The following is a 115,343-nucleotide window of genomic DNA, read 5'->3' on the forward strand; positions in this document are numbered from 1 at the left end:
GTAATGCTAACTTAACTGCATCACCATGTAAGGAAGCTTCCGGGGCATCGGGTAAGGCTACTTTACCTACTTCAATGGAGCCGGTTACTTCTTTCGGCCGGTTTTGATACCATCTTACGGCGAAGATGCCTGCTGTTACTAATGCAGCGATGATCAATACTTTTCCGGCGGGTTTTAATTTGAGTGCCATTTTCTATTTTAATTTTTATAGTTGTTTAAATTGTTTGTTTTGTTTTCATAAGGTATCAGATGCCGTGAAACGGTTAATCTAACAACCCACGATATCTGTCTGGTGTAGAAATGCCTTTCAACTTTCCGTTATCACTATTCTTATCCAACGCATTTTGCGTATAGTTGAAATCGCTTTGCATATCAAACTGGTTGATCAGTTCTATGGCCTGGGCCGATTTGGCTTTATCTTCCAACACCTTATCATCCATGAAGCGAGAGGTGACGTCTATGGCCGATTTAATATGGCCGATCTTTTCACCGATCTGTACTTTCAGGATGGCCAGGGCTTTCTCGGCATCCTGGTTCAGTTCATCATCGCCCTTGAACGCTTTCATGGCGCTTGTTACGGCCGATAAACCGGTTGTTACCGAATAGTACAGGTCTTTTTTAGCTTCCAGGTCCAGCTTAGCATCTTCCAGCATAATACCGCTCTCTTCATAGGCTGCATCGGCAAATTTTATCAGCTTGTTCAGGTCGCCCACTATGGGGGTTACATTGTCGATGTATTCCCGGCAACGCAAAACATTGTTGGCATACAGATCAACCTGTCGACTGTTCTTGCCTTGTTCAGTTTGCAGGATCTTTACTTTTTGTATGTTCAACTGCAACTCTTTTTCTTTATCGGTCAGTTTGTCTACCAGTTCGCTTTGCTTGCCTTTTAATTTGGCGGCCTGTTGGTACAATGTATTTCTATCCTTATAACCTTGCTCAATTTTGGCTTGCAGTATATTGAACGGGTTCAATTCAATGGCAATACCAATGGTGTAGTTGGCAATAAATTCTGAGAGGTATTTTAAGGCCCGCCAGAATTTTTTATTGGTTACGATCATCAGCAAAAAGCCAAGGATCACACCGCCAATTACCAGGTTCACCAGGTTCCAGGTTACGGTTACCAGCCACGGCAATACGTACGTTAAAAAGCCATACGCCAGGCCGGCAAATAAGGAGATGCCTATTATGGTAGTGGCCAGGTTCTTTGGCTCCGAGAACCAGCCGGGTGTTTTTGTTTTTTGGATCGGGTTAATCATTTTTGTGATGTTTTTATATGTATCGTTTAATTTTTTCCATATCCCAGGCAATACGGTTCTTCATGGCCTCACTCTCATTTTTATATCCGCCCGTATTGGCCTCTATCTTTGCTTCATTCTCTTTTATTTCGCTTTGCAGGTTCAGTAATTCGTTTTGCAACGCACTTATTTCCTGCGTTAACTGTTGAATGCGGTTGTCTTTTTCTTCCATCAGCTTTTTCTTCTCATGCACTTTTTCCTGTAAGGCGGCATCTACTGAACTGTGAAAGTTCTTCGCATCCGTTTCCAGTAACTGCAGGTATTGCGTAGCGCTCGACAATAATTTTTGTTTGTCGAGGCCTTGCACGCTCAACCCTGCAAAAGCGGTAGTGTAGCGTACCTGTTCATCGGGAACAGCCTGCATTACTTCGATCATTTTACTGAACTCGAAGTAATCGGGTCCCGGCATGTTGGCTTCTTTGAACAGCTTTTCAAAGTAATCTTTGAACTTGCTGTTTACCGGTGATGCATAACTGTTATGAGCAGTTGTGTTGGTGAAGGTGGGTGATGGATTCGCCTGCTGAAAGCTTTGCGTTGCCGTTGAGGCCGGCGCACGGTCTTTTTCTTCAGCCTGCTTATCTTCTTCCTGCTTTTTGTCGTCGCTTACCTCCACGAAAGCCGACAAAATTTTCTTTCCTAAGTTGGCCATAGTTGTTTTTTTAAGTGTTAAAACATTCCCCTTCCCCTCTTCGCCTGCAGCTATAAGCCACATGAGGAGGGGCAATAGTATGTATAGCTCATCCGGTGAGGGAATCACCTGATAAGACAATTAAATGTCATTGTTCACGAATGCCCGCATAGTACGGTCACTCATAACAGTTGTATCTGTTATGCCATTTGCAATTCTGCCTTGTTAGCTTAACTGAAAGTAATTCAGAAGGGCAGTGTGTCCCTGATTATAAGGGTTCCGGCCATAGGAGGACCTATCTCTGACTTCCTGATCTCTACTGCGGGTATAACTGACTGTTGTTGCTCATATCGTAGTTCATACATCTTATGTCGCAGCGTAAATAAAATTATTACAGCTATCAGTGGACCGATCCAACATTTAATTTTCATCGTTGTAAACATTGAGCATGGGAATAACTGTACGCGGCGAACTGCCGCATATGTGTAAATGCCTGAGTATAGATTACTCAGTGAATCTTTTTACGAGGAATTAAAATCTGATTGCTGGTGGTTTAACCCGTTGGCGGAAGCGGGCGAAGAGAAACTCTAAGTAGTGGTTCATGTTAGTTGGAGAAGTATCTCCTGTTTAATTACAAGTCAAAGGTATAGGGGTGTTAACATTTCGTTTAGAACATCCGACATGAACGGCAACTTTTGTTTGCCAACCGGTAAAGTATGTGTGATGATCGGTAAAAAAGGCGGCTAAAAGCGAGAATAACCGGGTAAGTGGTTGATAATCTATGGGTAAGTGGGTAGTTTATTACCTGGGAGGGCCGGAAAGAGGTTGCCGTAGATCAACCTTAAAAGCACCTCGTTGATACCTCTTATCTTAAGGTTATCTTAAGCTGATCTCAGGGTCATCCTAGGGTTTTAACCCTAGGATGACCCCAGGATAACCTTAGGATGACCCTGGGATATAAAGTTGCATCGTGGTTCCATCGACCTGGTTAAGTCAGTTTTGCACCTAAGCAAGTAAGCGGTCAAAAATAATTTCAGGGCGCTATTGGAAAATAAAGCGTGCTGTAAAAAAAGCCGCTTTTTCATGTTGAGATAACTAGATGGCAAAAAAATGGGACTAACCTTTTGGGTCAGTCCCGGTGCAGATTGTTTCAGGTTCTTACTTAATCGGGGCTTCCCCCTTCTTCACACAAATTGAGCAGAACTATCTTATTTGCTTTGCAGCATTGTGAGCAATTTTTTATCGAGCTTGTAGCCGTACCAATCCTGGTATTGCACATCGGCGCGGTTTGAGTTCAAAATGCCGAAGTCACCTTTCAGTTCCCACAAGGCGAAACCAATTCCGTTTGTGGTGAGAATATCCAGCACATCGCCAAACCAGGCCAGGAATACATTGTGTGGAGTATCTTTCACGCAACCGCATTCGCCGCAATGCACGCCTACACCTTGTTTTACCAGGTTCAACCAGGGTTTGTAATATTCTTCAAGCATGGCGCGACTGAAATAGCGGCCTCCTACAGTACCGGGCCACAATGGTGTTGGCTGGTATGCCGGGTCGGGATAAACCCAGGGCGCTTTGTAATGCGAGATCTCAAAGGGATAATAACCGCGGCAGCTTTGTCCAATGTTCAAATCAACCAGTTCGGGAACAATATCCGACCCGCCATTATTACCATCGGCAATTACATAAGAGGCCGGGTTCTCTTTACGAATAGCCGTAGTGGCTGCCAGCGCTAATGTGCGATAGAGTGTGCCTGGAACGGCAGTGGTCTTTGACGAGGTATCGTTAACATTATCGCGGTAAGCAGGTTCATTCAACAGGTCGAAGCTGATCTTCCGGTATGAAATGTTTTTGAACCGTTTTGCCCAAAAGCTCCAGTGATGCACAAATGCGTCCTGCGCTTTTTTCTCCGTCCACAAATTATAAGGCTCGTGGTAACCGGTGCTGATGCAATAGCCGGGCGCGCGGTGCAAATTCAGGCTCACATGCAGGTTATACTTCTGCGCCAGGTAAATGGTTTTCTCAATCTGGTTCACCTTGTTCTCATCGATTTTGTATACATCGTCGGCAGTAATGTACTTCTGTTGAGGGGTAATGTTCAGATAAGTGGGGTAAGCAACCGGTATTCGAATGAAATCAAATCCCCAGTCGGCCACCCATCTGAAGAATTCTTCCGGCGTGTTACCGCCTACATACCAGGGATCGGGTTGAAAGTAATCTGCGATGTTAAACCCTTTCCATTTGGGTAATTTGTTTTTTACAGGTGAGTTTTTCAAATTGATCGCTGCGATCTCTGGTAATACTTTAGTGCATCCTACTATTTCCGCCACAGCGGCCAGCCCAACATTTCTCAGGAATGTCCGGCGGTTCAGGCCTTTGTTCATTGTCATAAACTCCAAGGATTTTAAAGTGAGAAAAAAATTCCGCTACAATTAATGGAAGTCTTATCCAGCATTAAACGTACCAAACTGTTTCCTAAACGATTATTTTACAAATAAAATTGCCGTGTTTTTGGCGGTTGCCAAACAGTCAGAACCAGTGCGGTTATTGATCACTGATACTGTTGGTTCCCAAATTAATATTGCAGGTAACCGGTGCGGTATGATTGATAACAAATAAAAAAGCCACCGCGAAGGTGGCTTTTTCTGTACCTGTTAAACTAGAGAACGATAACCCTCTTAGAAGCAACTCTTTTATTATTTTTTTCAAATACTGTTAGATAATAAATTCCCGGTGTCATTGAGACAGTCCGCATAAGGTATTCTGTTTGTCTGTATCGGGTAATGTGTATAGATTTTTCTACAAACTTTTGCCCCGTTACGTTATGTAACTCTATTCGGTAAGTGTTTTCGGGTAATCCTTTTAATTGCACACAGATCTTGTCGATAATCGGGTTGGGTGCAATTGCTACATGAACGCCTGGCGTTTCAAGGAAGAACGTTAGTAGGTTCGAATACTTGTAAGTGGTATTATGATCGATCATTTTTAACCGGTAATAATTAATACCGGCGGTGGCGCTTTTGTCGGAAAAGGCGTAGTCAATGTGGTTGGCGTCTTCCCAGGGAAATACCATGCCGATGGTTTCGAAGTGAACACCGTCACGGCTTCTTTCTATTTCAAACCGGTTCAGGTTTTCTTCGTGGCTGGTTTTCCAGTGCAGGTTGATAGTAGTGTTCTTTTCCTGGCCTTTAAATTCTACCAGCGTTACCGGTAGCGGCGCGCTGCCGATGCACAGTTGAGGATTGAATAAAAACGCTTTTCCCGGTCCATTGTCTCCCGCCACGAAATCGAACAACAAGCCCAGCGTGCTGCCAAGGTTCAGCAGGCTGTTGTTGAAATCAAGCGCCGCCGAAGGCGAGCCGGCTAAAATGCGGGGTGATGAACCTAAACCACGCGTTTCTGCAACGCCGGCCACACTAAACCCAAACAGCGAAACCGCATTTACCGAGAGGAATTCATTGCCATGATCGGCCGAAGCAGTATAAACCGGTGTGTTGGCATATGTACCGCCTGCATTGCCCAGGTAAACATATACTGCACCACCTACTGCGTTTGCCTGCAGTTGGGCCAATGTGGCGCCAGATGATAACGGTTCTCCAATAACCAGGTCGGTGTTGCCATCGCAATTCACATCGTAAGCATTATCTATGGCGGCGCCAAACAGCACATTCAGGTTGAGGGTATTCAACACCGACAGTAAAGGGGTGGAGCGCGGCGATTCCAGCACCTGATCGCTGGTTACTGCGCCGGCAGGCGAACTGGTTTTCTTCTTAAAAATATGTGCGTTGCCGCTTTGTATGGTTAAGCTGAGGGCATTGGGCAATAAGCCACCGGTTGGTGCGCCAACAGCGATATTGCCGTTGCGGGCGCCACTCAATCCCTTTATGCCTTTCACCTTATAGCCAAACAAATTGGCGGCGTTTGATAACAAGCTGCCACCGGTTGGTTTCAGCGTTGTGCCAATGGTGTTGGTAATACCTGAACCGGTTCCGTAATAAACGTATGCGGTTCCGCTTAAAACCTCACCGGTTAATAAACCACCCAGCGACGACAGGTCAACACCGGCGGGAGCGCCGGCTACCACGTCGGCAAACCCATCTCCATTATAGTCGCCCACGCCATCAACGCTAAATCCAAATAATAAACCGCTATGCCCAAGTGAAGGGAACGATGGCAAGCCCAATAAACCGGCAGTTGGGGTTTGTAGCTGCTCAGGAGAAGCGGTAGTTAGGTTATTGGAATAATAAACAAAGGCGGCGCCATTCTGCACGGCTGATAAGCTGGTGCCAAGGTAAGCGGGCGAGCCAACAATGATGTCGGATCTGCCATCTCCATTCAGGTCATCGGTAGCGGCCACAGAAAAACCAAAAAGGGCATTCACCGTTATATTGCTTGCCAACACGCCGGCAATGCCCGCACTGAAAAAACCCGTGCCCTGTAATTTTATTTCAATGAAATCAGTTGGGTTGGCATTGGCCGAACTGCCACCGGGATATACGTATACTTTTCCTGCTTTTAACGTAACGGAAGTAGCGCCCAACACACCCGATGCGGTGGTGGTATATGAATCGAGCGGGGCGCCTACAATAATATCATTGATGCCATCGCCGGTAACATCACCTGCATCTACACTATGGCCGAACAGTGCACCTGCTACCGCAGTATTGGGTTGCAGGGTTTTGGCCGGCATTGTTGACAATCCGGCGGGTGAACCATAAAATACAAACACGGCTCCAACACTGGCCAGCGAACCGCTGCCACTGAAAATATTTGTTAAGGCCGGCGCGCTGATAGCGGCATCACCATAACCATCTCCGTTCACATCCCCTAAACCGGTTACAGCATATCCATATAAGGAGGAATGCAATTGTTCGGTAGTTAAACCGCTAACCAGGCCATCGGCAGAGGTGCTCCACTCCGGTGTTTTACTTAACGAGTAATTGGTTGCCGGGCTACCGGGCATGTTGGTAGCGTTATCATACGAGCGCGTACTATTTATTTGTTCTTGCAATTGTTGTATGTTCTTAACTGCCAGGTTATACCAGGCGGATGAGATTTGAGCAGTTACCTGCGTATTTTGTGCTTGGATGGTAGAAGAGAAGGGTAGGGAAAAGGCAATAATCAATAGGGTGAAAATGTTTGGTTTCACTTGTAATAGTTTTTGTGGTTAACAGTAATAACTCCCATGGCCTATGCACCAGCCATTGCCGGTAAATACATATGCATTGTTAGGTTAGCATTGATGAGTTGATTAATGGAGCTAAGCAATATTGGAATTGTAAAAGCGAAAGTGGCCGGTTGGCTTTTCTGTAAATATTGGAGTAGTGTTCCGGATCGATCGATGTTGCTGATGTAAAGGTATACTGGCCCTTGTGTTTCTTTTACCCCTTTTCATTCAAAGAATACCGGTATCGGGTCAGGAAACACTTAGTCTTATGGGTTATATAATATATTAATTGATAAATGTCAAAATCGATCTATCATAGCCCTGCTGGTAAGGGGAAATGCTTACCGATAATCAATGTTTCTGCTCAAATGGACAAATGCCGTTATTTATAAGGGTTCATCCCGATGGTTCAGGTGTATACTATATATGATCATTGGTAATAATACCTGATTTGCAGTTAGTAGCATTATGTCAAAAACCTTTGTAACCATAATCAAACCCAATTGTGTAATGAAAAGCTATTCAATTCGTGTAGGTAAGATCGATCAGGAGGATGATTTTAAAGAACTGGCGCTTGAAACCGGTGGTGAATTGGAAGAGAGCAATACCCTGATCAGGTTTTCGGGAGAAATGGGACATGGACAAATCAAGAAATGGCATCTGGATGCCGGGCTGTACATGCGGGTATGGGATCTATACCTACAGAAGCCGGTTGAATTGCTTAAAGAAGCTTTGCCCGTTTATATTGCCAATAACGGTTTTAGTTTGCTGTGTGTTAATTCACCTGAATCGATCGATTTAAAAAGTATTAACCAGCATCAGCAATTTAATAAAGTACGTGAGCGTCGATTTGCGCTGGTGCCCGACGCTGTGAATGCCGGGTTGCAATTACACCCGCACCAGCCGGTGCAGTTGATCGAGTTCAGCATATCGGCCTACTGGCTTAAACAGCAGCCAGGATTTGTGCACATTGCCCAGTATTTTAATGATGGTGTTATGGACGATAATGGTTTGCAGGTATTGATAGAGCCCTGTTCTACAAAAGCAAATCAGTTGGCTGCAAAGCTGATGGAGAGTTTGGCAGACAAGAAAGCAACCGCTGGCGACCTGTTTTCCTTCGCCACCGATTTGATAACGGATTTCATGACCGCAGTTTCGCGGGTGGAAACTGATAAAACTTCGGGCAACATTGACCTCTATTATGAAAAGGTAAAGGAAGCCGAAGCTATTTTAATGTCGTATTTGCAAAAAATGCCGCCTCGTATGGGCATTATTGCCAAAACAGTGGCCCTGAGCGAATCTACACTAAAGCGGTATTTCAAGCTTATTTATGGCAAAAGCATTTATGAGTACTACCTGAATAAGAAAATGGAATTAGCCAGAACGTTACTGTTACAGAAACCCCTTTCTGTAAACGAAATAGCAGAACTAATGGGTTATGAAAAGGTGAGCCATTTTATTGAAATATTCAAGAAACACCATGGCTGTTCACCCGGCAGTATTAAAATTAAGAAGAAGCAGCTGGAGGTTACAAGTTAACCAGGATCAAGGCTGTATTTCTTTTCGCTTACAGCTTTAGCCTTGTAGCTTTAGGCTGTATTCCATTAGCACATTAACTAATTAACCTTTGTCCCCTAAGTCGGCGTGCAGTAAAAACCCTGCGAAGCTACGTGCTTTGTAGGGTTTCTTTTTTTAGAATCCTAAACGTGCCAGGGGTTGAAAAACATAAGGCTCTTGCCGGGCGGGCTCTTTGAACAACCAGGTATAGAACCGGTTCAGCAATCCCATGAAGTTATGTTTATAAGTAAACCGGGGTTGATTAATATAATATCTGGCGCTGCCGATCTTAACCTTTACCAACACCATTTCTTTAAAGGCCTTTTCTTTAATTTCATCAGATAAACCTATCAGGCCATTTAATTCTTCGGGATCGGTTATAATATAAGCCTTACCGGTTATTTGCAGGTAATAACCTTTACCCTTGCGGTAAAACTGCATGTGAACCGGAAACTGCCGGTCAAACTCCTGTAGTTGTTGTTCGGGCCGGTTGGTGAAGAACCAGATATTAGCCAGTTCATCAACTTTTATAATAGAAACGATAGTTGTTGGGAATTTTAACACGCCTCCTCCTAAGTTATAAAACAACGCACTGCCTATTCCCTGTATTTTGTCCTGTAAGAACGGTATACTGTCAGCAGGTCTCATATGTGTGTTTTAGGTTAAGTAAAATTCAAAACGAATACCAGTAGCATAATGTACCGTATGCGAAGTTTCCTTCTCCTTTCCCGTAGAGTTTTTTCTACACATGCTTAGCCTGACTGGCTATTACCGTGGCATTTGTTTTTTACTATATCTGTACAATCTTTTTTTCACCACAAAACATTGCGTTATGGAAAGATCAGGAAGAAGTGCAAAAAATCAAGGCGCTATGAAAAATAAAAGCAGTAGCAGTAGTAGTAAGAAAACATCAAATAGAAAAGAAGATAACCAGTCATTGCTGAAAAAATTCTTTGTTGAGCAGTTACAGGATATTTATTGGGCAGAAAAGGTTCTTGTGAAGGAGTTACCCAAAATGCAAAAAGCGGCTACTTCCGACGAACTGGCCGAAGCCCTGGGCGATCACCAGGCAGTTACGGAAGAACAGGTGACCAGGTTGGAAGAAGTATTCAAAATGCTGGGGGAAACTGCCAAAGCCAAGAAATGCGAAGCGATGGAGGGACTGGTTAAAGAAGCCCACACAGTTATAGAAGACACAGAAGAAGGAACATCCACCCGCGATGTGGCCCTTATTATGGCTGCACAAAAGGTGGAACACTATGAAATTGCTACTTACGGTAGTTTGGTACAATTGGCTAAAACCATCGGTGATACCGATGTTGCCGATGTGCTTGCCGAGATCTTACAGGAAGAAAAGGATACGGATGAATTACTGACCGAAATTGCCGAAGGCAACATAAATCAGCAGGGGGCCAGTGAAGAAGGGCATGAAGGCGAAGGTAATTAGATATTAATAACTCATTAAAAACAGTAAGAAGTTACCTCAAATACATAGGCTGGTACAACTTTTTTAGTTCTGGTTATAGATTTAGGGGTTTTTTAAGGTCTACTGGTGTCGGGCCATTCCTGGCCTGACTTTTTTTTGCCCATCCATTACCTTTTTAGTACGGGTGCACCCATTCCTGCTATTCCTGCTAAAAATTAAAGCTATGCGAGCGAAAAATAAAAAGAACAGGGGCTCCATCCTGTTCCAGAAAATGTCGAATAAGATAACGAAGGTAACCGGTTCGCCAAAAGCTTTTATCACTGCACTTGTCGTAGTTATAATTTGGGCTGTAACCGGGCCGGTATTCGGGTATTCAGATACCTGGCAACTCGTTATTAATACCGGAACAACGATCATTACTTTCCTGATGGTGTTTATTATTCAGCAGTCGCAAAATAAAGATACCACGGCCATTCAGCTAAAGCTGAATGAATTGATAGCCTCCGACGAGCGGGCAAGCAACCGGCTGGTTGATATAGAAGACCTGACTGAAGAAGACCTGGCGAAGATCAAAAAATTTTATATAAAGCTGGCCGATCTCGCAGAGAAGGAAAATGATGTAAGCAGTTCGCACTCATTAAATGAAGCCGAGAATGTGCATAATTATAAAAAGCTAAGTAAAACGGAAGGTAAACGTGCAACTGGCAAAAGTCACGCATAGGCAATTCCTGAAAATTTACAGGGATTACGCCAAAGCCGCTTCCCTGGCCGATCTGGTATACGTGACAGACACCCAGCCGGGCATCGTTCGCCATAAAAAAGGCCGGGGTTATACGTACATGTATGAAGGCAGGCCGCTGAACAAAAAAGAAATTATACAACGGATCCGTAGCCTGGCCATTCCGCCTTCCTGGACGAGGGTATGGATATGCGCTTTGCCGAACGGGCATATACAGGCAACTGGCTTAGATATGCGTAAACGTAAGCAATACCGCTATCACCCGCTGTGGTCCATGCTACGCAATGAAACAAAATTTCACCGGTTATTTGAATTTGGGAAAGCATTACCGGCACTGCGAAGCCGGTTAGAAGTTGATCTTAATCAAAAAGAATTATCGGCTTCCAAAGTGCTTGCTACGGTCGTTAGCTTAATGGAGCGTACATACATCAGGGTGGGCAGCGGTGAGTATGAAAGACAAAACGGTTCACATGGTTTAACAACCCTGAAAGATAAGCATGTAGACATCAGCGGGGATAAGATCAGGTTTTCTTTTAAAGGGAAAAAGGGAGTGAGCCACGATATAACGCTCAAAAGTAAACGGCTTGCCCGCATTGTGCAGAATTGCCGCGAAATACCAGGGAAAGAATTGTTTCAGTATTATGATGCAGAAGGAAACCCGCACCCCATTGATTCCGGTATGATAAACAGTTATATCAGGGACGTTACGGGGATGGACTTTACTTCAAAGGATTTCAGGACCTGGGCGGGTTCGCTTAACCTTTTACGATCGTTACGCGCTATGGGCGAAGCGGTTACGGCTGCAGAAAATAAAAAGAACCTAGTGGCAGCATTAGACGAAGTGAGCCTAAAGCTGGGCAATACACGCACTATTTGTAAAAAATATTACGTACACCCGGGGCTGATAGCTTTATACGAGGAGAATAGCCTGAAAAAATACCTGGAAGGACTGGACGAGTTGGAAAAGCCCGATGACAAAACCGGTTTGCATGCAGATGAACAGATTTTGATGAAAATTCTACAGTCATTCCACAAAAGCTAGCAAAGAATGGGAACTATTTTCTACACATGCAATTTGTTCCCGTTTAAAATTTTAGGCATAGTTTTTATAAAAATATATATGTAACCGGCCGCGGAAAAAGCATAGACGGGAAAGTGGTAAACCGGTAGCAAGAACTTGAATATTTAAACTCATTATAAACTTACGCTACAAATCAGGCCTTAACCAAGGACTCCCGATGTTTCTACATCGGGTTTTGTTTTTTTATAGCGTAAGCGTGAACGCTGGGGGAAATGGGTAGAATGGAAATAGTAGGAAGGGCCCGGTGTCGCGCACAAAGATTTGCGGTGGATAATTAAAGCCGGTATGGCTTATTGAAAGATGAAGTCCGGAAAATAATTGCACTCATATGGGTACAATTTCTTCCGGACTTTTTTTGTGGTGAATGGAGAGTGGTGAATTGTCAGTGTTGTCAATGGTCAATGGTTAGTGGTGAGTTGTGAATGGAGAGTGGTGAATGGTCAATGGTGAGTGGTCAGTGGAGAGCGGTGAGTGGTTAGTGGTCAGTGGTGAAAGGTCAATGGTCAATGGTGGGTGGTCAGTGGTTAGTGGTTAGTGGTTAGTGGTGATGGTGAATTGTCAGTGGTGAATGGTCAGTGGAGAGCGGTGAGTGGTTAGTGGTCAGTGGTGAAAGGTCAATGGTCAATGGTGGGTGGTCAGTGGTTAGTGGTTAGTGGTGATGGTGAATTGTCAGTGGTGAATGGTGAGTGATCAATGGTGAAAGGTGTATCGCACAGCTGTCTTTTGCTTGCAGCTTGCGGCTTGCGGCTTGCAGCTTGCAGCTTGCAGCTTGCGGCTTACCGCTTACCGCTTACAGCTTGCAGCTTACAGCTTGCAGCTTACAGCTTGCAGCTTACAGCTTGCAGCTTACAGCTTGCAGCTTACAGCTTGCAGCTTACAGCTTGCAGCTTACAGCTTGCAGCTTACAGCTTGCAGCTTACAGCTTGCGGCTTGCAGCTTACCGCTTACCGCTTACCGCTTACCACTTACCACTTACCGCTTGCAGCTTACCGCTTGCAGTTCTATTTCTTCGAAGTCGCTCTCCTTCTGGACGCTGTTTTCCTTGCGGCCTTTTTCCTTCCAACATTCTTCTTCGCGCTTTTCTTCTTTTTGGGAGCAGGCACTTTAGCGCCTTTTTTCCTGGCTTCTGATAATCCGATTGCAATTGCCTGATCGCGACTGGTAACTTTCCTGCCGCTTCTTCCGCTGCGCAACGTACCTTTTTTCTTACGACGCATAGCGCTTTCTACTGTCTTCTGTGCTTTTTTTGAATACCTGGCCATAACTATAATTTTAAAATTGCTGAATAATTATACCTTATAAAAAATGCAAATTCCCATGCCACAGGGCAATCGTTTTTGTAATGCGTTACATATTGTTGTTTGTATCAATTGATAACGGGTAAAGTGTAGAAGTGGTTTCCCATTCAAATTGCATTTTTGCCATAATTGCCTGTGAAACAGATGGGAATAATTTTTTAATAACTATAGTGTCGTTTTATGCTGACGTAATGTTTGGTGTAAAGAGGCGTATGTTTCCATCGAACCTATTTCGTTAACCTTTCTGTCTGCTGCTGCAGTGTGTGTGCGCCTTGCGAATGCAGCATGGAGCTTGCAGCCGGCAGTATCAAAAATGCGTTTAATGAACCACGTTGTATAAAAAACTTTAACGATTAGCGAACTAAAAATGTGAGAATATGAAACAGAATAATGAAGTGATCGAGGTATTGAACGATCTTATAAGAATCAATAACGATCGTACTGCAGGTTACACAAGGGCTGCAGAAGATACCAAAATTGTAGACGTTGATCTGCGTACCATCTTCGACCGCCTGGCAGATGACAGTCGCCAGAATGCGATTGAATTAACATCGCAGGTGGGCCGACTGGGGGGAGAACCGGCTTCCGGTACCACTGTGTCTGGTAAAATATACAGGGCATGGATGAGTGTAAAGGATATGTTTACCGGTAAAGACCGGCATTCATTACTGGCCTCCTGCGAATATGGTGAAGATGCCGCCCAACGAGCCTATGAAGATGCATTGACATCCGATGCTCCATTGCCTACAGATGTAAGGCAGTTAATAGTAAGCCAAAAGGCTTCGTTGAAGAATGCGCATGATATGATCAAAAAATACAGGGATATGCATGAAATAACAAAGTAAATTAATTTATAATAGTGGCTTTAGTACTGTAGAGCAAAAACAGGTCGGGTAATTTCGTTTACCTGGCCTGTTCGTTTTAGGTATAACTGTTGAATTGTTGATTATATAAATGAATAACAGCATGTAAGTGGGGAAATAAATACACTCTTTGCATAAAAGCAGGCCATAAAGTGCTGGCAAACAATTTTATTATACAAGAATAAAAAAGAGCTATGAGGACAGAGTATAATAGTTCTACTCCATATATCCAAAGCATGGTTTCCTGTTTAAGCAAGGTCGTAGACGATGGCTACAAAGAAGATTTTATCGCTACGGGTGAGGGGCTGGAATCATCAAGTACCCGGAAACTCTACGGTCCCGGTGAAGTAAAGGTAGTTACCTCATTCCGGTTTGAAGGTTTTTCCGATCCACTCGATAGCGCGGTATTGTACGTAATAGAAACAGCTGATGGGGTAAAAGGAACTTTAATAGATGGCTGTGGAAATTTAGCCGACCCGTTCGTTTATAAGTTTATACTGGATGTAGAATCCCGAAGCGAAAAACTCATGATCAACTAGGCAATATTTCCATTATATATCGGATATCAAATAAAAGCTGCGGGTCTCCTGCAGCTTTTTATTTTGCTTATATGCTACATAAAAAAGCAACAGAATATATATATTCTGTTGCCTGATTGAGACTTACTATATGAAGGATAAAACTAAGTGCTGCGCATCAAGCCAAGAATTAACGAAATTACGGCCAATACAATTAAGATATGTATTAACCCACCTGCACTATATACAAAGAAACCTAATAGCCAGCCTATCACTAAGATCACTGCAACAAGATAAAGTATACTTCTCATGGTGAACAATTTTTAGGTTGCGTAATATGTATTAACTAATAAAAATTACCTGCCACGAGCTAAAAGCGTCCCGTTGAGAAAGATTTGCTATTAATAAGCAAGGAAGTTGTAGAAGCTTTTACTCATTACAAAACCATTATTCTATAGTGGCAATAACGGGAACGTTCTTTTTAATGGCATGTGATATGATCATTTTTAAAATAATGGCAAATACCTGGAAAATCTTTAAACAATCAGTTTCTGAGTTCTTAGACGACAATTGTATAAAGCTCAGCGCTTCCTTGTCTTATTATACCATTTTTGCATTGGGCCCAACCCTGATCGTTATTATTTCATTTGCCGGCATCTTCCTGGGCCGTGAGGCCGTTGAGGGAAAATTGTACGACCAGATAAAATTGTTAGTCGGGAGCGCCGCCGCCATACAAATACAAAATATTATCGCTAACCTTCAGCAAAGCCAGCAATCGGTTACTGCGGCCATCATAGGCGTGGTGCTGTTGATCTTAGGCGCAACCGGGGTATTCACCGAAATTCAGGGTTCTATCAATTATATCTGGTCAATACGCGCAAAGCCCAAAAAAGGCTGGCTGAAATTTATCACTAATCGCCTCATATCTTTTTCCCTGGTTATTAGTTGTGGGTTTATTTTATTGGTGTCGCTTATTATTAATGCAGTTATGGAATTGTTAAATGAAAAACTGCAGTACTATTTTCAAAGTGTTACAATAGTTGTGTTTTATATTCTGAACTGGGTATTGATCTTTGCGGTGATCACGGCCCTGTTTGCCATCATCTTTAAAGTATTGCCCGATGCCACCATCAAATGGAAAGACGCGATCATTGGGGCCGGGTTCACTGCCCTGCTATTTATGCTGGGTAAATTCCTGATAAGCTTATATATCGGAAAATCTAATGTGGGCTTAACCTATGGCGCTGCCGGTTCAATAATAGTGATACTGGTGTGGGTATACTATTCTTCCCTGATCTTGTTCTTTGGCGCCGAGTTCACCAAGATATATTCTATACACCATGGAGCAGGCATAAAGCCTACCGAGACCGCTGTTTTTATCATTAAGCACGAAGCGAAGGAAATAGGCGAGTCAAAAATATGACTGGGAATTTTTTTCTACATCATTCTCCCATTGTTAAATTCCACTTCTTTGGATTGTATTTGAACCTTGTAATGGCATAGGTATTTATTGAATGTTCTGTATACATTAAAAAGGATCCCGGCATTATTGTATTAGTATTTGATTGGATATACAGTACGCTAAAGCTAATAACGTTGAAGAAAGCGGTTAAAATAACTTTTAAAGTGCTCTTGTGGATAGTTGCAGCACTGCTATTGATAGCAGTACTTGTACAAACGCCACCGGTACAAAACTTTGCCCGGAAAAAAGTACAGGCCTGGCTGCAGCACAAGCTGGGCACCCGCTTCGAGATCGGCCGTTTACGTATCGGTTTTCCCTCCTCCGTTGTATTGGATAACGTATATGTGGAAGACAAAACAAAAGATACCTTGTTATACGGCGGTCGGATCAAGGTCAACATTCAATTATTCAAATTATTGCAGAATGAAGTGCAGATCGGCGACCTGAGGCTGCAACACATGACTGCTAAAATAAAACGGCAGTTGCCGGATACTGTCTTTAATTTTCAATTCCTTATAGACGCTTTTGTCGTTGAAAATAAAAAGCCCGCCAATCCCGCCGATACCGCAGCCCTGAAAATGGGACTTGACAATTTATACCTCGACGATATCCGGTTTATATATAAGGATACGATCTCGGGAAATGACTGGGCCATTCAGCTTGACCATTTCGATAGCCATATAAATAAGTTTGATCCGCAAAAGCAGTTTTTCGATGTGCCCACGATTAACCTGAACGGCCTAACGGCCCGGTTATACCAGTACAAGCCATTGGTAACGGCAGAGGATGTGATCACCAACGATTCAACAGTGGCCCCTATGCCCGTTATTAACCTGAAGCGGGTACAACTTAAAAATATTGATATCGATTACCAGAATAACGTGTCGGCTTTGTATACAAAGGCAAAGGTGCAAAACCTGGATACACGTGTGAACACGGCCGACCTGAACGGGCGACGGATCATTTTAGACCATCTTCGTTTACTGGGAGCAGAAACCCAGGTGTTAATGGGTAAAACAGAATCGGCAAAGCTGGTTGCCGAAAAGGCAAAAACAGAAGCCAAAGATGTTGTGGCCCAAAGCTGGCTGGTAAATGTGCGTAACGTAAACATTCAAAGAACTCATTTCCAGTTTGACGATGAAAGCCAGCCCCGTAAAAAACAGGAGCTTGATTATGGGCACCTGAAAGCAACTGACATCACTTTACAGGCCCGTAATATTTTAATGGATGTAGATTCAATAACCGCTTCTGTACAACAAGCCGCATTTAAAGAGCAAAGCGGTTTTGCCCTGCAACAACTGCAGGGTGATTTTTTGTACACCGGCCAAAAAGTACACGCCGATCGGCTGTTTGTTAAAACACCGGGTACCCGGTTGCGACATACTATTCATCTCGATTATCCATCGCTTGAAAGCGTACAAAAAGACATTGGCAGTTTACAGGTAAAGGCCGTATTGCCTGATTGCTATGTTTCCAATAAAGACATTCTATTTTTTGTTCCTGCCCTAAAAAAGCAACCTGTATTTAGCGACCCTGCAACCGTATTTAAGATCAATGCCGATGTAGCGGGCCGGGTTGATCGGCTAACTGCCCGGGTATTACAGGTGCAGGGATGGAACAATACAAAGATCGATGTGGCCGGAACGATCATAGGGTTGCCCTCGGTTGATAAGCTGTATGGCGATGTACGCATCAATGAAATTCGTACAACCAAAAAAGATGCAGAAAAATTCCTCCCCGAAGCGATACGCGCCCAGGTGGAAATTCCTGCCACCCTGCAACTAACGGGAACAGTTAAAGGAAACGGCCGGCAAATGCGCACCAATGTGCAGGTAAAAAGCTCGTCGGGCAATATTACCCTGAACGGCACTATGGCCAACTACCAGGATATGAAGGCGGCCAGTTACGATATGCAGGTGCAGGCGCAACAGGTACAGGCCGGAACGATTCTAAAAAATCCCAACCTGCAGGCTGTAACAGCCAATGTGGAGGTGCAGGGCAAAGGATTGACACAGCAAACAGCCGACGCTACCCTAAAAGGTACTGTTGAATCATTCGGATTTCAACAATATAATTACAGCAACATCAACCTAGATGCTGCCATTAAAGACCAGCAGGCAAAAGGCAATGTGAATATTGCTGATGAAAATATTCGCCTCGGGGGCAGTATTTCGGTGAACCTGGCATTGGCAGATCCGGCGCTTACGGCGGATATTATGGTAGACAGCATCAAAACAAAACCTCTTAATTTAACCCCACAGGAGGTTATTTACCGTGGAAAAATAGTGGCCAACCTGCCCAATATAAACCCCGATAGTTTGGAGGGCAATGTAAACATCATTCACTCCTTACTGGTAACCGGTAATGACCGCTTGCAACTGGATACCGTTACCATAATAGCGGATCGCATGGCCGATAGCAGTCGCCTCACATTGCAAAGCGATGTGGCAAAAGCCACGTTGGCCGGCAGGTATAAATTAACCCAACTGGGAACCATTTTTTCGCAAATGGTACAACCCTATTTTTCAGTTATGCCAGCCAAACAACCGGCAGCAGCTACTACCCCTTTTAATTTCAGGCTGGAATTATATGTTACAGATAACCCCGCGTTAAAAGTGGCGTTCCCTACATTGCAACAATTCAGAACGCTTAACGTACATGCGCATTTTGCCAGCGATAGCGGCTGGCAGGCAAACGCCCAGATGCCTGTACTGGTTACCAACGTCATTTCTATTAACAATATGCAATTGCAGGCGGGGGTTCGCGACAGCGCATTATACGCTACTACAACTGCCGACCAAATACATTTCGGCGGAAACACTGTTTACAAAGCTTTCATTCGCGCCAATGCCGCTAATAATAAAGTCGACTTCCTGACCCGTTTTCACGACCAAACCGGAAGAGTACAATATTCAATACCAGGATTAATGAGGCAACCTCAATTTGGCGTATACGATATCAGCCTGAAACCAGATAGCCTTTTATTGAATTATGACCTGTGGAGCGTGGCGCCGGATAACGTAATACACCTTACGAATAATGATCTCAGGGTGAACAATTTTATGCTGAACCACAACTTCCAGCAGTTTAGCCTGAAGAGCAAAGGGAATATGCTCAATGCGCCGGCAGAGGCCAGCTTTACCAGTTTTCAAATTTCAACCCTGGCCGCTTTTGTTACATCCGATTCCATGGCAGTGGATGGAACGCTCGATGGAGAGATCCTGTTATATAACCTTACCACACAGCCGTTGTTTTCGGGAGATGTAACCATTGGTAACCTTAATTTTCAAGGTGATACTGTGGGTAATGTTATAGTTAAAGCGAAGAATACAACCCCCGACATCATCAATGCCGATATATTATTAACTGGTCGTGGTAACCACGCCACAGTAAACGGAGACTTTTATTTAAAACCGGTGAATGGAAATGATTTCCGGTTCAGGCTGGCATTGGATACATTGAATTTAGCCACCATAGAAGGTGCAACCAATGGCGCCATTCGTAATGCGTCGGGACGTGTGACCGGGCAGTTTGATGTATCCGGATCATTCAGGAAACTAAATATAGATGGCGGGCTGAATTTTAAACAGACGAACTTTAATCTGAGCATGCTCAACAGTTATTTCCACATTGAAGATGAAAGAATAGCAGTTAACAACGAGGGTATCCGGTTCGACAGTTTTATAATAGAGGATTCCGCTAAGAACAAAGCTACCATCAATGGCATGATCTATACTACGGATTTTGCAAAATACCGGTTCGATCTGAGTGTGCGGGCCAACAACTTCCAGGCAATGAACAGCACCAAGCAGCAGAACAGGCTGTATTATGGCCAGTTGATCTTTAGTAGCAATATGAAACTAAAAGGAACGGCTGAGCGACCGGTAGTAGATGGAAGTATTACCATTGCCGATAAAACAAACGTAACAGTGGTACTGCCACAACAAAACCCATCTGTTGTAAAGCGCGAAGGCATTGTACAGTTTGTTGATATGGATGCGCCGGAGAACGATTCATTATTTATGAACGCCCGTGCCGGTTTTGATTCGCTGAACAGGTCATTCTTAACCGGTCTTGATATTTCGGCCAACGTTGAAATTAAGAAAGAAGCCGTATTCAGTATGATCGTGGATGAAGGCAATGGTGATTTCATTCGCATGCAGGGCGAGGGATTGCTTACAGGTGGCATTGACCCGAGCGGTAAAACCACTTTGTCTGGTTCATACGAAATCAAGAGCGGCGCCTATGAACTGAGTTATAATTTTTTGCGCCGGAAGTTCGAGATCCAGGAAGGAAGTAAAATTGTATGGAATGGAGAGCCAACCAAAGCCGATCTGGATGTTACGGCCATTTATAAAACGAAGGCCGCACCTATGGACCTGGTAGAGAACCAGATTGCCGATGCAGAAGCCAGTGATCGTAATGCGTATTTACAGCGCCTGCCCTTTGAAGTATTACTTATATTAAAAGGAGAGTTATTACAACCGCAGGTAAGTTTTGACATTCAATTACCAGAAGAAAGTAATGAGATCTCAAGGGGAACAGCCACTACCATCAATTACCGGCTTACCCAATTACGGCAGGAACCCTCGGAGTTGAATAAGCAGGTATTTTCCTTGTTGTTGCTTAACCGGTTTGTTGGTGAAAACCCATTTGAAAGCAGCGCAGGCGGGGTAACCGCTGAATCTTTGGCCCGCCAAAGCGCCAGCAAGTTATTGACCGAGCAATTGAACAGACTGGCGGGTGACCTGGTGCAGGGAGTTGATATCAATTTCGATGTAACTTCTTTCGACGATTATTCAACCGGTAGCGCACAAACCCGTACCGACTTAAATGTGGCATTATCGAAGCGTCTCCTGAACGACCGGTTGACCGTAACAGTAGGTAATAATTTTGAATTGGAAGGGTCGCAGAATACTGGTCGTAACTCCAGCAACATTGCAGGTAATGTAGCTGTAGATTATAGCATAAGTAAAGACCGCCGGTATATGTTACGGGCCTATCGCAAGAACGAATATGAAGGCGTAATTGAAGGCTATGTAATAGAAACAGGCGTTGGGTTTCTTATTACCCTTGATTATAATAAGTTCAGGAACCTGTTCCTCGGTAAAAAGGGCCGGGAAGAAAGACGGCAAAGAATTCAACGGGCCCGGGAAGCCGAACAAAAAGACCAGCCGCCGCCAACCCCGCCACAAACAACTATTCCATCACCTGAAAACAGGGAAGCCGAAAAGCGTGAAGAAAGCTAGCCGAACATATTATTTTTTGCTGGTACTGGGTGTATTGTTCTTTTATGCCTGTTCCAGTACAAAGAACCTGCCCCCGGGCGAAGCATTGTATACAGGGGCGCAGGTAAGTATTAAAGACGACCAGGTATCGAATAAAAAGAAAAAAGCTTTGCGCAAACAATTGACCTCGCTTACCCGGCCGGTGCCTAATGCAAAATTTTTGGGCCTGCCGTTTAAGTTATATATATATAACGCATTCGCTAAAGCTAAAAAAGGACCGGGTAAATGGTTGAGAGAACGATTTGGGCAACCACCGGTTTTATTAAGTGATCTCAACCTCAACCATAATGTTCAGGTATTACAAAGCCACCTGGTGAACAAGGGTTTTTTCAATGCACACGTGGAAGGTGATACTACTTTAAAGGGTAAAAAAGCTGCAGCCGGGTACCCGGTTACAACAAGCAGTCAGTACCATGTACAAAAAGTGGAATTTAAAGGCGACAGTTCCATACTACATAAAAGTGTTCGGGAAACGATGCCAAAAACGCTGCTTAAAGCAAATAAACCGTTCGATCTGGATGTAATTACAACTGAAAGAACACGGATAGACAATCACCTGAAGGAAAATGGCTTTTATTTCTTTAGTCCTGAATACCTGCTTATAAAAGCAGATACAACCGTAGGTAATAATAAAGTAGATCTGTTTGTAACCGTTAAACCTACCATCCCTACGGAAGCGGAAAAAGTGTTTCGCATAAATGATGTATTTATTTTTACCGGCTTTAACCTGGAGCCGGGGCAAATGGATACCAGTAAAACGGGCGCAACTTATTACAAAGGATACTATGTAGTAGACAAGCGTAAGTTTTATAAGCCCAAGCTGTTTCAGCAGTCAATGGCTTTTGATCCCGGTGATGTATATAACCGCACCGATCACAATGCCAGTATCAGCCGGTTGATCAGCATGAACATTTTCAAATTTGTAAAGAACCGGTTTGAAGTAGTGCCAAATACAGATTCGGCAAAGCTAAATGCCTTTTATTATCTTACCCGCTTACCAAAGAAGTCGCTACGCGTTGAGTTGAACGCCAACACAAAATCGAACAACCTTACCGGTTCAAATATAACCATAGGGTGGCGAAACCGCAACGCCCTGCGGGGTGGTGAACAATTCATGGTGAAAGCATCGGCCGGTTTTGAAATACAATATAGCGGTCAGTTCAGGGGGTACAATACTTTCCGGTATGGACTGGAACCTTCTTTCTCGTTCCCGCGGTTCCTGGTGCCATTCTTTAATTTCAATACAAAAGGAGGCTTTCTGCCCCAAACAACCATAAAGCTGGGCTACGATGTGTTGCAAAGGCAAAAGCTGTACACCATGAATTCTTTCAGGACCAGTTACGGTTATACGTGGAAAGAAAACATTGAAAAAGAACATGAGCTGAACCCGATCAGTATAAATTATATTCAACCTGCAAATGTTACCCCGGCCTATGATGACAGCGCCCTGAAAAATCCAACTTTGCTGAAGGCCATTGAAAAGCAATTTATATTAGGGTCCGACTACTCTTATACGTATACGAATGTGCTGAACTATAAACCGGTGAATGGATTTTACTTAAATGCTGGCATTGATCTGTCGGGTAATATAGCCGGTTTGGTTACCGGCGCCAATATCAGCAAAGGCGATACGGTAAAAATATTCGGCGCTCAATTTTCACAATACACCCGGTTGCAATCTGATTTCAGGTTTTACCGAAAGGTGCAGGAGAATAGCGTTTGGGCCAACCGCATTATGGTAGGAATAGGTATACCCTACGGCAATTCGCATCAACTGCCTTATATAAAGCAATTTTTCTCGGGCGGTAATAATAGTATCAGGGCCTTCAGAAGCCGTTCAGTAGGACCGGGTAAGTATGAGCCGCCGCCAAATATTGGTTTGCTTTCTGAACAACCGGGCGATATAAAACTGGAACTGAACACAGAATTGCGTTTTCCGATAGCGGGCATTGTACAGGGCGCTGTATTTGTGGATGCAGGGAATGTGTGGTTATATAATGAAGATACCACCAAGCCGGGTTCCTTGTTTACGCCTAAGTTCTTAAGTGAGCTGGCAGCGGGAACAGGTGTTGGTATCCGGTTCGATCTGAGCTTCCTGGTACTGCGTTTCGACCTGGCTTTCCCCATACGCAAACCCTGGTTGCCTGCCGGCCAACGGTGGGTCTTGAACCAGTTTGATTTTGCCAACCCTACATGGAGAAGAGAAAACCTGGTGTTTAACCTGGCGATAGGTTATCCGTTCTAGGGAAATGAAGAATGATAAATTAGAAAAGAGGAATGAGGAATGAGAAAGGGGCTGTTACCAGTTACAGCATTAAAATTCCAAATTACAAAAATCAAGTTCCAAATAATACAGTTTAGGATTTGATTTTATTGGGTTTGTTCTTCTTTTGGGTTTTTATGATTTGGTTCTTTTGATTTGTTTTTTTGGTTTTTCATTAAAGGTAACTTACCATCTATCCCAATCGTTATTTGTGCACCTTCAAATATAGATTTCCAGATAAGATTAAACATAGACTTGTAAGTGTCTCTTGCGTAGTTAACGGTAACAGTTCGAACCGGTTTGTTTTTATCGGGGTTGGCATTTATAATTGCGATATTGGCCAGTAAGGAGATTACTTTCTTAGGTTTATATGCTACATTTCCTTCTTCATCTTTTTTTAGCAGCTTAATTTTCAGGTTGTCGTACAACAGGCGCATTATTCCCATGGCCCTGTAATTGTCGCAATTAAAATTAAAGTCAAGACTATGAATGGTGCCGGCATTGATCTCCACCATGGCCATAGGCTTGCTGAGCCGGTTAAAGATCGTTGCGTCAGTTGTTTTCATGCTTCCATTGACGGCAAATTTCCCGTTTTTACTATTCAAATAAAATTGCAGGGTAGCTGATAATGGGACCTTATTTAGAAAGCGACTGTTGAAGTGCACAACCATTACACCATTCTTTTGTAAGTTATTGCTGCGGTTGGTAACATTATGTAAGGAGGCGCGTACATCGTCGAATGTTATAATACCACTGCTGCCGGTTTGCGGATTTTTTTCTTTGTATTCAATGTATCCTTGCTGTACAATGATTTTCTTCAGTGAAATATCAATGGGTAAGTTCATTAATTGCTGGTGCGGGTAATGCCCGATCTTACTTTCTTTTTTCATGGGGTACGCTTTATCTCTGAAAACTTTGAACCGGGCATTTTTTATTGACAGTTCATCTGCAATCAAATTGCCATTCAACAGTTCCTGCACATTTACCCGTTTGAACAGGAGGTTGTACAGATCAAAGTCGAGCCGGTCGGTTTGCCATTTAGCTGCCCGCATATGAGCAGTTTCGCCCAACAGTGGTATAATATGTAAGTTTTTTACAGCGAAAGATCTTTCGCCCGATAGCACCTGGATATTATTAAACTGGTAATGATACAGGTTACGCTTATTTCGTAACAGTAATTTCTCTACATCTAAAGCCGCATGTTTGGCAAACAGCACCCGTGATGTGTCGATACTGGTACTATCGCTGATGGTAATGTGATGAAGCTGTGCATTTATTTTAGAGCCGCTGAAAATGGTGTCGCCGCCTGGCCAGGTGCAAATATGGTAATCTGCATTTGTGATCAGAATGGTATCTACATTGATCTTTTCAAGTCCACGCAGTAGTATTTTGTATATTTTATCGGAAGTAGGGGTGGAGTCTGCATCTTTTTCGGCCCGGCTATTATTGAACATAGTTACCACCGGGTTGGTAAGCCTGATGGTGGAAGCTATTATTTCCTTATTCAAAACCGCTTCATCTGTTTGAACGCCCGTAACTATAATTTCAGGAACAGTAACTTTAAGCAGATTCCTTGGCAATGTGCTGTCTGTTGGTTTTTTATAAGTAGAGTCGGGTATGAGTTGTAAATTCCTGATGACAATTTCTCCATCTACTTCATCAATATCAACATTTTCGTACGTAATGCGATATAAACTATCCGATTCAAGGAACACGAGCTGTGGCACTTTCTGACGTAAGAACTCGCTGCGCCATTTTTTGTAATAAACCAGGCCGGCTGCAGCCAACAGGATAAGGAGTAATAAAAAGATCAGTTTTTTCATTATATGTATCTTTTAGGGGCGATAGCTATGGGTTATATTTATTTTATATTTGTGTTCGTTTAAATAATACCGGTATACTTACTACAATCTGTTTAAAACAAATTGTTTTATTCTTCTGCCTGTATGAGATGTTTTATTGAATACAACTCTAAACCAGTCAAGTACATACCCTGAGTAAACACACGTTTACCACGGCAACTAAAATTGTTTTTATCCATCTGAAAAACTTACTCATGTGTAAAGTGATTACGTTTGAGGTATATTAAAAATTATTGTGCCTGCTATATGAGGTAAGAAAATAACTAACCATTTTGCGGCAATGGCGAGGATATATTTCCACGGTAAAATGCCTGAAATGCAGTATTTATAATAGTTTAAGGCGGAGGCATAGAATTTTAACAGGTAGTAAATAAAAATAGATCTGTAAATTATTTCTTATGAAAAAGATTATGTGTGTTGCGGTATTATCATCCGCTTTATTAGCAGTTTCCAGCTCTTTTGCGCAAGAGCAGCAAACCCCGGCAGAAAATACTTTATCGCCAAAATTCGGTATTAAAGGGGGCGTGAATCTCACCAATATGTATGTAAAGGATGTGTCGGATGAGAACATGAAAGTAGGTTTCAATGCTGGCTTTTTCGCCAAGTTGCCTCTTGGCCGGGGCGTTTCTATTCAGCCTGAGCTGTTGTATACAAGCAAAGGCGCTAAAGAAACATATGATAATTTTATCGAGGGCGAAGGTGAATACAGGTTCAATTTAAATTATATTGAAATGCCTGTGCTGGCTGTATTTAATGTGGCCAAAAATTTCAACCTGCATGTAGGCCCTTATATTGCTTATCTCGCCGAGGCGAATATCAAAGATCTGGAAGATAATGGCACTATTGATGAGATCGCCGACCTTGACACAGATGATTTCAATCGCATTGATTATGGTGTGGCAGGTGGTTTAGGTATAGATATTTCTAACTTTACTATAGGCGCCCGTTACAATTATGGTTTCAGGGAAATAGGTAAATCCGGTAGCCTGGCTGGAGCATTGACAAAAGATTCCAAGAACAGCGCTATCTCATTATACATAGGATTAGGATTTTGAGCGATACGGGTTTGAGGATTCAAAAGAAGAGTCCCGATTTTAAATCGGGACTCTTTCATGCTTGCTAACAGCGTAAGGATGCACTTTCTTACTTTTCATTCTTCGTTGCCACTTCTCCTTCTGCGTTCCTGGGGAATGTAATGATGAAGGATGTTCCCACATTCAAGGTTGATTTAACATCAATGGTACCTTTATTCGATTGAATGATATTCAATGTGCTGGCAAGGCCCAGGCCCATACCATTACGTTTGGAGGTGAAATAGGGTTCAAACAAACGTGAAATATTTTCTTCACTGATGCCACAGCCATTATCGCTGATAACTATACTGTGGTCGGGATCGGCATTAATGATCACTGATATGCGTCCCTGTTTATGATGTATGGCCTCGGTAGCGTTGATGAGAATATTGGAGAACGCAAGCTTTAATTTTTCTTTATCAACGGTGACTATCACCGGTATATCGGGATATTTTATTTCCAGTTTTATCCGTTGTAATGTTAACCGGTCAATGGCATCCAGTATGCTTTCATCCATGACGCTTTGCAGCACATGCGGCTCCATTTTCATTTCTGCAGGCCGGGAAGAGTTTAATAATTCCGTGATGAGCGCTCCAATGCGATTGCTGTTGCGTTGAATGATCTCGAGATACGTGGAGCCGTTTTCATTTGCGGCTGTTTCTTCGCGCAAATGTTCTACCGACAGATTGATATTGTTTAACGGATTACGCACTTCGTGGGCCAGGGTACGTACGAGCCGTCCGGTGGCAGCCAGCTTTTCTATTTGCAGGGTGGCTTTTTCCGCCTTCTTCAGGTTGGTAATATCATGCACGATCCCCTGCATGTAATCCTGGTTGTTGTTATCTTTTTCGAGGGAGGCAGAAATAATGCAAATGCGGTGATCGCCTTGTTTGGTGCGTATCTCTGCTTCCAGGTCGTTCACTTCCTCCCGTTCGGTAAACAAATACCTGAACCTTTCCTCTTCTCTCTTCTGAATAAAAAGGTCGTAAACGTTTATTTGTTTCAATTCTTCTTTGGTATAGCCCAGGAGGTCGGTGGTGGCGCTGTTTACGTCTTTAAACTGGCCTTGCCGGTCGGCCGTGAACACCATGTCTTTCGACCGCTCGAACATGTTGCGGTATTTGCGCTCATTGGCCCGCAGCGCTTTCACAGAGGCTGATCTCTCCAATGCGTAGCGAATAGAGCGTTCGAGCTTTTCTTCATTTAATTCGCCTTTTACGAGGTAATCCATGGCGCCCACCCGCATGGCTTCCATATCAACCGTATGGTTGCCTTTACCGGTTAACAGGATCACTGGTTCTTCGCAACCGTTGGCAACGGCTTCCTTCAACAGGTCGAGGCCGGTTTTGGCGCCCAGCAGGTAATCAATAAAATAAATATCAAACGCCCGGTTTTTCATTTGTTCCAGTGCATCTTTATACGTGAAGCACCAGTTGATTGAAAAACCGGAAGAAGGAATATTGCGTATGAGGTCGCTGGTAATTAAATAATCATCCTCATCATCATCCACAATGAGAATACGAGCCTGTAAGTTTGATACTATCATCTCAGCTAATGTTATTGATGTTCCGGCAATATTATAGTAAAGGTAGCGCCATTATCCGGTTCGCCGGTTGCATAAATAAGGCCCTTGTGTTGATCGGTTATTTTCTTGCAAATGGCCAGCCCGATGCCCGAACCGGGGTATTCGGTCTTTCCATGCAAACGCTGGAATATCTGAAATATCCGGTCGCTGTATTCCGGTTCGAATCCAATGCCATTATCGGAAAAGTCGATCTTAAACCAGGTATTGTTGGTGTCGAGGTGATGTTGTTCTTTTTGCCGGCGCGACAATCGTAAACAACGGATGCTTATGATAGGACTTAAATTGGTTTGGCGGAATTTGATGGAGTTGTTCAACAGGTTATCGAACAGTTGTTTCATTTGCGAGGGGATCGCTTCAATAACGGGCAATACATCTCCATGAATAGTGGTTGTTGTTTCTTCAATTTTTAATTCCAGGTCGGTTTGAACTTCTTTTAAGATCCCATTCAGGTTAACCTGTGAAAAAGGCTGGTTACTGCGGGCAGTACGGCTGAATTCAAGCAGCGTGTCAATCAGGTGACGCATATTCTCCACCGAAGCGGAAATGCGGGCTAAATACAACTTGCCATCTGCGCCCAGCTCCGATTTGTATTTGCTTTCGAGCCGCTCTATGAAAGTGGTGATCTTTCGCAGTGGTTCATTCATGTCGTGTGAGGCCACATAGGCAAATTCTTCCAGCTCTTTGTTGCTCCGGTCGAGGTCTTTTATCTTTTCTTCCAGGCTCGACTGGTATAAACGTAATCGTGTAATATCGCGTGAGGTGCCGATTGTTTTTAACCATTTGCCATCACTATCGTAAAGTAGTTTTCCGGAAGTTTCTATTCTTTTTATGCTTCCGTCATTGGCTTTGATCTGGTATTCTGAAACAAAATTCTCGGGTTTCTCTTTTTCGGCTATAATGGCGTCAGTAAAGGATTTACTTCTTTCAAAATGCTCTTCATCCATATGTTTTTGATAAAGGGCCTCATTTACAACGATCTTGTATTTGTCTGTTTCCGGATCGTACCCGTACAAACGGTACATGCCATCTGACCAGAAGTAATTTTCCGTGCGGGCATCAAATTCCCAGGTGCCGTAATCCAGGAATTCTTCATTTTCCTGCTTCATGGCCTTATAAGCGGCCAGGTCGCGATACAGTTGTGATTGTTCGGTAATGTCTATCGTGCTGCCTATTATGCGCAACAACTCATCTTTATCATTTCGGATTACTTTGGCTTTTTCCCGAACATCTTTTACGCGCCCATTGCGGTCGTGTATCTTGTAATGAAGATCGTATTCGTGATGCGCCAGGTAATCCTTCCGGTTATATAATACTTTATCCCTGTCAGCATCTATTACATGCTGCAGGTAAAACTCAGGTGTGATATGCAGTTTGTCTTTTTCTGATTTGGGGTCGTAACCCAATATTCTATAAATGCCGTTGCTCCAGGTGATCTTGTTTTCAGCTACGCTCCATTCCCATACCCCGAATTTGAGCAGGTCCTGGGTGTCGTTAAACAGTTCGTCTATACGTTTGAACTGGTTGCCGGTTTCAACTTCTTCAGTAATATCCTGGGCAATAAATAATATAGACGCAGCACGGCCATTTGAGTCGCGGTTAAGTACCGTGCCCATCGTGCGGAAGTGTTTCCAACTACCGGCCTTATGCGTTAAACGGGCATTATAACTGTAGCTTTCATTATCCTGTAATGCGAAAAATTTCTGGATCTCCTTATTTACATTCTCCAGATCGTCTTTATGAACGATGCACATGAGATCATTGTCCCAGGTTTGTACATCATTATAAGAATAACCGAGCAGGTCGGTCACCTTATGGTTGATGTATTTTAGCTTACGGGCATCGGCATCATAGATATAGACTATCGCCGGAAAAAAGTCGGTTATTTTATCCGGAAGCCCATCATTGTCGCTTATGGATTGAAACAAAAGCTTCAGCGGGTTAATCTCCTGGTTTAAAAGTTGTTCCATCAAAGCCTGGACTTATTTTACGCTTAATGCTTAACGCAAAATGCCTAACGCAGAATACAACGCCAACCAAAATGTATTGGGCGTTATGCGTAGCGCCTTTAGTGTTTAGCATTTTAATTTACTGGTTATTGAATTCCTGGTATTGCTTCATTTTATTGTACAATGTTTTGCGGTCGATGTTCAATAATTTTGCAGCCTTGCTTTTGTTAAAGTTTGATTTTTTCAGTGCTTCTATGATCGTTTCGTACTCGGCATCAATACTCGCATTTTTTAATGATAGCTCGCTGTGTGAATGATGCGGATGCGGCCGGGGAATTTCTGCTTCAGAAATAGGTGATGGAATCGGAGGGGTTGATATAGCTGGTTTGGGCTCTGATTGTAAATAGGTGGTGGTATCCGGTGCCTCGTCAAATTGCAACCGGGTAAAATTTGATATTTCGAAAGGCAACGTATGGGCTTCAATGTAAGTTCCTTCGGCCAACAACGTTGCCCGTTTTATTACATTCTTTAATTCGCGCAGGTTACCATACCAGATGTAGCTCTTGAAGATATCTTCAACTTCTTTGGTAAATCCTTTTACATTTTTCTCCAGCTCTTTGTTGGTTTGCTGTAAGAAATGGCGGGCAAATACCAAAATATCTTCCTTACGGTCGCGCAATGGCGGCACCACAATGCTGAATTCGTTAAAGCGGTGGTACAGGTCTTCCCGGAACTTTCCTTTGCGCGCAATATCCCATAGCTTTTCGTTGCTGGCAACGATGATGCGAATATCCAGGTCAATGTCTTTTGTGCCCCCTACCCGCCGCATTTTTCTTTCCTGCACCACGCGTAACAAAGAAACCTGGATGTCGTATGACAGGTTACCAACTTCATCAAGGAAAACTGTACCGCCATTGGCTATTTCAAGATTGCCTGTTTTTTGATTCAGGGCGCCGGTGAACGATCCTTTTTCATGACCGAACAGTTCACTGCCTGCCAGTTCTTTTGACATGGCTCCGCAATCAATGGCAACAAACGGCATCGCTTTACGGCGGCTGCGTTTGTGTATTTCCTGTGCAATGGCTTCCTTTCCACTGCCGCTTTCGCCATAAATAATGATGCTATAATTGGTAGGTGCTACCAGGTCAATTTGTTTGAGGATCTTTTTAAAGGGCTCGCTGTCCCCGAAAATATAGTCGCCTGAAATAATGACCTGCTGCTTCTTTTCCTTATTATCTAAAGTGTTCGGTTCTTCGGTAGTGGCAGGTGGCGTATAAGCAGGCGCCGCCTGGGAGGTAGAGGCAGTTGATTGAGTTGTAGCAGTTTGATTTTGCAACGCTTTTTTTATGGTAACCAATATTTCATCGGGAAATAATGGTTTACCTATATAATCGTAGGCTCCGAGTTTCATTACTTCAACAGCCACTTTAATATCGCTGTAGCCGGTCATGATGATGACCGGAACTTCGGGTAATTGTTCCTTAATTTTCACCAGTAAAGTAGTACCGTCCATATCATCCAGCCTGAAGTCGCATAAAACCAGGTCGGGCGTGAATGAATTCATTAACTCTAATGCCTTTTTGCCGGCATACACCTCAGCCACCTCGTAGTTATGCTTGGTTAAAAAGCGCTTTAATAACAGGCAAATATCCCTGTCGTCGTCGATTACTAATATTTTCGGCATCTTCAAATTTACTTTTTTACTGTGAGTTTATGATGGATTGTTTTAGGATAACCAGGTTGGTTAAAGGCGTAAAATTTAGTATCTTTTTAACAATGCCGCCCTGAGCGAAGCCGAAGGGCTATGCCCATATTGAACGCATTTGCGCTACCGGTATTTGCAATATTTCACGGTACTTTGCAACCGTTCTGCGGGCAATTGAAAATCCTTTTTTTGCCAGGATAGTTACCAGTTGCTGATCGGTGTATGGGTTCTTTTTATCTTCTTTTTCAATAGCATCTTCAATGGCTACCTGGATAACCCGGTTACTGATGGCTTCTCCTTTTTCATTGATAATGCCTTCCGTAAACAGGTCTTTCAGTAATATCATGCCAAAAGGCGTATCTACGTACTTATTGCAGGTTATACGCGATACGGTAGAAATGTCTACGCCGGTTTTGTCGGCAATATTTTTCAGGATCATAGGTTTAAGCAGTTTTATATCGCCTTCGCGAAAATAATCATACTGCATGTTTACAATGGCTTTCATAATGCGCAGCATAGTACCTTCCCGCTGCCGGATGGCGCTCACAAACCATTGGGCCGACTGGTACTTATTCTTTAAATATTGTGCCGCTGCTGCATCTTTCTTGTTTTTCTGGCTATCTGCTACTATTTCCTTCCATTCCCGGCTTATAAAAAGTGAGGAGGACCGCTGGTTATACAGCGAAACTTCGAGGTAGTCGCCTTCCTGTACTATTAAAAAATCGGGGATGATGTGACTGTTGGGGGTGCTGCCTTCCTGAACTTCGGCCACCGGTTTCATTTTTAAGGAGCTCACCAGTTCCAGGATGATCTTTAATTCATCTTCTTCCAGGTGCAGGCACTCCATTATTTTATCCATGTTCCTGTTACGCAGGTCCTGATAATGCTCTTGTAGCAGGCAGATGGCTTTTTGTACATCGGGTCTTTTTTTGTTCATGGCTTTTAACTGCAGCAACAGGCATTCGCAAATGCTGCGGGCGCCAATACCAATGGGATCCAGTTTCTGGATATTCATCAGTATTTGTTCAAAAGCCTCCGGTTCCAGCCATGTTTTGCAGGAAAACGAATATTCTTCGGCTACCTTATCCAGTGGTATTTCGAGCAGGCCATTGTCGCTCAGCGAATCGATGAGGTAATCGGCCAGCAATGTTTCTTCCTGATCGTTGCAGCAAAGGCGATATTGCTTCTTCAGGTCTTCCCGGAAGTCGGTGCCTGCTTTGAGCGGACTGAATGTTTTTTCTTCATCAGGCAGATAATTGCTGTACTCCATTTTGTAATCAGGAATATCGTCGTAACCATACTCATCCCAATCCTGGTAATCCTGCACTTGCTCTTTAGCGAACTTGTCGCCTTTATCTTCGTCTTCGTCTTCCTTCTTTTCCAAAAAAGGATTGTCTTCCAGTTCCTGTTCAATTCTATGTTCTAATTCGAGCGTATTTAGATGGAATAAATTGAGTAATTGTATCTGTTGAGGCAATATTTTGGTTTCCTGCTTCTGCACAAGGTTCTGCTGTAACATACGGTTCATTTTTCTTTATTAACTTCAAGATGCTTTCCACTTTGCCTAATTGAGAGATTAATTTTTAGTATGTTGATTTTTAAGTATTTGCCCTTGACCCGTTTTTTTACTATGTTGCGGATGGTAAAAGTGCTTAAGAAGAATGTAGAAAATTATCCCCGGTTTGTAGAATTAAACTAGCTATGAAAAAAAGAATATTTTTTATCATTACCGCATTCATCTTATCACTCATCATTACGATTTTTCTCTCGTACTTGTTGTATGAGAGTTACATTCGGTCGAATGCACAAAACCGGCGTATTGAACATGCTTATAAAGTAATTCTTCAGACCAGTGAGTTGGAAAATTTTATCAAGGAAGCAGAAACAGGCCAACGCGGTTACCTGTTAACCAACGATAGTGCCTTTTTACAACCTTATCTCGATATTCGTAACGATATTAAACCGGGTTACGACTCTTTGAAACGTCTTACTGCCGACAATATTCATCAACAGCAATTGCTGAACAAGGCGGGGTTACTGATGAATAACCTCATAGATCATTTTCAGCACAGTGTTTATTTGAAATCGCGCCACAGCCTCATGGAAACAAAGGGGTATATGGATAGTTTGCGCGTAGTTTTTAAAAGAATACAATTAGAAGAAACAAATTGGGTAAAGCGGTTTGAAGGTAATAAGTATGAGTCGAGCATGCCGCGCTATTTTACAGCTATCTTTTTGTTTGCAGCGGTAATAATTTTCATCTCTTTCCTCGTAATTCTTAAAGAATACCGGCAACGATCATTATATCAAAAACAATTAGAGCAGAAAATGCTTGAGGTAAATGCTTATAATGTGGAGCTGGAACAAATAGCATTTGCTACATCGCACGACTTGCAGGAACCATTGCGACGCATTCGAACTTTCAGTGACCGGTTACTTTGGAAATACCGTGATCAGTTAAATGACGAAGGGAAAATGATCCTTTCCCGCATCGATTATTCTGCACGCCGCATGCAGGGCTTGCTTGAAGACCTCATGAATTTTGCCAACCTGGTGCGCGGCGGCGAAAAATTAAGTGTAGTGGATGCAGATCGTTTACTGCAATCGGTGGTTGAATACCTGAAGCAGGACATTGAGATAAAAAGAGCCACGATACATATAGGTCAAATGCCGGCTATTACCGGGTTTGAAAAACAACTGTACCTCATGTTCAAGGCGCTGATCGATAATGCGCTCAAATTTGGAAAGCCGGGCATACCGCCGGTAGTGACCATTCAATGTGTGCAAACAACTGGCGAAGAGCTGATGCATATCGACAAGAATTTATTGAAAAAGGAATTCATTCGCATCAGTGTGCAGGACAATGGCATTGGCTTCAGCAATGAATTCAACCAGAAAATATTCTTAATATTTCAGCGTTTGCATACCGAACCTGAATACGAAGGCAAAGGCATCGGGTTGGCTATTGTTGAAAGGGTGATGACCAATCACAATGGTTATGTATTGGCGTCAGGCCAAATTGACAAAGGGGCATTGTTCAATTTATATTTTCCTGTATCGGAGAGTTAGCAAAAAAGGTAAAATGGTACCTGATGCTTTCAAAAGCTTTTGCGATGGCAGTTTCCCAGCGGATGGCTACGCTGTAACCTGTGAATTCACCGGTTTGTGCACCAATCTTTACCAGGGCGGCTACCTGGCTATCGCCCGGATTCGATAATGTTATTTCAATGATATGGATCTCTGCAAGAAGGTCTTCAAGCAGGTTGGCTTTAAATGACGAAAGAAAACTAATATCTTCCAACGGAATGCCCTGTGTTGTATGCTCGTCTATGTGTAACAAATAGCTGTTCTTCATAACCCAATATTTATTAGTTATTACATTGCTTTTATTATGTCTGAAGTTGTTCATTAACGACTATTAAAATAAGAAGCAGCTACTGTATTAATGTAAAGATTGTACCTACAAGGATAATAATACAAGTAAAAAAATAATGTAGAAGTAACTCTACACGCTGTAATTTTTTTTACCTGAACAGGGGAGTATAATCAGATGATTAATATAAAAGGCATTTGAGGTATACAGACGGTATGATTTTTACAAATTATACCATAAACACCGGTACCAGGTGTGTAAAGAACGAACCAGTGCACCAGCACAAAACCGGTTAATACAATTGATGGTAAACAGTATTTGTTCACTTAAAATCTTTTTTTATGCTACGTTGGACAGTAATATTCCTGGTAGTAGCAATTATAGCAGCCATTTTTGGTTTCACCGGAATAGCTGCAGGTGCTGCTTCCATTGCCAAAATTCTGTTTTTTATATTTATAATATTATTCCTGATCTCATTAATTGCAGGTGGTTTCCGTCGTGTAGATTAACCTTGAATAATTGGCAAACCAGCGAGTCAGAAAAGTTTAAAGTCCGGAAGAATCATTACTACTATTGAATCTTCTTCCGGACTTTTTCTTTTGTAATACTGTGTCTTAAGGAAATTTTAAGGTTACCGTCTCTTAACAAATACTTACATTTGAAAGGATAAACGAAAATTCATTTATGAATAAGCAGCCAATTCTTATTGCAGAAGATGATGCCGATGACCGGTACCTGCTTCAGACTGCCTTTGCAGAAATTGGCTATCCCGAGCAAATTGACTTTGTTGAGAATGGTATTGAAGTGTTGAATTACCTGGATAATATTTATACGAGCGCCAATATGGAAATGAAAGCCCTCCCGGGTTTTATTTTGCTCGATTTGAATATGCCCAAAAAAGATGGCCGCGAAGTATTGAAAGAAATAAAACAACATCCGGTATTTAAAAAGATACCGGTTATCGTTTTTACTACTACAAAAAACGAAATTGAAATTAAACGTTGTTACGAGCTCGGGGCTAACAGTTATGTGGTTAAGCCTATAAGTTTTGACGCCTTATTAAAAGTAGTTGAAAACATCCGCAGCTTCTGGTTTCAAACTGCATCCATTCCTGTTTCCTGATGCATTTTACCGTTCTTCCCAAACATGGTTTTTATTTTATGCAACCAGCTTCCGGGTTCATCAACCAGGTGTGATGCATAATTCTTTATTAAGAAAGGCACTAGCCATCGGATAAGCCACTTTGTTCGCCCTAGCAATACCTTTTTAACAAACCCGTCGGCCAGTAAATTAATGCCCAGGTGAGCAGCAGTTATGCCGCCTTTGCGGGTTAATAATTTGCGTAGCGTGGAACCTACAAGAACGGCTGGCTGAAGATCATGCTTAATTGCCTGCCAGTCTTCTTTGATCAGCACTTCCTGCTCGGCCAGTAACGCTTTTAACCGCGCCTTTTCCTGCAACAATTCCTTGTAACTGTTAATCTGATTTGTCATAAATTTTCCTGACGATAAAATCCCTGATAAATGGTAAGATAACTTTTTTTCGTAGCAAGTACAAAACGATGACGAGAAAAAGGTAAAAAGAAGCAACTATAAAATAACCTGCGGCCGCATTGTTCAACTTATTGCCTGCAAACAACGCCAGCCCTATACCGGCCAACAGTAAGATACAAAGGACTAAACCCGCTAACAGGAAGAAAATAATAGCACGTGAAATGGCCTTGGAGCCTGCCTGTGCTACATTAACGCGGGCTAAATCATAATACGTTTGTGCTATGTCCTGTACATGGTTGGCAAGGGTGGCTGCTTTGGTGTTTAAATTGTCCATGATGTTATTTTAAATCCGGCCTTTCAAATATTTTAAGCTGCGTTCTAACCATAACCGGCCAGCTTATCTTTCTAACTCCTGTTCAAATTCTTCCTTTGCCCCGGCATACATATTCTTCATTTCTTCTTTACCAACAGCCAGTAATTCAGCCACGTCTTCCATTACTTCGTCAATACCGTTCTTTATCTTTCTTCTTAATTCACTGCCCTTTTCGGGAGCCAATAAGATACCGATAGCAGCACCTGCTGCCGCAGCAGCCAACATACCTAGAATGATTTTTGTGTTAGATGTCATACATTTACGTTTTCAGGAATTTGAGGAAAAAATTATACCACTGATAAAAGATTCCTGTTTTTTTTATATTTTTCATCAATGGGAAACAATTTCCCCAGGGTATTTAAAATTCGGCTCTAAAACATGACAAAGGAGCGACTTAAGGTTTTAATAATAGATGATGAGAAGGATCTGTGCCTTTTGATTAAGGCCTATCTCAGCCGTAAAAACTGTGATGTACTTACTGCCTATACGCTTTCTGAGGGCCTTAGCCAGGTTGACCAGTTTTTGCCCGATATATTATTTCTTGATAATAACTTACCCGATGGGTTAGGCTGGGAAAAAGCGGAGAATATCATTAAAGATCATCCCAATATTAAATTACATTTATTAAGTGCTTTTAATCCGCCCAGTATCAAAGACGACCTGCCGGTAACAAAAATTTGGGAAAAGCCTATTTCCCTGCGCGACCTGGATACCTACTTCAGTTAAAATTTCAAAACCCAAATCCCAAGCTCCCCAAAATACAGTTTATAGGAGCGTTTTGGGCTTTCCTTTTGGTTCTTGTTATTTGGTTCTTGAGCTTTATGCCCTGCATTTGCCGGTTGACTATATTTGCACCTTCATTTAAAACTACATGACTACATGATGAGAATTGCAATTAACGGAATGGGCCGTATAGGCCGGTTATTGTTCAGACGATTGATTGATAATAAAGATCTTGAACTGGTTGCGGTAAATGATATCATGGATACTGATAACCTGGCCTACCTGCTGAAGTATGACTCGGTATACGGCACTTTTGCCGGAACCATTACCCGGAAGCCGGGAGCTATTGTAGCCAATGGTAAAGAAATTAAAGCCTTTCAGCAGGAAAAACCGGCTGCCCTGCCCTGGAAAGACCTGAAGGTGGATGTAGTACTGGAATGTTCGGGCAACTTCAGCAGCCGGGCTGCTGCAGAACAACACCTTAAAGCCGGCGCCCGCAAAGTGTTATTGTCTACCACCGGTTCTGCCGATATTCCCCTGCTGGTGTACGGCTTTAACCAGCATGCGCTAACCAAAGAAGAAACGATTATTTCACCCGGCGGCTGCATGACCAATTGCTCAACTCATATTTTATATATTTTAAATGCAATAGGAATTAAATCGGTGCAGTGTAATATTTTACACTCCTATACTTCACGCCAGGAACTTGTTGATGCGCCCCATAAACAATTCCGGCGCGGACGGGCGGCAGCTGAAGCCATTATTCCGGTTGAAATTGATCTGCAACATTCGCTCGAACGGTTATTACCGGCGCTTAAAGACAAGATCGCTTCAGTATCAACCCGGGTGCCGGTAGCCAATGGCGCCATGGCCGATTTTACCATTCAATTGCAACAGGAAACTTCCCGCCAGGAGATAAACCGGCTTTTTTCAACAGCCGCTGAAAACGATTATAAAGGCATTATAGAATATACCGAAGACCAGTTGGTTTCGCTTGATATAAAAGGAAATACTCATTCCTGTGTAATTGATGGTTCGCTAACAACGGTAGTAGGCAATCATGTAAAGCTGATAGCCTGGTTCGATAATGAATATGGTTTTACCACCCGCATGATCGACTGGCTGAGTTTGATGTAGCAGGCTGGAAGTTGATTTGAGAATTTTAATTTACTTTTAATTAGTTATATTGATAATAACTACCCGGTAACTTTATTATTCGTGAATTTTGCGACCATGAATTTTTAGCTATGGAAGAAATAAAAATTTTACTGGTTGAGGATGAAAAAAAGATAGCTGAGTCATTAAAAAAAGGGCTTACAGAGCAGAACTATTATGTTGAAGTAGCTTATGATGGCCTCATTGGTAAAAAATTATTTGAGACCTACCCGTTCGACCTCATTATACTGGATATAAATCTGCCTGGCTTAAATGGATATGAGTTGTGTAAAGAGATCCGCCGGCACAGTGAACGCATTCCGGTAGTAATGCTTACAGCCCTTAATACCACTGCTGATAAAATAGAAGGATTTGATGCCGGCGCCGATGATTATATTGTAAAGCCATTCGACTTTAAGGAACTGCTGGTACGCATCAGGGCTTTATTAAAAAGGATCTATCATAATATTCCAACCGGTAATATTCTGAAAGTGGCCGACCTTACTATGAACCTGGATAGTAAGGAAGTGACGCGGGCCGACAAACCCATTTCACTTACTGCCAAGGAATTTCAATTGCTCGAATACCTGATACGTAATAAGAACCGGGTGGTATCCCGTGCAGATATTGCCCTGAATGTTTGGGATATTGATTTTGACACAAAGACCAATGTAATTGATGTTTATGTAAACTTCCTGCGTAAGAAGCTGGATAAGGATTTTGAAACCCGGCTTATTCATACGCAGGTAGGCATGGGCTATATATTGAAAGAAAACCCCTAGGTGAAGATCAAATTTAAAATAACCGCGCTTTTTGCCTTACTCGTTACCATTATTCTGTTGGTATTAAGTATTTCCGTTCATTATTTTACAGCACTGCAGCGTACTGAAGCATTTAAAAGACGGTTGAAAGGACGCGCCAATAACGATGGCCAGCTTTTTTCTTACTTCGGAGATAGCGACAGCACCCGTGCAGTTCTGTATCAAATTGATTCGGCATCGGCATTTACACTGCATCAAAAAAGCGTAGTGATCTTCAACTACCTCGATAAACCGGTGTACAGGTATAATGCACCTGAGATCGATTCTATATTGCCCGATAAAGACATTTTGAAACAAGCCCGCGTAAAACACGAAGTTTATTATACGGCGTATAAACGCGATGTACTAGCCTTTCATTACACCGATAACCGCAGCCGCATTGTTGTGGTAGTAGCCGGTTACGATGTGGATGGATGGCAACGATTGAAGGACCTGCGGGATATATTGTTAACCTGTTTGTTTATTGGTATTGCCATCGCCCTGCTGGTAGGTTATGCTTTCTCCGTGCAACTGGTAAAACCCATTAAGCAGATCATTTACGATGTAAAACATATTACCTCGCAAAACCTGTCGCATCATATACATGCTGGTAGTACACAAGATGAATTGAACCAACTGGCCAATACCTTTAACGAATTGCTCGACCGGTTGCAGGAGTCGTTTGTGATTCAACGGCGCTTTATTTCCAATGCCTCGCATGAATTATCAACGCCGCTTACTTCCATCTCGAGTCAACTGGATGTAACCTTACAAAAAGAAAGAAGTACGGGAGAATACAAGCAGGTGATACAGTCGGTACATGAAGATGTGCAGCAAATGCAGCAGCTTACCAAAAGCCTGCTCGAGATTGCCAAAACCGGAACGCAGGGAAGTATTGAATTAAATGAAGTGCGTATAGATGAAGTGTTGTTGAAAGTTACTGCCGATGTACAAAAGAACAGTGAAGAATATAAAGTGATCCTGCAGTTTGGCGATTTTCCCGATGATGAAAAAGCTTTCCTGGTATTTGGCAATCCCGATCTGTTGTACAGTTCACTACGGAATATTGCAGATAATGGATGTAAATTTTCGTTCGATCATCATGTTATGGTCAACCTGATGTTCGAAAATGACAACGTAATTGTACAGTTCAGGAATTACGGCGATACGATCACTAAGGAAGATGCCGAACATATTTTTCAACCATTTTTCCGGAGCGCCAAAGTATCGCCTATAAAGGGTTTTGGGCTCGGACTGGCCCTCGCCAAGCGGATCATCAATTTACATAAAGGGGATATTAAAGTACATTCCTCCAGGGAAATGGGTACTGTTTTCACCATTATACTTCCTTCCCTGAAAGCATTTGCAGCTAAACCTTAAGGGTATTCCGGTATTTTATTAATCAGGGCTTCAGAAAACGCTTATCCTTCGTTTGTTTAATTGCTTTTTAATTCCTGTTTAATTAGCGTTTAACGGTAATAAATCATATTTGGGATACTATAATTTTGATGAAACCGAATCAACATGTTATTATTTTCCGGGGCCTCACAATGGGTGTTATTATTCTCCTTGTAATAGCTTTTGTGCAGCATCGGAGAAACAAACAACTGACAGAATCCAACAACCAATTGTTGTTGCAAAACGACTCTGTTCTTTCCGTAAACCTGCAATTGCAAAGAGATATTAATTTCCTGAAACACGACCTCGACAGCCTGGCAAACAGCGATGCCGAAAAGCAATTAACGAGCCGGTAAATAACTTTTTCATCGTGAATTTTTATCCCTGAAGTTACCTTCCCTGAGTAACAATCATTGACCAGGCACCAAACGGTAAAGTCATTATTGAGATAAAAATTGATAAACCTCAAATCGGTTTAGCAATCATGCAGTCATATGATGCTGATCATGCACCAGCAATGTGTTTACCTGTACATTTGATCAATGTTCACACTTGTAATGTTAAGGCAAGGTTATGTTGATGTGAATTTTTATTGATATACAATTGAATAAAATTTATTCGGTTAACCCGCGAAAAATAATGCGACAAATCCTTTTAAAATTTTTCAAAACATCGTACCTTTTGTGACGCGTCAGTAAAAAATCCTTAAACTAATATCTCTGCCTTACTCGTTCAATTTTGCCTGGATTTGTGTCATTTTATTCTTTTGATGCCTTAATAACCTTGTGAAAGCTATTAAAGATCCGTATTGATTACAGTATCCGTATTTGATCACAACATTTTTTTAGGCAACCATAAAAAGGAGGGCACCATGAAACACCATCAATCCCCTTACGTAAACAAGAGGAAGAAGTGTATTGAGTTTCATATCAAAAACGCCTGTGCAAACAGAATTGCATTGGCTGGTGATTTTAATAACTGGGCTCATGACCAGTTAGCGTTACGTCCCACTAAGAACGGATTTTGGACTATAGAAATACCAATGTTACCCCGCGGCAGGTATCACTACAAATTTTTTATTGATGAAAGAATGTGGGCTGAAGATATTGAGAATCAATTCCGCGAACCTGATGGCGTTACTGGGTGGAATAGTGTGTTGGAAGTTTAACCTATGAAAAGGTGCGCAAACCAGGAAGGCTGATAAAGAAAGAATAGTGTTTAATGGTGTAATAAGATCCTGGGTGTTTATTCCGTACGACCCCGCATTGCGGGGCGAAAGCTTAGGTAAGCACTCAGGGTTAATTTGATAAGATGAGTTATTTGATTACAATTGAATAACTCATCTTATTTTTTTATGCATTGTTATAAACCTTGTATACCGGTTCTCTAAGCACATTTCCTTTATCAGAACAAATAAATGCCAGCACATCGGCAATCTGCTCAGCTTTAACCCAGTTATTGAAATTAGCGTCTGGCATACTTTCGCGATTCGGTGGCGTGTCGATGGTGCTGGGTGCTATTACCGACACGGTTACATTTTTACCTTTGGCTTGTTTGTTTAAAATATCGGCCAGTTTAAACAGCAACGATTTACTTAACGCATACGCAATTTTGTTAGTTCCTTCTTCTGCCTGTAAGCCCGGGCGGGCGCCGGTAAATACCAACCTGCCATAGCCGTTTTGCATCATGTGTTGAAATAACGGGCGGGCAATATGATAAGCTGTTTCAAAATTCAGGGAAAACATTTTTCTTAAGGCTGCGGTATTGGTGGTTTCAATACCGCCCATCTCAAAACCGCCTGCTAACAATACGCCGCAATCGATATTCCCATACAGGCTGGCTGCTTCTTTTACGAAAATTTCGCTTTCCGATTCATCGGAAAGGTCAATGCTATGCAGCTCGAATTTCGGATGCCTGTCTGCAAAACCCAGGCGGCTACCTGAATGGTCAACCGCAATTACTTTATAGTCTTCTTCCAGGAATTTTTTTACCACCGCAGTACCCAGGTTGCCGTTAGCGCCTGTTATGATAATGGTTTTGGGCATAAGAAAAGTTATATGTTGATTGCCAAAGATAGTGGTATTACCTAAAAAAGAAGTGTGCCATCCTGCCCTGGGGGATGGCACACCTGAAAATTTTATTATAGAATAATATCTGATCTAAAACAGGAAATTCCATCCATGTTTGTCTTCCTCCTGGCCTTTACGAATGGCTTCCATTTTGTTCTTCAGCCTGAACATAATGGCGTTGTCGTTATAGGCTGGTAAATGATGATCGATGCCATTTAAGTGGATGGTAGAAATAGGCGCCACTACGGCTGCAGTACCTGCACCAAATGCTTCTGTGATGGTATTATGCCTGAACGCATTTTCGATCTCTGCCACGCTTATCGGACGGGCTTCATAAGGAATACCCAGGTCGGCGGCCAGCGTCAATAATGAATCGCGGGTTACGCCAGCCAGAATGGAATCACTGGTAGGTGGAGTAACCAAAATGCCATCTATCACGAACATGGCATTCATCATGCCGGATTCTTCAATGTATTTATTTTCGCGGGCATCTGTCCATAATACCTGGTCGTAGCCGGCTTCTTTTGCTTTTTGCGTTGGGTAGAAGGCGCCACCGTAGTTGCCGGCGCATTTGGCAGAACCGGTTCCGCCCTTGGCGGCTCGTGTATACTCTGTTTCTACTTTTAATCTCAATGGTTGCGAAAAATACGGACCAACCGGACCAGTAAACATGATGAAACAATATTCATCAGAGATCTTTACGCCATATTTGGCCTCGCTGGCAAACATCAGCGGGCGGATATATAAGGAGACGCCGGGTTGTGCGGGTAACCAGTCTTTATCTACTTCTATCAGGCGACGTAAACCATCAACAAATATTTCTTCAGGTATGCCGGGCATGCACATGCGGTCAAGTGACCGCAGCATTCTTTCATAATGCTTTTGCACGCGAAACAGGTTAATGCGGCCATCTTCCAGCCTGAATGCTTTCAATCCTTCAAATACAGATTGTCCGTAATGAAATGCCAGGGTGGTAGGACTTACAGTAATTTCGCCAAAAGGAATGATGCGGGGCGCTTCCCACTGACCCTTGGCATAGTTGCAGATCAGCATGTGATCAGATACATAGTTGCCGAAACCCAGTTTGTTGAAATCTACTTCAGGTAATTTCGATTTGGTTGTTCTCTGAACCTTTATCTCATCGGTAAGTTCCATATACAAATAAAATTTATTTAAGTGCTACAAGTCAATCAGTTTGTAAAGATACTCATGAAACGTGAAACGTGAAACGGCAAACGGCAAACCCTCAAATGCCAGGATTCAAATCACAAAGCCTGCCCCGCTATAGCCGGGAGCCAGATTTCAAGCTCCAAATTCCAATTCCCAATATCACAGTTATCCCACTATCCCAGTAATTCCAGTCCCAATCCGTACTGTTTCATTTACAAGCAATTCAAAATCCTCGAACCGGCTGCGATGGTTGGTTATGGCAGTGCGAATGGCATATTGTCCGTTCAGCAGGGTATAGGAAGGCGCGGCAATACCCTGTTCGTGCAACTGCATCAAAATTTCCTTGTTCAGCGCATTTAATTCCCTTTCGGTACAGTTGCCCGGATTGTAGCGATAGCATACAATGTTCAGGGGAACCGGCGCCAGCAACTCAAGCGTTGGCTGAAATTGTACCCGTTCTGCAAGGTATTGTGCCTGCTGCAGGTTTTGCCTGATGAGCGTACGGTAGGTTTCCAACCCGTTCTGCTTTAACAACATCCATATTTTTAAAGCCTTAAATCCCCGCGACAATTCCATGCCAAAATTGGTAAAACTGTCTGGTCCGGCAGATAAACCCCGTTCGTGCAGGGATAAATAGTTGACGGCCGTAGTAAATGCTTCGCGATGGAGTTGTGGATCCCTGACCAACACGCAGGCCGCTTCATAATTAACATACATCCATTTATGAAAATCGAATGATAAGCTATCAGCCTGCTCCATGCCTTTTAACCGGTCAGCAAATTCAGGCAACAGGTAAGGAATTGCGCCAAAAGCGCCATCAACATGCAGCCACAGGTTGTGTTCCCGGGCAATGGCTACCAATTCGTTCAGCGGATCAATAGCGCCGGTATTTACGGTGCCGGCATTGCCTATGATGCAAAACGGATGATACCCGGCCGCTATATCTTCAACGATCATACGCTTTAATTCATCCGTTCGAATTCGATATTGCTCATCTACCGGCACTTTGCGAAAATTATCGCTGCCGATGCCAATCACTTCTACCCCTTTCAATACGCAATTATGCGTTTCGGATGAGCCGTATATGGTGAGCGGACCTTTTACCGCCTGCAAGCCTTTTGTTTTAATATCGCGATTGGCCTGGTGCCGCGCTACGATCAACGCGGTGATATTCGCCAGTGAAGCGCCGCTTAGTAACAGCCCGCTGGCCGTTGCGGGGAACCCCATCATTTCCTTCGACCAGTCAATGACCTGCTTTTCAACATGCATGGGCATATGGTCGCCGATGCTTACGTTGGCATTCAAGCCCGAGGCCAGCATATCGGCCAGCATGCCAAATGGCGTACCGCCGCCCTGCACCCATGCCCAAAAGCGCGGGTGAATATTGTTGGTGTTAAAGGGCAATACGTTGGTAAAGAAATCATCATATACAGCCGAGGCATCCTGCGGTAACTGTGGCAATGGTTGTTGTGCACTGGCAATGGCCCTGGCTGTTGGCTTTGAATACACCGGCCGCTGCCGCGTAGTTTCCAGGTAATAGAACAAATCGTCGAGCATGCGGTGGCCGAGCTCATTTAAAGCCGACCAATCCTGGGGATCGAGCGTTTTTTCTTCTGTTAATAATGCTTCTTTTTTCATGTTCTTCGTATTTGCAGCTATAAAGTTGCTACAGCTTGAATGTGTTGGCAACCCGATTCCTGCTCTTTCTATACGAATTTCTAAAAGAATTGCCTTATAAAACAGATGCAGTTTTGAGAAGTTGGGCTAGATCAGATGGTGAGTAGTGAGTAGTGAGTGGTGAGTGGTGAGCTGTGAGTGGTGAGTGGTCAATGGTGAATTCACCTATGCCAGGCTCCTACTATTAATCGGGCAGCCATTAATGGCATTGTTTCAACGCATTGCGAAAGCTGCGAATTGCAATAACTGCTGCATACTGCAATAAACACACAGAAGGAAATGAGAATATGTTGAATGAGAAAGCAAGCCCGAAAATCGGGAACCTATTCACCATTGACCATTCACCATTGACACCTAAACATAAATGTGTTCAATAGCATCCTTATACTTCTCCATTACCACTTTTCGTTTGATGCTCATCTTGGGCGTCATTTCCCCGGTTTCAATGCTCCATTCCTGGGGTAGTAATTCAAATCTTTTTATTTGCTCTACGTGGTTGAAAAATTTATTGTAGCTATCAACCAGTTCATTGAACAGGTCAATTACTTTGGGTTGTTTTATTAATTGATCGTTCGACAAATCCTGAATGCCTTGTTTGCGGGCCCAGTCTTTCAATGCCGGAAATGCCGGAATGATCAATGCGCCTACAAATTTGCGTTCAGAACCTACTACCATGATCTGTTCTACATAGATCGATTCTTTCAGCTTGTTTTCTATAGGCAGCGGAGCAACGTATTTACCGCCGCTTGTTTTGAACAGTTCTTTTTTGCGGTCGGTTATTTTCACGTACTTATTGTCCACTATCATCCCTATATCGCCGGTATGATACCATCCGCCGCTTATGGCTTCCTCTGTAAGATCAGGCCGTTTATAATAGCCCATCATTACATTAGGGCCTTTACATAATATTTCTCCGTCTTCTGCAATTTTTACTTCTACCTCATCTATTACCGGCCCTACGGTACCAAACATGCGATCGTGCTCTTCAAAGCGATTCACACTGATCACCGGAGAGGTTTCTGTTAAGCCATACCCTTCGAGCACCGGGATTTGAGCAGCGGTAAAAATGCGAATTAAACGTACCTGACAGGCAGCGCCGCCACTTACAATACATTTAAGGTTGTTGCCAAGCGCTTCGCGCCATTTACTAAAGATGAGTTTGTTAGCCAGCGACAATTGCAGGTTATAACTAAAGCCCATCGGTTTATTGATCTCATACCGGGTAGCCAGGTCATGCGCCCAGTAAAATAATTTTCTTTTTAAACCGGTTAACTCTGCGCCTTTGGCCATAATACGGTCGTATACTTTTTCGAGCAGGCGGGGAACGGTCGTGAACATGTCGGGTTTTACTTCCTTCAGGTTATCCCCAATGGTCTCCATACTTTCAGCATAATAGATGGCAATGCCCCTATACAAATAAAAGTAAGTGATCATCCGTTCGAAAATGTGGTTCAATGGCAAAAAGCTAAGCGACTTCATATTCGGGAACGCGGGTAAACAGGGATAACAGGCCATCACATTGCTCAGAATGTTCTTATGCGAAAGCATCACGCCTTTGGGAGTACCGGTAGTGCCTGATGTATAAATAATGGTAACCAGGTCTTCATAGGCAATATTATCTGCAATAGTCTGTATTTTTTGTAGGGCCGCTTCATCCGACAGAGTGATTACCTCTTTCCAGTGGCGGGCATTGGCCACATGTTCAAAGGTGTAAATTTCCTGTAAAGAAGGTACCCGGTCTTTTACGCTTAGAACTTTGTGAAACAGTTCTTCGTCGTTTACGAACACTATTTTTACCTGGGCATCTTTTAGCACAAATTCCAGGTCCTGTACATTAATGGTAGGGTAAACTGGGGTAAGAATGGCGCCAATTTGCTGAACCGCCAGATCGAGCATCACCCATTCGGGGCGGTTTTTACTAAGAATGGCAATTTTATCGCGTTTTTCGGCGGTCATATCGCCGCATTGAATACCCAGGTTCAACAATCCTGCACTGAGTTTATCTACTGTGTTTTTTACTTCTTCCGTGCTGTATGTTTTCCATTTACCATTTTCCTTGGCCGCGAGCATAACGGGCAAGGGCTTACTTTTCAAATGGAATTGCAGGCAATCGAATAATCGTTTGGGTTCGGTCATAGATGTAGTTTTTATACCCGTCGTAAACCTGTTAGGCCTAAGCCTTTGTAAACTGATTTTTACAGGTTTTAGCTTTATTGAATTTAGCAAATCTGCGCAAATAAAAAAAGCCCCGGCGGTACTGTCGGGGCTAATTATTTATTTTCCTGTTTGATAATACTGACCCGCTGGTAACTTAAATACCCGGTTGTGTTGAAAGTAATCAAACTTGTTATATTCTTCCTGGTGAGTTTTGGTCCAGTTTTCGTACGCCGGCAGGTTGTTGGCAGTACCAAAGATCCATTGGTTATACGCATCGAACATCCCTGCTTTTAACAGTTGCTGGTGATATTCGTATAAGCGGAAGGGAAAACGGGTAGCATTTTTCGAAAACCACTCCAGGATAAATTTGGTGCGAATAGCCGATAATGTTTCCGCCGTAACCCCGTTGGCGCCAATAAACGAAGATTGTGATTTCATAATTTCCAGGAATGCTTTCACAAATTCATTCTTTGTATCCTGGTCTTTGGTAAGGTTGCCATCGGTAAATAACTTCTTATAGCCGTCAAGCAAAATGTTCTTGATCTCAGCAGTACGCTTTGAATAGCTTTCGAGGTTTACAAATACTTCGCCATACACCAGCGCCCAAACTTTATCGGGGGTAAAATAGTAGTATTTGGCAGCGTTATAGTAGTTTCCAGAATAGCTGGGGTCAGCTTCAATGCCTTTTTCCCATAGTTTGATGGCATCGCTGTAATCTTTTTTGCTCCACATCATTTCGCCATATTCGTTGTACAAAGTGCCGCTGTTGGGAAATTTCTTCAGGGCCGACTTATACATTTTTTCACATTCCTTTACTTCTTCAATGGCTTTGTATAACATGCCCAGCAACTGAAAACTATGCACGTCGGCATCCTGGCGCTCGGGAAATTTTTTGGCCACTTCAATTCCGCGTACATAATCACGGTTAAGGTAATAGGCAAATGCCAGGTCTTTCTGTAGCTCCAGGTTATCTGCATTGTTTTGCAAACCCCTGTTCAGCACCAAAACGGCATTGGAATAATCGCCTTGCTTCATGAACCCTTTAGCCGTTTCCTGCACTGTTTTAACATCGCCAGGCTCCGGTTGGGCCTGCGCTATATGTACGGCAAACAATAATCCTACAACTGGTAAAAGATGTTTCATACAGTTCAAAGATAAGGGAAGGAAAAGACTGATAGCCGGAAAGAAAGTTAAAATATGGGGGGAGGGAGGGGAAGAAGTAGGAAGTAAGAAGTAGGAAATAGGAGGTAAGAAAGCTTTAAATTTTTGATCCCGGGATTTAGAGATTTTGGGATTTTACATCTCAAAATCTCTAAATCTCAAAATCAGCAATATCTGGGTTAACCATAAATCAGGTGCGTGAGCAACCCATCGCGCAGTTTGGGTTCAAACCACGTGCTTTTTGGGGGCATTACATTACCGCTGTCGGCAATATCGAACAATTGCTGAATGGTAACCGGGTGCAGGCTGAAAGCCACGGCCATTTCTCCACTGTTCACTCTTTTTTCCAGCTCAGATAAACCGCGAATACCGCCCACGAAATCGATCCGTTTGTCGGTACGCTGGTCTTTAATGCCTAAAACCGGGTCCAGTACCAGGTTTGAAAGGATCGTTACATCCAGTACGCCAATGGGATCGTTCGAGTAGGTACCTTCTTTGGCGGTTAATATGTACCACTGGCCTTTCAGGTACATCCCAAACTGGTGCAATTGAGCAGGCGATACAGCGCTGGATGCTTTTTCTATAGTAAAAGAAGCGCCTAATTTTTCCAGGAGTGCTGCTTCGGTGAGCCCGTTCAGGTCTTTAATTACCCGGTTGTAATCCATGATGTATAACTGGTTCGATGGGAACAGGGTAGTTAAAAAATAATCCGCTTCTTCTTTGGCTTTTTCGCCCAATGCTTTTCTCACTTTGGCGGCAGAAGCTGCCCGGTGGTGACCATCTGCAATATAGGTTTGCGGGATCTTTGTTTTGAACAGGTTGGTGATGGTTTCAATAGTGGTGTCGTCGTTGATGACCCAAATAGTATGACTGATAGCATCGTCTGCTACGAAATCATATACCGGCGAATGCGTGTTTTTCCATTGTTCAATCAGGGCATCTACTTCTGCATTGTTGCGGTAAGCCAGGAAAACATTCCCTGTTTGTGCGCCGGTGGTGGCTATATGATTAATGCGGTCTTTCTCTTTTTCGGGCCGGGTAAACTCGTGCTTTTTGATGATATCATTTTCGTAATCATCAACTGAACTGGCGCTAACCAGTCCGGTTTGACTACGGCCGTTCATAACGAGTTGATATATGTAATAACAAGGTTTGTCTTCCCGGAACAAAATGCTGCGTTGAATAAATGCCGCGATATTTTCCTTTGCCTTTTCATATACCGGTTCGGTGTGGATATCAATATCGTCTGACAGATCGATCTCTGATTTGGTGATATGCAGGAACGAATACGGATTGCCTACAACTTCTTCACGGGCTTCTTTCGAATTGAGCACATCGTAAGGACGAGAAGCTACCTGCTTTGCCAGCTCAGGGCGTGGGCGCAGGGCTTTAAAAGGAGAAATATTAGCCATTTTACTACTATTATTAAGCGGGCAAAATAACAGGCTTTGCCACTAGTTTACAAAAAGAATTTCAGTGATTGGGCCGGGGGTGAGCCGCCCTTAAAGGGCTCTAAAAGAGTGGCTCACCTGAACCACGCTCTGAAGCGAGGCTGCCCAGCTCCCCTCCTTCAGGAGGGGCCCGGGGAGGTTTTATCCTTTCTTATTAGCAAAATCTTTCATCAGGTCTGTCAGCAACTGCACACTTTCCAGCGGCAGGGCATTGTACAGGGATACTCTGAATCCGCCTACGCTGCGATGCCCTTTCACCCCAACAATATTATTTTGCTTGCAAAGCGTGAGGAATTCCTTTTCCAGGTCGGCATTTTCCATCACAAAGCAGGCGTTCATGATACTGCGGTCTTCCTTATTAATAACCGGGCCTTTAAATGCCGGTAAGGTGTCGATGGCGTTATACAGTAATTGCGCTTTTTGATTATTGATCTTTTCAATTGCCGCCACACCGCCTTTGTTTTTCAACCAGCGCAGGGTGAGCATACAAACATACACGGCAAATACGGGAGGCGTATTTAACATGGAACCGTTCTCGATATGATTGCGGTAATCCATCATGGAGGCCAGTTTCCGGTTCACTTTGCCCAGGATGTTCTTATTTATTACAACCAGGTTAACCCCGGCAGCGCCAACATTCTTTTGGGCGCCGGCATATATCAGATCGAATTTATTAAAGTCCATTACCCGGCTCAGGATGTCACTGCTCATATCTGCAACCAGCGGCACACCGGCTTCAAAGAAAGGAGTGAAGTCGTGCCACTGTACCCCGTGAATGGTTTCGTTGGTGGTCAGGTGCAGGTATTTGGCTGTTTTTGGAACCGTAAATTGCTTGGGCAGGTGGTTGTAATTTGATTCTTTAGCGCTGCAAACCACTTCCACATGGCCGAATATTTTGGCTTCTTTTATGGCTTTGGCCGACCAGGTACCGGTATCGGTATAGGCGGCTATTTCATTGTCATTCAACAGGTTCATGGGAATTTGAAAGAATTGGGTGGAAGCGCCGCCATGCAGGAACAACACTTCATGCTGATCATCCAATTGCATTAATTCTTTCACCAGGGCAATGGCTTCATCCATTACTGCCTGAAACAGGTCGGTGCGGTGACCGATTTCCAGGATCGACAAGCCGGAATTATTATAATTTAAAATGGCTTCACTGGCTTGCTGGAATACTTCCCGGGGTAAAATGCTGGGCCCCGCGTTAAAATTGTGCATCATTGTTTCACTTAAATTAGAAGGAGTGCAAAAGTATTCAATTCGCGTGACTATGGGGAAAGCGAATTTTGCCGGTCATGCGTAACGTGTTCAGGATGAGCTAATCACAATCTTTTCCTTGTTTCTGCCTTTTCAACCAGGCAGCGTTTAATTCCTCAAATTCCCGCCGGTCTGCTTCGCTGAGGTTTTTGTTGATGAGTTGTTTCAGGTCGGGCTGGCCGGCATTTACCCAGGCTGTGTACCAAAAGGAAGCTACGGCAACGATCGATTGCTGCATGCGCCGCTCGATCATATGGTTAAGCCGTTGATCATAGGCCCGGCAGTAAGCGGAGGAATATTGCCTGATCACCTGGTCATTCCGCGGTTCAAACGAATATTTCTGGTCTGATGAAAATTGGGCGGTCAATTCTCGTTCTATGCGCAATACACTGTCGGCTGCAGCCGCGCTTTCCAGCACCCGTTTCCAGCTAAAGGCCAAAGGGTTGGCGATATAAGAGGCTTTCCCCAGCAGGAAGTCCCAGGAAGTGGCGGCCAACAGTTCGGGTATGCGCGATTCCCAAAACGCATGAATACCCTGCTGGTTGGTGAGTTGCCCATTGTGGTTACTGCACACATGCAGCGGTACATGCGAATCGGCAATGTAATGACCGATATCAGCAGAGAGCTTAAGGATTTTTACCTGGTCTTTTTCTTTAAAGGCAGCGGTAAGCCGGCCCAGCATGGTTTGAATGTACCAGGGCACAATGCCATACTTCTGTAAAGTGTCTTTGCCATATTTTTCAACTGCTTTGGTCCAGGTGCGGGGGAGTGAATCGAAAGGGTAGGTGCCGTAATGATCAATGTCGATATAATGGCGGGCGCCTTCTGCGGCTACAGCATACCGTCGTTTATCGGGGTCTACTGCATGATCGCTCAGGAACTGGATGTTTGGTTTATACAGCACCAGCATATCGGGCGGCAGCATAAAGACTGCATAGTAATTTATCTGGCGATGGGCATAAAACCCCCAGGGGAAAAGTGCATGGCTATAAAGCACCGCTGCTGTTATGAGCAGAAGCTTCTTCATTACTGATGAAGGTACGGTGGATTGTGAGTTAGTATGAAGGTTATGGTTAGAAATTGATCATTTTCAAGAAACGGCAATCGTGAAACGGCAAAGACCCACACATTGGGAAACCTGTGACTACTGCTGCTTTCTGCCGGTTCAATTGCGGGCCTGGAGTTGTGAAAACGTGATAAAATTGACTTCTGTATTCCATTAGCATATTAGCAGATTATCACGTTAGCACATTATTTTCTCCCTTTTTCGGCGGATGAGGGGTCTCATCATCAATAGTAGTAACCCCACCTGAGATAGCAAATTTCATGGCTTCGGTTGAACTAATATCGGTTAATAAGCGCACCCTGTCGGCCTTCACAAAATACAGGCGGCCTGTAAAGGCATACGATTGCGGAACATATACGGCTACATGTTCCTGTAACCCAAACTCATGTAATTCCTGCTGCGTTATAAAACCGATCTGCCATACATCTGTTGTTTCAATACATACCAGCACCGCTTTGTCAAATTTTCTTTTATTACCGGCAAAGGCTTCAAAGAAATCTTTTACAGTAGAATACAGTAGCTTGATACCGGGTGTGCGTTCCAGTATTTTATCAAACAGGTCAACCAGCTTGCTTACAATAAAAGAAGATGAAATATAACCTACCAATATAACGATGAGCGTTACCAGTATAAATCCAAGTCCAGGTATTTTTTTCGGATTGCCATTGGCATCAACACCCAGCAGATCGGGCGAAAAATAACCGATGAGACTGGGCAGAATGTTATCGATAAAATTAAATAAAGCTGTAACTGCATAAATAGTGATCGCTATAGGTGCTAAAATAATTAGCCCTTGCAGGAAGTATTGGATGATCTTTTTAAATATATGTGATGTTTTCATGCTCCGCTGTGTTTTGCATCCCAAAAGTAACCCTCTTCCATTGCCTGATAAAATAAGCTTGTGTAAAGTTGCGTGTTTTTGGTTGGAAAGCAATTAATTAGCAATGGGAAGAAAGGCCCAAACTTTGTACCAGCCCAAATCATGCGTTCGTATAAACGAACAATTGTTAGGGTGCTATTTTATTACCGGCGGTTTAAAAATGGGGATGGAAACTTTGGTAACGATAAAAGTTTCTATAGTTTTGTGCCCGATTATTATGATAACGGAAGCAAACACAAAAGTGCGGATCCGGGAAAAAGCGAATGAATTATTCCTACGGTATGGTATTCGCTCTGTTTCCATGGATGATATAGCCAACAACCTGGGTATGTCGAAGAAAACCATTTATCAGTATTACACTGATAAGAATGAACTGGTTGATGCGGTGGTGGAAGATGAAGTAATGGATATGCAGCGTGACTGTATGAAATGCGGTGAGAATGCAAAGGATGCTATTGAAGAGATCTTTTTAACCGTAGACCAGGTAGTTGAACAGTTGAGTAATATGAACCCGATGATATTGTATGATATGGAGAAATTCCATGTTCGGGCATACCAGCGGTTTATGGAGCATAAAAACAAATTCTTATTACAGATCATCCGTAAAAACCTGGAATGGGGCGTGAAAGAGGAATTGTATCGCCCCGATATTGATATAGACGTGTTGTCGAAGTTCAGGTTGGAATCGATGATGATCCCTTTCAATATAGATCTTTTTCCTCCCTCCCGGTATAAGCTATCCGAGGTTACCAAAGCTGTTATTGAACATTATGTATTCGGGGTTGCTTCCCTTAAAGGCCATAAACTGATTATAAAATATCAACAGCATAGAAATAAAAATGCAAAGAACTATGAAACTGAATCCGGCAAGAATAAATAAGATCGCTCTGGTGGTTGTATTAACTGGTTTGTTGCAACCGGCCCTGGCACAGGAAAAACATGAATTAACCGTAAAGCAGGCGGTGGACTATGCGAAAAAGAATAGCGTACAGGTTAAAAATATGTTACTCAGTGTTAGGCTACAGGAAGAAACCAACAGGCAGGTAACGTCTAATGCTTACCCGCAGTTGAGCGGAAGAATAGGTGCTACTTACAATCCGAACATAGCAGTTCAATCGTTTCCCAACTTTATTGCAATGGGAACATATGGCGTTTTACAGGCTGAGGGCGTGAAAAATGCTGCAGGTCAGCCCATTGTTTCTCCAACTGATTTTGGATTGATCCAGGCGCAGTTTGGAACAAAATATGTAGCCAACGCAGGATTGGATCTTAACCAGATCTTATTCGATGGCCAGGTTTTCGTAGGCTTGCAGGCAAGAGCTACCACTATGGAGTGGGCAAAGAAAAATGTGGAAGTAACGGAAGAGCTGATCAAAGCAAATGTTTATAAAGTGTATTACCAACTGGTAGCTAGTAAAACGCAGATCGGGTTACTTGATGCCAATGTAGAACGCCTGCAGAAATTACAGCATGATACCCGCGAAATGTATAAGAACGGATTTGCCGAAAAGCTGGATGTAGATAAAATTGAAGTACAGATCTCCAATCTTCAAACAGAGAAAAACAGGGTGCTGAATGGAATTGCCAGCGGTAATCTGGGTTTGAAATTGTTATTGGGTATGCCCATGAAGGATGAACTGATCTTAAAAGACACCCTGAGCGATAGCCAGATAAAACAAGGCGTATTGGAAGCAAGCAATTATAATTATTCCGATAGAAAGGAATACCAGTATGCCGAACTTGGTAAAAAACTGAATGAGTATAATATTAAACGTTATAACCTGAGCCAGATACCCACGGTAAGCCTTTCCGGTTCCTGGTCAAAAAATGCCCAGCGTAATAAATTTGATTTCTTTGGCAAAGGCGACTGGTATACGTTCTCAAACATCAGCTTAAATATTTCAGTGCCCATCTTTAAAGGGTTTTATACCAAATCGAAGATCGATGAGGCGAAGCTGACCTTGCAGCAAACGGAAAACCAGATAGCCAATCTGAAATTAACAATAGATAATGAAGTAGAAACCGCCCGCATACAAATTAAAACAGCTATCGAGGCCATGGATTTCCAGAAGCAGAACATGAAGCTGGCTGAAGATGTATATGAGCAAACCAAAAAGAAGTACGAAGCAGGTTTGGGGTCGAATACAGAGATCACCGCAGCGCAAACAGACCTGAAGGCAGCGCAAACCAATTATATTAATGCGTTGTACGATGCCATTGTAGCCCGGATAGATTATTTAAAAGCCATTGGAAAATTATAAGCACAAATTCTATAAAAACCTAAACCAACAAATGCATTCACAGGATAAATTATTTGATATGAAAAGTACGTATAACATAATTGGCGCAGTTGCCATTGTTCTTTTTATGGCAGCATGCGGCGGAAAAAGTGAGCTGGAAAAGAAAAAAGCCAAATTGGAAGAACTGAAGACGCAACAGGTAAAAGCAGCAGAGGAAATAGGCACACTCGAAAAAGAAATTGCAAAGCTTGATACCAGCGCCAAACGGCCGGAAAAACCAAAACTGGTTGTGTTGACTCCGGTTACCACATCACCATTCACCCATTATATCGACTTGCAGGGTAAGGTGGATGCAGAAAATATGGCCTATGTAACACCCCGGGGTGCAGGTGGCCAAATTAGAGCCATTTATGTTAAACAAGGCGATTATGTACGTAAAGGCCAGTTGTTAATGAAACTGGATGACGCAGTAACCCGCCGCCAGATTGAACAGGCCAATGTACAATTGAACCTGGCTAAGACCTTATATGATCGCCGTAAAAACCTGTGGGACCAAAAGATAGGTACCGAAGTGGAGTTATTAAATGCGAAGAACAATGTAGATAATATTGAAAAGCAAATCGACCTGTTAAAGGAAGAATTAAATATGTCGAATGTATACGCTGAAATTGCCGGTGTAGCTGAACTTGTTACAGCAAAAGTGGGTGAATTCTTTTCTCCGGCATCTGCTGCACAAAGAGGTATTGCAATTATTAACTCCAGTGTTTTAAAAGTTACTGCCAATGTACCGGAGGCTTATCAGACAAAAGTACATGAGGGAACCAATTTAGTGGTTACGTTGCCTGAGGATAACAACAAGTCGATCACTACCAAAGTTTCGGTAGCTGGTAAAACGATCGATGCCTCTACCCGTTCATTTTATATTGAAGGAAGAATACCAGGTAACGGTGGTTTTCGCCCGGGTCAGATAGCGATGGTGCGTATCCAGGACTATGCGGTGCCTAATGCGATCACTATTCCCATTAATACCATTCAGAATGATGATAAAGGAAAGTTTGTAATGGTAGCTGCCAATGAGAATGGTAAAAAAATAGCCAAGAAAAGACCTGTAACAGTTGGGCAATTGTATGGCGATACACTGGAAGTTAAAAGCGGCTTGCAGGCCGGCGAAGTACTGATCACCGATGGTTTCCAGGGCCTGTACGACGGCCAGCCGATCATTACAGATGCGAAATAGAATCGGGAAACGTGAGACGTTAAATGAGGTAGCGAGAAGTTTGAATTGTTTTCACGTTTGCCGTTTGCCGTTTCACTCGTAATGCAATTTAAATCGTGCATGATTGCTGAATCAAATTGAATTACAATAAAAAAATTGTATGAGTGCTTTAGAAAATATTAAAGAAAAGTTCAAGCATTTTAGGCCAACGACCTGGAGTATCAAGAATAAGACTTCGATATATCTCGTTATGCTGTTCTTTAGTTTGGGAGGGATTTTTCAGTTTCTTACCCTGCCCAAAGAACAGTTTCCCGATATAGTGATCCCTACCATTTACGTGCAAACGATTTATTTTGGGAACTCGCCTAAAGACATTGAAAACCTCGTAACCAACCCTATTGAAAAAGAGATCAAGGGTATTACCGGGGCCAAGATCAATAAAACTACCAGTACTTCGGTGCAGGATTATTCGGCCATCATGGTAGAATTTAGTACCGATGTAAAGACCGATGTAGCGTTACAGAAAGTAAAGGATGCGGTTGATAAGGCAAAAAAAGACCTGCCTAACGATCTTACCGAAGAACCAACCGTAATGGAAGTGAGCTTTTCGGAACAGCCGATCATGTATGTTAACCTGAGCGGCGACTTTGATTTGCCCAGGTTGAAGAAATACGCCGATGATCTGCAAGACAAGCTGGAAGAATTGCCCCAGTTGAACCGGGTTGACCTGGTAGGTGCGCCTGAAAGAGAGTTTCAGATCAATGTAGATAACTACAAGATGCGCAGCGCCGGTATTACATTTGATGATATTGCCGGTGCCGTTTCCCGGGAAAACATGGACATATCCGGCGGTTTGCTCGATGTAGGAAGCATGAAACGTACCCTGCAGTTAAAAGGCCAGTTTAAAACCGAATTCGATCTTCAAAAGGTAGTAGTTCGCAATACGAGTGGTTCACCTATATACCTGAAAGATATTGCGCAAATAAAAGACACCACAAAAGAAAGGGAAAGCTATGCACGCCTTGATGGTAAACCGGTAATTACCCTGAATATCATCAAGCGCGCCGGTGAAAACCTTATCGAAACTTCCGACGATGTTAAAAGGGTAACTGAAGATATGCAGGCTTCCCAGTTCCCCAAGGACCTTAAAGTAGATATAACGGGTGATCAAAGTAAAGCTTCCCGTACATCGTTCAACGACCTGGTAAATACAATTGTCATTGGTTTTATACTGGTATTGATCATCCTGATGTTTTTCATGGGTGTTACCAATGCCTTCTTCGTGGCCCTGTCGGTACCGCTTAGTATGTTTGTGGCGTTTGTGTTTTTACCGGCGGCCGACCTGATGATCGGTACCCACGTTACGCTCAACTTCATTGTATTATTTGCGCTGTTGTTCGGCCTGGGTATTATTGTGGATGACGCCATTGTGGTGATTGAAAATACGCACCGCATCTTTGTGCAGGGCAACGGTCGCCTTACTGCTGAAAAATCGGCCATGATGGCTGCCGGTGAAGTGTTTGTTCCGGTGCTGGCCGGTACCGTTACCACGCTGGCTCCATTCTTCCCGCTGATGTTCTGGCCGGGTATCATTGGTAAATTCATGGTTTACCTGCCCGCCATGCTGATCTTTACCTTAACCGCATCGTTGATAGTGGCATTCCTGATGAACCCGGTGTTTGCGGTTGACTTTATGAACCACGCCGAAGGTGCCAAAGAGCCAAAATCGGCGATCTTCCGAAAGCCTTCTTTCTGGATTCCGTTAGGTATAGGTATCCTGTTTGATGTAATGGGATTTACCTTCCTTGGTAATTTCCTGATCTTTATCATGCTGCTTATTCTGTTAAACCGGTATGTACTGGATGATCTTATCCATGGGTTTCAGAATAGAGCGCTGCCGTGGATCATGGGACACTATGAAACCTCATTGCGCTGGGCGCTGAAAGGATGGAGACCTGTACATTTATTACTTAGCACCTTTGTGCTGTTGATACTCACTTTTGTTTTCTTCGGTGCAAGGAATGTCCCCGTGGTTTTCTTCCCTCAGGGTGACCCGAACCAGATCTATGTATACCTGAAATTGCCAGTAGGTTCCGACGTGGAATATACCGATTCTATTACCCGCACATTGGAGACAAAAGTTTACCAGGTGCTGGGAATGGAACATGGCAAGAAAAATCCTGTTGTTGAAAGTGTGATCAGTAACGTGGCTGTTGGCGCCAGCGATCCTGCGAGCGGCGACCGAAGCACAAGACCCGAATTGGGACGTATACAGGTTTCCTTTGTAGAATTTGAAAAACGCGAAGGCGTTGCAACGCGTCCTTATATGGATAATATCCGCAAAGCGATCAAAGGAATACCCGGCGCTGAAATTTCGGTTGACCAGGAACAGGGTGGTCCGCCCACTGATCCTCCCGTTAATATTGAAGTGGCCAGTGAAGACTTTGACGATCTTATCAAAACAGCCGTTTCATTAAAGAATTACCTCGATTCTATTCAGGTGCCTGGTGTGGAAGAACTGAAAATGGACGTAGACCTTTCTAACCCTGAGATCAGCTTTACCGTAGATCGCGAAAGGGCATTGATAGAAGGTGTTTCCACTGCACAAATAGGACAGGAAATAAGAACAGCCGTATTCGGCCGTGAAGTATCGAAGATCAAAGATGGCGATGATGAATACAAGATCCAGCTTCGCAACATCGAAGGACAACGTAAGAACCTGGCCGACCTGATGAACATGAACATTACCTTCCGCGATATGGCCACCGGTCAGGTTAAAAGTGTACCCATCAGCTCCCTGGTTAAAGTTGATTATACCAGTACCCTGGGAAGTGTAAAACGGAAGAACCAGAAGCGTGTAATTACCCTGCGTTCAAATGTACTCACAGGATATACGCCCACGGCAGTGAACCAGGAGTTGACAACACACATCGGGAACTTTAACAAGAAGCCTGATAATGTAAATATCAAGCAAACCGGTGAAGGGGAACAGCAGGCCGAAACAGGGGCTTTCCTGTTGAAAGCGTTGGTTATTGCGTTAATGATCATCCTGTTCACCCTGGTTATTCAGTTCAACTCGGTGAGCAAGCCGGTGATCATCTTAACAGAGATCATCTTCAGTGTGATCGGGGTGTTGTTAGGTTTCGCCATCACAAAAATGGAAGTATCGGTACTTATGACCGGTTTAGGTATTGTGGGCCTGGCTGGTATTGTGGTGAAGAATGGTATCCTGGTTATTGAGTTCACAGATGAATTAAGGGCCCGTGGCATGAAAACCAGGGAAGCGCTGATACAAGCTGGTAAAACCCGTATCATCCCGGTATTGTTAACTGCCATGGCTGCCATCCTTGGCCTGATACCTCTTGCAGTTGGTTTCAATATCAACTTTGTGAAATTATTCTCAGAATTAAACCCGCATATCTTCTTTGGCGGTGATAACGCCGTGTTCTGGAAACCGTTGTCATGGACCATCATCTTCGGTTTGGCATTTGCGTTCTTTATGACGCTTCTTATTCTGCCTGCGATGTACCTGATCTCAGAAAGGTTAAGAAGGCCCATGCGCAACATGTATGGTGGTAAATGGATCTCATTCATGGGTATTCCGCCATTAACGCTCTTGTTCATACCATTGATGTTAGTAACGATGGTGGCACATAATTATAAAGTAAGACGCAGAAGAAGAAAGCTGGCCGGTAAGAAAGAAAAAGTGAATGAAGCGTTTTTGGGAAGCTGGTTCTAGTTAGCTGTAAGCCGCAAGCTTAAAGCTGTAAGCAGAAAACTGAAAAACGTTAAAATAGCGAAGAATCATAAAACGAAAGGCATCCTGATCACCAGGATGCCTTTCGTTTTATCTATTGTATTGCTTATGGCTTAAAGCTGTATTTTAAAATCCTTTCTTCCCCTCTCCGCCCTCAACCGGCTTTCCATCAGTATTCAACTCTACAATTTCATAGCCTGTTTTTTGTAAGCCGGGGAGAATGCGTGCTTTATCACCTACAAGCACCATGTTCAGTTTGTCAGGATGGATCCATTTTCTAGCCAGTGCATCAATTTCTGGCTTGGTAATATTTTTCAGGATCTTGTTTTGCTGATCTACATAATTGGCCGGTAAATTATATTGCAACATCCGTTGAATGAAACCGGCTTTCTGTGCACCGGTTTCATATCGCAAGGCATCACGCTGACCAATGGCATTTTTCACAAACAGCAGTTCTTCATCTTTAATGCCGGTAGTAGTATATGTTTTCAATTCTTTTATTACCTCGGTTAAAGCGCTGTCTGTAGCATCGGCCCGAATGCCTGAGCTGAAAGTGAAATCACCAGTGTATTCATCGCCATTAAAATTGGTACGGGCGCCATAGGTCCAGCCTTTGTCTTCGCGCAGGTTGATATTCACTCTGCCATTGAAACCGCCACCCAATGCAAAATTCATTAAACCCGTTTTGTAATATTCACCGGTAGCATCGTATTTCAAACCGGTAACATTGCTTAAACGGAATTCGGTTTGTGCGGCTTTCGGAATATTTACCAGGTATATTCTTGATTTATCAACCTCTTTTGGTTTGGCCGATACAGCGGGTAATTCAATGCTTTTATTAGGCAGCTTATTCAGGAAAGATAACTTAGGCAGTATTTCATTTTGTGTTATATCTCCTACCACAACCACTTTGGTATTGTTGGCCGTCATGTAGTTGTTGTAATAGTTCTCTACATCCTGCAGGGTGATATTCTTAACAGAGCTTTCCGTACCGCTTTCGTTCATGCCAAAAATATGGTTAGGTCCATAATTCACTACGGCAATAACATCATCGGCCACCATAGCCGCACGGGTCTTCGATTGCTTTATGCTTTCCAGCGTTTGCCGTTGTATGCGGTTAAAAGTAGTTTCAGTGAATTTTGGATTGAACAACCGTTCCTGGAGCAGGGCCAGCGTTTTGTCGATATTCTTTTTAAGCGACTCAATGGTGAAAACAATTGCATCGCGGCTGCTGCTAACTTCTATGCTGCTGCCTAATTTTTCTAAGGCGATGGTCATTTGTTCGGCCGTATAATTTTTGGTGTCTTCATTCATCATGTCGGCAAACAAGCTGGCCAATCCTATTTTAGCAGTGTCTTTTGATTGCAGCAAATGACCGCCGGGCATGGCAATCGTAAGGGTCACGGTAGGCAATTCATTATTTTCTGCACCAATAAACCTGATCTTATTTGGCAGGTCTTTACGCCAGAAGGCGGGCACTTTTATAACCGGGTTGGGCCCATTGCCGGGAAGTTTGCTGCGATCGAAGTTGTCGGTAGCTTTCGTATATTTTAAACCGGTATAACCATAGTCGGGGGCAGTGTAATGGCTGTTATCTATAGTATAATTATCTGCTGCCGCAACTACATTCTCCTGGCCTTTGGGTAATACGCTTACAATAACGGAATGCTTTCCTTTTATATATTGATTGTAAACCCGCATAACATCTTCTTTGGTAACCGAGCTGTACATTTTCAATAAAGTGCCGATCATATTCGGATTTCCGGTAAACGTTTGGAAGGCTGCCAATTGAAATACTTTGCCCGATACGCTTTGCAGGCCATTGATGTATTGCGCTTCTATACTGCCTTTGAATTTTTCTATGTCGTCATCGGTAACACCGCGTTTTTCAAAACTATCCAATGAAGCCCGTACCAGCTTCTCCATATCGGCCAGTGTTTTTCCAGGCATGGGCACTACTCTGATGATAAATTCTCCGGCAAGTTCAGATAGCTGACTATATACATTTGCCTGTAATGCCAGTTGTTGTTTTACAAGTTGTTGGTACAACAGAGAGGTATTGCCTTGTCCCAATATCTGTGATAGACAGGAGAGGGCAGGCATATCTTTGTGATAGTTAGGCACCGTAGGAAACACAATATTCAACAATGGCAACCTGATGTAATTATCTGTATAGCTTACATAGCGGTCTTTTTCCAGCACTACAGCGGGCACAACTACTTTCTCCACTTCAGGGCCGCGTGGAATAGGACCAAAGTATTTTTCTACCAGCTTAACTACTTCTGCTGTTTTAACATCACCGCCAACGGTAACTGTCGCGTTGTTGGGACCATACCAGCGTAAGAAGAAATTCTTCAGGTCATTTACATCAACACGGTTCAGGTCTTCAATATAGCCGATCGTTAACCACGAATAGGGATGTCCGTACGGGTACAGGTTTTTGGAAGCCACTTCACTCACCAAACCATAGGGGCGGTTATCATAGTTTTGTCCTCTTTCATTTTTTACGGTAGCGCGTTGTACTTCAAATTTTTGTTGGGTAACGGCATCAAGCAAAAAGCCCATGCGGTCTGCTTCCAGCCAAAGCATTTTTTCGAGTTGATTGACGGGAACCGTTTCAAAATAGTTTGTACGATCGCGATTGGTAGAACCGTTAAGCGTACCGCCGGCATCGGTCACCATTTTAAAATGTTCTTCATCTTTTACGTGGTCGCTACCCTGGAACATCATGTGCTCAAAGAAATGGGCGAAGCCCGATTTGCCGATCTGTTCACGGGCCGAACCAACGTGATAGGTAACGTCTACCTGCACAATAGGATCGCTGTGATCTTCATGTACCACCAGCGTAAGCCCATTTGGCAGCAGGTATTTTTCGTACGGAATAACGAGCTCACTCCCCTGACGGGTGATCTTTTCAACCAGCTTTACCTGCGCTGTAACCTCATTGCACAGGTATGGCAATGTAGTAGCCAATAGCAGTATGGCTCTTTTCATATATGTAATTTTTGTTAAATGAGATGTAGGCAAGGTAAAGGAATTATTATGGGGGTTCCAAACCATTTATCAATTTGGTGAGGTGGGGGCGAGCCCTTACCGGGCGGCTCACCCTGAACCAAGGGTGAGCCAGCCGGCACACGACCCTTAAAGGCGGCTTACCCTAAAAAATTATCATACTTCATGAAACGAATAGCGTTAATTTGCGACTAACGGTTCCGAGGTGGCAATCGGCAATAATTTTCAGGCGAAGCAAGGTCGCAAATAATTTCAAGATTCGCGAGCTATTCACCATTCACCATTGACGATTCACCATACAACAACTATAAATTGATTAATAAAACTTTAAACAGATTTTCATGCGTACAAATCACGAAATAGACTACAAGATCTACGGCGAAGAGATGCAATATGTTGAAGTGGAACTCGATCCGGGTGAAACGGCTATTGCAGAAAGCGGCGCCTTTATGATGATGGATGATGGCATTCAAATGGAGACCATTTTTGGTGACGGCGCCAAGGCGCAGACTGGTTTTTTAGGTAAGTTAATGTCGGCGGGTAAGCGGATATTGACCGGTGAAAGTTTGTTTATGACCGCTTTTTCCAATGTAGGCCAGGGTAAAAAGCGGGTAAGCTTCGCGTCTCCTTATCCCGGTAAGATCATTCCGCTCGACCTGATGGAGTTCGGTGGCAAGATCGTGGCGCAGAAGGATTCTTTCCTGTGTGCTGCCAAAGGCGTAAGTGTGGGTATAGAGTTTCAACGTAAACTGGGTACCGGTTTGTTTGGTGGCGAGGGTTTTATAATGCAGAAGCTGGAAGGTGATGGTATGGCGTTCGTGCATGCCGGTGGTCACGTATTTGAAAGAGTATTACAACCCGGTGAATTTCTGCGGATCGATACCGGCTGTTTGGTAGCATATACACAAACCGTAGATTACGATATTCAGTTTGTAGGCGGCATTAAAAATACATTGTTTGGTGGTGAAGGGTTGTTCTTTGCAACCTTGCGTGGTCCTGGTAAAGTGTGGATCCAAACCCTGCCCATCAGCCGTTTGGCCGGTCGTATTTTAACCTATGGCGGACCCAGAGGCCGTAAAGAAGAAGGCAGCATCCTGGGTGGCTTAGGTAATATGCTGGATGGTGATGGATGGTAGAATAATGTGTTAATGTGCTGATATGATAAAGGAAAGCAGATGAGTTAGCTAAAATAAAAAAGCCATCGCGCTACAAGTGCGATGGCTTTTACGAGTATAGAGCTTTCAGTTGCTATTTTCTTGAAGCTAACTTAGCCAGTAAGCGTAAGATTTCCAGATACAACCAAATAATGGTAACCAGTAAAGCAAATCCGCCATACCATTCCATGTATTTAGGAGCGCCTGCTTTAGCACCGTTTTCGATCATGTCGAAATCGAGTATCAGGTTCATGGCAGCCAAACCAACAACTACTAAAGAGAAGATAATACCGAAGGTGCTTCCTTCATGCAGGAAGGGGATATCGATATTGGCAAAGTGCAAACCGATAGAAATTAAATAGAAAACGGCTATACCTAATGTAGCGGTGATAACTATTTTTTTGAAGGTTTGGGTAGCACGAATGATGTTGAATTTGTACAACAGGAACATGGCGATCACCACACCAAAGGTTAAGGCAACAGCCTGTGTTATGATATTGGGAGCAATTTTTTCGAAAGCAAAATTATAGAATGCTGAAATAGCGCCTACTGCAAATCCTTTTATCAAAGCGTATATAGGAGCCAGGAAAGATGCCCATTCCATTTTAAATACCATTATAACTGCGATGCCTAATGCACCGAATACGCTAACCCACATGTAAGTAGTAACATCAACACCGGAGTAAACCATTTTCCAGGCCAGCCCTGCTGTAGCCATGGTCATTAAGAAAAGGATTCCGAATTTGTTCAGGGTTCCTTTAACGGTCATTGCCTCCGCATCAGTGTAAGAAAAGCTCTTGGTGAACGTCTTTTCGTTTAATGCAGGATTACCGGATTTAAATAGAGCCATAGTTATAGAGTTTTTTGTTTTAACAAGATACAAAAAAGCGTGAATCGGCAATAGTCAATTAGCAACCGGTTAACGGCGGCTGGCAATCGACGACATATGTGAAATAGCCAAATGCATTAAGGTGACTTCCTCAATAGTGAGTCGCGAAACGTGAATACAGCCACAAAAATTAAAGCAAAAAGCACGAAAATTAAAAGCGCTCGATTTTCGATTTGCGCATTTTCGAATTTGCACATTTGCTAATTCCTCTAGTTTCCTTTCTTCGGCGGATTGTTCCTCCGGTCGCCACCACCTCCACCTTTTTTGTCATTAGGCCGGTTATCGCGGCGATGTTGCTGTTGTTGTTGTCCTTGTCCCTGGCGGGCTTGATCTTTTGGCTGCTGTTGACGAGGTTGTTCTTTTTGATGATGTTGGTGATGCCGTTTCTTTTTCTCAGCTCTTTCCAGGCTGCGTAAGCTGATCTGTCCCACCACATCAACAAATTCGGGTTCTACCTCTTTTGGTTTTTGCGTGGTTACATCAACAGCTTCCAGTTCTTCGGGCACCTGGTTGTGGTCGTTCATCTGTTTTATTTTCCTTACCCGTTCAATGGTCAGTGGATACTGCTTATTGCTATCGGGTAGAATATACCACATGAGGTTTTTAAATATATCTTTCTTAATCAGGATGGCGGTGCCTTTTGCTACCTGCAACGTATCGGCATTATCCGGAAAATGCTGTAAGGCATCCAGGTAAATATCCAGTTCGTAGTTGAGACAGCATTTTAACCGGCCACACTGACCGCTGAGTTTGCTTTGATTGATAGAGAGGTTCTGGTAACGGGCGGCGGTGGTGTTTACCGATTTAAAATCAGTTAACCAGGTGCTGCAGCACAGTTCCCGGCCGCAACTGCCAATTCCGCCTACTTTCGCGGCTTCCTGGCGGGCGCCAATTTGCCGCATTTCTACCTTTACCCTGAATTCTTTAGCATAAATCTTGATGAGTTCCCGGAAGTCGACCCGGTCATCGGCAATATAAAAGAAGGTGGCTTTGCGACCATCGGCCTGAATTTCAACCTCGGTCAGTTTCATTTCGAGGTTCAGTTGGCGAGCTATAGCACGTGCCCGGATGAGGGCTTCTTTTTCGCGGTCTTTATTTTGTTGCCAGATCTCGAGGTCTTTATCGGTTGCGCGGCGCAAAACTTTTTTAATATCGGGGTCGGTTTCGTCGGCATTCCTTTTCTTCATTTGCAGGCGAACAATTTCACCGGTGAGGTTAATGGTGCCTACATCAAATCCGCTTACGCCTTCAACAGCAACCAGGTCGCCTTTTTCAAATAAATGAACAGTGGTATTTCGGAAAAAGTCTTTCCGGCTTCCATTATTGAAAGTGATTTCTACGATCTTACAGCTTCCCGAAGGGTCGCTGAATGGCAGGTTACTCAGCCAATCGTGCACATTCATCCTGTTACAACCGCCCGTGCTGCATCCGCCATTGCTTTTACAGCCGGCAACTTTACCGCCTGTTCCGCATGAACTACATCCCATTCTCTATTTAGGATTAACGATTTATAAAATTTAATTATTGGTCGGCCGGAAAACGCATGCAGAAATAAAGGCAGGGTATTATACATTCCCAACGGGTAACCGGGGTGCGCCACTATTCATTCAATTACCCGTTACAAAATTGTAACGTATTGAATAAGACGCATTTATGGATAATATAGCGAAATAAGATAACCTAACAATTTAGCAATCCTGCTCGCATGCAACCCCAATCGCACATTTTTTCTGCTTCCTGCTTTACAGGCCGATTTACAAATATAAGTTATTAACGTCAAAAGGGCCCTTTATATGATGGCTGATTCTAAGGGGTTTAACAAGGGGAGAGAATGCCCTGCTATATGCTCGAAAAAGTTTAGCTGTCATTGAATGGCAGTAGCTACGCGTTATTAAATAACATTCGTCACCTGTTTGGCGGCAATAATGTGGTATAATTTAATGGTGAGGGCATGGAACAGCATCTTGGGATTAGCGTTCCTTTCAATGTAATAACTGGCTTTATCAAGCTCTTCAATTATGGCCTGTTGCTGGTGGAAGCCGGCAATTTTATTCAGGCGTCCTGCAAAATCTTTGTCCTTATCAGCCAGGTGAACATTTTCTGGTCCCATGGCCTGAAGGCGAATGGCCTGTTCGAGCAGGTGATTGAAGTATCGGAGGAATTGTTTTTGTTTTTCGCGGCCCAGTTTGCTTACCTCATCGATCCATTTTACCTGGGCGATGGGGCCGTTCTTTAAGATCGCATTCAGCCATTCACGCAACAGCGATTGCCAGTCTTCGTCGGCATGCTGCATTAACTGCAGGGCTTCGCGGTAATTGCCTTCGGCGATAAGGGCAATCTGGCGGGCCGGGTCTTCGGCCAATTTGGCCTTCGCCACCAGGGCACCGGCAATTTCCTGCGGGGTAAGCGTGGGGATTTTTACCAGTTGGGTCCTCGATAAAATGGTTTGCAGGATCAGCGATTCATTTTCCGCTACCAGAATAAATAAGGTATTCGGTGGTGGCTCTTCAATGAGTTTCAACAACTTATTCCCTTCATTGCCCAGGTATTCGGGCATCCACATCACCAGTATTTTGAACCCGCTTTCGAAGCTTTTGAGCGACAGCTTGCGGATGATGTCGTTACATTCATAAGCGGTAATATTCCCCTGTTTGTTCTCGGCGCCAATAAATTGCAGCCAGTCGTAAGAATTTCCGTAGGGATATTTGGCAATAAACTCGCGCCATTCGCTGATGTAATCAGAGCTCAGGGGCTTATCACCCGCTTTGCGGGGAATAACCGGGTAAGAAAAATGGATATCCGGGTGCATGAGCTGCTGCATCTTCTGGCAGGATGGGCATTCGCCACAAGAGTCAGGCATACCTTCATTCTGGGAGGTCGCGGGCGCTTCTTCGCCAAACAAGGATGCGCCGGCAGGAGCGGCGGCGCCTTTTCGGTTTACCTTTTCGCAAACAACATATTGTGCAAACGCAATAGCCAGGGGCAGGCCGCCACTTCCTTCTTTTCCCAAAAATAAAAGGGCGTGACTGATGCGGTTATGCTGCACCATATTTACGAGATGTAATTTCACATCTGCCTGGCCAATAACATTTTTAAATAACATGCGGGGCGAAGGTAAGCAGAATGTGCTAATTTGATAATATGCTAATGTGCTAATGGAAGCCGTGAAACGTGAATCGGCAATAGGCAGTGAATCCGTGTCACGGATAGCAATCGGCAACCTGCAATGGACAATTGGTTATCTTATGATTGTATTACTATAACTTGTTATCCCGGTTATAACTGGGGTAACAAGCCAGTTGACACGGCTTATACTATGAATTGCTTCCCGTAAAGGTCTCGTTAACGTCTTATAAAGGTCTCGTAAAGGTCTCGTGAATGTCTCGTAAAGGTCTCGTGAGGGTCAGGTAGAAGTCGTGAATAGTAAAGCGGCTGGTTAAGTAAGGAATAATAATTTTGTAAATCGCCTAACCTGTTGCAATCTACTAAAAATATTACTACCTGGCTAAAATAAAGAAGCCCCTCTTCGGGGCTTCATGAAATACTTTTACGGCTGTACTCTTAATGGTTTTTGAAGGAACAGGATCACATTTCAGTAAGAGTTACCAGGAAAAGTGGGTTGGTTCAGCTTTTCATCGGATTGGATTGCTCTTAATTGGTTTTTCTCAAGGATATGTATTCGTTTCACAGGAATCTTGGATTTAGCTTTTCTCGGTATTGGATTGCTTTTCTTGAAGGACATTGGATCGTTTAAACTGATATTGGATTTGATGAGTCAAAAGTGAAAATATTAACCTGTAATAACGACTTTATTCGTTCAAATGACACTTAAAATCGTTTTTGCGACCGTATTGCCAGACGAAAAATGAGGGAAAACATTTATGCGTTTTTGAGGCTAAGCCATTAGCCGGGTCTTTGGGTAGCATGGATTTGGGCTGAACTTGATCAGGATCAATAGAATACATTTTGTGAATGGCTTCGCTTTATCAATTTCTGACTGGGAGTGAATGGCTTTTTCCAGGTGGCTTTTGGGCGGCGAATTAGGGAGGCTACATAAAAAAGGCTGACTAAAAGATCTCCTTTCAGTCAGCCCTTCGCCTTGGCGGCTATATATCTTATTAATTGAGATATTTGGTCACTTCTTCGCTGGTCACATCCACCTTATTATGGATAACGGTGATCAGGTTGCCTTTTTCATCTAACAGGAACTTGGTGAAATTCCATTTAACGGGATCGGTAAATCCTTTTTTAGCTGCTTCGGCTACCAGGTATTTAAACAGGGGGTGAATATCGTCGCCCTTTACAGAAACTTTTTCAGCCATGGGAAAAGTAACGCCATAATTCTTTTTGCAAAACTCCTGGATGTCGCTGTTGCTGCCAGGCTCTTGTCCGCCAAAATTATTGGCCGGAAAACCCACGATCACGAGTTTGTCTTTATACTGCTCATATAATTTTTCCAGTTGGGCATACTGAGGGGTATTGCCGCATTTGGAAGCCGTGTTTACGATCATGATCTTTTTTCCTTTGTATTTTGAAAAATCGATGGTGCCGGCTCCATCAAGCGCGGGAACCTTAAAATCGTAAATAGAAGGCGCAGCAGTAAATAGCAGGGATACAAGCAATAAACGTATCATATTGATAAAATTTAAAGTATAGTGTAAGTTGAAAGTAACTTGTACTATACAAAGATGATACTAAATTGGTTGCTTTACAGTAAAATAATGGTTAACGGTAATCAGTGGGCAATGGGCAATGCATTTTTGGCGGCGCAAGCTCTGTTTTTAATTTCAAAAATCACGAGCTACTCACCACTCACTGCTTCTCATAACACCCCAAATCCGGCGCACCCACGTTCCTCGGCAGGCCATCGAGGTCAATGGTAAGGCCTGTGCTGGTTCCTTTGTTAATAGCCGGCGATTCTCCTTGCAGGCGGAAATTGTATGCTCTTAACTGGGTATTAATGCTATCGAACAAAGGTGTTTGATTGGCAATGATGCTTGAAGCGTTTACATTGCCGGGATTGTTCTTCACTTTCCATAAGCAATTTTGAAATGTGATGTTGAAAGTGGTACTGCCTTGTTTATCCGTTACCACTTCATCTTCCGTTGTTCCGTTTTCACCCCAGAAAATGCAATTCTTAAAACTGGCCGTACAGTTAGCCGTGTGAATGGTATTTCCATCTTTGATATAATTTGTTACCACCAACACGGGGTCTTTATGCAGAAGATATGAGTTGGAATAAGATGCTGCCGTGCATTGCATAAATTCATAGTTGCCACCATAACCCAACAGTATATTTTTGCCACAATTGCTGATGAGACAGTTTTGGGCCTTAATAGCAGATTGTATACCCAATATGCCTGCATCGTAACAATTATCAACAATACATTCGCTAAGCAAAACTTTCGGATTGCTGTTCACTGATGGTTTTTCGGCTATTATACCCTGATAGGCGTTCAGAATGTTGGCGTATTGCAACGTATTGTCTTTACTGGTTTCCCGGAAATAAATGCCGGGCCAGCCGCCGGGAAAATCCCGATAGGGATCATCCAGCCTGTCGCCTTTAAATATTACGCGGGTACTGTCGTATTTTTCACCATTAACTTTTAAAGTGCCGTCTACAATGAACGGTGCATTGGCATGCAGGTAAACGCGGCAACCTTTTTCAATAGTAAGGGTTGCGTTTTTATCAACCAGCAAACCACCGGTTATTACATAAGGTCTTGTATTCGTCCAGGTAACATTGCCGGTAATGATCCGTGAGCGCATGAAGTTGGCGTTCTGTCCCCAGGCATCCAGTTGTACCCATTTTTCATTACCGTTATATTCTATCAATATGCTGTCCTGCACAACAAAAGGCAGGTTAGCTGCCGTAGGATCTATCTTCACTGTTACAAAAACATAAATGCTATCGTTGGCATCCATTTCAATATTGGTTACTTCGGGGCCTGGCGTACCATCTACATTGATATTGAACAAAGAAGTATTGCCTCCTCCGAGGGCTACTTTGCTCAACCGCAGCTTCTGGTTGTTTTGATTATAGATGCGAAAGAATTTGGTTATTGAACCTGTAGTGGTAAATACGGTATCAAAATGCAGGCTATCGCTGTAGGCACTGGTACTCAGCGATGCTGTGCCACTGGTAATAAATGATTCTTTTTTACAAGATATTAATACGCCGGTAAGCAGTATGGCAACGAGTAAATATTTCATGTTCCTGTAAAAATACACGTTTTCGAATACACAAAAACCGGCCTGGTTGGCCGGAACCTTTGTTTAAACGCGGGTGCGGAAACAATATTGCGGTAATTGAAGACAAGGCAAAAGGTAAAAGGCAATGAATTTCCGGCGGCGTAAGATCAATTATTAATTTCAAAAATCGCGGAATTTTTCACCACTCATCACTCACCATTCACCATTCTCACTTTACCGTATAAGCCATTGTCATAATGCTCAATCGGGTATTGGGCGCAGTTAATAGTTCCTGCCCGCAGGCTTCCAGGGTGGCACCGGTGGTAATTACATCATCAACCAATAAAATATGTTTACCGGAAATGGTATCGGGTTGGTGCAATTCAAATTTCCCCTGCATATTCAACCAGCGATCGATCCTGTTTTTATTAGTTTGGGTTTCGCTGGAAGTACGGCGACGGATCGCCTGTTGTAGTATGGGAAGCGATAAAACGCTTGCCATGCCCTCGCACAGAACAAGAGCCTGGTTGTATCCCCGTTTTCGTTCCCGGGCTGCATACAACGGTAAAGGTATTAAAGCATCGATATCATGAAAGCGATGGGTTTGAATAATCAGTTCACCCATTTTCCGCCCAATAAAAAAGCCAAGGGCTTTATTGCCCTTATATTTTAGTTCATGAACTATATGCTGCAGTAATGAATCTTTAGAAAAGTACAGGTAACTGGCCGCATCTGTGACCGGCATTCGTCCCCAGAATATTTTTTCTATCGGGTTATCGGCATACAGGTGAAAGCAGGTAACCGGCAACCGGTTAATGCAATGCATACATAAAACCTGTTGCCGGTCCATAATATCACTTCCGCAGCCTGCGCAGTGATGCGGAATAAAAAGGTGTAATAGGGGATGTAGTGCGTTTTTAAGCATAGCTGGTAAACGCTGCTGCTTCAGGCCTCATAAAATCTTGAATGTCGAATTTCCAATATCCAATGTCGAAGTAAATACAATTTTTACATTCGTCATTCTACATTCAATATTCGATATTAAAATAGGTACTGGTAAACTTCTTCCACCCGTCCCATTGGTACTACTTCAATGTTCGCAGACGATTGAGTTGATTTTTGTCCGTACCGCGAAACTATGATCTTTTCAAAACCCAGCTTTTCGGCTTCGGCTATCCGTTGTTCTACCCGGTGAACGGCCCGCACCTCACCACTTAACCCTACTTCCCCGGCAAAACAAACATGAGGTGGTAAAGGTACATCTTCATATGAGCTCAGGAGAGCGCATAGAACAGCCAGATCGATTGAAGGGTCTTCAACCTTCAACCCGCCGGCAATATTCAGGAAAACATCTTTTACGCCGAAATGAAAGCCGCCTTTCTTTTCAAGCACGGCCAGCAGCAATTGCAATCGCCGCAGATCAAAACCCGAAACAGTGCGCTGTGGCGTGCCATATACCGATTGGGTAACCAATGCCTGCACTTCAATAAGCAGCGGGCGCATACCTTCAATGGTGGCTGCAATGGCTATTCCGCTTAAGCGATCTTCTTTTGGCGTCATCAAAATTTCACTGGGATTATTTACCCCGCGCATGCCGGCGCCCGTCATTTCATAAATACCCAGTTCTGATGTGCTGCCAAACCGGTTCTTAATGGTTCTTAAGATGCGATAAGCATAATGCCGGTCGCCTTCGAACTGCAATACCGTATCAACCATATGCTCCAGTATTTTTGGTCCGGCAATGCTGCCGTCTTTTGTAATATGACCAATGAGGAATACAGGCGTATTGGTTTCTTTGGCAAAGCGTTGAAACTCTGCAGCCGATTCCCTGATCTGGGATATGCTTCCGGGTGACGAATCGATATAAGGCGATTGTATGGTTTGTATAGAGTCGACAATGACCAGGTGCGGTTTTAATTTTTTGATCTCCTGGAAAATAGTTTGGGTTAACGTTTCAGTAAGTAGATAGAAGTTATCATTTGGGATCTTCAATCGATCAGCGCGCATCTTTATCTGTTGTTCACTTTCTTCTCCGCTGATATATAGCACAGTTTTACCTTGTAACTGCAGGCCATTTTGCAAAAACAGCGTTGATTTACCAATGCCAGGCTCACCGGCGATCAATACAATGCTGCCGGGCACTATGCCGCCACCGAGTACTCTGTTTAGTTCTGCATCTGATGTAGTAATACGAATTTGCTCGCTGCTTGTAATGGTATGCAACGCAATGGTGCGGATAGATTTTGTTTCTTCGTTATAATCATCCCATCCATTTTCTTTTTTTAAGGAAGGTTTAGAAATAACTTCTTCAACAAAAGTATTCCAGGTACCACATGATGGACATTTTCCAACCCATTTAGCGCTTTCATATCCACAATTCGAACAAAAGAATGCTGTTTTAACTTTAGCCATGCGATAAAGTTAGTAAAAACCATGAGCGTTATTAAAGTAGTGCACTTAAAACAATGATTGAAAACGCTGTTGATAAATTTTTAAGCAGTTTGATGCATTGATGTATGTTAAAAAGATGGCGAAGGTTTAAAAATAGCGTTGATGATGCATGATCGTTATAAAACATCGATGATGTGATAAGCACTTTTTTTGAACAAAAAACCGGCGGAAAAAAATGGCAAAAAAGGGGTGAAAAATGGCAGCTTTTTTTAAAAAGTAAAAAGGCCAACATTGCTGTTGACCCTTTACTTACTAACCCATTAAATTCTTGCACTAAATTACAAATAAGCGCCACATAACAAAATTATTTTTTGGGGTTGTGAATAAAATTAAAAACGTATAAAACGATTAGCCGATTTAGCAAAATAATGCCATAAGGCATTGATTATCAAATTTTAAAGGAATTTTAAGAGTATTGCCGAAACCCCTGTGATAAAATGTCAGCCCACTGCGATTATACGCTAACAGAATGACAAAAAGGCCCTCGATTTCTGACAAAAAATGGCGTAAAAAATACTCAAAAATGATGGTAACTGATTTGATGGATTATTGTTATTAAATATAAATAAGGAGTAAAAAATGACACCATCAATTTTGTTGATTTCAATCGTGTTTTTGGTAATTAGTCTGCTGGTGTCCGGTGTGCTGAAAGGCAAATTTGCGAAGTACAGCCGGATCCCAATTTCGGCCGGTTTAACGGGTAGCGAAGTGGCAATGAAAATGTTACGCGATAATGGTATATATGATGTTAAAGTCGTATCTACGAATGGCTTCCTAAGCGACCACTATGACCCTACCAAAAAAACAGTTAACCTGAGCGAAGACGTTTATAATGGTATTTCTGTAGCTGCAGCGGCCGTAGCCGCCCACGAATGCGGGCACGCTGTACAACATGCTACTGCATATCAATGGTTAACGCTGCGCAGCAAGCTGGTGCCGGTAGTAATGTTCAGCTCTGGCATTGTGCAATGGATACTGCTGTTTGGGGTTATTATGGTAAACGCCTTCCCGGCTTTATTACTGATCGGAATTATTCTTTTCGGTCTAACTACTTTATTCTCAGTTATTACGCTGCCGGTTGAGCTCGATGCCAGTAAGCGGGCCCTGGCCTGGTTAAACCGCACCAATATTACCAATTCGCGGGAGTATCCCCAGGCAAAAGACGCGCTAAAATGGGCTGCCCTCACGTATGTGGTAGCTGCCTTTGCCTCCATCGCTACGCTGATACAATATGTATTGATATTCCTGGGTGGAAGGAACAGGGAGTAAAGTCAATAGGCAATTTGCAATGAGCAGGGCTTAGGCCGCTGCTCACAAGCCGCTGTATCTATATCGGAGGCGCAAGTTTAAACGGCTTTTGCCAGGGAGAGACGCGTCGGGCGACATATCCTGCAACCGGCGAAAAGTGCCTTTGCCAAAGCCTATGGCCGGGCGAACGAAGCAGCATTGGAGCCCGAAGGTAGCCAATTGACAACGAGGCAATCGGAAAATGGATTCCCTGCCCTTGGGGGGCGGGGGAATTGTTAAAATTTTGCCATTACTATAAGAACATTAATCGGTTATGGGAGAATGATAGGTGAGTTGGGAGACCAAAAATCGAGTGCCATTTGTCCGCATCAAGGTAATTTGGAGATTTTCGTTGCACACTTATCGACCAGAAATGCACGTCTATTGCCAAATCTGCACACTTACCAAATATAACTTGGTCGTATCTCTCTTACATATAATTTTGGATTGTCTGATTCACTTTTTTCCCTACGCCTTTCTGGTTTTATATTTCGATCGGGTAATTTCTTACCCGATCCTGTTTTTTATACGGGTACCTGAGCAGATGTACATTAATATACTTTTTTAATATATGGAACTCCCTTTCTGCTTGTAAAGGGGCGTTGGCAGGAAGGCTGATAGATGCCGGGCTTATGGCTACAATTGAGGCGACTATATTCTTAAAGTGCCGGTTTTAATAAACCCGTGAAGAACTGATGGTAATGACGGCAAACGGCGCTTGTCCGACCGGTAATCCGGCGGACTTGCAGCTTGTATTGTAGCTAGCTTTTGGGGCTTGCAGCTTAAAAAGCTGATTCACCATCAAAGCTTTATTTCATCATCGTGCTTGTCGAAGAAGTGAAACTCGGTGAGGTGATAATTGGTATTCTCCCTGATCTTAACCTTCTGGCCGTATTTCCATCTCCATTTCCATTGCTTTGATTTAAACATGGAACCTTTGGTAAGGTAGGCATGCATAATGGGATGTACAACCAGGGTAAGGTCCTTATGCTGGTGGGTGATTAGATAACTGAGGTTCTTTTCAATTTCATCCTCCAGCAGCAGGGTAGAAGAGATTTTACCGGTTCCGGCGCAACTGGGACAAACCTCCTGGGTATTGATATTTACCTCAGGTTTCATCCGTTGCCGGGTGATTTGCATCAATCCGAACTTGGAGATGGGCAGCACGGCATGCTTTGCCCGGTCGGGTCGCATGCATTCTTCCATGGCCTCCAACAGCTTCCGCTTATTGTCGGGCAGCTTCATATCAATAAAGTCAACCACGATAATGCCACCCAGGTCGCGCAACCGTAACTGACGCGAGATCTCAGCAGCAGCTTCGAGGTTGGTTTCCAGGGCATTCTGCTCCTGGTTATTGCCAACGCTTTTGTAACCGCTGTTTACATCTATTACGTGCAGGGCTTCAGTATGTTCAATTATAAGGTAGGCGCCGCTGGGGAGGTTAACGGTTTTACCAAACGCGGCTTTTACCTGTTTGGTGATGCCATATTGGTCGAATATGGGCAGGCCATTATTATAGTAAGAAACGATTTCTGCTTTTTCGGGGGCAATACGCTGAATGTAGTTACGGGTATCGTTGTAGATATTGCGGTCGTTCACCACCACCCGGTTAAAGTCTTCGTTCAGCAGATCGCGCAACATACTGGTGGTTTTGGTTTGCTCACTCAATATCTTGGCGGGAGCTACCGCTCCTTTCAGATTACCCTGGATGATTTCCCAGGTTTCTACCAGGGCAGCCAGGTCTTCATGTAATTCGGCGGTATTCTTTCCTTCTGCAGCAGTACGAACTATTACCCCGAAGTTCTTGGGTTTAATAGCTTCTACTATTTTCTGCAACCGTTTTCTTTCTTCCGCAGAATGGATCTTGCGGGAAACGGCTACTATATCATTAAATGGAGTAATGACAACAAAACGGCCGGGCAAAGAAATTTCGCAACTAAGGCGCGGGCCTTTGGCTGCGATTGGTTCTTTCAATATCTGAACGAGAATGTTCGGCTTGCCGCTCAATACTTCGTTGATCTTACCGGTCTTAATAATTTCCGGTTCAACCTGGAAGGTGGCGAAGTTAAATCCCTGCGAACTATTATCAACAATAGCCTGTTGGGTAAACTTCAGTAAAGAGCGGGCATATGGGCTGAGGTCTGTATAATGTAAAAAAGCATCCTTCTCAAAACCTACATCAACGAATGCAGCATTGAGACCGGGGATGAGTTTTTTAACTTTGCCAAGATATAGATCGCCCACCGCGAAACTTGCATCAGCTTTTTCATGATGCAATTCCACGAGCTTTTTATCCTCCAATAGGGCTATTTCCACACCCTGAGGCGCTGCATTTATAATTAGTTCCTTATTCAAGCGTAACTGTCTTTATACCGTCTAAACCAATCTCATCACTACAAGGAAAGGTGCTGAAGAGGAATTAGTTGTCAGGTATCAGAATCATATCAATGCAGGTAGCCTGTAATAAATGACAACATAACTAGATTCAGCGAAAGAAGGAAAAGGCCTCGCCGTATGGCGCGACCTTTTTCTAGAAGATAAAACTAGCGGTTCTTCTTCTTATGCCGGTTTTTTCTAAGTCTTTTTTTACGCTTGTGCGTTGCAATTTTATGACGCTTTCTTTTTCTACCACAAGGCATATAACACCAATGAGTTTAAGATGAAATAATAATGTTTAAAAATGTCTTTTACCGGAAAGGTTTAATTAATTATTACCAAGTAACTTAATGCGTTCGTCAATTTCTTTGATCAGATCGGCGTTGTTAACATGTTTCTTGCTCTCCTGGTACCACTTCACTGCATTTGCCTTGTCTTTGTGCTGTTCGTAAGCGTCAGCCAGCATTAAAATAGCTTCTATGTTTTGCGGCTGGTGGTGCACTACTTTCAACAAGCGATCAATGGCTTTATCAAACTGACCCGAAATCATACCGCCTAAGGCAAGCATGAACTGGGCGTACATATTTTCCGGATCCCGCTCTGCTACTTCCCTGATCAGCTTGATACCCTCCATAGGGTTTTCACCGATGCCTCCCAGAATGTAACAGCTTCCAAGGCCAACTTTCAATGAATCGTTACCCGGAGCGATCTGTAACGCCTTCTCAAACAATTCTTTAGCTTCACCTGCCATCCATCGCTGCAACCCGGGATCTTCCTGGCGTCGTATGCCCTCTAAAAAGAATTGGGCAGCAAAGGTGAGACTTTTTTGAGAATTTTCCAATTTAGCGGCCTGGGCAGAATAATAAGCGTACGGAAGCAGTAAATGCGCCGAATCTTTCCAGAACCCGGCCAGTTGTTTGTACACCTTTACCTGCTGTTCCTTTACGTCACCACGTACAACGGCCGTTTCCAGTTGGGCAATCTGTGCCTGCTGGGCAGGACTCAGTTGCTGCTTGGATGCTTCCAGGATGGTATTAAAACTTATTTCTTTCGGACCGGTTGCTGCTGCAACAGCACCAGGGCTTTTTTTAGGGGGAATGGTTTTGCCAAAAAAATAAATAAAACAAAGGAGAACAACTCCACTGCTCACGAGGATCAATTGTTGCTTTTTCAAGAATCAAATCATTTAAGCAACAAATTTACATCTCATCATCCGGGTTTGGCTGATCTTCTTTTACAGATTGCAGTTTTTTAACTTCTGCAACGAATTCTTTGGCTGGCTTAAATGCAGGAATGAAATGTTCGGGTATATGTACCGCAATATTCTTTTTGATATTACGGCCAATTTTAGCAGCTCTTTTCTTTGTTATGAAGCTGCCGAAACCACGAATGTAGATGTTCTCGCCCTGGGACAAGGTGTCTTTCACTTCCTTGAACATGGTCTCCAGCGTAACCAGCACATCAACCTTCGGTATACCTGTTTTTTCCGATATTTGGTTAACGAGGTCTGCCTTTCTCATGTCGCATGAATTTTTACGGGTTTACAAATTTTTTACTTTTTAAAAATTTTCATAGGAATGTCAAAGGCAATCTACACTAAATCAATTCTTTAATGAAATTAACGGTAAATTTTCACATTTGCAAGAAAAGTGTAAACAATTGAAAATGAATTTTAAACAATTTTTGTGCCTGTTTTTTTCTAAAAGTAGTTCATTTTCATTGTGTTGTATAGACAAAATGGTGCAAAACAAGTATTAGCATTTTTTTTCAGTTTTGATAAAACCAGCCTCCATACAGCCATTCAAGGGCAAAAAAGCGACCTGTTGGTCGGCGGAAAAAGTATAAAAACGAGTAATTTTTACATGAAACCTGATTTTACGCGTAAGTTATTACAGTGGAATAAGAGCAGTAACACACGAGCTATGCCATGGAAAGGAGAGAAAGATCCATACAAAATATGGTTGAGTGAGATCATACTGCAACAAACAAGAGTTGAACAAGGCTGGAGCTATTATGAAAAATTCATAGCTGCATTTCCAACTATACTACACCTGGCCAGGGCAAACGAAGAAAAAGTTTTTAAGATGTGGGAAGGGCTCGGTTATTATAGTCGTTGTAAAAATTTGATTGCAACAGCCCGTACAATTGCAAGTGAGTATAAAGGAAAGTTCCCCAATACGTACGACCAAATAGAAGCATTGCCTGGCATAGGACCTTATACGGCTTCGGCTATATCATCATTTGCGTTTAATGCACCCCATGCAGTACTCGATGGTAATGTACAACGGATCATTGCCCGTTACTTTGGTATAACCACGCCTATAGATACCACTGCTGGTAAAAAGTTATTTCAAACCCTTGCCCAGTCATTGTTACACCATGATGAACCTGGCATCTATAACCAGGCCATTATGGATTTTGGGGCTGTGATCTGCAAACCACAAAATCCCCTGTGCAGTGATTGTGTTCAGAAAAAAGAATGTGAAGCGTTTAAGCAGAACGCAGTAACGCAGCTACCGGTAAAACAAAAAGCCATTGTACGCAAAGAGCGTTGGTTCTATTACTTTATCATAGAATGCAAAGGCAAATGGTACATTCGTCAAAGAACGGGTAAGGATATATGGGAAAATTTATTCGAGTTTGTATTATTTGAATCGCCTGCTGCGGTTGAAGATCTTACTGTAAAACTGCCCTTCCTGAAAAAGCTTGTCAATGGACAAGCATGCCAGATAGAAAGTATCAGCCGTATGTACCGGCAACAATTGACGCATCAAACTATTCATGGCAGGTTTGTAAAACTAAAAGTGCAGGAAGCATTGCCTGCCCTGAACCATTTTTTACTGATAGATAAGAAACAACTTTCGGAATATGCCTTTCCCCGGTTTATAACTACTTTTTTGGGAGAACCTGCTCCGCCCGCCCAATTGTTTTAAAGCAGTTGGAGATCTGATAATCGTTCATATATGTACTGGTAACCCAGAAGTAAGCTCTGGCTTCGCATGGTAAAAACCTACTGATTTGTGAAAGTCACTACAGATGGGTATCCGGGTCATAATGAGCCTAAAAAATTCTCATTTATTCTATTTAAAAAATTTAACTTTAAAAAGGAATAAAAAGGCGCAGACGATTATTAACATCAAATTTACCATCTATGAGAGGAGTAAACAGGGTAATGCTAATTGGTAATTTAGGAAAGGACCCGGATACACAGCACCTTGAGGGACATATTGCCGTAGCAAAATTTCCTTTGGCAACCACCGAAACATTTAAAGACAGATCGGGCAAGCTCATTTCTCAAACAGAATGGCATACCGTGGTACTTTGGAGAGGTTTGGCAGAGCTGGCGCAGAAGTATTTACACAAAGGCAGCCTGGTATACATTGAAGGGCGGCTTCGTACCCGTAGCTGGGAAGATAAGGAAGGCAATAAAAAATTTGCGACCGAAGTAGTAGGAGACAACCTGATTATGCTGGATAAAAGGGCCGATGCAGCACATGGCCCGCATGGCTCTGCAACCTCACATGGTGAAAATGTAGAAGGTTTTAATAGTGCCGATATACCACCTATAAGTGATTCCCCATCCCAGGATTTGCCATTCTAACCCATACTATTATTTTTGCAATTCGAAAATAAACATCAGCAGGGACCGATTAAAGGTTAATAAAATTGCTTTTAGTCGGTCCCTTTCTGATTAACTTTGTTGATTAATGACTTAACGACAGGGAATAATTCGAGTTGACGATTAATTTTATTCATGAAAACCCCATGCTTTGGATAAGCCTTTGTTGATTTTTGGATCAGAGTATGTGTACAAGTTGCTGTTGATGGTGACCAACGTTCAGGCTACCACTTTGCTGGCTGCCGCTGTGCTGGTGTTGTTGCTGTTATCGTTTTTTATTTCCGGTGCCGAAATGGCTTTTTTTTCACTCACGTACCGGGATATTAACATGCTCAAGACCAAGCAGGACCCCGGCTGGAAAAGGATTGCCTCCCTGCTTGAAGAACCCAGGGCTTTACAGGCGTCTTTAATGATCGCCAATACCCTGGTAAATATTGCCGTGATCATACTTACCAACTTTTTTATAGACCAGGTGCTGGTCATAAAACCCGGTAATGTGTCGATGTGGGTAGGGTATGGAATAAAACTGGTTATCATTTCCTCGCTCATCATTTTGTTTGGCGAGATATTGCCCAAAGTGCGCTCTTCACAAAATAATCTTCGTGCGGCTTATGAAGCCTCCTTCCTCGTAGAAGTGATCTTTTATTTGTTCAAACGCATATCGGTATGGTTGCTTAAAGTGTCCGATTCCGTTGAATCATTGTTCGGCGGCAAAGCATCCCGCGCCTATACCCACCAACAGTTGGAACAGGCAATTAAAAACACCATACACGAAGAAGAAGAACAACGCATTCTGGCCGGCATTTATAAGTTCCCCAATATTACCGTAAAGCAGATCATGCACACCCGGCTCGATGTAAACGGCATTGAATACGAAGCATCCTTTCAATCGCTTAAAAGAAAAGTAGAAGAACTGCACTATTCCCGCCTGCCGGTGTATCGCAAAAGTCTCGACGATATTCTTGGCATTGTGCATACAAAGGACCTGTTGCCGCACTTGAATGAATCGGACAATTTCGATTGGCATATTGTTATTCGCCCACCGTTCTTTGTGCATGAACAAAAGCATATTGAAGACCTGCTGAAAGAATTTCAAAGCCGGCACATACACTTTGCCGTGGTGGTAGATGAATTTGGCGGAACCAGCGGTATTGTTACCCTCGAAGATATTCTGGAAGAGATCATTGGCGACATAAGAGATGAATTTGATGAAGAAGAAACCGGTAGCAAGAAGATAGATGACAAAACCTATATTTTCGAAGGCCGTACCATGATACACGATGCCTGCAAATTGATGAACCTGCAGGAAGACACATTCGACCAGGTAAAGGGCGACAGCGACTCTATGGCCGGGCTAATGCTGGAACTGGTAGGTGAAATACCCAAAGTAAATGATACCGCCAGCATAGGCGACTTTGACTTTGTTGCCCTGGAAGTAGACCGCAATCGCATTCGGAAAATAAAAGTAACCATCAATATAAAACAGGATAAACAGGTGAGTTGAGAGGCAGAAAGTTACAAGGTTTAAGTTACAGGAGACAGGGTTCTCGAATTCCCTTGCAACTTGCAACCTCCAACCTGAAATCAATAGCATATTTGAATGAAAACATTTGTGATAAAAAGCATTCCCTTTTTCTTGTTGCTGAATTCGGTAATAGCTTGCAACAGTCCGTACACGCCCAAACAGACAGGATATTTTAAAATAGATTTTCCCAAACATGAATACAAGCTGTTTGATCAGCCCGGATATCCATACACCTTTGAATATCCCGTGTATTCAAACATCATAAAAGATTCTACTTTCTTTGAGGATAAACCTGAAAACCCTTACTGGATCAATATCGACTTCCCCCGGTTTAGCGGAAAAATTTATATCAGTTATAAAGAGATCGGTAAGAACGAACTGACTAAACTGGTGAATGACGCTTACAATATGACTTACAAGCATTCTACCCGGGCTACAGAAATTGTTGATTCAACAATGCGTACTCCATCCGGGGTAAGCGGGGTGTTTTTTTCTGTGGGGGGCAATGCGGCTACTGCCAAGCAGTTTTTTGTGACCGATTCTGTAAAGCACTTTTTGCGCGGCGCATTGTATTTCGATGCCAGTCCCAATGAAGATTCACTGGGTGTGGTAAATAACTTTTTACAGGACGATATGAAGCACCTGATCAATACGTTCAGGTGGAAATAAATGAGAATTAAGGTTCAGTAGATGGTCAAAATAAAGGCAGTACTTTGCCGGCCCATACTTTGCTGCTTTATGTTTAATTTTACGATCTAAAAACATTTTTACGTGATAGTAGTAGACAATGTGTTGATCAGTGATGAAATAGCCGAAGCACAATTTGTGTGCGACCTTAACAAATGTAAGGGCGGATGTTGTGAGGAAGGAGATGCAGGTGCGCCACTCGAAGATGCAGAGCTTGACATCATGATCGACGTGTTTGAAAAAGTAAAACCCTACCTTACTCCGGCTGCTTTGGCCGAAATTGAGCGAAAAGGTAAATATGTCTATCATAGAGAATTTGGCTGGGTAACGCCCACCCTGGGCGGTGATAATGAGATCTGTGTATACGGATCGCGCGACGAGAAAGGCATTATCAAATGCGCCTTTGAACAGGCTTATAACGATGGCATTATTGGTTGGAAAAAGCCCATAAGCTGCCACTTCTTTCCCATTATTCAAAAGAAAGGCAAAAAGGGCGATTACGATCGCATGAACTATGAGCCTCGCGAAACCTTGTGCAGTCCCGCCTGCTCATTTGGAAAAAAATTAAAAGTGCCGGTATATAAGTTTTTAAAGGAACCCATCGTGAGAAAGTATGGGGAAGATTTTTATAATGCCCTGGAAAAAGCGGCCACAGAATATTCATCAGAAAAGAGTAAGCCGGGCATTCACCGGTAAAATTTGAAAAGCAACCTGGCAGGGGTTAAAAAAAACTTAGAAACTCAGAATAAAAAATATGAGCGAGCACTCGTCCTCTTTCATAGCGAAAAGCACCATTAAGGCTGCTGACCTGGAACACCGGCGGAAAGTAAATTTCAATATAAGTAAGTACAATGCTTCTGTACCTCTGGGTAAAAAGCAGTTTACGGATGTTCACCTGGCGCGGGAAAGAGCAAAAAATATAAAATGGCGGGCCATAGAAAAGCTCGATGAGCACCTGGAACAGTTTGAAGCCAATTTAACCAAACGCGGCGGCAAAGTGATTTGGGCAGAAGATGCCAAGCAGGCTGTGGAAGAAGTGCTGAAAATTTGCAAGGCGAAGAACTGCAAAACCGTAGTGAAGAGTAAAAGCATGGTGACGGAAGAAATTCACCTGAACGATCACCTGGAAGATCATGGTATTGAAAGCGTGGAAACCGATCTGGGTGAATATATTCAGCAATTGGATGGCGAGCCCCCTTATCACATCGTTACCCCGGCCATGCATAAGAGCCGGGAAGACATAGCCAGATTGTTTGCTGAGAAATTGCACGTAGCTTCCAATTTATCGGCAGAACAATTAACCCTGGTAGCGCGGGATGTATTACGTGAAAAATATGTACAGGCTGAAATAGGCATAACCGGCGCAAATTTTATACTGGCCGATATAGGGGGTGTTGCGGTGAGTGAGAATGAAGGCAATGCACGGTTAAGCAACGCTTTCCCCAAAACGCATATCGTTATTACAGGTATTGAAAAGGTTATTCCCTCTATGAATGACCTGGCCCTCTTCTGGCCATTGCTGGCAACCTATGGAACCGGTCAGCAGATAACTTCTTATAACACCATTATTTCAGGGCCCAGGCAGAAGGGAGAACCCGATGGACCAGATGAAATGTATGTAATACTGCTCGATAATGGCCGAACGAACATCCTGGCCAATGAAAGAACGCGCGAAAGTCTGTATTGCATCCGTTGCGGCGCTTGTTTAAATGCCTGCCCGGTGTATAAAAACATTGGCGGTCATGCGTATGAAACTACTTACAGCGGACCTATTGGAGCGGTTATTACGCCCCAATTAAAAGAAATGGGCGAGTGGAAGCATTTAAGCTATGCCTCTTCTTTATGTGGTAATTGCACGGAGGTATGCGCGGTAAAGATCAACCTGCATGAAATATTACTCGAAAACCGGCATGATGCGGTAGAACAAGGTGCTGCACCGTGGGGCGAAAAAGTAGCCTGGAAAGTATGGAAACAGGCCAGCCTGCACCGCGGCATGATGAATATGGGCAATCAGAAATTAAAGAACTGGATGGTAAATAAAGTGTTTAAGGGCTGGACTACCAACCGGGCCGACCTGAATTTCGCCGGAAAAACGTTTAACCAAATGTGGCGGGAGAAAGCGGGAAGTACGAAGTAAGAAGGAGGAAGTGGGCGCCTGGGTAGGTAGAGAAAAAATTAAGAAACAGGAATACAAGGAACTACTCACCATTCACTGAAAGATAGTCTAAAAAAAGTCAACTTTTACGGTTGACTTTTTTATTTTGCAGCCTTATTGATGCTACTTATTTATACCCATACCATCACGCCTAGGCTACAATACATTGTTGAATTTATTGGCAGAGAATTATTCGATGAGGCAATACAGATCACTACCGATGAGGCATATTACAAAGCATCAACATTACCCCGGTTAAACTATTCCGTACAGGAGTTTTCTGATGAAGAATTCTTCATCCGTAACACGCCCTTGCTATTTGAAACCGGCGTTCGCCCGCAAACCATTGAATGTTTTGAGATCAATTTTCATAAGGCATTTTTTGAAACCAGGGGCGATTTTCCATTCGATATTCTGGCTGCTTCATTTTACCTGATTAGCCGGTACGAAGAATATTTACCGCACGAAAAAGATGCCTATGGCCGTTATGCGCATACCAACTCGCTGGCCTATCGCGAACATTTCTTGTCGCAACCTTTAATTAACTACTGGTTGCAATCATTCAGGAAAGCGTTACAATTTAAATTCCCTGATCTGGTGTTCAAACAAGCACAATTTAAATGTGTGTTGACGTACGATATCGATATCGCCTGGTCGTACCTGCATAAAGGTTGGAAGCGAACGCTGGGTGGTTTTGTTAATTCGATAAGTAAAGGCGAATGGGCAAGGGTTAAGGACCGGTGGTTGGTGTTGCGAGGCAAAAGAAAAGATCCATTCGATTGTTTTGAATGGCTGGATGCCTGGCATTTGTATTGCCGGCTGAAACCCCATTTCTTTTTTCTGGCCGCAAAAAGAACGTCCCGCTACGATAAAAATAATTCCTATCAAAAGAAAGCGTTCCGCGACCTGGTGGCCTATTACGCCAATGCCGCGCATTTAGGCTGGCATCCATCCTGGCAAAGCGGCGATGATCCTGCGCTATTAAAGGAAGAGCTGGAATGGCTGGAAGTAGTAAGTGATATAAAGATCGCCCAAAGCCGGCAGCACTACATTCGTTTTTCCCTGCCTGTTACCTACCGCCGACTGATACAAACAGGTATTGAAAAAGATTTTTCAATGGGCTATGGCAGCATAAACGGGTTCAGGGCTTCTGTTTGTTCTCCCTTTTACTGGTACGACCTGGAAAAGGAAGCTGCCACGTCGCTGATGTTATATCCGTTCTGCTTTATGGACGCCAATTCGTTGTTTGAGCAAAAACAAACACCGCAGCAAACGTACAACGAGCTGATCCAGTATTATGAGCGGGTAAAAGGTTGTAAAGGTGTTTTTATTCCCATCTGGCACAACTTCATATTAGGTACTGATCCTTTGTACGAAGGCTGGCGCAGTATGTTTGAACTGTTTATGAAGGAAACCGTGTATTGGGACGCTTATAATGACGAAGTGTAGAAGCAGGCTACAAGCCGCACGCTACAAGCTTCAAGCAAAATCAAAAACCGGTAACAAAACTCCCAGGCGTCTGGTGTGTACCGAAACCTGGGAGCCATAATTTATTTTGAACTGATATTTTAGTGTTTAAAGTGGCGCATGCCAGTCATTACCATGGCTAACTGATGTTGCTGGCAATATTCTATAGAATCTTTATCGCGTACGGAACCGCCCGGTTGAACAAAGGCAGTGATGCCGGCAGTATGGCCCAATTGCACACAATCATTGAATGGAAAGAAGGCATCGCTGGCGAGTACCGCTCCATTCAGATCAAATTCAAACTGACGGGCTTTTTCCAATGCATGACGCAAAGCATCAACCCGGCTGGTTTGTCCGCAACCTTTACCAATCAGTTGCTTGTTTTTAACCAGTGCAATAGCATTTGATTTCAGGTGTTTGCAAACGATGTTGGCGAAAACCAGGTCGCTTTTTTCACCAGCGCTACATTCGCGGCCACCTACTTCTTTCCATTCCAGGTAATTGCCTTTATCTTCTCCCTGTGCCAGTACACCATTAAGCACGCTTTTATATTGATTGTTACGGCTGGCAGTTGCTTTCTGTTGTAACAGGATGCGGTTCTTTTTTGATTTTAATACAGTCAGGGCATCTTCAGCAAATGACGGCGCAATCAATACTTCAAAGAATATTTCATTGATGGCATCTGCCGTGGCCTTGTCTATTGTAGCATTACAAACCAATACACCGCCAAAAGCGCTTTCTGGGTCACCGGCCAGAGCCGCATCCCAGGCCTCTTTAACCGTATCTCTGGAGGCGATACCGCAAACATTCGTGTGCTTGATGATGGCGAACACAGTTCCGGTTTCACCCGAAGAGAAGTCATTGATCAATTGTACCGCAGCATCAACGTCTACCAGGTTATTATAAGAAAGCTCTTTACCGTTCAACTGATCGAATAGTTGGTTCAGGTCGCCATAAAACACGCCGGTCTGATGCGGGTTTTCACCGTACCGCATAATTTTAGGGCTGGGAACTGATTCCAGGAAATACTGATCACCATCGGGATTAAAATATTTTGCAATAGCCACATCATAATGGGCTACAATTTGAAATGCTTTAGAGGCAAATGCCTTGCGTTGTTCCAGCGTGGTGGTGCCATTTTGTGCGCTCAACATATCGGCCAGTACCTGGTAATCAGATTTAGCCGCTAATACTACCACATTGCTGAAGTTTTTGGCTGCACCGCGGATCATGGAAGGGCCGCCGATATCAATTTTTTCAATGATCAGCTTTTCTTCAGAGGTGCTGGCTACTGTTTCTTCAAAAGGATACAGGTCTACTATAACCAGGTCAATTTCAGGAATGTTGTACTGCTTCATCTCCTGTACATCAGATTCCAGTTCCCTGCGACCCAGGATACCACCAAAAACCGAGGGATGCAGGGTTTTTACCCGGCCGCCTAAAATAGAGGGGTAAGTAGTTAACTGTTCAACCGGTACTACCGGGATGCCCAGTTTTTCTATAAATGATTGAGTACCACCAGTAGAATAAATGGTTATACCCTGTTGGTGCAATACTTTTACAAGGGGTTCCAGGCCATCTTTATAAAAAACAGAAATAAGTGCAGACTGTATCTTTTTGGTCATATGCGTAATTTATTCGGAAGTAGTGAAAGGGATATTGGGGATTGCAAATTGTTATCCCGATAGCTATCGGGAGCTTATTCGCCAATTGATTTAAGGGCGCAAAGGTAGGTTAATACAGGTTGAAAACAAAGGCGCCCTTGTCTGCTACCGAAAAGGCCTGAAGCCCCAGTTGATCGCATTCCTGTTGCCATTTTGCAACTTTCCAGGCGGGATTGGATGCGTCAAAAACGAACTGGCGGCACGTAAAAACATCGGTTATCTGGGAAATTTTGATGGCCGGGTTATTCAAGATAATTGTAATATCAACATTCATTCCTGGAACGGCCTGTTTGAAATTCAACGGTTGATCGATCAGTAAAAAGGAGGTGTTACCTAGCCGGAAAAAATTCTTTTTGACCAGTGAATATGCGGGGGTGTACAGGTTGTTTACGCGGTGTAGTAACCGGCTGGGTTGCATATGGAATTTTTGCAATAGGTCGTTTTGCTGCAAAGCGCTATCCGTTTTACAGAAAAAATTTGTACCTATCATAACGTCAATGGCGCTGTGTTTCGGGATGTTGTAAACAATAAGCTTTTTCTGTTGCCGCGCGCTCCATACATCAACTAAGCGAAATGTCATAAAAAAAAGTAAAGCCATTAAAGCAATCCGAACTCCCTTCTTTTTATTATCTAATAACCACCAGGCCATGGCGCCAATGAATGCATATAGGCAAATGAGTTGCGGTAAGCTTATTAGCAGATCGTTTGTAGTGGCGAATGGCAAGCTGCCTACTTGTTCAATATAGGTGTTGAGCCAGTAAATTATTAGACGCAGCAGGTAACCTATGCCTGTTGCAATCAATGGAAATATACCCGTAAGGCATAAAAGAATTTCACCAATAATGATGATGCCAGATATGGGAACAGCCAGCAAATTGGCTACCAGAAATAAGTTAGGGAATTGGTGAAAGAGATAAACTGAAACAGGCACAGTAAGTATTTGTGCAGCGAGTGTAACGCATATCGACTTCCAAATCAGATCTGGTAATTTGTTTTGAAAGAACAGCAGGTTGTATATGGGGTTATAAAAAATTGCAAGGCTCAATACTGCTGCATATGATAACTGAAAACCGGCATCCCACAACCAGGTAGGGTTGAAGCAAAGCAATATAAAGGCAGAAGCAGCCAGGCTATTGTAAACGGAAGTTTTTCTATTGATAGAAGCGCCAATGACAATGCAGGTAAACATGACGGCAGAGCGCAGCACGGAAGGCGATGCACCGGCAATACAACTAAAAAGCCAAAGGCCGGCAATTATAAGGATCGGTTGTACGATCCTTCCTGTTTTATATTTTGATAACGGTTTGCATAAAAGTATTAGTAACCAGTAAATTAATCCCAGGTGTAAGCCCGAGATAGCAATGATGTGCACTACACCAGTATTCGAATACAACTGAACAAGGTTTTTGTCAAGGTCATCTTTATAGCCAATGAGCATGGCTTCGGCCAGCCCGGCTTCTTTTGAGCCCGGGATATATTTTTTAAGAATGTTTACAATTTTCTCTCTTGTGGATAAAAGATATTTCCTAAACAGATTTTCATTTTCTATTTTGAGCGCTACAAACTCACCTTTCCTTAGGTATACCTGGTATGAAATACCCCGAAAAGTGCAAAACCGCTGATAATCAAAGCAGCCTGGGTTGCCTGTATTTTTTATCGGTTGTAATACCTTAAACAATAGTAACTGATTACCATACTGAAGATGTTGAACATTGCTGTCTTTCTGAAAATACAGAAGGATCTTTCCACTGGCTTTGTTAATAGCATGGTTAAACAGTACTGCCTGAACAGATGCAATGGTTTTGAATGATTGTTTTTTTTCAGAAAGTGGTTCTTCAATGGTTACCAGCACAGCATTTCCTGCAGTATACTGCCTGGTAATACTCGTTTGTTGATGTCGTATGTCCTTATAATAAAATAGTAAACTTCCTGTGGCAAATAGCAGTGCGTGTAACCACGCGCCGTTAACCCATTGGACTCGGTATTGGCGCGATAGCGGTTGAGTAGAAAATAGCCAAAGCGCTAGTGCGCTGAAGGCGAAAAGCAGCCATAAAACGAAAATGGAAAAGGGCCAGTACCACTGACACGAGATGCCCGCAATGAGCGGAATAATAAGCCGTATAAAAGGTGCTTCTTTCCAAATGGGCCAGGCAGGTAAAAGCGACATACCGAACAGGGAATTACAATAGCAATGTGAACAGGAAGGGAATCTGTGATTGAATGAAAGGTGAGGGGAGACTAAAAAAACAAACTACCTACTTTATCAAAAAAGGACAAGGCTAATGGTAAAAAGATAAAGCAGGTAGTTTGAAAAGGAAAAATTCTGTTATCAGAATAAAATTTCCTCAAGAGGATTTGTAGGATAACAAAAGCCTTGAGGAAATCTGTCGGCGGGTTTTCACAGGACCATTGGATTTCTAAAACGGGATGATAGCAACTCTCCATGTCTAATTTCAGATAAAAACCGGATACATGCCAGAAAAGCGCGATTTATTAGATACGGTTTTTTGTACGGGCAATTAACGGTTGATTTACCCCCGTAAAAACACGGGGGTAAGCGACGTTGTATTAACGGTTATTATAACTTCTTTTAACGGTATTTCGACCGTCTTTTTCACGTGATTCGTTGAACTCCTTCAGTTTATAAATAATAGTAATTTGTAATTAGTTGGCTAACACCTACTTGTAGCCGAAAATGTCTATGCGCCCGCAGCTACTTTTACATCGACAACACAATCACACTAAACAAAACTCACAAGCTATGACTACAATTGAAAAAAAATCCTTACGGGTAGGAAAATACGTGGACACTAACCATGTCGATAGTCTTATCCGCACTTATAAACAAGAACGGTGGCAGCACAATTCTGAACGTATGGGGAGGGAGGATTCGCTCAGTCTTTATTATTCCATCGAAGAGTTGGAAGAATTCCTGAAAAGATCAAAAGAGGCCGGAGCCAATATCGTTAGTATTCACTTTGGCGTATATCCTGAGAGTTTTACTGAAAGACCTGGCTATGCAGGCAAGCAAACAACCGTGTTGGTTGCAACTGACCGCCAGGAAACAGAACTCGGTGTCACCCACAAGAGCATTTACGTTGAAACCAATAAAGGCAAACAAGTGCTTGCATACAATGTAGGCCAATGGCCTCCCGGAAGCGGTGCTGGAAGTGATGATGGTTTTGGTATTACTATCGTTGACCAGGGCGACAAAGGAATGATCGTAGTATAAATTATTTTATACGGTTATATTAAAAAATCCGTTCTGGTTTAGCCGGAACGGATTTTTTTTTAATGCTGAATTTTCTACATTAGCATCTGATGAACGTTCCCGTGCTAATTATTGAGGTCATATGCCTGTTGGCGTCTATCACCCTGTTTTTTCAGGCTTCAATACCGCGCTACCTGAAAACTTTTCCTTTCTTCATGCTCATAACGCATATCGTAGAGATAACCGGCTGGCTGTTAAGGAAGGAAACGTTAACTGTAAACCTTTTATATTGCTTTTTTACCGCTTTTGAATTTGTGTATTACCTCTGGATAATAAAGTATATTATATTCAACCAAAAAGTTAAAAAGGTTATTTTTTGGGTGCTGCTTGTTTATCCTGTTTTGGTTTTTATTAATATATTCTTTATACAACCAAGAAAATTCCATAGTACCACCTACTCACTTGGTTGTTTACTGGTAGTAGCTGCGTGCATCTATTATTTTTTTGAGATATTTCGATCCACGAATTCCGTCAATCTGGTGAAGGAACCGGCTTTCTGGATATGTACGGGGCTGTTATTCTTTTACTGTTGTACATTTCCGATGTTCGGTGTATGGAATCTCTTGCCTGGTTTGCCAGATATAATATTGAAAAACCTGGGTACCATTCTAACTCTTTTGAATTATATATTATACTCTCTTTTTTCCATCGCTTTTCTATGCAGGCTTAAGCTTAAGAGATCAGTGCAATAAAAGTTTTCTTTTCAGGCCCCTATAATCCAGTCCGTTTATATCATTACAAAAACAATGAGCGTTCTTTATTGGAGCGTTTAACTTTGTACTAAATTGCTATTAGCAAGGATCTTGATATGACTTCGGAGATATACATAGTGATAATAATCGGTGCAATTCTGGCAGTGTTGCTGGTGGGCTTTATTGTTACCATCCTTTTCCTATACCAGCGCAGACAGCACAGGCAGGCATTAGAGATCACCAGGATGAAAGAGGAATATGAACGGGAAACCCTGAAATCGCAATTGGAAATTCAGGAAGAAACCTTTAAGAACATTGGACAGGAGCTGCATGACAATATCGGTCAGATGCTTTCGGTGGTAAAACTTTCCCTTGCTGTTTTGCCTATGAACGACCAACATGAGGCCTGGGAACCGATACAAGGCGCCCGCCAGGTGTTGAATAAAGCAATGATGGACCTGGCAAACCTCACCAAAAGCCTGCATACAGATCGTATAGCCCAGATAGGGCTTGCAGAATCCATCCATTTTGAGTTAGAAAATATAAACAGGACCGGATTGTTAGAAATTGAATTCGCGGTATCAGGCATTGAACAAAGTCTCGATGATCAAAAATCCATCGTGTTATTCAGGATCTTCCAGGAAAACCTGAACAATATTTTAAAGCACTCAAAGGCCAAAACAGTGCATATAAACCTAACCTATCTTGATGATAAATTCATTATGAAAATAACTGACGATGGGATAGGGTTCAATGTTGCGGAAAAGAAAAATTCTACCTCGTCTGCGGCTGGTGTTGGATTAAAGAGTATTTTCAACCGTGCAAAACTTATTGGTGCTGATATCGAAATGCAAAGTGAAGCCGGCCGGGGCACTATTGTGACCATTCAATTACCTTTACCCCATTAAAAAGTGTTTGCGGGATAATAATGACTGTTAACAAAAACATACAGGTGGCGGTTGCTGATGACCATACGCTGCTGCGTAGTGCACTGGCGCGCCTGATCAACTCTTTTGAGAACTATAAAGTGCTGTTTGAGGCCAGTAATGGGCAGGATGTTAAGGAAAGACTTAACAAACATGTAATACCCGACATTATTTTGCTGGATGTAAATATGCCGGATATTGACGGTTATGAAACAGCTAAATGGATCTATAAAAATTTTCCGCAGGTTAAAATATTGGCGCTGTCGATGTTCAGCGATGAAAACATCATCATTCGCATGTTGCGCCTGGGCGCCAAAGGGTATATCATGAAAAATGCCGAGCCCGAAGAATTGAAGCTGGCGCTGGATTCTGTTTTACACAAAGATTTTTACCTCTCTGAGCTTATTTCGGGTAAAATAATCAGTGGTCTGCATAAAGACATGGACAAGCCGCAGGATGCGATCTCGCTTACTGAAAAGGAAAAAGAGTTTTTGAAATGGGTTTGTACCGAACTTACCTATAAGGATATCGCAGGCAAAATGTTTGTTAGCCCCCGTACAGTAGATGATTATCGTAACTCCCTGTTTGAAAAGCTGGGGGTAAAAACCCGGGTAGGGCTCGTTATATTCGCGATCAAGCATAACATGGTGGAGATTTAATAATACTATATGTATTTTAGAACCATTCAGGTTTTAAGATTTGCTGCTGCATTGTACATTACGTTATTCACGTACTTATTGGTGGGATTACAAAAAAGATGCTCTTAACAACCGTTCAGGCAGAAAACTAAAAAAATATCAGAATAAGCTATAAAAAAAGCCCTCACGACTTATCGGAGGGCTTTTTTATAGTGGTTATAACAAACTATTTACTCAAATACATACTTCTGTCTTTATACAGTTGACGGAAATACGGATCGCGCAGGTCTTTTATAAAGCGAATGGCCTCACCGGTACTTTTCATTTCAGGTCCCAGCTCTTTGTTAACGCCAGGGAATTTTTCAAAGCTGAACACCGGCTCTTTGATCGCATAACCCTTCAGGCGTTTTACGAATTTAAAGTCGCGCAGTTTATTAGCACCTAACATGATCTTGGTAGCTATATTCAGGTAAGGGATCTGGTAGGCTTTGGCAATAAACGGTGTTGTACGCGATGCCCGTGGATTGGCTTCAATTACATACACTTTGCCGTCTTTAATGGCAAACTGAATGTTTATGAGCCCTTTGATATTCAGTTTGAACGCAATTTTGCGGGCGTATTCTTCCATAGTTTCTACAATCAGCGGGCTCAGGTTGAACTGTGGTAATACCGCGTTGCTATCGCCGCTATGAATACCTGCAGGTTCAATATGTTCCATTACACCCATGATATGAACTTCTTCTCCGTCGCAAATGGCGTCTATTTCTGCTTCCTGGCAGCGATCGAGGAAGTGGTCGATGAGGATCTTGTTGCCAGGGATATGTTTCAGCAGGCTTACTACTGCTTTTTCCACTTCTTCATCGTTGATCACGATACGCATGCGCTGGCCCCCCAATACATAGCTGGGGCGAACCAGTACGGGGTATCCTACTTTATTGGCTACTTCTACTGCTTCATCAACAGTATAGGCAGTTCCATAGTCAGGGTAGGGGATCTTCAGTTCTTTCAGCATGTCGCTGAAACGGCCGCGGTCTTCCGCGATATCCATATTGTCGAACGAGGTGCCAATGATCTTAATTCCTTTCTTGGTCAAACGCTCAGCGAGCTTAAGGGCAGTTTGTCCGCCTAACTGAACAATTACCCCTTCCGGTTTCTCATGTTCAATCAACTCCCACAGGTGCTCCCAGAATACCGGTTCAAAGTACAGTTTGTCGGCCATGTCGAAATCGGTAGACACGGTTTCGGGGTTACAGTTCATCATGATGGCTTCGTAACCACATTCTTTCAGCGCCAGCAAACCATGCACGCAGCAATAGTCGAACTCAATACCCTGACCAATGCGGTTGGGTCCTGAACCAAGAACGATCACTTTTTTACGGTTGCTGACTTTGCTTTCGCTGTAATTGCCCGATTCGAAAGTAGAGTAGAAGTAAGGCGTTTTGGCTTCAAACTCGGCAGCACAGGTATCTACCATTTTGTAAACCCTGGTTATGCCGGCCGCCTTTCTTTTCGCATATATTTCTTCGTCGCTGCCATCCTGCATTATTTTAGAAATCTGTTCATCGCTAAAGCCCTGGAATTTTGCTTCTTTGAGCAGTTCGATAGGCAGGGTGGCGGTTTTATATTTTATTATTTCTTTTTCAAGGTCAACGATCTTCTTCACCTCATTAATGAACCAGCGGTCGATAAGGGTTGCTTTGGCAATGGTGCTTACCGATACGCCTTGCATGAGGGCATCCTTGATGCGGAAGATGCGGTCCCATTTCGGGGTTTTGATATATTCTATCAACTCTTCAGCATGCATCTGGCTTCTTCCATAGTATCCCAGACCTACGGCATTATTCTCAAGGCTTTGACAGGCTTTTTGTAAAGCTTCGCCAAAACTTCTGCCAATGGCCATTACTTCGCCCACACTTTTCATTTGCAGACCCAGGGTGTCGTTAGCGCCTTTGAATTTATCAAAGTTCCAGCGAGGCATTTTTACGATCACATAGTCAAGCGCGGGTTCAAAGTAGGCGGAAGTGGTTTGGGTGATCTGGTTCTTCAGTTCATCGAGCGTATAGCCGATAGCGAGCTTCGCTGCTATTTTGGCGATGGGGTAACCGGTGGCTTTGGAGGCCAGGGCCGATGAGCGGCTTACCCGGGGATTTATCTCTACTGAGATCAGTTCTTCTGTTTCGGGATTCATTGCGAACTGCACGTTACAACCGCCGGCGAAATTACCCAGGCTGCGCATCATAAGAATGGCCTGGTTACGCATATCCTGAAAGGCGGTATCGCTTAAGGTCATTGCCGGGGCTACCGTAACGGAGTCGCCCGTATGCACACCCATGGGATCGAGGTTCTCTACTGTACAAATAATGGCTACGTTGTCATTTTTGTCGCGCAACAGTTCCAGTTCGTATTCTTTCCAACCTAAAACGGCTTTTTCAACCAGTACTTCATGTATGGGAGAAGCTTTCAAACCTCTGTCGAGGGCAGCTTCCAGTTCAGATTTGTCGTGAACGAATCCGCCGCCGGTTCCACCCAGGGTGAACGAAGGACGGATTACGAGCGGGAAGCCTATTTCCTGGGCAAATTCCTTTCCTTCGAGTAATGAGTTAGCAACTTTTGAAGGAGCAACTGATACGCCTATTTTAAACATTAGCTGGCGAAACTTCTCGCGGTCTTCAGCAGTATCTATGGCAGCAATATCAACGCCGATCATGCGAACGTTATATTTTTCCCACACACCCAGTTCAGCAGCTTCTTTAGCCAGGTTTAAGGCTGTTTGTCCCCCCATGGTTGGTAGCACCGCATCAATCTGGTTTTCTTCCAGTATTTGCTCAATGCTCTCTACCGTCAGTGGCAACAGGTAAACCTTATCAGCCATCATAGGATCTGTCATGATGGTAGCCGGGTTGCTGTTGATGAGTATTACTTTAATTCCTTCTTCCCTGATACTACGGGCAGCCTGTGAACCGGAATAATCGAATTCGCAAGCCTGGCCGATAATAATGGGACCTGAACCGATAATTAGTACTGACTTGATAGAAGTGTCTTTTGGCATTTTGAGTAATGAGCGATTTTTTTTGAATAAACCTTGTTGAACCTTCATCCGGCGCTGATTCTACCACAATTTTTGTGGGGATAGTGGCGGGATAAATTGCGCAAAAGTAAGGTAGCGGGGGGAATTTTTAGGATTATTTTTAAAAGAAGCTCATATAGGCGGGAAGTCAATGAAATAGCGAGGAATTGTGAGTGGTGAATGGCGAGTAGGAAGAAGGCTGTGGGAGGTGAATGAGAGCAGAAGACAGGAAAAACAGGCCAGAGAAATATTATGATTTTGTAAACAGGTTTGAAGCGTACTGATTTGTTGTGAATAGCTGTAATGCAGCATTGAAAAAATGAACGGATGTTTGTAAGGTAGAAAGGCAGCCGGGTGATCAGTGTAATTAATAGGGGGGAAAAACAGCGCTGGAAGTTAGATGTATGAAGTAAGAGATAAAGTAAAAATGTATGAGGTTCGGGTGTGGGACATAAAAAAAGCCTTCACCATCCGGCAAAGGCTTTGAATTGCTGGCTGAAATTTATAATAAATCAGTTGTTGTGAAAAGCGGCTAATTCAATATCATCAAGTGCCACACCACCGCCCCGTATCAGTTTTTTCTGTTCGGCTATTTGTCGTTTTTCATCAAAACGACTTTTGATACGGAATACCCATTTTTGTTTAGCTTCACTTCCACGAAAAATACCTACTATCGTGCCGATCGACAGAGCCAATAATAGTATCATTCTATTCCTAAGCGTTTTCATAAAACCGAGTTTGTAAAATTATTCGTTCCAATTCCTAGTTTAAGACAACATATATATGCCAAATGCTGTTCCAATGTTTATAAAAATCGTACCACTATGTGGGTATTTTTTTAAAATTAACAGATGGATACCCCTACCGGTTCTCTTTTTATTTTATTCTGATTTAACTATGCAGGTAACCCGCCTTAATGTTTTTTTAATACAGAAATTTTACGCGTATTGTATACAGCTAAAATGAGCGATATTACGACAGTAGTGGATATTGGGTAGTGGCCTTGTTGCAGGCATACATTGCCCCCATATTAGATGCCGAAGCCGCTATTTTTGCATAACATTTTATTGGTTATTGCCAACCACTTAGTTTTGCAGCCTTATCAATAACCCCCGATTGTATCGGGCAAGCGCAGTAAACAGTTTTTGATTATTCAAGTCAAAAGAACCTATGAGAATTATTACACTATTATTGTTATTGTACAGCACCACTTTGGCTGCACAGATCTTTTCGCCCACCAATTACCCCCAGGGATATTTCCGAAATCCCGTAAACATACCAATGCGCCTGGCCGGCAATTTTGGTGAATTGCGGCCTAATCACTATCACATGGGGTTCGATATAAAAACAAACGCTCGTGAAAACCTGCCGGTTTATGCTGCTGCAGACGGATATATTGGTCGTATTAAGATAGAACCCGCAGGTTTCGGCCGCGCTATATACGTTTTTCACCCTAATGGTTTTACTACAGTATACGCCCACCTGAATGCGTTTGATCCCACACTGGAAAAATGGGTAAAAGACCAGCAATACCAACTGCAATCGTGGAAGGTTTTGCTCGAATTACCTGCTGATCTTTTCCCAGTAAAAAAAGGAGATTTTCTGGCCTACAGCGGCAATACCGGTGGCTCGCAGGCGCCGCACCTGCATTTTGAGGTAAGGCGAACTGAAGGAGATGTAAATGTGAATCCTTTTTTATTCGGATTTCCGGTAGGAGATAACGTTCCACCGCAGTTGCAGCGGCTGGCAGTGTACGACAGAACGCTGAGCGTATATGAACAATCGCCCAAACTGTTTCCGGTAAGAGCCATTTCCGGTTCTACTTATATAACCACGCCTTCAATAATAACGGTTTCTTCACCAATGGTGAGCTTTGCCATTGGTGCCTATGATACTCAAACCGGGTCGGCCAACCATAATGGCATTTATGAGTCAACGTTGTTTATTGATGAGAAGCCTGTTGTCGCATTCAGAATGGATAATATTAGTTACAACGACACCCGCGACCTGAATGCGCATATTGATTACAAAACAAAATTTCAGGGTGGCCCGTTCCTGCAACATATGTCGGAACTGCCGGGCTATGTGAATGCTATTTATAAGCATAATTCGGGAAATGGCGCTATTGACGTGAGCGACGGCGATGTGCATGCGGTTTCCATCGTTGTTAAAGATGCCAGCGGCAATACCAGTACGCTTAATTATAAAATTCAATATTCAGGAACTGAACCGGAGCGGGCTGAGCCTGCGGGCAAGAAGTTTTACCCGTTGATGATGGATGGCTTTGAAAGTGACGAGTGCGAATTTTACATTGGCGAGCGCTGCCTGTACGATTCGGTGCATATCCGGTACAACAAATCGGTCAACACGAATGGGCAGGTTGTGTCGTCGATCCATACCATCGGAGCGCCCTATATTCCTTTGCGGGATTCTATGCTCGTACGCATTCGGCCTACCCGTGAATTAACCGATGCCGAGAAATCGCGTACGGTGATGCAATGGTTTGCCGGCAGTAAGCGTGAAGTGCAGAAAGTTCAATGGCAGAGCAACTGGGCATCGGCCCGGTACCGCGATTTTGGGAATTACCAATTGGTACTTGATACAGAACCGCCGGTGATCGTGCCCATAGGTTTGGTTGATGGTTCGAATTTGAGCAAAGCGGTTCGCATAGCGTTTACAGTAGAGGATAATTTAACCAGATTTAAAAATGTGCGGGCAGAACTGGATGGGAAATGGCTTCGGTTTACCAATGATAAGGGAAGAACGTTTCTGTATTATTTTGATGAGAAATGCATGTCGGGCCATCACGTGTTAAAGATCCATGCAGAAGATGAAGCCGGGAATGTAACAGAGGAAACGTATAATTTTACCCGCTAATTTGAAGTACAATGATCACATTAAAAGAAGGCGATAAAGCGCCGGCCTTTCATGCAAAGGACCAGAATGGTAAAAAAATATCGCTGAGTGAATACAAGGGGAAAAAGGTGGTATTATATTTTTACCCCGAAGACGATACCCCCACCTGCACCGTTCAGGCTTGTAATTTGCGCGATAATTATGCTTTATTGAAGAAGAATGGCTTTGAGGTAATTGGCGTTAGCCCGAACGATGAAAAAAGCCATAAGAAATTTGAGACTAAATTCAATCTGCCGTTTACGTTGTTGGCCGACCCCGATCATACTATCATAAATAAATACGGCGTATGGGGCGAAAAGCAAATGTTTGGTAATAAATACATGGGGGTTCACCGAACCACTTTTGTCATCAATGAAAAAGGAGTGATCAGTAAGATCTTTTTGCGGCCAAAAAATAAGCAGCATGCGGAGGAGATTGTAGAGCTTAGTTAATAACCTGATTAATATCAATAAATTAAGGCGAATAAAAACTAACAATATTAGTATTGATGGGTAAATTTATGATCCATTAATACTGTTTATTTGCACTGTGGCGCAGATGGTTACAGCCCTAGGCTTTCTACTTTTGTTCCTGAAAAAATAGCAATTATGCAATATTGTTAGGCTTCATTAACTAATTCTGCACCGAATGCGCATGCTCCTTTCTCCAATCGCTTTTTTCATAATTCTCCATCACCAGGGCGGCTGCGCCTGTTATTTCGGCCTGGTAACCCAGGGAAGAAATTTGTATTTCGGTATTTAAGGCAAGTCGTGGAATGCAATGTTCATTGAGCGCTTGCTGTATAGGCGCTTGCCATATTTTTCCTGCCGAGGAGCCCCGGCCGCTTAATATTACCAACTCCGGATTAAGCAAATGAATTAAGATGGCCACGCCTCTTCCTATATTATAACCCGATTCAGATAAGATTTCTACGGCAAACTTATCGCCCTTGCCGGCGGCCTTAATAATATCCTGGAATGCCTTTTCTGCATTTTCCACCGACAGCTCTTTCAATAGCGATATTTTTCCATCCTTCAACCCCTTGTTGGCTTTTTCTATAACTATCAACAGCGACGTTTCTGTTTCAAGACAACCGCTTTTTCCGCAACTGCATAATTTGTTATTTAAAAAAAGCGGAATGTGACTGAATTCCCCGGCAAATCCATTATGTCCCCTGAATAATTCGCCATTCAGGATCATGCCTAATCCAACGCCCCAACCTATATTTATTACCATGGCATTTTTTTTACCACGGGCTGCCCCAAACATGAGTTCGGCCAGCGCAATCAGTCGCGAGTCGTTATCGATAAATACCGGCAGCCTGATTATTGAAGAAATATATTGTGTAAGCGTGCCTTGTTCCGGTTCAAGAAAAGTATAGTTTATTCCCTGTATGGCATCAACAAACCCCGGCATACCGATGCCTACGCCAGCGATGTTGTTTTTTGAAATGCCAGACTTGCCAATTACATCTTCAATTTTTTCGGTAAGGGTAGAAAGCGCCTGCGGATTTTTAAGCAATGGCAGTTCGAATATTTCTGTGGCAGCAACCTGGTTGTTCTGCATGTTCAAAATGGCAATGCTGGTGATCAACTGGTCCATTGCCACGGCTACTACATACAACACATCGGGCTTCAGCGAATACATAACAGCACGCCTGCCCCCGGTTGACGCGGCAAAACCTGTTTCCGTCACCCAACCTTCTTCAATAAGTTTACCCAGCATTTTTGTGGTAACGGGTAAACTTTTATTGATCTTGTCGCTCAGGTCGGCGCAGGAAAGCATATTAGAGAAATAAAGATGCTTGATGATCTTTTTTTTATACAGTTGGCTCTTTTCCGTCATGTTGCAGTACTGAAACTTTTACCAAATTTACTGTTAAGTACCAGAACTTTAAAGCAATTCACAAAAGCTGTCGGAACAATTTTGGAAACAGCATTTTATACTGATCCCCGTTATCTATTAATAACCCATTTTCCTTGCATATGATCGAATTTTAACCGGGGAACCTCTTTAATTAGTTTTTAATGTCGAAAGGTAAAAAGGGAAATAGAGCATTACGCTTTCTTTCGAATTTGCCAGGCAAAGGTTTAATCCCGAAATAGTAAACCGGGGCAACTGAATAACCTTCTTTATCGTATTATTTTCTGCAACCGTCCACCATTTTATTATACCCATTCTGCAAACCAAACTTTGTATCCGGTACATACCTGGTTGAAGCAGGTTTTACCTGTTCAAAGTTGCGTACCGGACACAAACTTTGTAAGTATGCTGTGCAAACAGTGTACTTGTATATGGGTTATTTTTTAGTTTTAGGGTTTGGTTACCCTGTCCTTAACAGGACAGGGTTTTTTATGTATAATCAAACCTGGTTCAGCTAATACAGTCGTTAAAATAATAATGAAGATTGACCTAAGGCAACCAAATGGAACGGTTAATCGTACAACTGCATAGTAATTGTGTTTAATACACTCACCCATTGAAGAATAATTCTGGTAAGGATTGTTTTGTGAAGTTTTTTATAGCAACCGGAAAATAAGCTCTTGGCGGCTGTATTACGTTTTTGTAAACTGCCAGGCAAATGTATTCGCATGCATTTGACAACGCTTTTTATGTTTCGGTTCGGGGTGTCAATAGATATTTATAATTGTTGAACTATGATAAAGAAAATTGCTGGCGTTTTAATTTTAACAGGCGTTGTTTTATTATTTAACAGTTGTTATAATAACAAGGAAGAACTCTTGTATGGGACTTTTAACTGCAATGGTGCACATACATCGTTCTCAGCGGATGTATTCCCGATCATACAGGCCAATTGCGCCAATAGCTGTCATGGTACCGGAAGCACCAATGGTCCTGGCCCCCTGACAACTTATGAGCAAATTAAAAATGCTGCTCAACGTATTAAACCCGCAGTAGTTTCCCGTTATATGCCAAAGGTTGGATCGCTTACAACAAGCCAGATCAAATCCATTAGTTGCTGGGTTGATGCCGGCGCTCCTAATAATTAAATAGCATATTTTTCATGACAAAAAAAAGGATAATCATTGGTGGTATAGTAGTTGTTATATTAATAACTGCCATTTATGCCTGGTATGAGTATAACAGAACCGTACAAGATCTCTCTGACGTACGGGCCGATTATTCAGTGAATGCCACCGCACTGATCAATGAGTTTGTTAGTAACGAAGATTCGGCCAATAAAAAATACCTGAACAGGATCTTATCAGTAAAAGGCATGATCAAAAGTGTTGAAGCAGGGCAGGGAGGTACTATTGTATTGGGCGATACCTCAGATATGTCTGGTGTACGTTGTGTGTTAGACAGCAGCGCTAATACAACGGCCGGTTCATTGCAAAGAGGTGCAGTAGTAACTGTAAAAGGAGCAATTACCGGTTTTAATAAAGATGAAACCGGATTACTGGGCTCAGATGTTCAACTGAACCGGTGTGTTATTTCCAATTAATCAATTGTTATAACCAAATATAGTTACAATGAATCTACGGATAAAGAAAGGCATTATTTCATTCTGCTTTATCCTGTTTGCTACCTCATTAATGGCACAGGATAAATACTTCACGAAAAGCGGTTCCATACAATTTGTATCAAAAGGCGCCATTGAAACCATACAAGCCAATCATCGCAGCGTAACCTGTGTGCTCGATTCCAAAACCGGCGCTGTTCAATTTGCCGTGCTGATGAAAGGATTTGAATTTAAAAAGGCATTGATGCAGGAACACTTCAATGAGAATTATGTAGAGAGCGATAAATATCCTAAAGCTGAGTTTCGCGGGCAAATTGTAAACAACAGCGAAATAGCTTATACAAAAGATGGTGTTTACACTGCGCATGTTAAAGGAAAACTTACCATGCATGGGCAAACAAAGGACGTTGAAGCTGACGGAAAAATCACCGTAAAGAATGGTAAACTGGTGGCCAATTCAGATTTTACCATTTTAATGTCAGATTATAATATCAGTATTCCCAAGCTGGTGAAAGAAAATATGTCGAATACGGTAAGCATTACCGTGAATTGCACGTTAGAACCATTGAAAAGCTAGTAGTAAATAGCCAGTGGCGAGTAGGGAGAAGGCCACTAACTTTAAAAAACCAACCGATATGAACAAAATAACCCACATACTGCTGCTTGCCTGTTTTACTTTATTGGCGGGCAATACGCTTAAAGCACAGGACCAGGACCTGTTAAAAATGGTCGATGATTCTGCAAATACAAATACAAAAAAGAAGTCATGGAGCTCAGGCGCTTTCAAATCTTCCCGCGTAATTAATGGCCAGTCTATGGAGATGATAGGCAAAGGGGTGCTGGATGTACGCATTTTACACCGGTTCGGCCTGTTAAGCAATGGGGCAGAAAACTTTTTTGGTCTCGATGAGGCCAGCATGCGAATGGGTTTTGATTACGGGCTTACCAGCAACTTAACAATAGGGGTTGGAAGAAGCACACTTAATAAAGAACTGGATGCCTTTTTGAAATTCCGCCCCGTACGGCAGGGTACCGGCGGTGGTTCTCCGGTTTCTATAGTATGGGTATCGGGCATCACCCTGCATACGATGAAATGGGCCGATACTGCCCGCAAAAATTTATTTTCTTCCCGCATAGCCTATTACAACCAGGTGATCTTTGGCCGCAAGTTCAGTAATGCATTCAGTATGCAACTGAGCCCCATTATGGTGCATCGTAACCTGGTTACTAATGCCGATGATGAAAATAATACCTGGGCTTTAGGTATAGGTGCGCGGTTAAAACTAACAAAGCGTACGGCGTTTGTAGTAGATTATCACCCCATACTGGCCGGACGGGAACCAGGCACCAAAGATCCGTTATCGGTTGGGTTCGATATTGAAACCGGCGGTCACGTATTTCAGTTACACTTCAGCAACAGCACCGGTATGAATGAAAAAGCATTCCTCACTGGTACTACCAATGATTTCTGGAAAGGAGATATCCGGTTTGGCTTTAACCTGTCGAGGGTGTTTCAGGTAGGGAAGAAATAATAATTAGCAAATGTGCAAATGGTTGCAAAGCTCAAATGGCGAAAGAATTTCGCAATAAATAAAATATTAGGAGTACAAGCGCGGATAAATAGAAGGACAGAAAAACGGGTCTTCGCAAGAAGGCCCGTTTTTATTGGCACCGGACCTGCCGGGAATTGTAGGGCCACGCGTTGCCAAAAGCAATGTCATCGGCACGCTGACGGCGGGTTAGCATTATCACATTATCGAATTATCAACTCCACTTCGCCAAAATCAAATTCACGCTCTATTACGTCTTTGGTTAGCAGCCGGCCGGTCTCAGACACGCCATGAATGGTAGTTTCAAATAAAATAGCCCCTTTTTTAAGCGTAACCGGTTGATGCATTTTGTACAGCACTTGCTGATACTGTTGCAAGATAGCGTCAATGCCGGCAGCCTGTAAAGCCTGGTAGCGATTTTCAAGCGCCTGGCAGAGCTCCCTGCCCATTTCTGAAGCATTAAGATCTTTTCCGGTGATCTGTTTTAGTGAAACCGGATTGGGCAAAGAGGGGTCAAAAACAACCTGGTTAACGTTGATACCTATTCCAACCACTGCGTATAGCCAATCTGAGCCGCGAAACACGTTTTCTATCAAAATGCCACCTGCCTTTCTGTCACGCCAATACACATCATTTGGCCATTTTATTCGGGTTTCCTCCCCGGCATATTTTTTATAAAAATCGTAACAGGCGAGGGCTACGGTAGCAGATAGCCAGAATTGACGGGTAGGTAGTAAGCCGGGGGTAATAACCGTACTTAGCATGATATTCTGGTTAGGGGTTGTTAACCAGCTTTTTCCACGTTGTCCTTTGCCAGCAGTTTGCTCCAGGGCAAACCAGGTTATGCCATGACTTGCCATTCCGGCTTGTATTTGCCGCATGGCATAGTTGTTGGTGCTGTCAATTGTTGGTAATATTATGTAAGGATGACCAATGGGGGCCGGTTGACCAGGATGTGCCAAAAGATTATTATTTTTGGGATGTGCGAAATTAGGAATTACCAATGAGCGTTTAGAGAGAGAAATGTTGTAATAAGCGAATTTATTCGTATTTTAAATACCAGTAGTCGCGGCCCACAGGTATGGGACGTGCATCGAGTCTGAAAACCGGGCTCATCAATACCAGAAGAATAAAAAAATTGATCATTAAAACACAGGATTATTGGAACAAGTTTCATTGTTAGCTACCCGTCGTAAACGAAAAAGTGTAGCCAGGTTAACAAAAAATTCAAAGTTTTTTAAAGCAATCATTCACGCCATAAAGGAAAAGAAGGGAGAAAATATTCTTTCGCTGGACCTCCGTAAAATTCCCGAAGCTGTTGCCGACTTTTTTATTGTTTGCGAAGCCAGCAGTACCACCCAGGTAAAAGCCATTGCTGACTTTGTGGAGCATCATGTTAAGCAAACAGTAGAAGAAACCCCCTACCATAGCGAAGGGCAACAGTCAGCTCACTGGATACTAGTCGATTATGTCAATATTGTGGTTCACGTTATGTTGCCCGAAACCCGCAAATTCTATAAGCTGGAAGAAATGTGGAACGATGCTGAAGGGGAGGAATATTAACCCTCAGTCGCAAAAATTAATGTTAAAATGCGGCTTTGTGGGAAATAATCCTTAACTAACAGCTTTTTAGTGAACAATTTGATCCCATCGATCATTAATTATTTTAATAGAAAACCAAGGACAAGAAACAATATATGTCACAGGACGAGTCAAGACAGAACGACCGCAACTTCCCTCGCTTACGTCCCCGCGACGACGGCGGGCAGCGTAAAGGTCCAAAATTCAATATTTACTGGGTTTGGGCAATCATTTTCGCTGTTTTAGTAGGCTTTCAATTATTCGGTTCCTTTGCTCCAGATGCCAAATCCATTAACGACCTCGAGTTCTATAAAATGTTGGATAATGGAGATGTAGAGAAGCTTAATACAGTTACCAATAAAAATACGGTTCGGGTTTTTATCAAGAAAGAGCGGTTAGATAAATACAAAGACCAGCTTTCGAAAAACTGGCCAAGCGTTGGTGATAAAGGCCCTCATTTTGAATTCAAGGTTATTAAAGCCGATGATTTCAATAAGGAACTGAACGCGTATTATGATAAGCATCCCGAACTCACCCGGGTTCCCAATATTCCCATACAGGAAGGAGAATGGTTTGGGTCTATCATTCAATTCTTATTACCCCTTGTAGTCATTGTGCTGATATGGGTAATGTTGATGCGTAAAATGGGTGGTGGCGCTTCAGGCGGCAGTGGTCCCGGTGGTATCTTCAACATCGGTAAATCAAGAGCCACCCTGTTCGATAAAGGCACTAAAGTAAACATCACATTTGCCGATGTAGCCGGGCTCGATGAAGCCAAGGTTGAGGTAATGGAGATCGTTGACTTTTTAAAGAATCCCAAAAAATATACTTCACTCGGTGGTAAAATACCCAAAGGTGCATTGCTGGTGGGGCCTCCCGGAACCGGTAAAACCTTGCTGGCAAAAGCCATGGCCGGTGAAGCACAGGTTCCTTTCTTCAGCATGAGCGGTAGCGACTTTGTGGAATTGTTTGTTGGGGTGGGCGCCAGCCGTGTACGTGATCTGTTTAAGCAAGCCCGTGAAAAAGCGCCTTGTATCATTTTCATCGATGAAATTGATGCTATTGGTCGTGCACGTGGTAAGAATGCGATCATGAGCAACGACGAACGCGAAAGCACATTGAACCAGTTACTGGTAGAAATGGATGGTTTTAGCGGCGAAAGCGGTATCATCGTTCTGGCAGCTACCAACCGTCCTGATGTATTGGACAGTGCGTTACTGCGTCCGGGCCGTTTCGATAGGCAGATCTCTATCGACAAACCCGATCTGAAAGGCCGCGAGCACATTTTCAAAGTTCACCTGAAGCCGATAAAAATTTCTGAAAAAGTAGATATTCATAAACTGGCCGAACAAACACCTGGTTTCGCAGGTGCCGATATCGCCAACGTTTGTAACGAAGCCGCGCTGATCGCAGCCCGTAAAGGAAAACAATCCGTTGAAATGGATGACTTCCAGGATGCGGTTGACCGCGTGATCGGTGGTTTGGAAAAGAAGAACAAGATCATTTCTCCCGACGAAAAGCGCATCATAGCCTACCACGAAGCGGGTCACGCTATTTGCGGCTGGTATCTTGAACATGCTTATCCATTACTGAAAGTTACCATTGTTCCCAGAGGGGTTGCTGCATTAGGTTATGCGCAGTATACACCAAAAGAGCAGTACCTGTACAATACCGATCAGTTAATGGACCAGATTTGCATGACGCTCGGCGGTCGCGCCAGTGAAGATATTTTCTTCCATAAAATATCAACCGGAGCACAGAACGACCTGCAGCAAATTACTCGTATAGCTTATTCGATGATCACGATATATGGGATGAATGATAAAGTGGGCAACGTAAGTTTTTACGATCCATCCCAGGAAAATTCATTCACCAAACCATACTCCGAAGAAACTTCCAAAATCATAGATGAAGAGGTGCGCAAGTTGATTGATGAGGCGTATGAAAAAACAAAACAATTACTTACCGAGAAAAAGATGCAGGTAGAAAAACTGGCCGAATCTTTACTCGAAAAAGAAGTATTGTTCCAGAGTGATGTAGAAGCATTGATTGGCAAACGACCATTTACAGATAAGAAAACACTGGATGTAGATGGTGAAGGCCATGCCGAAGGCGCCATCAGCGAAGGTGTTCCTCCTTATGACAGTAATGTAACCAATCACCCAGCTACTTAATTTGAATATGAACGTTTCTCCGGCTAAGGAAAATATTCTAAAAAAAATACGAAAGGCGTTGAGTAATTCAACGCCTCTCCCTTTTCCGCAAAGTGAGGGCAACAGTTCGGTTTATCAACCTTCTCAGCAAGACCTTGGATTAGAATTTGCCCAGCGGTTCACCACCCTGCAGGGCAAGTTTGTTTTTTGCGAAAACCAGTATGAACTGGTTGTGCAGCTCAAGCAGGTTATTGCAAGCAATAAGTGGGATAAGATTTATTGTAAAGAAGAAGGCTTGCGAAAAACTCTGGCCGAAAATCAATTCGATAATTATTCCTACAACGACCTGTCGTCCTGCGATACCGCCATCACTACTTGCGAATGGCTGGTAGCACGTACCGGTAGCATTGTAATGTCGGCCGCACAGGAAAGTGGCCGTACAGTGAGTGTTTATGCACCAGTGCATATTTGTATTGCCTATACCAGCCAACTGGTGTACGATGTAAAAGATGCATTACAAAATGCCAGGGAAAAATATTCCGGTAATCTTCCTTCATTGATCACATTTGCAACAGGTCCCAGCCGTACAGCCGATATAGAAAAAACGCTGGTAGTAGGGGTGCATGGTCCAAAAGAAGTATACGTATTTCTGATAGATAAATAAAAAATCGTGAAACGGCAAACGTGAACCGGTAAAGGCTTGCCGCTCGGCGGGTAATCCCATTTCACGTTTTACATTTCACAATTCACGACTCATGCAACTTGAAATTTACCGGCTGTTTGTTTATGGGTCACTTCGAAGTGGCTTCCATAACTCGGCTTATAACTATATAAGCCGGTATTTTATATTTGATGGAATGGGCTCGGTACAGGGAAAGTTATACGATATGGGCGAATATCCCGGTGCTATTCCCTGCACAGAAGATTATTACATAACAGGTGAATTATATCATATTGCTCAAGAAAACGAGTTTGCCTGGGCAATGGAGCAGTTAGATGATTATGAAGGAATATTGGTTGAACCAGGCGAAACGCCTTTATTCAGAAGGGAACTGGTTAATGTGTTGTTCAGAAATACCACGGTAACAGCCTGGATGTATTGGTACAATAGGTTAGTTACTAACCAGCCTAGTATTGAATCAGGTGATTATGTGGCGTATAGGTTGGGGATAGGAAAGTAAGTTGACAAGTTAACAAGTTGATAAAGAAATAAAAGCGAGTAGTAAGTAGCAAGTAGCGAGTGGGGGAATACAAAGTGCTGCGAAAAATAGTGAATCACGAAAATAAACCCTACTAACCATTTACCACTAGCCACTAGCTTTTTCACAGTCACCAAATGCAACCCGATAAAAAAATATATTTCCTCTCCGACTTTCATTTAGGCGTTCCGGATCATGCGGCCAGTCTGGTGCGTGAGAAACGTATTGTTGAATTTTTAGAGGAAATACGAAAAGACGCAGCCGTTATTTTTATTGTTGGTGATATGTTCGATTTCTGGTACGAATACCGCACTGTTGTACCGAGGGGCTATGTGCGCTTACTGGGAAAGTTAGCCGAAATAACAGATTCGGGTATCCCAATACATTTCTTTGTTGGCAATCATGATATGTGGATGAAGAACTATTTTCAACAGGAGCTGAATATTCCCGTTTATTTTGAACCTCACGCATTTGAGTTCAATCATAAAAAATTCTGGGTTGGCCATGGCGATGGACTGGGACCTGGCGACCACGGCTACAAAATGATGAAGAAGGTATTCCGAAGCCCGGTTTGCCAGTGGCTATTTGGCATTCTTCCCCCGTATATTGGAATGGGTTTGGCCAATTACCTCAGTCGCAGAAGCCGTACGGTAACCGGTACAGCCGATGAAAAGTTTTATGGTGAAGAAGGGGAGTGGCTGATTACCTATTGCAAAGACATATTGAAAGAAAAACATTATGATTACCTGGTATTCGGTCACCGGCATTTGCCTATTGATTTCTCATTAAAAGGAGGCAGTCGGTATATCAATCTGGGTGACTGGATACGTTATTACACGTATGCTGTTTTTGATGGACAACATTTAGCACTTTATGCCCGTTATCCAGAACTGGAAAGTAAAATTGTTCGCCAATAGTGTACCGGTCATTGATCATATTAACCGCATTTTTATTTTGTTGCCAATTGGCTGGTGCGCAAACGATCACGCAATCAACAGATACTTTTTTTGTATTTAATAAACTGGCCGGCGAGCAGGTAACCGATTTTACCGTTGACAACCTGGGTAACCTGTATATAGTCAACAAAACCGGGCAAATAAAAAAAACAGGCCCTGCCGGCGATTCTATTGCAGTATTCAACAATGTACGGCAATTCGGCAAGCTGTATTTAATAGATGTTACCAATCCATTGCGCGTGTTATTATACTTCCGCGACTTTGGTACCATCGTTGTTTTGGACCGGTTTTTGAACACCCGGGCCACTATAGATCTTCGAAAACAACAGTTGTTCCAGGTAAATGCAATTGGCCAGTCGTACGATAATAATATCTGGGTTTATGATGAAATGGAAAGCAAATTAAAACGTGTTGGTGAAGATGGCCGGGTGCTCGATCAAACTACCGACTTCCGGTTAATAGTTGATACCGCACCATCGCCACAGTTTATCGTTGACCAGAACCGATTGGTTTATATATACGATTCATTAAAAGGTGTTTACCTGTTCGACTATTACGGTGCATTCAAAAACCGCATTCAACTAAAGGGTTGGACCGACTTTACCGTAATTGCTAATGCTATGTATGGCCGGGATGCAAATATGTTATATCGGTATGAACCAGGCACGTTGAATTTGCAGAACTACCCAATTCCGGTTGCCATGCGGGATGCACAAAAAATAAAGATCACACCCGGTTACCTGTATGTGTTGCGTAATAACCGGCTTGAAGTATTTTCATATCGCTGATTGCTTGTCATAAGATTATAATTTTTTTAAAGACGCATACCTTTTTAAAGTTTATAACTTTGAAAAGTATTAAGCCACTGAATCATTTAGAATGGGATCTTTTTTAGATACAATCTTTTTAGACAATTCTGTTAGAAGCTACCTCATTGTAGCCGGATCTTTATTGCTGATCTTTTTATTCAAACGTTTATTATCGCGTTACCTCGCGGGGATATTATTTAGTTTTGTAAAACGTATTGCGCGTGGCGTTGATAAAACATCCTTTGTAAAACTGGTGGTATCGCCCCTGGAAGTTTTTCTTCTGGTGCTGTTCAGTATAATTGCATTAGATAAGCTAACTTTTCCGAAAATACTGAATGTAGTTATTTATAAAGCCAATGTACGTGAGTTTGTAGATGCTATTTCGGTTATTGTTCTCATCATTGTGTTTATTTGGCTGTTGTTGCGTATCATGGATTTTATCGCTATGATACTGCATCATCGCGCCGATCAAACGGCTGATCCTGCCGATAACCAGTTGGTTGTTTTTTTCAAAGATTTCTTTAAGGTAGTATTGGTGATCTTCGGCATTTTGCTGATCCTGAAATTTGCCTTCCATTATAACATCAGCAACCTGTTAACAGGCCTGAGCATTGCTACAGCTGCCATTGCGCTGGCTACCCGCGAAAGCCTGGAAAACCTCATAGCATCTTTCATCATCTTCTTTGACAGGCCATTTACCATGGGCGACCATGTAAAAGTGCAGGATGTAACCGGCACTGTAGAACGCATAGGATTAAGAAGCACGCGTATCCGCACTGATCAAAAAACCTATGTAACGGTACCTAACAAGCAAATGGTAGACAGTATCCTCGATAATTTGTCGCTACGCACCCAACGGCGGGGATTTGTACAGCTGGAACTGCATGCCGAAACGCCACACGATTCGGTGAACCAGTTTGTGCAGCGGGTTAAAAACATCTTTAACCAGCGGAAAGACCAGGTAGAAAATCATACGGTATTTCTCTCAGATATTAACAAGAACGCTTTCATTATTCATGTGGAGTTTTTTGCTGCGCCTATTCCTGTAGCGGATTTTAATGACCTGCGTCAGCAGGTAAATCTGTCATTGATCAACCTGATGGAAGACATGAATATTAAACTGGCAACCAAGGAGGAAAGCGCAAAGGTAGAAGCCAAGCAGATCTTATAATGTGGTGGCTCCGGTTACAATTTCTTTAAGGTAAACTTGCTTTGTTTAAAACCCGGTTCTTCAGATGGGATCTCGATCGTCATTTTATCAGGCTGTAATGCATGCAGCTTCAACGACATAGTGCGGTAGGCTTTGGTAAGGCCATCGAAAGACGTGAGTACAATGGCCTGGTTCTTTGAGCCCAGTGAATATGTTCCTTTGTATTGGGCGCTGCTTTCAGCGCTGTTGGTCCATACAAAGGATTTGTCTTTATTAAAGATCAATTTAAACCGGATGGCGCCTGCTGCAGTAAGCACTTTTCTAAGTTCCTGTCGAATACGAATACTGTCTTCTCTTAAAATTTTCTGTAACTTGTTTTTTTGTTTGAAGTTATCTACCATGTACTTTATGCTGGCTGCAGTATCCTGAAAATCGAGCAGGCGATCTGTGGTTTCCCAGCGAACAACATACCAGTTGCCCGGGAGTAAATTTTCAGGTACAGCTTGTGCATGAGCGTGATACTGACAAATAAGGATAAGAACTATGGACAGATATTTCCACATATAGGAGGCGAATTGTTACATGGAATTTACAGATTTTTTAATAACGTGAAATAAAACTTTCCGCACATTGAGTAATGGTTACATAATGAATTTTACTACTACAATGCAGCTTTTATTTCAAGTAAAAATCCTTTCAGTGATTGCAGAGACTGGATCATTTCAAAATGCGCTGCCGCCTTTGAGTTTTTCTTCAGGAAGTCTTTCGCGCCTTCGATCGTAAGTTTACGACGACGCAGCAGGTCATAAATGAGCTCAAGATTTTTTATATCTATCGGCCTGAAATGGCGATCGCCTTTGCGATTTTTACGAGGTTGAATGATATCGAATTCATTCTCCCAAAAACGCAATAACGACTGGTTTACGCCAAACATGTCGGCCACTTCTCCAATTGAGTAATACTGGCGTTGGAACAATGTTTCATCGTCAGGAATGTTCACCAGGTCGGCTTCCGCATCCAGGGCTTTTAGCGATTTACGGCCACGAGTCGATTTTTTAGCAGGTGCCGTTGATACGGCAGCTACTGATTCTATTGGTTCCGTCAAAACAGCTTTCGGGGCCTCCTCGGGTTTAGCCGGTTCGGCTTCCGTTTTTAATGATTTTACCCGTACCCCCACAGAGGCTTCATTCTCCTGCTCGGCGGGCACATCACTGCTGAATTCAAATGTAATCTGGGAGTAGTTACGGTTGTCCATATTCCAATGATAACCTGGTAAAATTGTATAAGCTATCAAATATCGTGCAGTAAAGATACAAAGG

At 43.0% G+C, this 115,343-nt stretch carries 94 protein-coding genes (1 of these 94 cut by a window edge); 49 read left to right on the top strand and 45 right to left on the bottom strand.

Annotated elements, in window-relative coordinates:
* The 5 genes from FAM09_RS19390 to FAM09_RS19410 form a co-directional block, all read right to left on the bottom strand.
* Positions 1-190: the 5' portion of an OmpA family protein gene (locus tag FAM09_RS19390; RefSeq protein WP_136578791.1), read on the bottom strand. It extends 1,577 nt beyond the left edge of the window; only the first 190 of its 1,767 coding nucleotides appear in the window; its start codon is at positions 188-190; the stop codon falls past the left edge of the window.
* A gap of 73 nt (positions 191-263) precedes the next feature.
* Positions 264-1,259 (bottom strand): hypothetical protein, encoded by a 996-nt coding sequence (locus FAM09_RS19395; protein ID WP_136578792.1) that lies wholly within the window; start codon positions 1,257-1,259, stop codon positions 264-266.
* Positions 1,260-1,272: 13 nt separating this feature from the next.
* The gene (locus FAM09_RS19400) at positions 1,273-1,947 is read right to left on the bottom strand and encodes a hypothetical protein (RefSeq protein ID WP_136578793.1); all 675 of its coding nucleotides are present in this window, start codon (positions 1,945-1,947) and stop codon (positions 1,273-1,275) included.
* 1,187 nt (positions 1,948-3,134) lie between these two features.
* Positions 3,135-4,316, bottom strand: coding sequence for a glycoside hydrolase family 5 protein (locus FAM09_RS19405; protein WP_136578794.1), 1,182 nt, complete (start codon positions 4,314-4,316; stop codon positions 3,135-3,137).
* A gap of 269 nt (positions 4,317-4,585) precedes the next feature.
* Complete coding sequence (locus FAM09_RS19410; RefSeq protein ID WP_136578795.1) at positions 4,586-7,075, bottom strand: T9SS type A sorting domain-containing protein; 2,490 nt, start codon at positions 7,073-7,075, stop codon at positions 4,586-4,588.
* Positions 7,076-7,603: 528 nt separating this feature from the next.
* Here FAM09_RS19410 and FAM09_RS19415 point away from each other — a divergent pair.
* Entirely contained in the window at positions 7,604-8,632 is a 1,029-nt protein-coding gene (locus FAM09_RS19415) for a helix-turn-helix domain-containing protein (RefSeq protein ID WP_166437204.1), read from the top strand.
* A 153-nt stretch (positions 8,633-8,785) separates the two neighbouring features.
* Here the strand turns inward: FAM09_RS19415 and FAM09_RS19420 are convergent, their stop codons facing one another.
* On the bottom strand, positions 8,786-9,298 hold the full coding sequence (locus tag FAM09_RS19420) for a pyridoxamine 5'-phosphate oxidase family protein (RefSeq protein WP_136578797.1): 513 nt from the start codon (positions 9,296-9,298) through the stop codon (positions 8,786-8,788).
* Between the two features lie 223 nt (positions 9,299-9,521).
* Here FAM09_RS19420 and FAM09_RS19425 point away from each other — a divergent pair, with 223 nt between their 5' ends.
* The 3 genes from FAM09_RS19425 to FAM09_RS19435 all read left to right on the top strand — a co-directional run bounded on the left by FAM09_RS19425 (position 9,522) and on the right by FAM09_RS19435 (position 11,857).
* Entirely contained in the window at positions 9,522-10,097 is a 576-nt protein-coding gene (locus FAM09_RS19425; RefSeq protein ID WP_136578798.1) for a YciE/YciF ferroxidase family protein, read from the top strand.
* A 202-nt stretch (positions 10,098-10,299) separates the two neighbouring features.
* Entirely contained in the window at positions 10,300-10,797 is a 498-nt protein-coding gene (locus tag FAM09_RS19430; protein ID WP_136578799.1) for a low affinity iron permease family protein, read from the top strand.
* The gene (locus FAM09_RS19435) at positions 10,772-11,857 is read left to right on the top strand and encodes a DNA topoisomerase IB (protein ID WP_136578800.1); all 1,086 of its coding nucleotides are present in this window, start codon (positions 10,772-10,774) and stop codon (positions 11,855-11,857) included. The genes FAM09_RS19430 and FAM09_RS19435 overlap by 26 nt, the downstream gene beginning before the upstream one ends.
* Positions 11,858-12,897: 1,040 nt before the next feature.
* On the opposite strand, the gene FAM09_RS19445 is transcribed toward FAM09_RS19435, so the two are convergent.
* Positions 12,898-13,158, bottom strand: coding sequence for a DUF6496 domain-containing protein (locus FAM09_RS19445; RefSeq protein ID WP_136578801.1), 261 nt, complete (start codon positions 13,156-13,158; stop codon positions 12,898-12,900).
* A 413-nt stretch (positions 13,159-13,571) separates the two neighbouring features.
* Here FAM09_RS19445 and FAM09_RS19450 point away from each other — a divergent pair, with 413 nt between their 5' ends.
* Positions 13,572-14,039: a ferritin-like domain-containing protein gene (locus tag FAM09_RS19450; protein WP_136578802.1), complete on the top strand. Its 468-nt coding sequence runs from the start codon at positions 13,572-13,574 to the stop codon at positions 14,037-14,039.
* A gap of 212 nt (positions 14,040-14,251) precedes the next feature.
* Positions 14,252-14,596 (top strand): hypothetical protein, encoded by a 345-nt coding sequence (locus tag FAM09_RS19455; RefSeq protein WP_136578803.1) that lies wholly within the window; start codon positions 14,252-14,254, stop codon positions 14,594-14,596.
* A gap of 143 nt (positions 14,597-14,739) precedes the next feature.
* Here FAM09_RS19455 and FAM09_RS19460 read toward each other — a convergent pair whose 3' ends face one another.
* The gene (locus FAM09_RS19460) at positions 14,740-14,886 is read right to left on the bottom strand and encodes a lmo0937 family membrane protein (RefSeq protein WP_136578804.1); all 147 of its coding nucleotides are present in this window, start codon (positions 14,884-14,886) and stop codon (positions 14,740-14,742) included.
* Between the two features lie 185 nt (positions 14,887-15,071).
* Here FAM09_RS19460 and FAM09_RS19465 point away from each other — a divergent pair, with 185 nt between their 5' ends.
* The 3 genes from FAM09_RS19465 (at position 15,072) to tamL (ending at position 23,570) form a co-directional block, all read left to right on the top strand.
* A complete protein-coding gene (locus FAM09_RS19465; RefSeq protein ID WP_136578805.1) occupies positions 15,072-15,998 on the top strand; it encodes a YihY/virulence factor BrkB family protein in 927 nt (308 codons plus the stop codon).
* Between the two features lie 173 nt (positions 15,999-16,171).
* Positions 16,172-21,286, top strand: coding sequence for a translocation/assembly module TamB domain-containing protein (locus FAM09_RS19470; protein ID WP_136578806.1), 5,115 nt, complete (start codon positions 16,172-16,174; stop codon positions 21,284-21,286).
* Positions 21,273-23,570: a translocation and assembly module lipoprotein TamL gene (tamL, locus tag FAM09_RS19475; RefSeq protein ID WP_136578807.1), complete on the top strand. Its 2,298-nt coding sequence runs from the start codon at positions 21,273-21,275 to the stop codon at positions 23,568-23,570. Before FAM09_RS19470 ends, tamL begins: the two co-directional genes overlap by 14 nt.
* Before the next feature lie 125 nt (positions 23,571-23,695).
* Here tamL and FAM09_RS19480 read toward each other — a convergent pair whose 3' ends face one another.
* On the bottom strand, positions 23,696-25,411 hold the full coding sequence (locus tag FAM09_RS19480; protein WP_136578808.1) for a hypothetical protein: 1,716 nt from the start codon (positions 25,409-25,411) through the stop codon (positions 23,696-23,698).
* Between the two features lie 437 nt (positions 25,412-25,848).
* On the opposite strand from FAM09_RS19480, the gene FAM09_RS19485 reads away from it, so the two are divergent.
* Entirely contained in the window at positions 25,849-26,505 is a 657-nt protein-coding gene (locus tag FAM09_RS19485; RefSeq protein ID WP_136578809.1) for a porin family protein, read from the top strand.
* Positions 26,506-26,593: 88 nt separating this feature from the next.
* On the opposite strand, the gene FAM09_RS19490 is transcribed toward FAM09_RS19485, so the two are convergent.
* The 4 genes from FAM09_RS19490 to rpoN form a co-directional block, all read right to left on the bottom strand.
* On the bottom strand, positions 26,594-28,069 hold the full coding sequence (locus tag FAM09_RS19490; RefSeq protein ID WP_136578810.1) for a hybrid sensor histidine kinase/response regulator: 1,476 nt from the start codon (positions 28,067-28,069) through the stop codon (positions 26,594-26,596).
* An 11-nt stretch (positions 28,070-28,080) separates the two neighbouring features.
* Entirely contained in the window at positions 28,081-30,075 is a 1,995-nt protein-coding gene (locus FAM09_RS19495) for a PAS domain-containing sensor histidine kinase (RefSeq protein ID WP_136578811.1), read from the bottom strand.
* Positions 30,076-30,193: 118 nt separating this feature from the next.
* The gene (locus FAM09_RS19500) at positions 30,194-31,738 is read right to left on the bottom strand and encodes a sigma-54-dependent transcriptional regulator (RefSeq protein WP_136578812.1); all 1,545 of its coding nucleotides are present in this window, start codon (positions 31,736-31,738) and stop codon (positions 30,194-30,196) included.
* Positions 31,739-31,856: 118 nt separating this feature from the next.
* Complete coding sequence (gene rpoN, locus FAM09_RS19505) at positions 31,857-33,287, bottom strand: RNA polymerase factor sigma-54 (protein ID WP_243751719.1); 1,431 nt, start codon at positions 33,285-33,287, stop codon at positions 31,857-31,859.
* 173 nt (positions 33,288-33,460) lie between these two features.
* Here rpoN and FAM09_RS19510 point away from each other — a divergent pair, with 173 nt between their 5' ends.
* Positions 33,461-34,828, top strand: coding sequence for a sensor histidine kinase (locus tag FAM09_RS19510; RefSeq protein WP_136578813.1), 1,368 nt, complete (start codon positions 33,461-33,463; stop codon positions 34,826-34,828).
* Here FAM09_RS19510 and FAM09_RS19515 read toward each other — a convergent pair.
* Positions 34,797-35,114: a hypothetical protein gene (locus tag FAM09_RS19515; protein WP_136578814.1), complete on the bottom strand. Its 318-nt coding sequence runs from the start codon at positions 35,112-35,114 to the stop codon at positions 34,797-34,799. The genes FAM09_RS19510 and FAM09_RS19515 overlap by 32 nt on opposite strands.
* Before the next feature lie 359 nt (positions 35,115-35,473).
* Here FAM09_RS19515 and FAM09_RS19520 point away from each other — a divergent pair, with 359 nt between their 5' ends.
* Both FAM09_RS19520 and FAM09_RS19525 read left to right on the top strand, forming a co-directional pair.
* Positions 35,474-35,641 (top strand): DUF1328 family protein, encoded by a 168-nt coding sequence (locus FAM09_RS19520; protein ID WP_136578815.1) that lies wholly within the window; start codon positions 35,474-35,476, stop codon positions 35,639-35,641.
* Between the two features lie 175 nt (positions 35,642-35,816).
* Positions 35,817-36,254, top strand: a complete 438-nt coding sequence (locus tag FAM09_RS19525; protein ID WP_136578816.1) for a response regulator — start codon at positions 35,817-35,819, stop codon at positions 36,252-36,254.
* Here FAM09_RS19525 and FAM09_RS19530 read toward each other — a convergent pair.
* The 3 genes from FAM09_RS19530 to FAM09_RS19540 all read right to left on the bottom strand — a co-directional run bounded on the left by FAM09_RS19530 (position 36,227) and on the right by FAM09_RS19540 (position 37,253).
* On the bottom strand, positions 36,227-36,625 hold the full coding sequence (locus FAM09_RS19530) for a hypothetical protein (protein ID WP_136578817.1): 399 nt from the start codon (positions 36,623-36,625) through the stop codon (positions 36,227-36,229). The two genes, FAM09_RS19525 and FAM09_RS19530, sit on opposite strands and share 28 nt — an antisense overlap.
* On the bottom strand, positions 36,609-36,959 hold the full coding sequence (locus FAM09_RS19535) for a hypothetical protein (RefSeq protein WP_136578818.1): 351 nt from the start codon (positions 36,957-36,959) through the stop codon (positions 36,609-36,611). The genes FAM09_RS19530 and FAM09_RS19535 overlap by 17 nt, the downstream gene beginning before the upstream one ends.
* 63 nt (positions 36,960-37,022) lie before the next feature.
* The gene (locus FAM09_RS19540) at positions 37,023-37,253 is read right to left on the bottom strand and encodes a YtxH domain-containing protein (RefSeq protein WP_136578819.1); all 231 of its coding nucleotides are present in this window, start codon (positions 37,251-37,253) and stop codon (positions 37,023-37,025) included.
* A 123-nt stretch (positions 37,254-37,376) separates the two neighbouring features.
* On the opposite strand from FAM09_RS19540, the gene FAM09_RS19545 reads away from it, so the two are divergent.
* From FAM09_RS19545 to FAM09_RS19570, 6 genes are all read left to right on the top strand, one after another.
* On the top strand, positions 37,377-37,724 hold the full coding sequence (locus FAM09_RS19545; protein ID WP_136578820.1) for a response regulator: 348 nt from the start codon (positions 37,377-37,379) through the stop codon (positions 37,722-37,724).
* A gap of 153 nt (positions 37,725-37,877) precedes the next feature.
* On the top strand, positions 37,878-38,858 hold the full coding sequence (locus FAM09_RS19550) for a type I glyceraldehyde-3-phosphate dehydrogenase (protein ID WP_136578821.1): 981 nt from the start codon (positions 37,878-37,880) through the stop codon (positions 38,856-38,858).
* A 110-nt stretch (positions 38,859-38,968) separates the two neighbouring features.
* Positions 38,969-39,658, top strand: a complete 690-nt coding sequence (locus tag FAM09_RS19555) for a response regulator transcription factor (RefSeq protein WP_136578822.1) — start codon at positions 38,969-38,971, stop codon at positions 39,656-39,658.
* Entirely contained in the window at positions 39,659-41,056 is a 1,398-nt protein-coding gene (locus tag FAM09_RS19560; protein ID WP_136578823.1) for a HAMP domain-containing sensor histidine kinase, read from the top strand. It abuts the gene before it with no gap.
* Positions 41,057-41,184: 128 nt separating this feature from the next.
* Positions 41,185-41,430, top strand: a complete 246-nt coding sequence (locus FAM09_RS19565) for a hypothetical protein (RefSeq protein WP_136578824.1) — start codon at positions 41,185-41,187, stop codon at positions 41,428-41,430.
* A 515-nt stretch (positions 41,431-41,945) separates the two neighbouring features.
* Positions 41,946-42,242: a hypothetical protein gene (locus FAM09_RS19570; protein ID WP_136578825.1), complete on the top strand. Its 297-nt coding sequence runs from the start codon at positions 41,946-41,948 to the stop codon at positions 42,240-42,242.
* Between the two features lie 184 nt (positions 42,243-42,426).
* Here the strand turns inward: FAM09_RS19570 and FAM09_RS19575 are convergent, their stop codons facing one another.
* The 9 genes from FAM09_RS19575 to FAM09_RS19615 all read right to left on the bottom strand — a co-directional run bounded on the left by FAM09_RS19575 (position 42,427) and on the right by FAM09_RS19615 (position 53,923).
* A complete protein-coding gene (locus FAM09_RS19575; protein ID WP_136578826.1) occupies positions 42,427-43,119 on the bottom strand; it encodes an SDR family NAD(P)-dependent oxidoreductase in 693 nt (230 codons plus the stop codon).
* 114 nt (positions 43,120-43,233) lie between these two features.
* On the bottom strand, positions 43,234-44,298 hold the full coding sequence (locus FAM09_RS19580) for a branched-chain amino acid aminotransferase (protein ID WP_136578827.1): 1,065 nt from the start codon (positions 44,296-44,298) through the stop codon (positions 43,234-43,236).
* A gap of 180 nt (positions 44,299-44,478) precedes the next feature.
* On the bottom strand, positions 44,479-45,951 hold the full coding sequence (locus tag FAM09_RS19585; RefSeq protein ID WP_136578828.1) for a pyridoxal phosphate-dependent decarboxylase family protein: 1,473 nt from the start codon (positions 45,949-45,951) through the stop codon (positions 44,479-44,481).
* A 393-nt stretch (positions 45,952-46,344) separates the two neighbouring features.
* Complete coding sequence (locus FAM09_RS19590; protein ID WP_136578829.1) at positions 46,345-48,126, bottom strand: AMP-dependent synthetase/ligase; 1,782 nt, start codon at positions 48,124-48,126, stop codon at positions 46,345-46,347.
* A gap of 138 nt (positions 48,127-48,264) precedes the next feature.
* Entirely contained in the window at positions 48,265-49,290 is a 1,026-nt protein-coding gene (locus FAM09_RS19595; protein ID WP_136578830.1) for a tetratricopeptide repeat protein, read from the bottom strand.
* A gap of 197 nt (positions 49,291-49,487) precedes the next feature.
* Positions 49,488-50,720: a DUF1015 domain-containing protein gene (locus tag FAM09_RS19600; protein WP_136578831.1), complete on the bottom strand. Its 1,233-nt coding sequence runs from the start codon at positions 50,718-50,720 to the stop codon at positions 49,488-49,490.
* Between the two features lie 180 nt (positions 50,721-50,900).
* Positions 50,901-51,980 carry a 3-phosphoserine/phosphohydroxythreonine transaminase gene (gene serC, locus FAM09_RS19605; protein ID WP_136578832.1) on the bottom strand — a complete coding sequence of 360 codons (1,080 nt, stop codon included), beginning with the start codon at positions 51,978-51,980 and terminating at the stop codon, positions 50,901-50,903.
* A gap of 97 nt (positions 51,981-52,077) precedes the next feature.
* Positions 52,078-53,043: a zinc dependent phospholipase C family protein gene (locus FAM09_RS19610; protein ID WP_136578833.1), complete on the bottom strand. Its 966-nt coding sequence runs from the start codon at positions 53,041-53,043 to the stop codon at positions 52,078-52,080.
* Positions 53,044-53,254: 211 nt separating this feature from the next.
* On the bottom strand, positions 53,255-53,923 hold the full coding sequence (locus tag FAM09_RS19615; protein ID WP_136578834.1) for a DUF502 domain-containing protein: 669 nt from the start codon (positions 53,921-53,923) through the stop codon (positions 53,255-53,257).
* Positions 53,924-54,026: 103 nt separating this feature from the next.
* Here FAM09_RS19615 and FAM09_RS19620 point away from each other — a divergent pair, with 103 nt between their 5' ends.
* From FAM09_RS19620 to FAM09_RS19635, 4 genes are all read left to right on the top strand, one after another.
* A complete protein-coding gene (locus FAM09_RS19620) occupies positions 54,027-54,842 on the top strand; it encodes a TetR/AcrR family transcriptional regulator (protein WP_136578835.1) in 816 nt (271 codons plus the stop codon).
* Complete coding sequence (locus FAM09_RS19625) at positions 54,814-56,223, top strand: TolC family protein (RefSeq protein ID WP_136578836.1); 1,410 nt, start codon at positions 54,814-54,816, stop codon at positions 56,221-56,223. The genes FAM09_RS19620 and FAM09_RS19625 overlap by 29 nt, the downstream gene beginning before the upstream one ends.
* 58 nt (positions 56,224-56,281) lie before the next feature.
* The gene (locus tag FAM09_RS19630; protein ID WP_243751720.1) at positions 56,282-57,439 is read left to right on the top strand and encodes an efflux RND transporter periplasmic adaptor subunit; all 1,158 of its coding nucleotides are present in this window, start codon (positions 56,282-56,284) and stop codon (positions 57,437-57,439) included.
* A gap of 139 nt (positions 57,440-57,578) precedes the next feature.
* The gene (locus FAM09_RS19635; RefSeq protein WP_136578838.1) at positions 57,579-61,157 is read left to right on the top strand and encodes an efflux RND transporter permease subunit; all 3,579 of its coding nucleotides are present in this window, start codon (positions 57,579-57,581) and stop codon (positions 61,155-61,157) included.
* A gap of 144 nt (positions 61,158-61,301) precedes the next feature.
* On the opposite strand, the gene FAM09_RS19640 is transcribed toward FAM09_RS19635, so the two are convergent.
* Complete coding sequence (locus FAM09_RS19640) at positions 61,302-64,169, bottom strand: M16 family metallopeptidase (RefSeq protein WP_136578839.1); 2,868 nt, start codon at positions 64,167-64,169, stop codon at positions 61,302-61,304.
* Between the two features lie 359 nt (positions 64,170-64,528).
* Here FAM09_RS19640 and FAM09_RS19645 point away from each other — a divergent pair, with 359 nt between their 5' ends.
* Positions 64,529-65,323: a TIGR00266 family protein gene (locus FAM09_RS19645; RefSeq protein WP_136578840.1), complete on the top strand. Its 795-nt coding sequence runs from the start codon at positions 64,529-64,531 to the stop codon at positions 65,321-65,323.
* Positions 65,324-65,435: 112 nt separating this feature from the next.
* Here the strand turns inward: FAM09_RS19645 and FAM09_RS19650 are convergent, their stop codons facing one another.
* The 7 genes from FAM09_RS19650 to radA form a co-directional block, all read right to left on the bottom strand.
* Positions 65,436-66,191, bottom strand: a complete 756-nt coding sequence (locus FAM09_RS19650) for a Bax inhibitor-1/YccA family protein (protein ID WP_136578841.1) — start codon at positions 66,189-66,191, stop codon at positions 65,436-65,438.
* A gap of 248 nt (positions 66,192-66,439) precedes the next feature.
* The gene (locus FAM09_RS19655) at positions 66,440-67,717 is read right to left on the bottom strand and encodes a PSP1 domain-containing protein (protein ID WP_136578842.1); all 1,278 of its coding nucleotides are present in this window, start codon (positions 67,715-67,717) and stop codon (positions 66,440-66,442) included.
* A 404-nt stretch (positions 67,718-68,121) separates the two neighbouring features.
* Positions 68,122-69,333 carry a DNA polymerase III subunit gene (locus tag FAM09_RS19660; RefSeq protein WP_136578843.1) on the bottom strand — a complete coding sequence of 404 codons (1,212 nt, stop codon included), beginning with the start codon at positions 69,331-69,333 and terminating at the stop codon, positions 68,122-68,124.
* A gap of 1,015 nt (positions 69,334-70,348) precedes the next feature.
* Positions 70,349-70,864 (bottom strand): glutathione peroxidase, encoded by a 516-nt coding sequence (locus FAM09_RS19665; protein WP_136578844.1) that lies wholly within the window; start codon positions 70,862-70,864, stop codon positions 70,349-70,351.
* Between the two features lie 178 nt (positions 70,865-71,042).
* A complete protein-coding gene (locus FAM09_RS19670; protein ID WP_136578845.1) occupies positions 71,043-72,443 on the bottom strand; it encodes a choice-of-anchor Q domain-containing protein in 1,401 nt (466 codons plus the stop codon).
* Between the two features lie 208 nt (positions 72,444-72,651).
* Positions 72,652-73,248 carry a ComF family protein gene (locus tag FAM09_RS19675; protein WP_243751721.1) on the bottom strand — a complete coding sequence of 199 codons (597 nt, stop codon included), beginning with the start codon at positions 73,246-73,248 and terminating at the stop codon, positions 72,652-72,654.
* 215 nt (positions 73,249-73,463) lie between these two features.
* Entirely contained in the window at positions 73,464-74,834 is a 1,371-nt protein-coding gene (radA, locus tag FAM09_RS19680) for a DNA repair protein RadA (RefSeq protein WP_136578847.1), read from the bottom strand.
* Positions 74,835-75,007: 173 nt separating this feature from the next.
* Between radA and FAM09_RS30750 the strand changes: the two genes are divergently transcribed.
* Positions 75,008-75,172 (top strand): hypothetical protein, encoded by a 165-nt coding sequence (locus FAM09_RS30750; protein ID WP_153825464.1) that lies wholly within the window; start codon positions 75,008-75,010, stop codon positions 75,170-75,172.
* Between the two features lie 280 nt (positions 75,173-75,452).
* On the top strand, positions 75,453-76,142 hold the full coding sequence (locus FAM09_RS19685) for a zinc metallopeptidase (RefSeq protein ID WP_136578848.1): 690 nt from the start codon (positions 75,453-75,455) through the stop codon (positions 76,140-76,142).
* Between the two features lie 819 nt (positions 76,143-76,961).
* On the opposite strand, the gene FAM09_RS19690 is transcribed toward FAM09_RS19685, so the two are convergent.
* The 3 genes from FAM09_RS19690 to FAM09_RS19700 form a co-directional block, all read right to left on the bottom strand.
* Positions 76,962-78,515 (bottom strand): Rne/Rng family ribonuclease, encoded by a 1,554-nt coding sequence (locus tag FAM09_RS19690; RefSeq protein WP_136578849.1) that lies wholly within the window; start codon positions 78,513-78,515, stop codon positions 76,962-76,964.
* A 349-nt stretch (positions 78,516-78,864) separates the two neighbouring features.
* Positions 78,865-79,710: a tetratricopeptide repeat protein gene (locus FAM09_RS19695; RefSeq protein ID WP_136578850.1), complete on the bottom strand. Its 846-nt coding sequence runs from the start codon at positions 79,708-79,710 to the stop codon at positions 78,865-78,867.
* A 25-nt stretch (positions 79,711-79,735) separates the two neighbouring features.
* Positions 79,736-80,056, bottom strand: a complete 321-nt coding sequence (locus tag FAM09_RS19700; protein ID WP_081145882.1) for an HU family DNA-binding protein — start codon at positions 80,054-80,056, stop codon at positions 79,736-79,738.
* A gap of 342 nt (positions 80,057-80,398) precedes the next feature.
* On the opposite strand from FAM09_RS19700, the gene mutY reads away from it, so the two are divergent.
* The 7 genes from mutY (at position 80,399) to FAM09_RS19735 (ending at position 87,971) form a co-directional block, all read left to right on the top strand.
* Positions 80,399-81,469: an A/G-specific adenine glycosylase gene (gene mutY / locus FAM09_RS19705; RefSeq protein ID WP_136578851.1), complete on the top strand. Its 1,071-nt coding sequence runs from the start codon at positions 80,399-80,401 to the stop codon at positions 81,467-81,469.
* A gap of 218 nt (positions 81,470-81,687) precedes the next feature.
* Positions 81,688-82,137: a single-stranded DNA-binding protein gene (locus tag FAM09_RS19710; protein WP_136578852.1), complete on the top strand. Its 450-nt coding sequence runs from the start codon at positions 81,688-81,690 to the stop codon at positions 82,135-82,137.
* A gap of 169 nt (positions 82,138-82,306) precedes the next feature.
* Positions 82,307-83,659, top strand: a complete 1,353-nt coding sequence (gene gldE / locus FAM09_RS19715; protein WP_136578853.1) for a gliding motility-associated protein GldE — start codon at positions 82,307-82,309, stop codon at positions 83,657-83,659.
* A gap of 96 nt (positions 83,660-83,755) precedes the next feature.
* Entirely contained in the window at positions 83,756-84,349 is a 594-nt protein-coding gene (gldD, locus tag FAM09_RS19720; RefSeq protein ID WP_136578854.1) for a gliding motility lipoprotein GldD, read from the top strand.
* A 102-nt stretch (positions 84,350-84,451) separates the two neighbouring features.
* Entirely contained in the window at positions 84,452-85,063 is a 612-nt protein-coding gene (locus FAM09_RS19725) for a DUF3109 family protein (protein ID WP_136578855.1), read from the top strand.
* A gap of 58 nt (positions 85,064-85,121) precedes the next feature.
* Entirely contained in the window at positions 85,122-86,504 is a 1,383-nt protein-coding gene (locus FAM09_RS19730) for a LutB/LldF family L-lactate oxidation iron-sulfur protein (protein ID WP_136578856.1), read from the top strand.
* Between the two features lie 138 nt (positions 86,505-86,642).
* Positions 86,643-87,971 carry a DUF7033 domain-containing protein gene (locus tag FAM09_RS19735; protein ID WP_136578857.1) on the top strand — a complete coding sequence of 443 codons (1,329 nt, stop codon included), beginning with the start codon at positions 86,643-86,645 and terminating at the stop codon, positions 87,969-87,971.
* A 119-nt stretch (positions 87,972-88,090) separates the two neighbouring features.
* Here the strand turns inward: FAM09_RS19735 and purH are convergent, their stop codons facing one another.
* Together purH and FAM09_RS19745 are read right to left on the bottom strand one after the other, a co-directional pair.
* Positions 88,091-89,614, bottom strand: a complete 1,524-nt coding sequence (gene purH, locus FAM09_RS19740; RefSeq protein ID WP_136578858.1) for a bifunctional phosphoribosylaminoimidazolecarboxamide formyltransferase/IMP cyclohydrolase — start codon at positions 89,612-89,614, stop codon at positions 88,091-88,093.
* A gap of 109 nt (positions 89,615-89,723) precedes the next feature.
* The gene (locus FAM09_RS19745) at positions 89,724-91,820 is read right to left on the bottom strand and encodes a ComEC/Rec2 family competence protein (protein WP_136578859.1); all 2,097 of its coding nucleotides are present in this window, start codon (positions 91,818-91,820) and stop codon (positions 89,724-89,726) included.
* A gap of 594 nt (positions 91,821-92,414) precedes the next feature.
* Between FAM09_RS19745 and FAM09_RS19750 the strand changes: the two genes are divergently transcribed.
* From FAM09_RS19750 to FAM09_RS19760, 3 genes are all read left to right on the top strand, one after another.
* Entirely contained in the window at positions 92,415-92,885 is a 471-nt protein-coding gene (locus FAM09_RS19750; protein WP_136578860.1) for a hypothetical protein, read from the top strand.
* Between the two features lie 847 nt (positions 92,886-93,732).
* A complete protein-coding gene (locus tag FAM09_RS19755; protein ID WP_136578861.1) occupies positions 93,733-94,524 on the top strand; it encodes a sensor histidine kinase in 792 nt (263 codons plus the stop codon).
* A 20-nt stretch (positions 94,525-94,544) separates the two neighbouring features.
* Positions 94,545-95,201 carry a response regulator transcription factor gene (locus tag FAM09_RS19760; RefSeq protein WP_136578862.1) on the top strand — a complete coding sequence of 219 codons (657 nt, stop codon included), beginning with the start codon at positions 94,545-94,547 and terminating at the stop codon, positions 95,199-95,201.
* Positions 95,202-95,406: 205 nt separating this feature from the next.
* Here the strand turns inward: FAM09_RS19760 and carB are convergent, their stop codons facing one another.
* Positions 95,407-98,229 carry a carbamoyl-phosphate synthase large subunit gene (carB, locus tag FAM09_RS19765; protein ID WP_136578863.1) on the bottom strand — a complete coding sequence of 941 codons (2,823 nt, stop codon included), beginning with the start codon at positions 98,227-98,229 and terminating at the stop codon, positions 95,407-95,409.
* A gap of 530 nt (positions 98,230-98,759) precedes the next feature.
* Complete coding sequence (locus FAM09_RS19770) at positions 98,760-98,975, bottom strand: hypothetical protein (protein ID WP_136578864.1); 216 nt, start codon at positions 98,973-98,975, stop codon at positions 98,760-98,762.
* Positions 98,976-99,417: 442 nt separating this feature from the next.
* Here FAM09_RS19770 and FAM09_RS19775 point away from each other — a divergent pair, with 442 nt between their 5' ends.
* Both FAM09_RS19775 and bcp read left to right on the top strand, forming a co-directional pair.
* Positions 99,418-101,124 carry a M23 family metallopeptidase gene (locus tag FAM09_RS19775; protein WP_136578865.1) on the top strand — a complete coding sequence of 569 codons (1,707 nt, stop codon included), beginning with the start codon at positions 99,418-99,420 and terminating at the stop codon, positions 101,122-101,124.
* An 11-nt stretch (positions 101,125-101,135) separates the two neighbouring features.
* On the top strand, positions 101,136-101,594 hold the full coding sequence (gene bcp / locus FAM09_RS19780; protein WP_208025609.1) for a thioredoxin-dependent thiol peroxidase: 459 nt from the start codon (positions 101,136-101,138) through the stop codon (positions 101,592-101,594).
* A gap of 181 nt (positions 101,595-101,775) precedes the next feature.
* On the opposite strand, the gene FAM09_RS19785 is transcribed toward bcp, so the two are convergent.
* A complete protein-coding gene (locus FAM09_RS19785; RefSeq protein ID WP_136578866.1) occupies positions 101,776-102,987 on the bottom strand; it encodes an ROK family transcriptional regulator in 1,212 nt (403 codons plus the stop codon).
* A gap of 812 nt (positions 102,988-103,799) precedes the next feature.
* Here FAM09_RS19785 and FAM09_RS19790 point away from each other — a divergent pair.
* Genes FAM09_RS19790 through FAM09_RS19805 form a run of 4 tightly spaced genes read left to right on the top strand, consistent with a single transcriptional unit; the run spans position 103,800 to position 106,158 of the window.
* Positions 103,800-104,153 (top strand): cytochrome c, encoded by a 354-nt coding sequence (locus FAM09_RS19790; protein ID WP_136578867.1) that lies wholly within the window; start codon positions 103,800-103,802, stop codon positions 104,151-104,153.
* A gap of 14 nt (positions 104,154-104,167) precedes the next feature.
* Positions 104,168-104,608 (top strand): OB-fold protein, encoded by a 441-nt coding sequence (locus tag FAM09_RS19795; RefSeq protein WP_136578868.1) that lies wholly within the window; start codon positions 104,168-104,170, stop codon positions 104,606-104,608.
* A 28-nt stretch (positions 104,609-104,636) separates the two neighbouring features.
* The gene (locus FAM09_RS19800; protein WP_136578869.1) at positions 104,637-105,203 is read left to right on the top strand and encodes a YceI family protein; all 567 of its coding nucleotides are present in this window, start codon (positions 104,637-104,639) and stop codon (positions 105,201-105,203) included.
* A 58-nt stretch (positions 105,204-105,261) separates the two neighbouring features.
* Entirely contained in the window at positions 105,262-106,158 is an 897-nt protein-coding gene (locus FAM09_RS19805; RefSeq protein ID WP_136578870.1) for a DUF5777 family beta-barrel protein, read from the top strand.
* 221 nt (positions 106,159-106,379) lie between these two features.
* On the opposite strand, the gene FAM09_RS19810 is transcribed toward FAM09_RS19805, so the two are convergent.
* A complete protein-coding gene (locus FAM09_RS19810) occupies positions 106,380-107,138 on the bottom strand; it encodes a biotin--[acetyl-CoA-carboxylase] ligase (protein WP_243751722.1) in 759 nt (252 codons plus the stop codon).
* A 199-nt stretch (positions 107,139-107,337) separates the two neighbouring features.
* Between FAM09_RS19810 and rsfS the strand changes: the two genes are divergently transcribed.
* From rsfS to FAM09_RS19845, 7 genes are all read left to right on the top strand, one after another.
* A complete protein-coding gene (gene rsfS / locus FAM09_RS19815) occupies positions 107,338-107,739 on the top strand; it encodes a ribosome silencing factor (protein WP_136578871.1) in 402 nt (133 codons plus the stop codon).
* A 134-nt stretch (positions 107,740-107,873) separates the two neighbouring features.
* Positions 107,874-109,931: an ATP-dependent zinc metalloprotease FtsH gene (ftsH, locus tag FAM09_RS19820; protein WP_136578872.1), complete on the top strand. Its 2,058-nt coding sequence runs from the start codon at positions 107,874-107,876 to the stop codon at positions 109,929-109,931.
* Between the two features lie 7 nt (positions 109,932-109,938).
* Positions 109,939-110,574, top strand: a complete 636-nt coding sequence (locus FAM09_RS19825; protein WP_136578873.1) for a LutC/YkgG family protein — start codon at positions 109,939-109,941, stop codon at positions 110,572-110,574.
* Positions 110,575-110,665: 91 nt separating this feature from the next.
* The gene (locus FAM09_RS19830) at positions 110,666-111,091 is read left to right on the top strand and encodes a gamma-glutamylcyclotransferase family protein (protein ID WP_136578874.1); all 426 of its coding nucleotides are present in this window, start codon (positions 110,666-110,668) and stop codon (positions 111,089-111,091) included.
* A gap of 155 nt (positions 111,092-111,246) precedes the next feature.
* Positions 111,247-112,026 (top strand): UDP-2,3-diacylglucosamine diphosphatase, encoded by a 780-nt coding sequence (locus tag FAM09_RS19835; RefSeq protein ID WP_136578875.1) that lies wholly within the window; start codon positions 111,247-111,249, stop codon positions 112,024-112,026.
* A gap of 11 nt (positions 112,027-112,037) precedes the next feature.
* On the top strand, positions 112,038-112,853 hold the full coding sequence (locus FAM09_RS19840; protein WP_136578876.1) for a hypothetical protein: 816 nt from the start codon (positions 112,038-112,040) through the stop codon (positions 112,851-112,853).
* 91 nt (positions 112,854-112,944) lie between these two features.
* Entirely contained in the window at positions 112,945-114,045 is a 1,101-nt protein-coding gene (locus FAM09_RS19845; RefSeq protein ID WP_136578877.1) for a mechanosensitive ion channel family protein, read from the top strand.
* Positions 114,046-114,059: 14 nt separating this feature from the next.
* On the opposite strand, the gene FAM09_RS19850 is transcribed toward FAM09_RS19845, so the two are convergent.
* Positions 114,060-114,587 (bottom strand): hypothetical protein, encoded by a 528-nt coding sequence (locus FAM09_RS19850; protein ID WP_136578878.1) that lies wholly within the window; start codon positions 114,585-114,587, stop codon positions 114,060-114,062.
* Between the two features lie 98 nt (positions 114,588-114,685).
* On the bottom strand, positions 114,686-115,279 hold the full coding sequence (locus tag FAM09_RS19855; RefSeq protein WP_136578879.1) for a MerR family transcriptional regulator: 594 nt from the start codon (positions 115,277-115,279) through the stop codon (positions 114,686-114,688).
* Positions 115,280-115,343: the final 64 nt, after the last annotated feature.

The organism is Niastella caeni (assembly GCF_004834005.1).
In the GTDB taxonomy this organism is placed as follows: Bacteria; Bacteroidota; Bacteroidia; order Chitinophagales; family Chitinophagaceae; genus Niastella; species Niastella caeni.

What these genes read in the sequence shown, in the direction of transcription:
- FAM09_RS19395 (WP_136578792.1), bottom strand. Translation starts at nt 1,259, where the DNA reads ATGATTAACCCGATCCAAAAAACAAAAACACCCGGCTGGTTCTCGGAG.
- FAM09_RS19400 (WP_136578793.1), bottom strand. Translation starts at nt 1,947, where the DNA reads ATGGCCAACTTAGGAAAGAAAATTTTGTCGGCTTTCGTGGAGGTAAGC.
- FAM09_RS19405 (WP_136578794.1), bottom strand. Translation starts at nt 4,316, where the DNA reads ATGACAATGAACAAAGGCCTGAACCGCCGGACATTCCTGAGAAATGTT.
- FAM09_RS19415 (WP_166437204.1), top strand. Translation starts at nt 7,604, where the DNA reads ATGAAAAGCTATTCAATTCGTGTAGGTAAGATCGATCAGGAGGATGAT.
- FAM09_RS19420 (WP_136578797.1), bottom strand. Translation starts at nt 9,298, where the DNA reads ATGAGACCTGCTGACAGTATACCGTTCTTACAGGACAAAATACAGGGA.
- FAM09_RS19425 (WP_136578798.1), top strand. Translation starts at nt 9,522, where the DNA reads ATGAAAAATAAAAGCAGTAGCAGTAGTAGTAAGAAAACATCAAATAGA.
- FAM09_RS19430 (WP_136578799.1), top strand. Translation starts at nt 10,300, where the DNA reads ATGCGAGCGAAAAATAAAAAGAACAGGGGCTCCATCCTGTTCCAGAAA.
- FAM09_RS19445 (WP_136578801.1), bottom strand. Translation starts at nt 13,158, where the DNA reads ATGGCCAGGTATTCAAAAAAAGCACAGAAGACAGTAGAAAGCGCTATG.
- FAM09_RS19450 (WP_136578802.1), top strand. Translation starts at nt 13,572, where the DNA reads ATGAAACAGAATAATGAAGTGATCGAGGTATTGAACGATCTTATAAGA.
- FAM09_RS19455 (WP_136578803.1), top strand. Translation starts at nt 14,252, where the DNA reads ATGAGGACAGAGTATAATAGTTCTACTCCATATATCCAAAGCATGGTT.
- FAM09_RS19460 (WP_136578804.1), bottom strand. Translation starts at nt 14,886, where the DNA reads ATGAGAAGTATACTTTATCTTGTTGCAGTGATCTTAGTGATAGGCTGG.
- FAM09_RS19465 (WP_136578805.1), top strand. Translation starts at nt 15,072, where the DNA reads ATGATCATTTTTAAAATAATGGCAAATACCTGGAAAATCTTTAAACAA.
- FAM09_RS19480 (WP_136578808.1), bottom strand. Translation starts at nt 25,411, where the DNA reads ATGAAAAAACTGATCTTTTTATTACTCCTTATCCTGTTGGCTGCAGCC.
- FAM09_RS19485 (WP_136578809.1), top strand. Translation starts at nt 25,849, where the DNA reads ATGAAAAAGATTATGTGTGTTGCGGTATTATCATCCGCTTTATTAGCA.
- FAM09_RS19490 (WP_136578810.1), bottom strand. Translation starts at nt 28,069, where the DNA reads ATGATAGTATCAAACTTACAGGCTCGTATTCTCATTGTGGATGATGAT.
- FAM09_RS19495 (WP_136578811.1), bottom strand. Translation starts at nt 30,075, where the DNA reads ATGGAACAACTTTTAAACCAGGAGATTAACCCGCTGAAGCTTTTGTTT.
- FAM09_RS19500 (WP_136578812.1), bottom strand. Translation starts at nt 31,738, where the DNA reads ATGCCGAAAATATTAGTAATCGACGACGACAGGGATATTTGCCTGTTA.
- rpoN (WP_243751719.1), bottom strand. Translation starts at nt 33,287, where the DNA reads ATGAACCGTATGTTACAGCAGAACCTTGTGCAGAAGCAGGAAACCAAA.
- FAM09_RS19510 (WP_136578813.1), top strand. Translation starts at nt 33,461, where the DNA reads ATGAAAAAAAGAATATTTTTTATCATTACCGCATTCATCTTATCACTC.
- FAM09_RS19515 (WP_136578814.1), bottom strand. Translation starts at nt 35,114, where the DNA reads ATGAAGAACAGCTATTTGTTACACATAGACGAGCATACAACACAGGGC.
- FAM09_RS19520 (WP_136578815.1), top strand. Translation starts at nt 35,474, where the DNA reads ATGCTACGTTGGACAGTAATATTCCTGGTAGTAGCAATTATAGCAGCC.
- FAM09_RS19525 (WP_136578816.1), top strand. Translation starts at nt 35,817, where the DNA reads ATGAATAAGCAGCCAATTCTTATTGCAGAAGATGATGCCGATGACCGG.
- FAM09_RS19530 (WP_136578817.1), bottom strand. Translation starts at nt 36,625, where the DNA reads ATGACAAATCAGATTAACAGTTACAAGGAATTGTTGCAGGAAAAGGCG.
- FAM09_RS19535 (WP_136578818.1), bottom strand. Translation starts at nt 36,959, where the DNA reads ATGGACAATTTAAACACCAAAGCAGCCACCCTTGCCAACCATGTACAG.
- FAM09_RS19540 (WP_136578819.1), bottom strand. Translation starts at nt 37,253, where the DNA reads ATGACATCTAACACAAAAATCATTCTAGGTATGTTGGCTGCTGCGGCA.
- FAM09_RS19545 (WP_136578820.1), top strand. Translation starts at nt 37,377, where the DNA reads ATGACAAAGGAGCGACTTAAGGTTTTAATAATAGATGATGAGAAGGAT.
- FAM09_RS19550 (WP_136578821.1), top strand. Translation starts at nt 37,878, where the DNA reads ATGATGAGAATTGCAATTAACGGAATGGGCCGTATAGGCCGGTTATTG.
- FAM09_RS19555 (WP_136578822.1), top strand. Translation starts at nt 38,969, where the DNA reads ATGGAAGAAATAAAAATTTTACTGGTTGAGGATGAAAAAAAGATAGCT.
- FAM09_RS19565 (WP_136578824.1), top strand. Translation starts at nt 41,185, where the DNA reads ATGAAACCGAATCAACATGTTATTATTTTCCGGGGCCTCACAATGGGT.
- FAM09_RS19570 (WP_136578825.1), top strand. Translation starts at nt 41,946, where the DNA reads ATGAAACACCATCAATCCCCTTACGTAAACAAGAGGAAGAAGTGTATT.
- FAM09_RS19575 (WP_136578826.1), bottom strand. Translation starts at nt 43,119, where the DNA reads ATGCCCAAAACCATTATCATAACAGGCGCTAACGGCAACCTGGGTACT.
- FAM09_RS19580 (WP_136578827.1), bottom strand. Translation starts at nt 44,298, where the DNA reads ATGGAACTTACCGATGAGATAAAGGTTCAGAGAACAACCAAATCGAAA.
- FAM09_RS19585 (WP_136578828.1), bottom strand. Translation starts at nt 45,951, where the DNA reads ATGAAAAAAGAAGCATTATTAACAGAAGAAAAAACGCTCGATCCCCAG.
- FAM09_RS19590 (WP_136578829.1), bottom strand. Translation starts at nt 48,126, where the DNA reads ATGACCGAACCCAAACGATTATTCGATTGCCTGCAATTCCATTTGAAA.
- FAM09_RS19595 (WP_136578830.1), bottom strand. Translation starts at nt 49,290, where the DNA reads ATGAAACATCTTTTACCAGTTGTAGGATTATTGTTTGCCGTACATATA.
- FAM09_RS19600 (WP_136578831.1), bottom strand. Translation starts at nt 50,720, where the DNA reads ATGGCTAATATTTCTCCTTTTAAAGCCCTGCGCCCACGCCCTGAGCTG.
- serC (WP_136578832.1), bottom strand. Translation starts at nt 51,980, where the DNA reads ATGATGCACAATTTTAACGCGGGGCCCAGCATTTTACCCCGGGAAGTA.
- FAM09_RS19610 (WP_136578833.1), bottom strand. Translation starts at nt 53,043, where the DNA reads ATGAAGAAGCTTCTGCTCATAACAGCAGCGGTGCTTTATAGCCATGCA.
- FAM09_RS19615 (WP_136578834.1), bottom strand. Translation starts at nt 53,923, where the DNA reads ATGAAAACATCACATATATTTAAAAAGATCATCCAATACTTCCTGCAA.
- FAM09_RS19620 (WP_136578835.1), top strand. Translation starts at nt 54,027, where the DNA reads ATGGGAAGAAAGGCCCAAACTTTGTACCAGCCCAAATCATGCGTTCGT.
- FAM09_RS19625 (WP_136578836.1), top strand. Translation starts at nt 54,814, where the DNA reads ATGAAACTGAATCCGGCAAGAATAAATAAGATCGCTCTGGTGGTTGTA.
- FAM09_RS19630 (WP_243751720.1), top strand. Translation starts at nt 56,282, where the DNA reads ATGAAAAGTACGTATAACATAATTGGCGCAGTTGCCATTGTTCTTTTT.
- FAM09_RS19635 (WP_136578838.1), top strand. Translation starts at nt 57,579, where the DNA reads ATGAGTGCTTTAGAAAATATTAAAGAAAAGTTCAAGCATTTTAGGCCA.
- FAM09_RS19640 (WP_136578839.1), bottom strand. Translation starts at nt 64,169, where the DNA reads ATGAAAAGAGCCATACTGCTATTGGCTACTACATTGCCATACCTGTGC.
- FAM09_RS19645 (WP_136578840.1), top strand. Translation starts at nt 64,529, where the DNA reads ATGCGTACAAATCACGAAATAGACTACAAGATCTACGGCGAAGAGATG.
- FAM09_RS19650 (WP_136578841.1), bottom strand. Translation starts at nt 66,191, where the DNA reads ATGGCTCTATTTAAATCCGGTAATCCTGCATTAAACGAAAAGACGTTC.
- FAM09_RS19655 (WP_136578842.1), bottom strand. Translation starts at nt 67,717, where the DNA reads ATGGGATGTAGTTCATGCGGAACAGGCGGTAAAGTTGCCGGCTGTAAA.
- FAM09_RS19660 (WP_136578843.1), bottom strand. Translation starts at nt 69,333, where the DNA reads ATGTTATTTAAAAATGTTATTGGCCAGGCAGATGTGAAATTACATCTC.
- FAM09_RS19665 (WP_136578844.1), bottom strand. Translation starts at nt 70,864, where the DNA reads ATGATACGTTTATTGCTTGTATCCCTGCTATTTACTGCTGCGCCTTCT.
- FAM09_RS19670 (WP_136578845.1), bottom strand. Translation starts at nt 72,443, where the DNA reads ATGAAATATTTACTCGTTGCCATACTGCTTACCGGCGTATTAATATCT.
- FAM09_RS19675 (WP_243751721.1), bottom strand. Translation starts at nt 73,248, where the DNA reads ATGCATTGCATTAACCGGTTGCCGGTTACCTGCTTTCACCTGTATGCC.
- radA (WP_136578847.1), bottom strand. Translation starts at nt 74,834, where the DNA reads ATGGCTAAAGTTAAAACAGCATTCTTTTGTTCGAATTGTGGATATGAA.
- FAM09_RS19685 (WP_136578848.1), top strand. Translation starts at nt 75,453, where the DNA reads ATGACACCATCAATTTTGTTGATTTCAATCGTGTTTTTGGTAATTAGT.
- FAM09_RS19700 (WP_081145882.1), bottom strand. Translation starts at nt 80,056, where the DNA reads ATGAGAAAGGCAGACCTCGTTAACCAAATATCGGAAAAAACAGGTATA.
- mutY (WP_136578851.1), top strand. Translation starts at nt 80,399, where the DNA reads ATGAAACCTGATTTTACGCGTAAGTTATTACAGTGGAATAAGAGCAGT.
- FAM09_RS19710 (WP_136578852.1), top strand. Translation starts at nt 81,688, where the DNA reads ATGAGAGGAGTAAACAGGGTAATGCTAATTGGTAATTTAGGAAAGGAC.
- gldD (WP_136578854.1), top strand. Translation starts at nt 83,756, where the DNA reads ATGAAAACATTTGTGATAAAAAGCATTCCCTTTTTCTTGTTGCTGAAT.
- FAM09_RS19730 (WP_136578856.1), top strand. Translation starts at nt 85,122, where the DNA reads ATGAGCGAGCACTCGTCCTCTTTCATAGCGAAAAGCACCATTAAGGCT.
- FAM09_RS19735 (WP_136578857.1), top strand. Translation starts at nt 86,643, where the DNA reads ATGCTACTTATTTATACCCATACCATCACGCCTAGGCTACAATACATT.
- purH (WP_136578858.1), bottom strand. Translation starts at nt 89,614, where the DNA reads ATGACCAAAAAGATACAGTCTGCACTTATTTCTGTTTTTTATAAAGAT.
- FAM09_RS19745 (WP_136578859.1), bottom strand. Translation starts at nt 91,820, where the DNA reads ATGTCGCTTTTACCTGCCTGGCCCATTTGGAAAGAAGCACCTTTTATA.
- FAM09_RS19750 (WP_136578860.1), top strand. Translation starts at nt 92,415, where the DNA reads ATGACTACAATTGAAAAAAAATCCTTACGGGTAGGAAAATACGTGGAC.
- FAM09_RS19755 (WP_136578861.1), top strand. Translation starts at nt 93,733, where the DNA reads ATGACTTCGGAGATATACATAGTGATAATAATCGGTGCAATTCTGGCA.
- FAM09_RS19760 (WP_136578862.1), top strand. Translation starts at nt 94,545, where the DNA reads ATGACTGTTAACAAAAACATACAGGTGGCGGTTGCTGATGACCATACG.
- carB (WP_136578863.1), bottom strand. Translation starts at nt 98,229, where the DNA reads ATGCCAAAAGACACTTCTATCAAGTCAGTACTAATTATCGGTTCAGGT.
- FAM09_RS19770 (WP_136578864.1), bottom strand. Translation starts at nt 98,975, where the DNA reads ATGAAAACGCTTAGGAATAGAATGATACTATTATTGGCTCTGTCGATC.
- FAM09_RS19775 (WP_136578865.1), top strand. Translation starts at nt 99,418, where the DNA reads ATGAGAATTATTACACTATTATTGTTATTGTACAGCACCACTTTGGCT.
- bcp (WP_208025609.1), top strand. Translation starts at nt 101,136, where the DNA reads ATGATCACATTAAAAGAAGGCGATAAAGCGCCGGCCTTTCATGCAAAG.
- FAM09_RS19785 (WP_136578866.1), bottom strand. Translation starts at nt 102,987, where the DNA reads ATGACGGAAAAGAGCCAACTGTATAAAAAAAAGATCATCAAGCATCTT.
- FAM09_RS19790 (WP_136578867.1), top strand. Translation starts at nt 103,800, where the DNA reads ATGATAAAGAAAATTGCTGGCGTTTTAATTTTAACAGGCGTTGTTTTA.
- FAM09_RS19795 (WP_136578868.1), top strand. Translation starts at nt 104,168, where the DNA reads ATGACAAAAAAAAGGATAATCATTGGTGGTATAGTAGTTGTTATATTA.
- FAM09_RS19800 (WP_136578869.1), top strand. Translation starts at nt 104,637, where the DNA reads ATGAATCTACGGATAAAGAAAGGCATTATTTCATTCTGCTTTATCCTG.
- FAM09_RS19805 (WP_136578870.1), top strand. Translation starts at nt 105,262, where the DNA reads ATGAACAAAATAACCCACATACTGCTGCTTGCCTGTTTTACTTTATTG.
- ftsH (WP_136578872.1), top strand. Translation starts at nt 107,874, where the DNA reads ATGTCACAGGACGAGTCAAGACAGAACGACCGCAACTTCCCTCGCTTA.
- FAM09_RS19825 (WP_136578873.1), top strand. Translation starts at nt 109,939, where the DNA reads ATGAACGTTTCTCCGGCTAAGGAAAATATTCTAAAAAAAATACGAAAG.
- FAM09_RS19830 (WP_136578874.1), top strand. Translation starts at nt 110,666, where the DNA reads ATGCAACTTGAAATTTACCGGCTGTTTGTTTATGGGTCACTTCGAAGT.
- FAM09_RS19835 (WP_136578875.1), top strand. Translation starts at nt 111,247, where the DNA reads ATGCAACCCGATAAAAAAATATATTTCCTCTCCGACTTTCATTTAGGC.
- FAM09_RS19845 (WP_136578877.1), top strand. Translation starts at nt 112,945, where the DNA reads ATGGGATCTTTTTTAGATACAATCTTTTTAGACAATTCTGTTAGAAGC.
- FAM09_RS19850 (WP_136578878.1), bottom strand. Translation starts at nt 114,587, where the DNA reads ATGTGGAAATATCTGTCCATAGTTCTTATCCTTATTTGTCAGTATCAC.
- FAM09_RS19855 (WP_136578879.1), bottom strand. Translation starts at nt 115,279, where the DNA reads ATGGACAACCGTAACTACTCCCAGATTACATTTGAATTCAGCAGTGAT.